Genomic DNA, 114,607 nt, shown 5'->3' on the forward strand with positions numbered 1-114,607 from the left:
GGCGCACGTGCCGGTGGTGGTCAACGAGAAGCGGCAGAAGCTGTCCAAGCGGCGCGACAAGGTGGCCCTGGAGGCGTACCGGGACGAGGGTTATCTCGCCGCCGCGATGCGCAACTACCTGATGCTGCTCGGCTGGGCGCCGTCGGGCGACCGGGAGATCGTGCCCTGGTCGGTGATCGAGGAGGAGTTCCGGTTGACCGAGGTCAACCCCTCCCCTGCCTTCTTCGACGAGAAGAAGCTGCGCGCGTTCAACGGCGAGTACATCCGGGCGCTGCCGGTCGACGAGTTCGTGGTCGCCTGCCAGCCCTGGCTGACCGGCACCGGCACCATCGCGCCGCCGCCGTGGCAGCCGGCGGAGTTCGACGCCGACGCCTTCGCGGCGGTGGCCCCGCTGGCGCAGACCCGGATCGCGGTGCTCAGCGAGATCGTGCCGAACGTCGACTTCCTCTTCCTCGCCGAGCCGCTGATCGACGAGGCGGCCTGGGCCAAGGCGATGAAGGAGGGTGCGGCCGAGCTGCTCGACGCGGCCGTCGCCGGCTACACGGAGCTGGCGTCCTGGGACGCGGCGTCGCTGAAGTCGACGTTGGAGGCGGTCGGCGCGGAGCGTGGCCTCAAGCTGGGTAAGGCGCAGGCCCCGGTCCGGGTGGCGGTCACCGGCCGCACCGTCGGGCTGCCGCTGTTCGAGTCGCTGGAGGTGCTCGGTCGGGAACGCACCCTGACCCGGCTGCGCGCCGCCCGACTCCGCCTGGTCTGACCACCACGGCACCCGTCAGGGCCCGCCGTTTCCCGGCGGGCCCTCGCCGCACCCGGTCAGGGGCGGGCCGATCGGTCATCGGCGGGGCCGGTCAGGGGCGGGCGGAGCGGCGTCGGCGCAGGAACAGGCCGGCGGCGAGCACGGCCAGCAGCACCAGGCCGCCGGCCGCCCAGAGCCAGCCCCGACCGGTGTCGTCGGTGCCGGCAGCGGCGACCGGGGTGGTCGACGGGGAGGCGGGGGCGGGGCTGCTGCTCGGCGTCGGGGTGGTGCCGGCCGTCGGGGTGGTGCCGGCCGTCGGGGTGACCGACGGGGGTGCGGCGGCGGTGCCGGTGGTGAGGGTGAACCGCACCTCCCCCTTGACCGGGTGCCCGTCGTTGGAGGGCAGTTGGTATCCGACGATGTAGAGACCGGCCGCCCCGGGGGAGAACGGCACGCTGACCCGGCTGCCGGAGAAGGCCGGTGCGCCACCGGCGGCCGGGACGTTGTCCGGTCCGACCACTGTGATCTTCGTCCGTTCGGGGTCCAGTTTGGCCAGAAAGCGCAGCTCGACCTTGGCCGGCGCGGTGGCCACCTTGGCACCGTTGACGGGATTGCTCCCGGTAAGCGAGTTATGCGCGAACGCCGGCGTCGCCGGCAGCAACGCCACGCCGAGCGCCACGCCGACGAGCACTGGCACCGCCCGCGTCAACCGTGGGACCCTGCCCCCCATGAAGCCCTCCGCAAAGGTACGATCCGCCCGCTGATCACGCGGCTTCCCATTGGTCGTTCCAGGATCACAGATAGTTCCACATATTGTTCCCAGAGCTGCATCCGCGCGATGTTCCATGAAGTCTATGAGGTGGGCCGGTGTCGTCCGGTCGATCACCGACGTCGACCGACCCGCACGTGACCCGCAGCACAGCCATCCATCGAACGGGGCGAGGAGGCGGCTATGGTCGACAGGGTGAGGCGGCTACTCTCAGTGGTCACCACGGTCGTGACGGCGGCGGTGCTGGCCACCGGCGCTTCCGCGCAGCCGGCCGGGGCACACCGGGCGGCGCCGAAGACGCCACCCGCCGGGGTGGACATCACCGGCGTCGGGTTGACCGAGCCGTTGCGCCTGCGCACCGACACCGCTGCGACCCAGGTGGTCGCGGTCATCGACCAGGTCAGCTGGTTCGGCCGCACCGGCGAGGCCAAGGGGCCCAAGCCGGCCGACCTCGGTCCGAAGTACACCATCGTGGTGCTCGCCGGAGACGTCCCCAAGCAGACGTACGACCTCTATCCGCTGGCCAAGGGCGGCCCCCGGGCCTTCCGGCCGGCCAAGCAGCCCGACGCGCGCAAGACCACCGCCGGGTGGTTCCTGGGCCGGCTCAACATGTCCGAGACGCTGCGCGCCGCCGGGGTGCCGCTGGAGCGGCGACCCGACACGGTCACCGGTGGCGTCGGTGGCGGCGAGCGGACGCTCCCGGAGGAGGCCCTGAACCCGGGCCGGGGTTTCGACGACGCGATCGACGAACTCCAGCGGCTGCTGCTGCTCAACGTCGGCGTGATGCTGGTGATCACCGTCGGCCTGGCGGGCATCGCCCTGCTGGTCCGCCGCCGCACCCGCTGATCCACACCGCCGACCTCCGCACCCTCGGGGGTCGGCGGTTGCGTGCCCGCTCGGCACGGCGGTCGGCGAGACGCCCCTCGGCACCTACGGTCGGCGAGACACCCGCTCAGCGTGGCGACCGGCGGCGACGCAGGTCGCGCCGGACGCCGCGTCAACACCAGCGGCGGCAGTCAGCACCAGCGTTGTGGCGGGCGGTCAACGGCAGCGGCGAGCGGTCAGCACCAGCGTTGTGGCGGGCGTTGGAGACGCTGCGGACGCCGGCCCGGCCGCACCGGCCCGTGCCGGTGGGCACCGGCCCATCCGGCCAGGTCGCTGCGGCAGTGCCGGGTCGGCGCGTCGGGCTGACCCGGCGGACCGGGTTCCACCGCCGCCGGTCGGGACACCGGCGCGTCGGCCGGCTCGGTGCCCCGCTGGCGGGGCAGCGCCACCTCGTCGTCGGCCCGCTCAGCCACCCGACAGACCTGTTCCGTCGCCAGCCGGCGGTGCGGTCGGGCCGCCCCCGGCTGGTCGTGGTGGCCCGGCCGGCAGGGCTCGCCCTGGGCGCAGCCGTGTTCGGCCTCCCCGTGCGCCATCCCGGTCTCCTCACGTTCGCGTCGCGCGCCGCGACGACACCCCGGCGCGGCAGTGCCACCGTACTGGCCGGCACCGACGCGTCGTGCAGCGCGTACCCCGGTGTCAGGACTTGGGTCGACGCGGGAAGATCGTCTCCCAGACCGGGAACGCGACCAGCCAGATCAGCAGCCCGACGGTGAGGTTACGGATCCAGTCCGACAGCTCCCGGGTGCGCTCGTCGTCACCGACGATCACGATCGCGGTGACGAGCAGGGCACACGCGACGGCCCAACCGAGCAGCGCCTTCCCCCACTCCCGCCACTCGTACCGGGTCCGCGCCCAGCCGTACCGGGGCGGCTTCACCGGCGGCGGGCCGCCCGCGAACCGGTGGGCGAAGCGCTGGTCCGCCCAGCGGATCAGGGAGTGCCCGAACGCCACCGAGAAGCCGAGGTAGATGGCGGCCAGCCCGTGGGTGGCGTCCGCGGTGGCACCCCGGCGCAGGTCCACCGCCGCCGCCACCAGCAGCACCAGGTCGACCAGCGGGACGCAGACCAGCAGCGCCGCCCCGAGTCGGGGTCGACGCAGCGGGTACCGGGCGATCAGCCCGGCGACGAGCAGCACCCAGAATCCGATCTCGCAGCCGATGATGATCGCCAGCAGCATGCACACCTCCCCGTTCGGTTCCAGCGTGCCGGGGCGGGCCGGGCACCCACCTCACCGGCGGGGACGAGTTGCGGGTCCATCGTTCGACGGACCGGCGGCCCGGCGTACCTCCTTCGACGGACGGCCGGGCGCGCGGTGTCCTGCCCAGGTCGGAGGGGACCGGGCCGGGGGTGTGATGGGATCGGGAGCATGCGGATGCCGGGCTGGGCCGGCTCCGGCCGGCCGGGACGCGACCTGGCCCTGGCCGGGGCCTCCCTGATCGGCGGCCTGGCGGTGTGGGGTGCCGGCCTGCAACCCCAGTTCCCCTGGGCGCCGGACGTGCCGAGGGCGTGTTTCCTGCTGCCGCTGCTGGCGGTGAGCGTGGCCGTCGGGCTGCGCCGGGTGGCGACCCGGACCGGTCTGGCGGTGGGCACCGGGGCGGTGCTGGCCGACGCCGCGCTCGGCGTCTCGGTCGGCAGCACCGTGATCTACACCCAGGTGTTGTACGACACGTGCGTGTACGGTCCACCCCCGTTGCGGCGCTGGCTGCTGCGGGTCACCGTCGGGCTCAGTGTCGGCAGCACCGCCCTCGGCCTGCTGGTCTGGGGTTTTCGGGGTGCCGCCGTCGGGGTGCCGTTCGCGCTGCTCGGGGTCCTGCCGGTGGTCACCGGGGTCAGCGTGCGGCAGTACCGGGACCAGGCGTCGGCCGAACGGGCCCGCGCCGAGCAGACCGCCCGGCTGGTCGAGCTGGACCGGCGGCAGGCGGTGCTGGCCGAGCGGGCCCGGATGGCCCGCGAGCTGCACGACGTGGTGGCCAACCACCTCAGCGCGGTGGCCCTGCACGCCACCGCCGTGCTCGCCGCGCCCGGGCTGGACCGGCCCCGGGTCGACGCGGCGCTGCGGGTGATCCGGGAGAGCAGCGTGCAGGGGATGGCCGAGATGCGGCAGGTCATCGGGTTTCTGCGGGAGCCGTCCGTCGATCCGGCGCAGGAGGCCACCCGGGTCCGCCTGGACGAGTTGGACCAGCTGCTGGACCGGATGGCTGCGGCCGGTCTGCGGGTCCGCACGACGGTCGAGGGTCGGTCCCGGGAGCTGCCGGTCGGGGTCGACCTGGCGGCGTACCGGATCGTGCAGGAGTCGTTGACCAATGCGCTGCGCCACGGCAGGGGCACGGCGGAGCTGACCGTGGCGTACCGGCCGACGGAGGTGGTGGTGACGGTGGAGAACCCGGTCGGTTCCGGCGGGGCCGGTGCCTCGGCGGCGGTCGGTGCGGGGCTGCCGGGTGGCGGCGCGGGGCTGATCGGGATGCGGGAGCGGGCCACCCTGCTCGACGGGCAGTTCACCGGTGGCCTGCGGGACGGGTGTTGGCGGGTCCGGGCGGCGTTGCCCACCGGGGCGTCGGGGTGACCGCCCCGGTGCGGGTCGTGCTGGCCGACGACCAGGCGGCGGTGCGGGCCGGTCTGGTGTTGATCCTGGCCGGTGCGCCGGAGATCGAGGTGGTGGGCGAGGCGGCCGACGGGGAGGCGGCGGTCCGGCTCTGCCGGGAGCTGCGCCCCGACGTGGCGGTGCTCGACGTCCGGATGCCCCGGTTGGACGGGGTGTCGGCGACCCGGGAGATCGTCGCCGCCGGCACCGCCGAGGTGCTGGTCCTGACCACCTTCGACCTCGACGAGTACGTCTTCGGCGCGCTGCGTGCCGGGGCGGCCGGTTTCCTGCTCAAGGACACCGACGCGGCCGGGCTGGTGGCGGCGGTGCGTACGGTTGCCCGGGGTGAGGGGGTGATCGCTCCGACCCTGACCCGGCGTCTGATCGCGGCCTTCGCGGCGACCGCGCCGGGCGTCGGTGGGGCGGAGCGGGCCGCCGTGGCCGCGTTGACCCCCCGGGAGCGGGACGTGCTGGCCTGTCTGGGCGGCGGCCTGTCCAACCAGCAGATCGCCGACCGGCTGGCGGTGGCGGAGAGCACCGCCAAGACCCATGTCAGCCGGATCCTGGCGAAGTTGGCGCTGCGCAGCCGGGTGCAGGCGGCGATCCTGGCCCAGGAGTTGGCCCTGCCGGTGCCGCCGCCGTGACCCGGGCGGCCCGGTCGACCTCCCCGACGACGTGGCACCCGGTCCGTCAGCGAGGGGCACGCAGGGAGCTTCACACGCATTGATGTAAATCTATTGACTGCTCTCCCGGGCGGTCATATGGTGCGTTACCAGGGGCTTCCCGGCCAGCACCTGTCGTCCGACGCCGCGCCCGGCCGGAGATCAGCCGGATCGGAGGAATGGCCATGATCGCTTCCAGGCGGTCCGTCCTGACGGCGGGCGGCATCCTCGCCGCCACCACCGTCGCCGCCCTCGGTATGACCACGATCGCCAGTGGCACGCCCGCCACCGCCACCCCGGCCGGCGGGTGCACCGCCACGGTCCGGGTCGACTCCCGCTGGGGCAGCGGCGAGAGTGGCGGCCAGATCGTCACCTTCACCGTCGCGAACACCTCGTCGGCGACCGCCACCCGGTGGACGGTCACCTGGCCGCTCGCCGACGGCCAACGGATCGTGTCGTCCTGGAACACCTCGATCGCCGCGACGGGCGGCACCGCGACCGCGACCAACGCTCCGTACAACGGGGTGCTGCCGTCGGGCGCGTCGACCACCTTCGGTGTCCAGCTCGCCGGCCCCACCACCGCACCCACGCCGAGCTGCACCAACGACGCCGTCCCGCCGACCACCACCAGCCCGCCGACCGGGGCCGACGTCACCGTCCGCGAGATCGACAACCAGCGCACCGTCACCCTGTACGTCGGGCAGACGCTGGGCGTGACCCTGCCGGCCGACTACCTGCCGGTCACCACCACCGGCAACGCGCTGACCCCCGTGTCGAACAGCGGCGGCTTCCCGACCGGGCAGCCCCTCGTGGCGACGCTGCGGGCCGTGACCTCGGGCACCGCCGAGCTGACCACCCACACCGACTACGCCTGCCGGCACACCACCCCGCCGTGCGCCCCGGCGAGCGTGCTGTGGCGGGTGCAGGTCGCGGTCATCGAGCTGCCGCCGACCGACGCCGGGCAGACCGTCGTCGTCTCCGCGCCCGACAACCAGCGTGACCTCACGCTGCGCGTCGGTGACACGCTCGTGGTGAGCCTGGCCAGCAACTACCTGCCCCCGACGCTCTCCCCCGCCGGGGTCGTCGTGCCCGCCGAGGTGACCGGCGGCTACCCGAGCGGCCAGCCGCTCATCGCCCGCTACGTGGCGACCGCCCCCGGCCGGGTCGACGTCTCCACCATCACCGACAACCTCTGCCGGCACCAGCCGACCCCCTGCCCGTCCCCCCAGGTGCGCTGGGTGGTGCACCTGACCGTCACCAGCTGAACTCCGCACCGCCGACCTGCACCCCGACCCGCCGGTGGCCCGCCCCCGGCGGGTCGCCCCGGAGCCGGCGTCGAGTCCCTGCTCAGGGCATGTCACGCTGGAGCGGTGAGCGAGCCGGACGGGATGGAACTGACGGCCACCCTGCGCCGGATCGAACGGGCGGCGGGGGCGCTGGCCACGGCCAGCGTGGCCCGGATGGACGAGAGTCTGCCCTGGTTCCGTGAGCTGCCGGCCGAGCAGCGCTCCTGGGTGATGCTGGTGGCGCAGGCCGGGGCCCGGTCCCTGGTCGAGTGGCTGGGTTCCGGCGGTGGCACCACCGACAGCACCCAGGAGGTGTCCGACGAGGTCTTCGCCACCGCGCCGCTGGCCCTGGCCCGGTCGATCAGCCTCCAGCAGACGGTCGCGCTGATCAAGGTGACCATCGACGTGGTCGAGGAGCAGGTGTCGCACCTGGCCGCGCCCGGCGAGGAGCAGCAGCTACGCGAGGCGGTGCTGCGGTTCTCCCGGGAGATCGCCTTCGCCGCCGCCCGGGTGTACGCCCGCGCCGCCGAGTCCCGGGGCTCCTGGGACGCCCGGTTGCAGGCGCTGCTGGTCGACGCCCTGCTGCGCGGGGACTCCCCCGACGTGCTGGCCAGCCGGGCCGCCGCACTGGGCTGGGCGGACGCCCCACCGGTGGCGGTGGCCGTCGGGCGGTCCCCCGGCGGGGAGGTGTCCGCCGTGCTGCACACCGTCTACCGGTACGCCCGCCGGATCGGGGTGGAGGTGATCGGCGGCGTACACGGCGACCGGCTGGTGATCGTGCTCGGTGGCGCGGCCGACCCGATGGCCGCCACCGAGAAGCTGCTCCCCGGGTTCGGTGACGGGCCGGTGGTGGTCGGTCCCGCCGTACCCAGTCTGGACGAGGCGACGGACTCGGCACGGGCCGCGTTGGCCGGCTACCGGGCGGCGCCGGCGTGGCCGACCGCGCCCCGGCCGGTGCCGGCGGCGGACCTGCTGCCCGAACGGGCCCTCGCCGGTGACGCCGAGGCCCGCCGCCGGCTGCGCCACGACGTGTACGCCGCCCTGGTGCGTGCCGGCGGCGAACTGCTGGAGACGTTGGACGCCTTCTTCGCCGCCGGTGGGACGCTGGAGAGCGCGGCCCGTGCCCTGTTCGTCCACCCCAACACCGTGCGTTACCGACTGCGTCGAATCGCCGAGGTGACCGGATTCTCGCCCCTGACCCCCCGGGACGCGTTCGCCCTCCAGGTCGCGCTGACGGTGGGCCGGCTGGACCCGATCGCGCCGGCCGGGATACCCGGACCGAGCCAGAAATGACCCCGGGTAGCCTGAGCAGCACCGCTGAACGACGATCACCACCGATGTTTGTAGGAAACCTCCAAGACTTCTAGTGCGGTTTGGTGTCAGCCCGCACAGCGCTTACCCGGGGGTATCGGGAAGAGTCATAGACGTGCTCGCCGTCCTCTCTCCCGGCCAGGGTTCCCAGAAGCCCGGCTTCCTGACGCCCTGGCTCGCCCTGCGTGGCGTCGAGTCACGGCTGCGTTGGTGGTCGGTGCCGGCCGGGGTCGACCTGGTCCGGCTCGGCACCGAGGCGGACGCCGACGAGATCCGCGACACCGCCCGCACCCAGCCGCTGCTGGTGGCCTCGGCCCTGCTGGCCGCCGAGCAGCTGCCGCTGCACGACGTGGACCTGGTCGCCGGGCACAGCGTCGGCGAGCTGGCCGCCGCCGCACTGGCCGGGGTGTTCTCCGCCGAGACGGCGATCACCCTCGCCGGGGTGCGCGGCCGGGAGATGGCCGCCGCCTGTTCCCTGGAATCGACCGGGATGGCCGCCGTCCTCGGCGGCGACCCCGACGAGGTGCTCGCCGCCCTGGCCACCCACGGGCTGCACCCGGCCAACCGCAACGGCGGTGGCCAGGTGGTGGCCGCCGGCACGCTCGACGCCCTGGACAAGCTCGCCGCCGAGCCCCCCGCGAAGGCCCGGATCATCCGGCTCCAGGTCGCCGGGGCGTTCCACACCCCCTACATGGCCCCCGCCGAGCAGGCGCTGGCCGTCGTCGCCGCCGGGATCACGCCGTCGGCCCCGGTCCGGATCCTGCTCTCCGACCTCGACGGCACTGCCGTCCCGCACGGCCGGGAACTGGTCCACCGGCTGGTCCGGCAGGTCACCGCGCCGGTGCGCTGGGACCTGTGCATGCGGACGCTGGCCGACCTGGGGGTCACCGGCGTGCTCGAACTCCCCCCGGCCGGCACCCTCGCCGGGCTGGTCAAGCGGGAGCTCAAGGCCACCGGCGCACCGGAGATCGTCACCCTGAACACCCCCGCCGACCTGCCCGCCGCCCGGGACCTGATCGCCCGGCACAGCGGTCCGCCCGGTCGCCGGCCGACGTCGCGCTCCCGGGTCGTCGTCGCCCCCGCCGTGGGCACCTTCGCCCCGGTGGAGGGTCTCACCGAGGGCGCCGAACTGAGCACCGGCCAGGTGCTCGGGCAGATCACCACCCGGCAGGGGCCGGTCGAGGTGACCGCCCACGACAGCGGCCCGCTCACCGAGTGGCTCGCCCACCAGGACGACCCGGTCGCGCCGGGCCGCCCCATCGCCCGCATCGGAGGCCAGGCATGAGCGGCAGTCGGATCGTCGCCCTCGGGCACTACCAGCCTTCCCGGGTGGTGACCAACAACGACATCGCCCAGTTCGTCGACACCAACGACGAGTGGATCCGGGACCGGGTCGGCATCGCCAGCCGGCGCATCGCCGACGGCGAGACGGTGGCCGACATGGCCACCGCCGCCGCCGACAAGGCGCTTGCCAACTCGGGTCTCACCGCCGCCGACATCGACCTGGTGGTCGTCGCCACCTGCACCTCGATCGACCGCAGCCCCAACGTGGCCTGCCGGGTCGCCGCCAAGCTGGGCATCACCGCCCCGGGCGCGTTCGACCTCAACACCGCCTGCTCCGGCTTCGCCTACGCGTTGGGCACCGTCGACCACGCCATCCGGGCCGGCGCGTCGCGCAACGCGCTGGTCATCGGCGCGGAGAAGCTCTCCGACTTCACCGACTGGACGGACCGCTCCACCTGCATCATCTTCGCCGACGGCGCGGGTGCCGCGGTGGTCACCGCCACCACCGGCGACGAGCCGGCCGGGATCGGCCCGGTGGTGTGGGGCTCCGCACCGGACAAGAGCGACGCGGTACGCATCGAGGGCTGGCGGCCGTACATCGCGCAGGAGGGGCAGTCGGTGTTCCGCTGGGCCACCACCGCGCTGGCCCCGCTGGCCCTGCAGGCGTGCGAGAAGGCCGGCGTCGACCCGTCCGAGCTGGCCGCGTTCGTGCCGCACCAGGCCAACTCGCGGATCATCGACGGCATCGCCAAGCGGCTGAACATCCCGCAGGCGATCATCGCCAAGGACATCGTCGAGTCCGGCAACACCTCGGCGGCGAGCGTGCCGCTGGCCCTGTCCAAGCTGGTCGAGCGCCGGGAGGTGCCCTCGGGCGCACCGGTGCTGCTGTTCGGCTTCGGCGGCGGTCTGACCTACGCCGGTCAGGTCGTCCGCTGCCCCTGAAGACCCGCCGTGGTCGGCGACCGCGGCGCACCGCCATCCGGCGGAGAACAAACCCCGATGAGAGGAACCCACCGCAATGACCCGTGACGAGATCACCTCCGGCCTCGCCGAGATCCTCGAAGAGGTTGCCGGGGTGAACCCGGACGACGTGGCCGAGGGGAAGTCCTTCACCGACGACCTCGACGTCGACTCGCTGTCGATGGTGGAGGTCGTGGTCGCCGCCGAGGAGAAGTTCGGCGTCAAGATCCCGGACAACGAGGTGCAGAACCTGAAGACCGTCGGGGACGCCGTCAGCTTCATCGAGGCGCAGTCCTGAGATGAGTCGCATCGACGTCGTCGTCACCGGGCTCGGCGCGACCACCCCGCTGGGCGGGGACGTCGCGTCGACCTGGGACGCCATGCTCGCCGGCCGCTCCGGGGTGGGTCCGCTCACCCAGGAGTGGGCCGGCCAGCTCCCGGTCCGGATCGCCGCCCAACTCGCGGTGGAACCGACCGAGGTGCTGGACCGGGTCAAGCTGCGCCGGTTGGACCGCTCCGAGGCGATCGCGCTCATCGCGGCGCAGCAGGCCTGGGCGGACTCCGGGCTCGCCGACTCCGGGCTCGACCCGGAGCGGTTGGGGGCCAGCGTCGGCTCGGGCATCGGGGGCGCCCTGACCCTGCTCGCGCAGGACGACATCCTGGAGGCGTCCGGCCCGCGCCGGGTCTCCCCGCACACCATCCCGATGCTGATGCCCAACGGTCCCGCCGCCTGGGTGGGGTTGGAGCTGGGCGCGCAGGCCGGGGTGCACTCGGTGGCGAGCGCCTGCGCGACCGGCGCGGAGGCGATCGCACTCGGCCTGGACATGATCAGGTCCGGTCGGGCCGACGTGGTGGTGGCCGGCGGCACCGAGGCGGTCATCCACCCACTGCCGATCGCCGGGTTCAGCTCCATGCGGGCCATGTCGACCCGTAACGACGAGCCGGAGCAGGCCTCCCGGCCGTGGGACAAGAGCCGCGACGGCTTCGTCCTCGGCGAGGGCGCCGGCATCCTGGTGTTGGAGCGCGCCGACCACGCCGCCGCCCGGGGCGCGCACGTCTACGCCCGGCTCGCCGGTGCGGGCATCACCTCCGACGGGTACGACATCGTCCAGCCGCACCCCGAGGGGGCCGGCGCGATCCGGGCCATCGCCAAGGCGATCGCCGACGCGGACGTGGCCAAGGCCGACATCGTGCACGTCAACGCGCACGCCACCTCGACGCCGGTGGGCGACCTGGCCGAGATCAAGGCGCTGCACCGGGCGCTCGGTGACCATCCGGTGCTGACCGCCACCAAGTCGATGACCGGGCACCTGCTCGGCGCGGCCGGCGCGTTGGAGTCGATCGCCACCATCCTGACCATCCGCGACGGCGTCATCCCGCCGACGATCAACCTGGACGACCCGGACGACGGCCTCGACATGGACGTCGCCGCGAACAAGGTCCGCCACCTGGACGTGCCGGCGGCGCTGAACAACTCGTTCGGCTTCGGCGGCCACAACGTCGCCCTGGTCTTCACCCGCCCCTGACGGCAGCAGCAGTCCGACGGCCCGGCCCCCTCGGGGTGCCGGGCCGTCGGCGTCCAGCGTGGTCGGACGGCGAGCGGTGGGGCGGATCTGCGGCAACCGCACAGTGATCATGGGCTTGGTCGCCGCAAACGGTCAGCAGGGCCAGCCATCCGTCGGCTAGCATCCGTCGGCCACCGCAACCGACGGCGGCAACTCCAACGGGGAAACGGGACGATGATCCGACGTACGACCGCACTTGCCGCGCTCACCCTCACCCTCACCGCCGGCTGCGCCGGTGACACCACGGAGCGGGCGACGACGCCCGCGCCGTCGACCAGCCCGACCGCCTCGCCGGTCGCCGCCGGTCCACCGTGGTACGACGACGTCGCCCCGGCCGCCGCCGCCACCACGGTCGGCCCGAAAGGCAGCGCCTGCACGCTGTCGATGACCTTCTCGGTGCCGGCGAAGTGGAAGGTCAAGGCGGTGAAGGGCGGGGCCGATCTCAAGCTCGGCCCGGCCGTGCCGCTGTGCGAGATCGACGCGAAGCCGGCCGGGAACATCGGTTTCCTGCGGGTCTGGCAGATCACCGGGGCCGCACCGCTGAACCCGCAGGTCACCGTGGACAAGTACCTCGCCGCGTTCAACAGCCCGAAGGAGCAGCAGTACCGGCGGACCAAGGCCGGCCCGCTGGACGCCTTCGAGGCCACCTGGACCGAGGACGGCGAACCCAACCGGGCGATCCTGGTGTCCACCCTGTACGGCACGCTGATGATCACCCTCGACGGCCTGGACACCGAGGAGTTCGAGGAGATGCTGCCGGCGTACCAGCTGGCGAAGTCGAGCGCCGACCTGCCGAAGTGACCGCGCCGTGCGTCCGGCCCGCCCGAGGGTGGGCCGGACGCACGGGCCGACCGGTCCGCCCCCTCGCGGCCGGACGCACAGGTGGCCGGTCAGCGGGGTGCCGGCACCGCCTCCCGGGCCAGGGTGACCGCGCCGAGCAGCGCCGCGTCGTCGGCGAACCGGGACAGCACCACGTCGGGGCGGTTCGGGAGCACCTCGGCCAGCCGGTCGACGAGCAGCCCCCGGATCAGCGCGCTGCCGGCCACCCCGCCGACCAGCACCACCCGCTGTGGATCGAGCAGCAGGCAGCAGGTGACCAGGTGCCGGGCCAGCTCGTCGACCCGGGCGGTGAGCGCGTCACGGGCCACGCCGGGCACTTCGGCGGCGGCGGCCAGCCCGGCCGCGTGCCCGGCCACCCCCAGCTCGTCGGCCAACCGGTCCAGCGCCCGGCCGGAGAAGTCCAGCTCCAGCATGGTGCCCGGCCAGGGGCCGCCGGCCACCGCGTACCCGATCTCGCCGGCCGCCCCCGATGCCCGGCGAGGACCCGGCCGCCGACGGTGACCGCCGCCGCCACGCCGGTGCCGATCCCCACCACCAGCCCGGGGTCGGCGTCACGCAGCGCGCCGAGGCGCAGCTCGGCCAGGGCGGCGGCGTTCAGGTCGTTGTCCACCGCCACCCGGGCCACCCCGAGGGCGGCGGACACCGCGTCGGCCAGTCGCAACCGCTCCCAACCGGGCACGTTCGGGGCCAGGTCGATGCCGTCGGGGCGGACCACCCCCGGTGAGGCCACCCCGGCCGCCACCAGCGGCCCGCCGACCTCGGCGACCAGCGTGGCCGCCAACTCCAGCGCCCGGTCCAACGCCTGCGGGGCACCCCGCTCGGCGTGGGTGGCGATCCGCCGGTGGGCCAGCAGCCGACCGGTGCCGTCGGCCACCCCGACGGCCATCTTGGTGCCGCCGAAGTCGATGCCGAGCAGCCGCTCGTCGGTGCGGGTGCCGGCGGCGGCCCGGCCGGCCAGTCGCATGCTCACCTGGTCCACCGCCCGGTCACCACCGTCGACCGCGGTCGCGCCGGTGCCCCGCCGGACAGCCGGGCCGGACCGGAGCCGGATCGTCGGATCGACGCGCTCACCGGCCGGCCACCTCGGCGGCGACCGTGTCCAGCGCCTCGTCGGCGCGGGCCAGCCGGTCCCGGGTCGCGGCGAGCCGGTCGGCGACGGCGTCGAACGCGACCCGCAGGGTGCCGACCTGGGCGCGGACGGCGGCGGCACCCGGCCCGTCCACCTGCACCCGGTCCAGCACCAGGTCGGGCTGGACGGCGGCGGCGATCAGGTCGGCGACGGCGTCGTCGGTCAGCCCGGCGGTCAGCCCGGCGGCGGCGGCCCGGACCCCCTCGGCGGTCCAGGTGTCCGGCGCACCGGCCCGGACCAGCCGGCCGACGACCGAGTGGGCGGCCCGGAACGGCACCCCGTGCCGGGTCAACGCGTCGGCCGCCGCGGTGGTGGTGGCCCCGGACGCGACGATCTCCTCCCGGGTCGGCGGGTACAGCGGCTCCAGTTCGGCGAGGAAGCCGCCGACCAGGGCGAAGAACCGGTCCGCCCGGTCGTTGCTGTCCCAGAGCCGGACCTGCACGTCGGTGGTGGCGTTGTTGGAGTCCTCCCACCAGGCCGCCCCGACGTTGTTGAGCACCGACGCGGCGTCGGCGGCGCTCGCGCCGGCCATCGACACCAGGTGCTCCAGCACCACCGGGTTGCGTTTCTGCGGCATGATGCTGCTGCCCTGGGTGAAGTCGCCGGGGGTGGCCACCCACTGCCAGGTCAGCCAATCCATCAGGGTACGGGCCAGCCGGGCGCCGGTGGCCAGGGCCTGGGCGTTGAGGGTGCCCACCCGCACCAGGTGGTCGGCCCCGGCGACCGCCTCGTAGGAGTTGGTCACCAGCCCGTCGAAGCCGAGCAGCTCGGCCACCCGGGCCGGGGCGATGTCCAGGTCGGTGCCGGCGAACGCGCAGGACCCCAGCGGCGAGACGTTGAGCTGGTCGATCACGTCGGCGTACGCGGTGGCCTCACCGGCCAGCGCCTCGGCGTAACCGGCCAGCGCGTGCCCGATGGTGGTGGGCTGGGCGGGCCGGCGGTGGGTGTAACCGGTGATCACCACGTCGGCGTACCGGTCGGCGACGTCCAGGGCGGTCCGGCCGGTGGCCAGCACCCGGTCCAGCACGTCGAGGAGCTGGCCGCGCAGCAGCATCCGGAACACCCCGGCGTCGAGGTCGTTGCGGCTGCGGGCCATCTGCACGTCCAGTTCGGACGCCGGCACGCCGCACGCCTGCGCGAGCGTGGACTCCAGCAGGTAGTAGGTGTCCTCGAAGCTGCCGTCGAACGCCGGGGCCGGACTGTCGTCGGCGCGCAGCGTGGCCAGCCCGCGCAACAGTCGGGCGCCCCGCTCGGCCGGGACGAGGCCCTGCTCGGTCAGCATCACCACGTGCGCCTGGCTGGCGCGCACCATCGCCGGGTAGAGGCGCCCGACGTGGTGGTCGTAGGTCGGGGCCAGGTGGTGCCGCTGGTAGGTGGTCAGCTCGCTCATGGCGGTTCCTTACTTCCTTCCGGGCCGGGACGCGGCACGGGGGCCGGCTCCCGGGTTCTCGGCTGGTCGGTCGGTCAGGCCCAGCAGCCGTTCGGCGTTACCGGCGAAGATCGTCCGGAGGTGGTCGTCGGGCATCCCCAGCTCGCGGCAGACCCGCAACTGGTCGTCGAGGTAGCGGGTGACGTAGCCGCGCGGGAACCACGACGAGTCGCTGCCGTACACGATGCGCTGCGGGCCGATCGTCTCGTAGCAGCGGCGGAACAGGTCCTCCAACGTCAGCTTGTACGGCATCCAGCGCACCCACTGGTTGGAGCCGGACGTGTCGACGTGGATGTTGGGGCAGCCCCAGGCGGCGAAGAGCAGATCCTGCACGTGCTGGACGCCGAAGTGCGGCACCACCACGTTCAGCTCGGGGAAGCGGCGGGCCATCCGGGCCAGCTCGTCGGGGCCGCCGTACCGGCCGAAGGAGAGGCCACCGGCGCTGCCGTAGTGGCCGATGTGGATCAGCACCGGCACCCCGAGGCGCTGGGCGGTGGACCAGAGCGGGTCCAGGTCGGCGTGGTCCAGCGGGCCGCGTAGCAGCGGGGCGAACAGCTTCAGCCCGCGCAGCCCCCGTTCGGTCACCGCGCGTTCCAGCTCGGCGGCGGCCCCCGGCGAGTACGGGTCGTGGTGGGCGAAGCCGAGCAGCAGGTCCGGGTGCCGGTCGACCACGTCGGCGACGGTGTCGTTGCCGCCGCCGGTGACGAAGACCGCCCGCCGTACCCCGACCGCACGCAGCTCGTCGGCCCACCGGTCGGCCTCGTCCTGCCAGCGTGGGGCGGGCGGCTCGGGGTCGGGGAAGCTCCACGCCTGCCGCCACGCCTTCGCGTACGGGGCGGAGCCGGCTGCCCGGACGGCCCGCTCGTGTTCCCCGCCGGGGTGCATCCCGGCGGCGTCCTCGCAGGCGTGGATCGTCTCGTCGGTGCCGATGCGGAAGTGCAGGTGGAAGTCGACGATGTCGAGTCCCCGGTCCACGCTCACCGCTCTCCCCCGGTCACCGTCGTAGGGTCACCGGCCGCCGGGCCGGCCCGGCCGTCGGTGCCGGGCCGTCGGCCGCCGCGTCGGGTAGCGGGTCGGCGGTGGGCGGGGCGGGCGGTGGGGCGGCCACCCAGGCGGCGACGATCTCCCGCAGCCGCGCGCCGGCCGTGGCGCGGACCTGCCGGCCGGCCGCCTCGGAGGCCAGCGAGATGTGCCCGGACCAGCCCTGCCACGGGTCGGGACGGGACTCGACCAGCACGTAGGGATGGCCGACCGGCAGCTTCGGCTTCGGCGGCAGGTCGGTCACGGCGTCGAGGCGGACCGCGCCGGGATCGAACCCGAGCACCCCGGAGGTCTCGTACGCGCCGCCGTGCCCCCGGGCGGTCAGCGGCCCGTACAGCTCGGTGGTCTCCGCCGGGGTGACCAGTTGGAACCAGTTGACCAGCAGCAGGCTGGCGGTTCGCCGGCCGGAGACCCATTCCATCGCGGCCCGCACGGTGGACATGTTGGCGTCGTGGCCGTTGACGATCAGCAGCCGGGGGAAACCGGCGGCGACGATCCCCTCGATCACGTCGGCGAGGTAGCCGACGGCGATCTCCGGCCGGATCGACACCGTGCCCGGCCAGGGCCGGGTCTGCCCAGGGCAGGCCGCATAGGGCACCGCCGGGAAGAGCACCCCGCGCGGCCCGGGGGAGCCGGTGGTCGTATCCCCCGAGGAGCTGGCGGCCGACGCGGACCCGGCGGCCGACGCGACAGCGCCACCGGCCCCGGCGGCCGGGCTGGACGTGCCACCGGCCCCGGCGGCCGGGCTGGACGTGCCGCCGGCCTCGGCGGCGAAGCCTTCGGCGAGGATCAGGTCGGTGCCGAGCGGCAGGTGCGGGCCGTGCCACTCGACGGCGCCGACGGGCAGCACCGCGTAGTCGGCCGCCGCCGCGACGGCGGCCAGCTCGCCACCGGGAATCCGGGTGGCGGGCAGCAGCCCGCCACCGGTCGGCCAGGTCACGCCGTCCACTTCGCCGCCTCCCGGGTGGCCCGGCCGCCGTTCTGCAGGCGGCCGGAGAACACCATCACCAAGAAGATCAACACCACCTGGAGCATGCCGTACGCGGCGGCGGTGCCGACCTCGAACGAGTACATCCGGTTGTTGATCTCGACCGAGATGGGTGCCGTCTCCGAGGTGTAGATCAGCACCGAAGCGACGAACTCGCCCACCCCGTTGACGAAGGCGAGCAGCGCGCCGGCCAGCACACCGGGCAGCATCAGCCGCAGGGTGACCGTGCCGAACGCCCGCCACCAGGGGGCGCCGAGGTTGCGGGCCGCCTCCTCCAACGACGGGTCGATCTGCGCCAGCGTCGCCGAACTCGACCGGAACACCAACGGCAGGAACCGCACGAAGTACGCCAACGGCATGATCCAGAAGGTGCCGATCAGCACCTGGCCGAAGCTGAACGCGTTACCGGTGCTGAACGCGGAGATCAGGTTGATCGCCACCACCGTGCCGGGCAGCGCCCAGGCCAGCATGACCGCCACGTCGAGCAGCCCCCGGCCCCGGAAGTCGAGCCGGCGCACCGCGTACGCGATCAGCACGCCGACCACCACGCAGCCGACCGTGGCGAGCACGCTCATCCGCAACGAGTTGAGGATCGGCCGGTACGCCCCCGGGTCGGAGAAGATCGTGACGAAGTTCTGCATCGTGTACTCCGACGGGATCACCTCCGTGGTCCACGAGCCGTCCCGGGAGAAGGCGACCAGGGCGATCGTCGCCACCGGGGCGAGCAGCACCATGGTCGCCAGCACCGAGGCGACCAGGGCCAGCCACTTGCCCAGCGGGTTGGTGATCTCCCGGCGGTGCGAGGCGACGCCCTTGGACTGGGAGCGGTAGCTGCGCCGCCCCTCGTACCAGCGCATCCCGAGCAGGAACAGCACCGAGGACACCGCCAGCACCGACGCGTAGGTCGAGGCCATCGGCAGGTCGCCGTTGGTGCGGTTGATGTAGATCTGCATGGTCATCGTGCGGTCCACGCCGAACAGCAACGGCGCGGTGTACGACGCCAGCGACGTCATGAAGACCAGCAGCGACGCGGAGACCAGCGCCGGGGTGAGCATCGGCAGCAGCACGGTGCGCCACACCCGGACCCGGCTCGCGCCCAGGTTGTAGGCCGCCTCCTCCACCGACGGGTCCATCCCGACCAGGGCGGCCGAGGCGGCGAGGTAGAAGAACGGGTACATGGTGAAGGTGTGCACCACCAGCACCCCGGCGATGCCGGTGAACGGCAGCACCGGGTTCTCCGTGCCGAGGAGCTGTTGCAGGCCGCGCGGCAGGATGCCGGTCTCGCTGTAGAGCAGCTGGAACGAGATCGCCCCGATCAGCGGCGGCAGCGCCGCCGGCACCAGGATGATCGCCTCGATCAGCCGCCGGCCGGGAAACGAGAAGCGCTTGAGCAGGAAGGCCATCGCCACCCCGACGATCCCGCAGAGCAGCACGCTGGCCGCCGAGATCATCAGCGAGGTGAGCAGCGCCGACCGGGCCACCCCGGAGCCGGTGACGAACTCCGTGTAGTTGGCCACCCCCTCCACCCCGACACTCTCGGCGAAGGTGGCGAACATCGGCTGCACCACGTAGCCGAAGAGGATCAGCGCCAGCGGGAAGACCAGCAGGTACGGAAACCAGGGCGAGTTGGCGTTGAGGCCGCGCCGGGGCCGGTCGGCACGCGGCGGGGCGGGGTCCTTGGTGACCGGCGGCACGGTGGCCGGACTCGGCGTGGCGGGAATGGTACTCACGGCGTCACCTCAGTTCGCGACTGCGGGGCTCGCAAAACCGGCTCACTCCTCGCGCTCACGGGCGCACCACCCACATGCGCTGGCGGTTGAGTCGCAGGCCGACCTGGTCGCCGACGGCGATGCCGGCCGGGACGTCGATCGCGGCGACCTGGACCGGCTCGCCGGCCACCTCGACCACGAGGTTGGTGGCCATGCCGGTGAACTCCACCTCGGTCACCCGGCCGGTGAGCGCGCCGGCCTCGGTGGCCGAGGTGAGCCCGAGGTGCTCGGGGCGTACCGAGACCAGGGCGGTGTCCCCGGCGCGCAGGCCGTGGTCGGCGGGGGCGGTGACGGCGGTCTCGCTGCCGTCGGGCAGGCCCACGGTGACCGTCTCGGCGGTGGCGGTGACCACCGGCAGGTCGAGCACGTTGCTGCGGCCGATGAACCGGGCCACGAAGGCGGTCGCCGGCCGGTGGTAGATCTCCTGCGGGGCGCCGATCTGCCGGACCCGGCCGGATTCCATGACGGCGATCCGGTCGGACATCGCCATCGCCTCGGCCTGGTCGTGGGTGACGTAGATGGCGGTGGTGCCGGCCTCCTGCTGGATCCGGCGAATCTCGACCCGGGTCTCCTCGCGCAGCTTGGCGTCGAGGTTGGACAGCGGCTCGTCGAGCAGCAGGGTACGCGGCCGGATGACCAGCGCGCGGGCCAGCGCCACCCGCTGCTGCTGGCCACCGGAGAGCTGGTCGATCCGGCGGTCGCCGTAGCCGGCGAGGTGGACCTGGCCGAGGGCCTCCTCGATCCGCCGGGCGGACTCGGCCCGCCCCACCTTGCGGATCTTCAGCCCGTACGCGACGTTCTGCGCGACGGACATGTGCGGGAAGAGGGCGTAGTTCTGGAACACCATGCCGGTGTCGCGCTTGTTCGGCGGCCGGTGGGTGACGTCCTCCGTGCCGAACCGGATCCGCCCCGAGGTGGGGAAGTAGAACCCGGCCACCATCCGCAGGGTGGTGGTCTTGCCGCAGCCGCTCGGCCCGAGCAGGGTGAAGAACTCCCCGGCGGCGATGCTGATGTCGACGTCGTCGACGGCAGCGGTGTCGCCGGCACGCGCGAAGCGCTTGCTCACCGACTCCAGCGTGACATCGATCATGATGTCCTCTCCTTCATGCGGTACCGGACCTGGCCGGGCGGGGTGGCGGGACCGGGCCCGTGGGCACGGGGAAACGGATGACGGTTGCGAAGACGGGCCGCCCGGGTGGGCGGCGCGACGGGCGGTGCCGGGGGCGGGACGACCCCCGGCACCCGTACGGTCAGCCCTTGTTCTTGATCTGGCTGTTCCAGTGGTTGATCCACTCGGTCTCGTTCTTGCCGATGATGTCCCAGTTGACGTCGAGCGGCTTGAGGTTGAGCTGGGCCAGCCACTCCGGCTGCTGGGCGATCTCCACGGCCGGGATCTGGTAGTAGTCCTTGGCCAGGTCGGCGCGGAGCGTGTCGTCGAAGAGGAACTCGATGAACTTCTGCGCGCCGGCGCTGTTGCCGCCCTTGACCGCGGCGAGCCCGTCGACCAGCACCGGGGCGCCGGAGGCCGGCATCACGTAGCCGAACGGCATGTTGGACTGGTTGGCCTGGAGCAGGATGTCCTGCAGGTTCCAGGCGCTCAGCGTGCCCTGCTGGCGGGAGAGCTTGAGGTAGAGGTCGGCCGGGTTGGCCGCGTACGAGCCGGTGTTGGCGTCGAGCTTCTTGAGCCAGTCGTAGCCGGGCTGCGGGTTGCTGCCGTCCGGCGACTGCCGCATGATCATCGCGGCGTAGATCGACCGCATGGTGCCCGAGGCGGCCACGTCCCGGATGACGATCTTGTCTTTCCACTCCGGCTTCAGCAGGTCGTCCCAGTCCTTCGGGGCCTGCTCCGGGGTGAGCGCCTTGTTGTTGTACATGATGACCTCGGGCAGCAGGATCTCACCGAACCAGCGACCCTCGGCGTCCTTGTACTTCGCGTCCATCTTGCCGGCGAACGCGGGCTGCCAGGCGGTGAGCAGGTCCTCACCGGCACCGGCGGACAGCCCCTGCTGGGTGCCGCCCCACCAGACGTCGGCCTGCGGGTTGGCCTTCTCGGCCCGGACCCGCTCCAGGATCTCCTGGGCGCCCAGGTTGAGGATCTCCACCTTCCCCTTGTACTCGGGGTACTTGGCGGTGAACTTGTCCACCACGAAGGTGGAGACCTTCTTGTCGCGGGCGGTGTAGATCGTCAGCTTCTCCGTCTCACCCGCAGCGGTGTCGTCCGAGCCGCCGCCGCAGGCGGTGCCGGCGGCGAGGACGGTGGCGAGCGCTCCGGCGAGCAGAAGTCGACGTCTCATGGGATACCTCCGAGGGGTTGGGGAGAAGTGAGGCGGGGCAGGTCAGGGGGCCGGCAACAGGGTGGGCAACCCGGCTGCGGCGGCGGAGAGGGCGTAGCTGACCGCGCCGTGCAGCACGGCCCGGTCGCCGAGCACGGCCCGGCGCACCTCGGTGGTGCTGGGTGCGGCGGCGGTGACCAGGTCCTGGAGCCGGCCGACGGCGGCGTCGTCGAGGTCGGCGGCGGCACCGCTGAGCAGCACCCGCCCCGGGTCGATGACGCAGACGCAGGAGACGATCAGCCGGGACCAGGCGTGCAGCAGTTCGTCGAGGTAGCCGGCGGCGCGCGGATCGGTGACGGCCAGGGCGACCAGCGCGCGTACCGGCGAGTCGGGGCGGCGGCCCGGGGCCAGTGCGACGACCCGTTCGGCGATCGCGTTCTCCGACCAGCGGGCCTCGAACGGGCCGATCCCGTCGTGTCCCCGGCCGGCCGGGTCCAGCGGCAGGAAACCGACCTCGCCGGCCGCGCCCCGGGCCCCCCGCCGGACCTGGCCGTCGAGCACCAGGCCCGCGCCGATGCCGTCGGCGACGTGCAGCAGCAGCAGGTCGGCGACGTCGGTGCCGGCCCCGGCGGCGTGTTCGCCGGCCGCCATCAGGTTGACGTCGTTGTCCACCACCACCGGCACGCCCAGCGTCCGCTGGACCGACTCCCCTATCGGTCGGCCCTCGATCAGGCCGACCGAGGGGGCGAGTCGGACCGCGCCGCCGGAGATGACGCCGGGCGCGGCGATGGCCACCCCGCGCAGCGCCGGCAGGCCGTCCCCGGCCAGCTCGGGCACCGAGCGGCAGATGGTGTCGACGATGTCGCCGGTCAGCCGGATCGCGCGGTGGGCGACGACCGCGCCGTCGCTGTCGGCGATCTCGCAGCTGATCCGGGACGGTTCCAGCGAGACGGCGGCGACCAGCTCGGCGCGCGGGTTGAACTCCAGCATCGCCCGGGGGCGGCCGGCCCGGGAGGTGCCCGGCCCGCGTTCGATCAGGTAGCCCTCGGCGATCAGGTCACGCACGAGCGGGGTGAGCGTCGCGGGGCTCAGGCCGGTCAGCTCGGTCAGCTCGGCCCGGGAGAGCAGCCGGACCTGGCGGGCGGTGGAGATCACGGAAAGCCGCTTGATCTCCTTCGACCGCTCCCGGCTCACCGGGCTCGTTGGTGGCGTCACCACGTCTGTCACACTTCCTTCCTACGGCGAACGAATTAAAGAGTCAAGTAACAAGTCCGTCTCGACCAGCGCGCAGACAGCACCGGAGCAGCGACGACATCCGCGCCGGGGCCGACGCCCGGGACGGGCCGGCCGTGGCGGAATATCACCGGACATCCCGGACAGGGCGTACTTTATTTCTTCTGCAAAGAAAGAAATACCTTCCAGAACATTGACGTGCCGCCACGCTGGTCCCTAGCGTCACCGGGCGAAGGCCTTCCAGTGTGTACGGAACCCGTACCGCTGCCGTACCCGGTGCACCGCGTCCAACGACGCCCACCGTTCCCGTTCCCGCCGCCTCACCGTCCACCGACGACCGCTCGTCGGACGCCCCGCGTCCGACGAGGACCGTCGCTGCCCGGACATCGTGGTTCCGGAAGGATCTGCATGCGCATCAAGGGTTTCCTGCTACCCACCGCACTCGCCCTGGCCGTGGCCGGGGCGCCCGCCACCGCCGTCGCCGCCCCGGCCGACGTCCGCCCCGCCAAGGCCGTCGACCTCGACGTGCTCTTCGTCAGCGCCCACCCCGACGACGAGGCCGGCAGCCTCGCCACCCTCGGCCAGTGGAAGGAGAAGTACGGCGCCAAGGCCGGCGTCGTCACCATCACCCGCGGTGAGGGCGGCGGTAACGCCGTCGGCCTGGAAGAGGGGCCACCGCTGGGCATCATCCGTGAACGCGAGGAGCGCACCGCGATCGGCAAGGCCGGCGTGGAGAACCTCTACAACCTCGACCGGGTCGACTTCTGGTACACCGCGTCCGCCCCGCTGTCCGAGCAGATCTGGGGCCACGACGACACCCTGGGTCAGATCGTCCGGGTCATCCGGACCACCCGGCCCGAGATCATCATGACGATGAACCCGTCGCCGACCCCGGGCAACCACGGCAACCACCAGCAGGCCGCCCGGTTCGCCGCCGAGGCGTTCGCCGCCGCCGCCGACCCGAACGCCTTCCCCGAGCAGCTCAGCGCCGAGGGCCTCACCCCGTTCCGGGCCGCGAAGTTCCTGCGCAGCGGCGGCACCGGCAGCTCCGCCGCCGGGCCGCAGTGCGCGACCAGCTTCACCCCCACCGTCCCCACCGACCAGGTCTTCGGCGTCTGGGAGGGCACCGCGAGCGCCAGCGGGAAGACCTGGGCCGAGATCGAGGTCGACGCCCGCCGGGAGTACGTCACCCAGGGCTGGGCCGGCACCGCCGCCGCCCCCACCGACCCGACCAAGATCCGGTGTGACTTCTACACCCTGATCGACAGCCGCGTCCCGTACGACCCGGCGGACACCTCCCCGGAGGCGATCCTGCGCGGCTCGGTGCTGCCGCCGGTGACCGGTGGCCTGCCCAAGGGCACCGAGCTGTACCTCACCACCGACCGGTTCGACCTGGCCCCCGGCGCGACCGTCGAGGTCACCGCGCACCTGCGCGCCCCGCACAACCGTGCCCTGGTCAAGCCCCGGATCGACCTGCGGCTGCCGGCCGGCTGGAAGGTCAAGGGCTCCGGCGTGCTCAACAGTGACGTGCCGTCGGGCAAGGAGCGGACCCGGAAGTTCACCGTCACCGTTGCGGCCGACGCCGCCACCTTCCAGCAGCAGCTCATCGGGGCCACCCTGACCACCCGTCAGGGTGCCGGGCGCACCGACCGGGCCGTCCGGGTGGTCGCCGACGTCCGGGGCACCCTGGAGCCGCTGCCCGAGGTGGGCACGTTCCGCACCTGGGCCGGTGAGGGCGGATACCCGCAGCTGGACACCCTGATCAAGCCGGTGCTCACCATCGGCTCCGGTCAGCAGCGCACGGTCCGTATCGACCTGCGCAACCACGGCCGGGTCAGCCGCAGCGGCACCGTCACCCTCGGCCTGCCGGCCGGCTTCACCGCCGACGCGGCCACCAAGAGCTACCCCGCGCTGGCCCCCGGCGCGACCGGGGCGGTCACCTTCACCGTCACCAACACCGACGCCACCCTGCCGACCGCCAACGAGGGCGGCACGGACGGCGACTACGGCATCACCATCACCACCACCAGCGCCGCCGGCAGCACCGTGGAGACCGGCGCACTGGAGATCGTCCCGACCACCGAGGTCCCGGCCGCCGGGGCCGGCACCGTCGACGGGGTCGCCTCGCCCGGCGAGTACCCCGGCCCGGAGCTGGACTTCTCCCGCATCTGGGAGGGGCAGGCCACGACCCCGCAGGACGCCTCGGCGACCGGCCGGATCGCCTGGACCGCCGACGGGCTGAAGGTGATCGTCCAGGTCACCGACGACGTGCTGGGCAAGAAGGTCGTCCCGCAGGACTGCAAGCGGCAGCGCCGCACCGACAGTGTGGAGATCATCGTCGACCCGAAGGGGAACTCGACGGACACCTCCACCGTGTTCAAGGCCGGCATCTTCCCGATCACCGACGATCCGGCCAACGGCGACCCGCCGTGCTGGCAGCGCGACGCCGACAACCGGCAGGGCCCGGGGCGACCACCGCACCCGGGATGACCGTGGTCAGCAAGGTCAGCTCCCCGTACACCGGGTACACCATCGAGACGATGATCCCGTTCGCGGTGCTGCCGGACGCCGTGGACCCGGCCCGGATGGGCTTCAACGTGCTGGTCTACGACTCGGACACCCAGGACCTCAGCTCGCAGTCCCGGCTGGGCTGGTCCACCTTCACCGGCGTCCGGGCCGACCCGTACCGCTACGGTCTGACCACCCTGCCCGGCTACCAGCAGGCGGCCCGGCAGCCCAGCACGCCGGTGTTCCCGGACACCTCGGCGCGCAGCGTGCACAGCCCGCAGACCATCGCCCAGTCGGCCGTGGACGGGGTCGCCCCGGCCGCCGTGCCGAGGCTGAAGAACTCGGCGCTGCGGCTGACCTCGGCCCACCGCGTCACCGACGGCGTGCAGGTCACCCTGCGTGCCGACCGGGCCGGAACCGCCTGCCTGTACGCCTGGGACGGCGACACGGCCCAGGGCGAGCACACGGTACGGCTGGCCGCCGGTGACCGGGTCACCGTGACGGTCCCGACCAGCGGGGGCACCCCGACGTCGCTGCTGGCCGCCTTCGAGTCCGGTGGCGCGGCAGTGGCCCAGCAGGTCCCGCTGAACTGATCCACCACCGCACCGGCCGTGGCCGGTCGTCGACCTCCGTCGGCGACCGGCCACGTCGGCGTCGGACGCCGCGCGGCCCGGCTCCCCCGGCACCCGGACCGCCCACCCCTCGCCAGAGCGGACAGCGGGGGCAAGCAGACAGCGGGCGCAGTCGGGGTCAGCCGGTGCAGGTGGTGGTGGGCAGCCCGGTCAGCGGCACCGGGGAACGCCCGGTCGGCTTCGCCTTGCCGGCCAGCACCCCGGCGAGCGCGGTCATCGAGGCCCGACTGGACGAATAGGTCGCCAGCAGCGTCGGCGAGGCCGCCTTCTCCAGCACGTACGGGGTGTCCATCGCCACGGTGACCGCCGCGTCGGCGGCGAGATCCTTCGGGCCGTCGCCGTAGCCGACCAGGTGCACCCGGGTGCCACCCTTGGGCACCACCCGCACGCCCGCATCGGTCAACGCCTCGGTGAGCGCCGCCCGGGTCTTGTCCCGCCCGTCGGAGGTGGTGACGGTGACCGGGCCGGACACCGCCACGCCGCACTTCCCGCGTAGCTGGGTGACCGCCGCGGCGGCCAACGCGGTGGCGGCGGCCCGGTGCGGGGCGCTGTCGAGCGTGGACATCGCCGGCGTCGGTCGGTCGGCGAGCCGGAACTTCATGGTCAACACCCGGGTGACCGCCGCCACCAGCCGGTCCCGGGCAGGGTGCCGTCGCGCAGCGCGGCCAGCAGCCCGTCGTACGCCTGGCCGACGTTCGGGGTCATCAGGATCAGGTCGTTGCCGGCGAGCAGGGCCTTCACCGCCGCCTCGCCCGGCGGGTAACGCTTCGCCGGCGGCATGTTCATCCCGTCGGTGATCACCACGCCCTGGAAACCCAGCTCGCCGCGCAGCACGTCGGTGAGCAGCTTGCGGGAGAAGGTGGCCGGGGTGCCCGGGTCCACGGCGGTGACGTCGAGGTGCGCCGACATCACCGCCATCGCCCCGGCGTCGATGCCGGCCCGGAACGGCGGGAAGGCGGTGGCGTCCAACTCGGCCCGGGGCTGCGCCACCACCGGGACCTCCTGGTGCGAGTCGGCGGCGCTGAGCCCGTGCCCGGGGAAGTGCTTGACGCTGGCCGCCACCCCGGCGCTCTGCAACCCCTGGACCGCGCCCGCGACCTGCCCGGCGGCCCGCTTCGGGTCGGCGCCGAAGGACCGCGAGCCGATCACCGTGCTGCGGGTGGCCAGCACGTCGGCGACCGGGGCGAAGTCCAGGTTCACCCCCATCGCGGCCAGTTCGGTGCCGGCGGCCTTCCAGGCGGCCTCGGTCCGGGCCGGATCGTCGGCCGCCCCGGCGGCGAGCGCGCTGGGCAGCGTGGTCACCCCGTCGGTGATCCGGGTGACCACCCCGTACTCCTGGTCGGTGCCGACCAGGAACGGGGCCGGGCCGGCGGCAAGCTTCCCGGCGGCCTCGCGCAGCCCGGCGGTCAGCTTCTTCACCTGGGCCGGGTTGTCGACGTTGGTGGTGGACTGGTTGCCGGAGGTGGGATCGTCGGCGCTGAACCCGACCAGGATCAGCCCGCCGAGCCGGTACTTCGCGATCATCTCGGCCGGGGTGTCGACCCCGGCGAGGGCCTGGTTGCCGGTGGCCGATCCGGGCGTCACCGTCGTCGCCGAACTGCCGTACGCGTAGGGCATCAGCACCTGGCCGACCAGGTCCTCGTCGGCGAGCGTGCCGGCCAGCGCGGCGGCCCGACCGGCCGGGTCGTCGGCGGTGGGCGCAGCGACGGTCGGGCTGGCTGTCGGGGCGGCCCCGGACAGGGCCGGCGCGGGAGCCTGCCCCTCCCCCGCACATCCGGAGGCGAGCAGCGCGGTCAGGGCGGCGACAGCGACGCCGGCACGTCGCGAGGAGTTCGGCACCCGGCCCATCCAACCCGCGCCGGAGATCAGCGGCAACCCGACCAGGTCAGGCGATGGGTGGAGGATGCCTGTCCCCCACCGGGTGTCCGGCTGACCCGCTCTCCTGGCCGTCCCGCTCTCCTGGCCGTCGGACGGCCGCTCCGGGTGAGCAGACTCACCCACCTCAGGCCGCCGACCGCACGCAGCCGCCGGCCTGGAAGGACTTCCTGCCCCTGCCGACCGGGAAGGCGGCGTGGCCCGCGCCCATCGCAGCAGGCCCCGCCGAGCGCGACCGCCCGAGTCGCTCAGGCGTGCGTCGCAGGTGAGCAACACATTCCCGGGAGGTCTATGCCTGGCGGTCACTATCATGCCGGACAGGCATCGCCCTCCCGGGGCATCGGGGTACGGACGCGCCGGTGGACACCGGCCGCCCCGGCCCACCGGCACCGCTGCCGTCAGCCGACCCGGGTGAGCAGGGTCACCGGCGCACCGTCCCCGGCGTACCGGTAGGGCTCCAGCTCCGCGTCCCAGGCCGTGCCCATCGCCTTGTCCAGGGCGTGCGCCAACGCCTCCGGGCGTACCGACGCCATGATGCTGCGCAGCCGGTCCTCGCCGAGCTGAATGTCGCCGGCCGCGCCCACCGCGGCCCGGAACAGGCCCCGGCCGGGCACGTGCATGAAACGCTCGCCGTCCGCGCCGGTGCTGGGTTCCTCGGTCACCTCGAAACGGATCATGGGCCACTGCCTGAGGGCAGCAGCCAGCTCGGCACCCGTCCCCGGCCGGCCGGTCCATCCGCACTCGGCCCGGCGGGCGCCGGGATCGACGGGCTGGGCCGTCCAGTGCAGGTTGACCGGCGCGGCAAGGACGCGCGCGATCGCCCACTCGACGTGTGAGCACACGGCGAGCGGGGTCGAGTGGACGTATACGACGCCACGCGTTGGCACGGTGACCTCCCGGAGAGCGAGGTGCGTCTTCCCCTACGACCTCGACCACCCGAGTGGCTGTTGCCACACATGATGACTCCTGTGACGGATGGTGCGCCAGGGAATCGGAAAATTCGCCGGCGGGAAATACCCGGACCGGTGACCCGGTTGTGCTCTCCGACGGCACGGTGAGCTGCCAGGCACCGTGGTCGTGTATATTTCTCTGGGCGGTTCTGCGCCGTCGCACCACTTCGCGGGCCGACGATCCAACCGGGCGTTCGATGACCCACCTGGGCGTTCGACGATCCGACCGGGCGTCACCCGCTACAGCCCCCGGACGATCCCCGTCCTCCCGTACGTCTTGCAAGGAGCATCTCCGTGGCAGGCAACACCTCTAAGACCGCGCGCGCGTCAGTCCGGGCCGGCCAGGCTGGCCAGGGTGGCGCCCTCAGCGTGCTGGGCGAGTTCAAGTACCTCATCCCGCTCAACGGCGGCAAGCACGCCTACGTGCGGAACCTGACCAACGGCAAGACCGCGCACCTGCGTACCGACTCCGACGCCTTCGTCGAGGAGATCCGGACGCTGGCCACCGCCGGCCACGCCGCCAAGATCCGCGCCGAGATCAACAACCTCGCCGCCACCCACCCGGACCACGGCTGGGACAAGACCGAGAAGCGTCTCGTCGAGGCCGGCGTCTTCGAGGGCTGAGCCCTCACCGAGCACATCTGGAACCGCCCGTCGGGTCACCCCGGCGGGCGGTTCCTTTTTCTCGTCCCCTCACCATCACGGCGGGATCATCCTCATCCCGCCATGACGATCGCGCTGCGCCAGGATCGCGCTGCGCCATGATCGCGCTGTGGTGATCGCGCTCGATCCAGGTTGTAGTGGCCTCCTGCGTGATGGAAGGGACTACAACCTGGATCGAGCGCGATCATGGGCGCAGCACGCGGTCCTTGGGGCAGCACGCGGTCCCCGGACAGCATGCGATCATGCGCAGCATGCTGCCTCCCGGGCAGCAGAGCGGGACAGCACGGCGGCGGGGCGGAGCAGCACGGCGGCGGGGTGGGGTAGCGCGGGGACGGGAGTCAGGGGTCGAGCAGGGTGACCTCGCCGGTGTCCAGGGCGTACAGGGCACCGACGACGTCGACATCGCCCGTGCCGACCGGGCCGGCCAGCAGGTCGTCGGTGCGTAACGCCCGCACCGTACGCCGTACGTGCCGGCGGACCGCCAGGGGGTGGACTGCCGGGTGGTGCGCGCCCACCTCGACCACCGCCGGGGCGATCCGGTCGACGAGGTATCCCAGGTCACCGCCGGGCCGCTGCCCCGTGCGCAGGCTCTGCACGGTCGAGGCGACCGCCCCGCACCGCTCGTGTCCGAGCACCATCACCAGCGTCACCCCGAGCTGGTCCACCACGTACTCGATCGAGCCTCGTACGGCCCGGTCCAGCACGTGCCCTCCGGTGCGGATCACGCAGATCGAGCCGAAGGTCTGATCGAAGATCGCCTCCAGCGGCACCCGCGAGTCGATGCAGCCGAGCAGCACCGCGTAGGGCTGCTGGTCGCCGGAGGCGACGGCTGCGGCGGCGGTGACGTCGTGGCCGTGGATCGGTCGGCCGCTGACGAAGCGCCGGTTGCCGGCGAGCAGCTCTGCCACCGCCGCCCGGGGCGGACGGACGGACCGGGGCGGCCCGCCAGGCCCCACAGGTCCCACAGGCCCCGCAGGTCCCGACCCGACGGCACCCGCGGATGCCACGGGAGACGACCCGACAACGCCCGCACGTGCCACCGGAGACAGCCTGACAACGCCCGCAGGTTCCGCAGGTCCCGCAGGAGACGACCCGACGGCACCCACGGATGCCACCGGAGACGACCCGACAGCGCCCACGGGGGCCGTTCGGGGAGGCCGGGCAGCTCCGGCGGGCGAACGGTGCATGTCTCCAGACTGGCCGTCGGGGCGGCCCCGCGCGGGGCGGTCGGGAATCTTCTCTCCACCACGGTTGGCGTGGTCTGATGTCGGGTAGCCGGTGTTACCGCCGGGTCACACCGGTGAATGTGTCCCGGTGGCCTGGGGAGGTGGCGATGCCGGATCAGCGGGAGTTGCGGCTACCCGACGAGGTACGACTGCATGTCGAGGTGAGTGGCCCGGCCGATGCCGAGGTCACCGTGGTCCTGCTGCACGGCTGGACGCTGGATGGTCGGGCCTGGCACAAGCAGCTCGCCGACCTGCGCAGCCGGTTCGGCGACCGGGTGCGGGTGGTCGCCTACGACGCCCGGGGGCACGGCCGGTCCAGCTGCATGGCGCTGCGCACGGCGACCCTGGCCCAGCTCGGCGACGACCTGGCAGCGGTGCTGGACGAAGTGGCCCCGGCCGGGCCGGTGGTGCTGGTCGGGCACTCGATGGGCGGGATGACGGTGATGGAGTACGCCCACCGGCATCCGGCCCACTTCGCCGCCCGTACGGCCGGGCTGGTCTTCGTCTCCACCACCGCCGAGGGGCACACCCACACGGTGTACGGTCTGTCGCCGCGGATCGCCCGGCTGATCCGACTCGCCGAGACCACCGGGGCGGGGGTGCTGGCCCGGTGCGGCTCGTGGCGGCCACCTCGTCCGCTGCTGCGCGCCCTCGCGCCGAGCATCCGGTGGATGCTCTTCGGTGACCGGTGCTCCGGCTCCGACATCCGCCTGGTCACCTCGGCGGTGGCCCGCGCGTCGCTGCGCTCGATCGGTGGTTTCCGCGCCTCGATCGGTGCCCAGCACCGGCTGGCCACCCTGGCCGCGTTGGCGCACCTGCCGGCGGCGGCACTGGTCGGTGACCGGGACCGGTTGACCCCGCCGCCGTGCGCGGAGTCGATCGCGGCGGCGCTGCCGGCCACCGAGCTGACCGTCTGCCCGGGTGCCGGGCACATGCTGATGATGGAACGCCCGGACGAGGTGAACGCCGCCCTCGCCGGGGTGCTGCACCGGGTGTTGACCGCCGGCCGGCGAGCCGGGCGCGACCCTGCGGACCAGGTCACGGCCGCTGCGCCGCCGCCGCCCGGTCCTCGCCGGCCCGCCGTCGTCCCGGCGAGGACCGGGCCGACCGGCTGAACCGCCGGGCGGCACGCGGTTCCCCGCCCCCGGCCACGTCCACCCACTTCCCCGGTCGGTCCGGGACGGGGAAGGACCACCGGCCGGGGGCCCCGTGGAGGTGGTGGAGGTCGCCGGACGGGTATCGCCCCGACGCGGGGTGGGTGGGTGCCCGTACCCTCATTCCGCCTGGCATGCACCCGTGCCCGGCGTCGCCGTCGCACAGGAGCCGGTACGTTGACCGACCAGACCACCCTGGAACAGGAGATCGCCGCCGAACAACGGCATCTCGACCGGGTGTATGCCCGGCTCGCCGAGCTGCGTCGCGCGGCGGCCCGCGCCGAGCGGGACGGCTACCGGATGGCCGGGGTCGGCACCTTCGGTGCGCTGGTGGAGCGGGACGCCATGGTGTTCCACGCCGCCCAGCGGCGGCACCTGTTGGACGCTGAGCACGAGGGGCTGGTCTTCGGCCGGCTGGACCTGCGCGACCGGCAGGTGCTGCACGTCGGACGGCTCGGGGTGCGCGGTGACGACGCCGAGACGCTGGTGGTCGACTGGCGGGCCCCGGCCGCCGCCGCCTTCTACCGGGCCACTCCGGCGGAGCCGCTGGGCGTGGTGCGGCGGCGCACGATCAGCTCGTCGGACGAGAAGGTCACCCGGATCGAGGACGACCTGCTCGACCCGGAGGCCGCCCCGCCGGACATGCCGGTGGTGGGTGACGGGGCGCTGCTGGCGACCCTGTCCCGGGCGACCGGTCGGGGGATGCGGGACATCATCGCGACCATCCAGCGGGAGCAGGACGAGGCGATCCGCTCCCCCGGTTCGGGGGTCACCATCGTCTCCGGTGGGCCGGGCACCGGGAAGACGGCGGTGGCCCTGCACCGGGCGGCGTACCTGCTCTATGCCGACCGCAGCCGGTACGGTGGCGGCGGCATCCTGGTGGTGGGCCCGTCGGCGGTCTTCGTGGAGTACATCGCCTCAGTGCTGCCGTCGTTGGGTGAGGAGACCGCCACCCTGCACTCGCTGGGGTCGCTGTTCCCCGGCATGTCGGCGACCCGTACGGACGGGCCCGAGGTGGCGGCGGTGAAGGGTTCGCTGCGGATGCGTCGGGTGTTGGAGCGGGCGGCCCGGGACGCGGTGCCGGACGGCCCGCAGGAGCTGCGGCTGCTCTACCGGGGGACGCTGCTGCGGTTGGAGCGGCGTGAGCTGGACGGCATCCGGGACCGGGCGTTGCACCGGGGGGCCCGCCGTAACGAGGTGCGCCGGGTCGGCTTCGACGGGGTGCTCGCCGCGCTCTACGCGCAGGCCCGTCGGTCGGCCGTCAGCGGGCTGCCCGAGCAGCGTGCCTTCGAGGACGAGATCATCGAGCGGCCGGAGTTCCGGGAGTTCCTCAAGGCGTGGTGGCCCCGGCTGCATCCGCGGCACGTGCTGGGCTGGCTGGCCCGCCCGGACCGGCTGCACCGGTACGCGGCCGGCATCCTCTCCCGGGCGGAGATCGGATTGCTCGTCGCGGCGTACCGGTCGTTGGACGTCGAGGGGCTGACGGTGGCCGACATCGCCCTCCTGGACGAGTTGGACGCCCTGCTGGGCCGGCCGGTGCGGCCGAAGAAGGCGAACCGGGACCCGTTCCAGCTGGCCGGCGGTGTGCGGGAGCTGAGCACGTTCGGTGAGCGGCAGCGCGCGGCCCGGGCGGCGGCCCGGGAACGGCCCGAGGACTACCGGGACTACGCGCACGTGGTGGTGGACGAGTCGCAGGACGTCTCGCCGATGCAGTGGCGGATGGTCGGCCGGCGTGGTCGGCTCGCCTCCTGGACGGTGGTGGGTGATCCGGCGCAGACCGCCTGGACGGGCGACCAGCAGGAGTTGGACCGGGCCCGGGACCAGGCGCTGGGCCGGCGGCGGCGGCACCGGTTCACGCTCTCCACCAACTACCGCAACTCGGCGGAGATCTTCGCGGTGGCGGCGGCGGAGATCCGCCGGCTCTATCCCGACCTGGAGTTGCCGAGTGCGGTGCGGTCCACCGGGGTGGAGCCGGTGGCGCTGCACGTGCCGGCGGCGGAGCTGGCCCCGGCGACGGTGGACGCGGTGGACGCGGTGCTGGCCGAGGTGGCCGGGACGGTCGGCGTGATCACGCCGGTGCCGCGCCGCGACGAGGTCGCCGGCTGGTTGGGCGACCGGGGCGGGGCGCGGCTTCAGGTGGTGACGAGTCTCCAGGCCAAGGGCATGGAGTACGACGGGGTGGTGCTGGTCTGCCCCGGGGAGATCCGGGCCGATCCGGGCTCGGGGGTACGGACGCTCTACGTCGCGTTGTCCCGGGCCACCCAGCGCCTCACCACCATCGACCCCACCGGCTGAGCCACCGGCCCCGATCGGCCCGGCCCCTGGTCGAGGGCCACACCGAACGCTTCTGGGTCGTCGGCGACCCCGCTGTCGTGCTGGGTCGACGGCCCCTGCTGTCGCTCCTGGCCGAAGGCCCGGCTGTCACTTGCATACATAGCGATGTGAGCATAGATTGGATCGGGTCCGCAGCGGCGACGGAAGGTGTGGACGTGGGCGCAGGTCATGACCACAGTGCGACGGTCAGTAACGCCGCACACCGGCACCGCGGTCGGCTCTGGGCGGCTTTCGGACTGCTCGCCGTGTTCATGGTGGTCGAGGCGGTGGCCGCGTTCGGCACCGGCTCACTGGCCCTGCTCTCCGACGCCGGCCACATGTTCACCGACGTCCTCGGCATCGGGATGGCCCTGGCGGCGATCACCGCCACCCGGCGGGCCACGCAGGACCCGCAGCGCACCTTCGGCCTCTACCGGCTGGAGGTGCTCGCCGCGCTGGCCAACGCCGTCCTGCTCAGCGGGGTGGCGATCTACGTGCTGATCGAGGCGGTCCGCCGCTTCGGCGAGCCACCCGAGGTGCTGGCCGGCCCGATGCTGGTGGTGGCGGTGCTCGGCCTGCTCGCCAACCTCGTCGCGTTCGGCCTGCTGCGCGAGGGGGCCAAGGAGAGCATCAACCTGCGCGGGGCGTACCTGGAGGTGGTCGGCGACCTGCTCGGCTCCCTCGGCGTGATCGCGGCGGCGCTGCTGATCGCCGGCACCGGCTGGTGGTGGGCCGACCCGGTGGTCGCCGTGGCGATCGGCGTGTTCATCCTGCCCCGCACCTGGCGGCTCGGGCGGGCGGCGGTGCGCATCCTGGTGCAGGCCGCCCCGGAGCATCTCCCGGTGACCGCCGTACACGACCGGTTGACCGCCGTGCCCGGCGTCGCCGAGGTGCACGACCTGCACGTCTGGACGCTCACCTCCGGCATGGACGTCGCCTCGGCCCACCTCACCCTGGCCGGCGACGCCGAGGCCGGCACCGTGCTCGCCGCCGCCCGTGGTGCCCTGCGGGAGGACTTCCACATCGAGCACGCCACTCTTCAGATCGAGCCCCGAGCGACCCCCGGAGCATGCGGCCCGACCCACTGGTGACCCCGACTGCCGCCCTGCGGCCGGGCCGCCGCCCTGCCACCCGGCCGCCGTCTCGTGCCCGGTGGTCGGGCCCACTCTCCGGGAATCGCGCTGTAGATCAACGGCAATTTGCGCCGTTCACACCTTTTGGCAGTATTCACTCTCGTACCCTCAGTCACGAGGTAGGCAGCTGTCCCACGCGTACCGGTAGGCTCGGCTCCGGCCACCGCCAGGCGGCGCCCACCGGCGCCGGCAGTGGCCGCCGCCTAATCGCCCACCAGGGCGAACCGGGGAACCACGTTCCTGGGGTGCATCCGCGTCAGCGGTAGGGATCTTCCGTCCCGAACCCGTCAGCTAACCCGGTCGGCGGCTGACGGAAGGACATCACATGCACGTACGCACCACCACGCGACTACTGGCCGCAGTCGTCACGGCGCTCGCCCTGGGCGTGTCGTCCGCGCCGTTCAGCCCGGCCGTCGCCGCGCCCACCACCCGCCTCGCCGCCCCCGGCGACGACGAGGAGGGCGGCACCCCGGCCCTGCGCGACCAGCTCGACGCGGCCAGCAAGGGGTGGCTCGACGCGAAGACCGCCCTCGAGCGCTCCACCCGACGTCAGCAGGAGTTGGACGGCCAGCTCAAGGCCATCGAGGCCCAGCTGGTCACGCAGACCGGCAAGGTCGGCGAGATCGCCGGAGCGGCCTACCGCACCGGCCGCCTCGGGCCGATGTCCGCCCTGCTCAACAGCAACAGCCCCGGTGGCTTCATGGACCGCGCGTCGGCGTTGGAGACGGTCGCGGCCCGGGAGGACCAGGAACTGCGCAAGATGATCGAGACCCGGGACCAGGCCGCCCGGACCCGGGCCGCCGTCAGTCGGGAGATCACCGAGCAGCGCAAGCAGGTCGCCACCATGGGCAAGCGGAAGGATCAGGCCGAACGCGCGCTGGCCGTGGCCGCCGCCGACAAGCCGGCCCCCACCTCCTCCAACGACTCCGGCAGTTCGGAGGGCACGTCCAGCAGCAACGCCAAGGGGGCGCCCCGTAACTCCGACGGTTCCTGGCCGTCCGAGTCGTGCAGCGTCAACGACCCGACCCCGGCCAACGGCTGCATCACCCCGCGTACCCTCAACGCCCTCCAGCAGGCCAAGGCGGCCGGTTTCACCCGGTACGTCTCCTGCCACCGTCCCAGTGGTTCCGGTGAACACCCCAAGGGCCGCGCGTGCGACTTCGCCGCGCAGAAGAACGGCTTCGGCGGGGTGGCCAGCGGCGGCGACCGGACGTACGGCAACAACCTCGCCGCCTACTTCATCCGTAACGCCGACCGGCTCGGCGTGCTCTACGTGATCTGGTTCAAGCGGATCTGGCTGCCGAGCAGCGGCTGGAAGGCGTACAGCGGGGGCAACGGCGACCCGTCCAGCGACCACACCAACCACGTGCACCTGTCGATGTACTGAGCTGGCCCGGTGGCCCGTCCACGACGGGCCACCGGAACACCGCCGACAGCCAACCGGAAGACCGCCCGACGGGCCACCGGAACACCGCCCGACCGCAGGGTCGGGCCCGGTGTCGCAGGTCGGCCCCAGGTCAGCCGGCGGCAGACGGGTCGCCGGCCCGGCCGTCCAGCACCGCGCCGAGCCGGCTGGCCAGCCCGAGGTGAGCGGCGCGGGCCTGCCGGAAGGCGTACCCGAACAACGGTGCCGGCGCGGCGAGGGTGATCTCCACGTCGATCCGCAGCAGGTCACCCTCCGTCCGCAGCCGGGTGTGGTTGCGGACCGTGGTGCCCGGCTGCTGTCGGGCCACCGTCACGATCTCGTCGTCGCCGACCTGCAGGACATCCGCCTGATAGGTGACGGGAAACCGCAGCGGCCCCAACTCCAGCCGATCGGTGATCGCATAGCTGGCCAGGGCGCCCGGCCGGGCGGGCAACCGCCGCACCCGGACGATCAGGGGATGCAGTTCCTCCTGCCGGGACAGGTCGCTCAGCAAGGCCACCGCGTCCGCCTGTGCGCAGCGCGCCTGCACCGTGTAGCTGAAGCTCTCCCGCCGGACCACCGGGCCTCCTGACCGTCGTCGGTCGCACGATCGTGCCGCACCCGGGACGGACTGGCAACGTCCCAGGCCAGCGGGCTCAGGCGGGGCCGGTGGTGCGGTCAGGCGCCCGGCAGCACCTCGGGGGTGGCGGCACCGGCGAAGTATGGCTCCGGAGCGCCGAAGAGACCGAGCAGACCGGTGACCCAGAGCTGCCGGTGCACGAACCGGCTCGGTTCGGTGACGATCAACTTGACCCCACTGACCTCGGCGGTCTGGAACCCGGCGACCATCGCGCTGATCCCGACGGAGTCGATGAAGGTGACCAGTCGCATGTTGAGCTCGATCCGGGCGGGCCGGCCCTTGGCCAGCACCTCGGCGATCGCCTCACGTACCTCGTAGGCGGTGTCGACGTCGATCTCGCCACGAGGGGCGATCTCGATGACACCGGCCGGCAGGACCGACTTCACGATCGACAGGCTCACGCGAGCACCTCCACTCGCCCGTCCCCGGGCGCCTCATCAGTACGCGGGCCGCGACCGAGAGTATTCCTCCGACGGCCTCGGTCGCCACCCCTCGGGATGAGCAATTCGCGGATCCGGACGGACCGGGCCGTCCTTTCCCGCACCGTTGCTGGTCCTGTTCTCTCCGACGAACGGCTCAGCTGGGCCGTTCCAACCGTCCCAGAGTAGCGGTCCGGGTCCACTCCGAGCCGGATGCGGAGGGTCGGGCGAGCCCCGTCCGGCCTCCCGGCGCTGGTTGTGCCCGGTGCCTAGCCTGGGCGAGAGATGGGTCACCACGATCGAGGAGACGGATCGATGCTCAAGAGACTGCTCGGCCTGGCCGGCGTCGGCGCACTGCTCGCTCTCGTGCTCGCCTGCGGCTTCGGCGGTGGCGGGGACGACGACGATGACGACGACGGCGACGATTTCGCCCGCGCGACGTCGGTGGTCCTGGTCCGCTAGCCCCGTGACGTCGGCCCGGTGACCGCGGTCACCGGGCCGACGTCACGGCCGGGACAGGCCGAGTCCCGTCCACCGGTCCGAGGTCACGGTCGGGCCGGGTCGACCAGGAGGGAATGATTTCCACCGGCCGGGATCACGCTCCGTCCGCGTCGGGTTTGCGACCCGGTCGGGTGGGGCACTGCTGGGAGGACGGGCGGACGACCGGGCGGGCGAGTACCGTCACGAGCCGCAGAGACGTCGAAGTCCGAAGTGGCCGCAGACTTCGGCATTCGAGGAGGTAATCACGATGTTCGGCAGCAACCTTCTGGAGCGCCGCAGCAAGCCCGAGCGGATCGCCGACCAGGCCTGGCACCACCTGCTCTCGGCGGTCGACTCCGCCGGTGACAGCGTGCGGGACGCCGCCAGGTCGGTCCGGGACTCGGGACTGGCCGACGCCGGTGACCTGGTCGGCTCGACCGCCGACGAGGCACGCCGACGGGCCACGCTCGCCTTCGACGCGCTCGCCGGCCGCCGCCCGGCCCTGCCCTGGACCCTGCTGATCAGCGCGGCGCTGGTCGGCGCGGCGATCGGCTGGGCTGCCGGCACCGCCGCGCGGGCTGCCGGCAGCAGAGATGACCGGGCCGCCGACGACATCGAGTTCGTCGACGTGGACCGGCCCAACTCCCCGGTCGGTCTGGACGACTGACCGTCCCACGGCACGCACAGGCCCCGGTCGCGCCCTTCGGCGCCGACCGGGGCCTGTGCCGTCTTCGATCCACTCCGTTGGGGCGATGTTGCGGTAGAGACCCGGGGTCGACGCCGCACCATCGCCGCCACTGAGTCGATCAGCCACCGGCCGGGCGGGTCCCAGGCCGGACACGCGCCGGCTCCCCCGACGGGATCGGGGGAGCCGGCAGGTGTCGGATAGTTGATAGTCGTCAGCGGCTGGTGCAGGTGACCGCCGGGACGGTGTTGCTGCCGGTGACGTTGGCGGTGAAGCCGACGCTGGTGGTGGCCCCGGCACCGAGCGCGCCGTTCCACCCGGCGTCGCGCACCGAGACGCGCGCCCCGGTCTGGGTCAGGGTGCCGCCCCAGAGCGAGTTGATCGTCTGACCGTTGGCGAACGTCCAGCTGAGCGTCCAGCCGGCGATCGGCGCGGTGCCCGCGTTCCGCACCGTCACCTCGCCCTGGAAGCCACCCGGCCACGACCCGGTCACCTGGTACGTCGCCGCGCACCCACCGGTGGGCGGCGGGGTGGTGGGCGGAGGCGTGGTGGGGGCGGCGTGGTCGGCGGCGGGGTGGTCGGCGGAGGCGTGGTGGGGGCGGCGTGGTGGGCGGGGGCGTGGTCGGCGGAGGCGTGGTGGGCGGAGGCGTGGTCGGATTGCTGCCGAGCCGGTCGGCGACCAGGATGCCCCGGCCGTTGGTGCCCAGGTAGACCCGGCCGTAGACCCTCGGGTCCCCGGTGAGCGCCTCGCCCGCGTTGCCGTACTGGTGCTGGTCGTCGTTGATCCGCACCCAGGCCCCGCCGGTGTTGTCGGAGCGGTAGACGCCGGCCTTGCCGTCGACGGTGCCGAAGGTGAACACCGCCGGGTACGTCTGCCCGGGGGCGGCCTTGCCGAAGCCGACGTTCACCGCCGCCGACACCCCGGCCAACTTGGTGAAGCTGGCCCCGGAGTCGGTGGAGCGCCACAGCCCGCCCTCACCGGCCAGCCAGACGTCGCCCTCCTTGCCGGGCACCGCCTTGAACTTCACGTTCCCGGTGGCCGGCAGGCCGGTGGCGGCGGAGGCGGTGAAGCTGGCCCCACCGTTGGTGCTGACATAGAACTTGCCGGCGCTGAAACCGTAGAACTTGTTCTTGTTGACCCGGTCGGACTCGACGACCGCGTTGGCCGGGATACCGGTGGCGGCGGTCCACGAGTTGCCGAAGCCCACCGAGCGGATGACCTGCTGCCCGGCGTCACCCGGGGCCCAGACGAACTGGCTGCCGTCGGCGGCGGCGGCGACCGTGCCGCCGTTGTTGACCCCGCCCGGCTCGCTGCCCTGGAACCAGTTCGCCCCGCCGTCGGTGGAGAACGCGATGTGGCTGTCGTTGGGGCGGTCGGCGTCGGTGAAGTTGCCGGCCCGCACCATCGTCGCCGGGTTCGCCTCGGCGTAGTCGAGGCTGGTGGTGGTGGTGAAGACCGGCTGGGTGAACAGCATCGGCGGCACCGCGTCGAGGTCGGTGTGCCGGAACCCGCCGATGTCACCGAGCCCGCTGATCAGCGGTGCCCCGGTGGGCGGGCTGATCAGGTCCTGTACGGCGGTCTCCTCCAGGCCCTTGACCATCGGCTTGATGGTGAGCTGGCCACCGGTGTCCCACTTGGTGAGGTCGGTGCTGCCGTAGATGGTCGCGCCGGTGCCGTACATGAAGCGGTTCGAGTCGAACGGGTCGATCTCCACCGACTCGTTCATCCAACCCAGCTTCGGGGACTCCTCCGGCGGGGCCGGGTTGGCCCCGAAGGTCAGCCACGGCACCGAACTGATGTCCATCTTGAACTTCTTGGTGCGCTCCGGGTAGCTGCCGAACTCCCAGATCCGGCTCCAGGTCGCGCCGCCGTCGGTGCTGCGGAAGAAGATCGCGTCCGGCCACCAGGAGATCTGGGTCGCGACCATCAGGGTGTTCGGCTTCTGCCGGTCGATGGTCAGCCCCGAGTAGCCGAAGTAGGCGTCGCTGCTGGACGACGGGATCGGGCTGATCTGCGTCCACGCGCCGGTGGCCCGGTTGAACTTCCACACGTCACCCTTGCCCCCGTCGTACGGGCCGCCGGTGTCGCTGGTGGCGATGTAGAGGAAGCCGCCGACGGGGTCCACCACACCCTTGTGGGCCAGGTAGCCGGTGGGCTGACCGGCGATCCGCTCCCAGCTGGTGCCACCGTTGGTCGAGCGGTACACCGGGTTCGCCTTGTCCGCCACGCCGACGTAGATGGTCTGCGTGGCGTTGCCCACCGTACCGGTGCTCTTGTCGAAGGTGACCCAGGTCAGGCCCTGGTTCTGGCTCTGGTAGCCGGTGGTGTCGTTGGGGTCGGCCCGGTAGTTGCCGACGTTGGGGAAGTTCGCCACCTTGGCCCAGGTGACCCCGAAGTCGGTGCTGCGCCACAGGCCGTTGCCGCCCTCGGCGCCGTAGTAGATGACGCTGTTCTTGTTGGGGTCGACGGCGAGCCGCTCGCCCATGCCCCGGCCGGGCATGTTGCCGCCGTTCTTGAACGGCAGCGCGGTGGCCTGCCAGGTGGCACCCTTGTCCGAAGAGCGCAGGATCGCGCCGTTGTTCGGGTCCCAGTCGTTGGTGTACATGCCGACGGCCGCGTACACCCGGTTGGTCTGCACCGGGTCGGTGGCCAGGCTGACCACGCCGTTGTAGCCCCACTTGTCCGCGCCGACCCAGTCGAGCAGCGGCGTCCAGGACTGGCTGGCCTGCTCCCACCGGTACGCGCCGCCGATGTCGGTGCGCGCGTAGATCAGGTTCTTCTCGGTCTGGTTGAAGACGATGCCGGGGACGAAGCCGCCACCGTCGATCCGGACGTTCTTCCAGCTGTACGGTTCGGCCGCCGCCGCGGCGGCCTCGGTGGATGGTGCGACGGTGAACTGTACGGCCACGACGGCCGTGGCAGCGGCCAGCACGGTGGTGACCGCGCCGACGAGACTTCTCCGCATCTGCGGTTCCTCTCGGGATGCCAGGGTGAGGGTGCGACGCCCCGTGGGGACGTCGACGGGTGCGAAGAGCTGCCCTGGCTCCCCGCCGGCACGCTTGGCTCCCGCTGCCGAAGAAGAAGTCAACAGTAACCGCTGCGCCGCCGAATTAGGAAGCGCTCCCAACTAACTCGGCCATCAGAGCCGGTAGATGACGTCCTCGCCGACCATTTCCCGACTGATGCCCAACCCGTCCACCGGTCGGGCGGCCACGTCCGCCCACGGGGTGCCGGGCGCCCAACCGGGCAGCAGCACCACCGTGCGCACCCCCACCTGCCGCAGGTACGCCACCGAGGTCGCGTCCGGGAAGGTCATGCTCGCCGCCCGGATGCGCTCCTGGGACTGTGGGGTGAACGAGGCCAGCCCGTTGACCACCTTGGGGAACCCGTCGGTGGACCACAGCATCACGTGCAACTCCCGGATACCGTCGCTGGGCAGCACCAACGCCGGGCCGGTCAGCCCGCGCAGCACCGCCGGTTGCACCGGTGCCGGCACGTGCGGGGTGCGGTTGACCCCTTCCAGCAGGACCAGCACCAGCGGCACCAGCAACGCCAACCGGGCCAGCCGCCACTGCCCGCCGTCCCGCTTCGGGGCCGGCTTCCGGGGGGCCGTCTGCTCGGCCGCCGGTTCGGACCACGCCGCCGACCGCAGCATCGGTCGCGCCGCCGCCTGCGCCTGCCCCGGTACGACCACCTCCGCCGGCACCGCCGCCCGCACCGGTACGGCCCCCTCCGCCGAGGGTGCCAGCGCTCCCCGGTCCGCCACCATCGCGACGGCCGGGTCCGCCGGTCGCAGCGTCGGCGGCGCTCCCGGTTCCACCGCCCCGGACACGACCGACTCCGCCCCCGGCACGGCCGACTCCGCCCCCGGCTCCGGTGGTTGCCCCCCGGTCGGCCCCGGTGCCGGTTCCCCGTCCCGCACGGCCCGGGAAGCCGGCTCGCGCACCGTCAACGCCCCGGCGGCGAGCAGGCCGAGCAGCAGGGTCGTCCACAGCACCAGCCGGCCCGGGGTGCGCACCCCGTCCCAGCCCGGGGCGTGCTCGACAAGCGTCACGTAACCGGGGTTGCCGTCACCGCCGAACGTGGTGCCCGCCGCGAGCGCCACGCTGACCAACGCCGCGCCGGCCAGCATCAGCCGGTGCCGCAGCCGCCACGCGGAGAAGAACAGCCCGGCCATCGCCAGGGACAACAGCACCACCCCGGGCAGCAGGGTCATCTCACCCGGGAAGCCGAGCGTGGCCCGGGCCGCCTCGTGCCGCTCCCCCCACAGCCAGGACTCCGGCGGCGCGGTGACGAACCCCCGCCACGGCGGGGAGAACATCTCGATCTGGGCCACCGTGCGCCGACCGGACGGGTTGCGGGCCACCACCTCGAAGTACGGTGCGGCCATCGCCAGGGTCACCACGGCGAAGCCGATCCCCCCGGCCAGGTCGGCCAGGAGCAGGCCACGCGGCACCGCCGGCCGGGACCGCCGCCGCCGCCACACCACGGCGTACGTCACCGCCACGCCGAGGCAGATCAGTCCCAGCGCGTACGCGAAGGGCAGGCCGATGCCGAAGCCGAGGGTGACCTGCCAGGCGGCGACCGCCCACCCGGCGACCGCCCACCCGGGGCGGACCCGGTCGGGCCGGTGGCCGTGCCGCAGCGACCAGCCGTGCCCCCGGGCCAGCATGGCCAACGCGAGGGCGATCCCGCCGATGCTGATCACGTGCAGGTGACCGGCCTGGGCGAGCTTCCACGGGGCGTACGCGAAGGACACCCCGGCCACCGCCGCACCCGCCCGGCCGGCCCCCACCTGCCGGGCCAGCGCGTACGCCCCGAACAGGGCGAGGGCGTGGGTCAGCATGTAGAGCAGGTTGTAGCGGATCACGGCGGCCACCGGACCGTCCCCGATCATCCCGAACGGGGCGTACCCGAGCAGGGTGTCGGAGTAGGCATAGGTGTACGGCTCGGGATAGAACGTGTTGGAGTGCCAGACCTGGAACGGGTTGGTGAGCAGGGCGTGCCCACCCCAGGCCACCTGCCACGCCTGGAGCGTCGGATCACCGGTGTCCTGCGGGATGGTGCTCGCCGGATCCCGCAGGGTCGGCCAGGTCAGCACCACGGCCAGCAGCAGCGCGGCGACCGCCGCCAGGGTCCATTCGTGCCGGGCCACCCGCCACGACACCCCCGCCAGCCGGCGGCCGAACACCCGAATCTGATCGACGTCCATCTCTCCACCCCGTCCTTTGCCGTCCGTCAGACTGCCCGAGTCCGATCCGGTTGTCGACACCGTGACCCGCCCGATTTTCAGCCCGGGCTCCCCTTCGTCGTCCGAATCCGATCCGCTGGCGACCACCGGATCGGACTACCGGTTCGGGTCCGGGGCGACCACCGGGGCGGGTTCGGCCCGGTCGCGGACCACCAGGGCGGATCCGGTCGCGGACCACCAGGTCGGGCCCGGTCGCGGACCACCAGGGCGGGCCCGGTCGCGGAGCACCAGGGCGGGCCGGTCGCGGAGCACCAGGGCGGATATGGGCGGACCATCGGGGCGGGTCCGGGCGGACGAGGACCACCCGGGTCGGGTGAGTCGGCCTCACCCGGGCTGCCGGAGGGTGGGAGGCATGACTGGACCCGACGGACTGATCCGACCCGGGACGCCGGCCCCCGAGTTCACCCTGCCGGCCACCCCGGACGGGCGACGGACCGGCCCCGGGCAGTTCCGTGGCCGGCCGGTGGTGCTCGCCTTCTATCCCGCTGACTGGTCCCCGGTGTGCGGCGACCAGATGGCGCTCTACCAGGCCGCGATGCCGGAGTTCGAGCGGTACGACGCGGTGGTGCTGGGCGTCTCGGTGGACAGCCTCTGGTCACACCGGGCCTTCGCCGAGGCCCGGGGCGTCCGGTTTCCGCTGCTGTCCGACTTCGAACCCAAGGGTGAGGTGGCCCGGGTCTACGGGGCGTACACGCCGCAGGGGCAGGCCGGTCGGGCCCTGGTGGTGCTCGACCCGGCCGGGACGGTGACCTGGAGCTACCTGTCCCCCGCCGAGGTGAACCCGGGTGCCGACGGCATCCTCGACGCGTTGGACCAGCTCGGCACCGGGCGGCAGGTGGTGGCCCGATGAGCACCCCGTTGCAGGTCACCGCCCGACTCCGGGTGCCGGTGACGGAAACCGACCACATCCGCGGGCCACTGGACGCACCGGTCACCATCGTGCAGTACGGCGACTTCCAGTGCCCGTACTGCGGGGCCGCCCACCCGAACCTGACCGAGGTGCTGCGGCAGCGCCAGGACACCGTACGGCTGGTCTACCGGCACTTCCCGATCACCAACCTCCACCCGTACGCCGAGCGGGCCGCCGAGGTGGCCGAGGCGGCCGGCCGCCGGGACCGGTTCTGGGAGATGCACGACTGGCTCTACGAACACCAGGACCAACTCGACCCGGTGCACCTGTCGCTCGGCGTGGCGCAGGTGGGTCTGCCGCCGGACGAGATCGACGCGGAGGTCGACCGGCACGCGTACGGCGACCGGGTCCGTCACGACTTCACCGGCGGCATCCGCAGCGGGGTGAACGGCACCCCCACCCTCTTCATCGGCGACCACCGTCACGAGGGCCCCTTGGACCTCCCCACCCTCCTGACCGCAGTAGACACCACCACCCCCTGACCCACCCACCCCACCCACTCCGCCCACCCCGCCCCGCAGGCGCGACCACCGGAGGACCACCCCACTCACGTCCACCACCCACCCACCCACATTGATCAAGAGGTTTGCGTCAACCAACCCACCTCCGCCCCGTTGATCAAGAGGTTTGCGTCAACTTGAAGATCGAACTTGACGCAAACCTCTTGATCAACGGGGCAGGGTTGGCGGGGGCGGGGGCGGGGCGGGGCGGCGGGGGCGGGCAGGGGGGCAGGGCGGGGTGGGGTGGGGTGGGGTGGGGTTGTTAGAGGAGGCGGAGGGAGCGGGCTCGGCGGACGGCTTCGCGGCGGCGGGTGGCGTCGAGCTTGCGGTAGATGTTACGGACGTGGGTCTTGACGGTGTTGACCGACAGGGAGAGTTCACCGGCGATCTCGACGTTGGACAGGATGCTCTGGAGATACCGCAGAATGGTCAGCTCCCGCTCGGTGAGCGGCTCGGGGAGCGCCCGTTCCGGACCGCCCGGCCCCCACTGCGGGTCACCCGATCCGTGCTCGGTCGGTTGTTCGGCGTCGCGTACCAGGTCGCTGACCGCCGGCCAGTGCGCCGTACCCGAGTCCAGGTGGGCGGCGAGCAGGTCTCGGACCTCCGGTTCGGCCCGGGTGAACACCCGGCGGTAACCGTGTCGGCCGGACAGGTCCAGCACCCGCTCCAACAGCCGACCGGCCCGGCGCTCGTCACCGGACCGCCGGGCCAGCACCGCGTCGAGGACACCGGTGGCGAGCCGTACCGACAGCGGCCAGCCGGCGGCGTCCGGGGCGTCCCAGTCGGGTAGCGCGTGACCGGCGGCCCGGACGTCGCCCGCCCGCAGCTCCACCCGGGCCAGCGCCAGGCCCAGCACCGGGTCGGGGTCCGGCTCCCGGGACCGCTCGGCGAGCAACCGGCGGGCGGTGTCCAGGTCCCCCTGTTCACCCCGTAGGTCCGCCTCCAGCGCGAGCAGCCGATCGGCCAACCCTCCGCCCCCCACCAGCCCTCCACCCCACACCCCGTCTCCGGCCAGCCCTCCGTCCCCGGCCGGCCCCACATCCCACACCCCGACCTCGACCAGCCCCCCATCCCCGGCCGACTCTCCGCCCCCGGTCAGACCTCCACCCCACACCCCACCCCCGGTCAGCGCTGCGCCGGGGAGGGTACGGGCTCCGGTCAGCTCGTCCCGGGCCCGGCGCACCACCTCGATCGCCGCCGCCGGCTCGCCGGCGTCACGCAGCAAGGTCGCCCGACACAGCGCCACCACCGCACCGACCGTGCCCCCGCCAGGTGCCACCCCGACCATGACCGGAGCAGCCGCCGCACCGACCCCCACCCCCGCCCCACCCCGAGCAGCCGCCGCACCGAACGCCACCCCGGCCCCGACACGAGCGGACGCCACCCCGAACCCGACCGGGGTAGGCAGCGCACCGATCGCCGCGTCGGCCGTAGGGGTGCCGGATGTCGTACCGCCCGCACCGGATGCCTCGCCCGGCATGGCCGCGCCGGCCGCCGCCAGTTCGGCGGTCGCCTCCGTGGGCTGGTCCCGGTGCAGCGCCACCAGGGCCAGGGCCAGATGGGCGTAGCCACAGTCGACCCGACTCGACCAGCCCTGGCAGGGGGGCATGACCAGCGCCGCGTGGGCGGTCTCTTCGGCTGGCGCAAGCTCACCGGCCAGGGCGAGCAGCAGTGCGGTGCGGGTCGCGTCGACCAGTTCGGTCCGGGGCCGCCCGGCCTGCCGGGCCGCCGCCAGCGCCCGGGTGAACCATGCCCCGGCCGACCGTAGTTCCCCCTCGGCCAGCTCGACCAGGCCGAGCGCGGTGCCGGCCACCGCCAGGACGTCCACGTCCTCGCCGGTCCGGGGGTCGTCGCCGGTCGGTGCCACCGCTTCGGGGTGGTCGCCAACGACGGCCGGCCGGTGGGTCGGCGTCGCGGCGGGCCGGCAGGGCGGCGGAGTCGGCGGCAGGGCAGGCCCGGTGACGGTGGCGAGCAGTCGGGCGGCGGCCCGGCGTACCCCCGGATGGTCGCCGGCCAACCGGGCGAGGGTGAGTTCCAACGCCAGGGCCAGCCGGTGGAACCGGTCACGGCGCGGAGCCGGCAGCGAGCGGGCCGCCGCCACCGCGTCGCGCAGCCAGGCGGTCGCCGCCTCCCGGTCGCCCGCGTACGCCCGCTCGGTGCCGGCGGCCAACGCCAGCTCCGGGTCCCGGTGCACCGCCTCGGCGGGCGGCGGCGCGGGCGAGGCCACATCCGGTGTCCCCCGGTCGTACGGCAGCAGCTCCGGCCAGTGGGTCAGCAGCAACCCGGTGGCCCGGTCCCACTGCCCGGCGGTGAGCGCGTGGCGCAACGCCTCGGCCGGCCGGTCGTGGTCGGTGTGCCAGTCGGCGGCCCGCCCGTGCAGCTCGGCGCGTTCCCCGTCGGCGAGGTCGGCGAGTTCCTCGCGCAGCAGGTCGGCCAGCAGCGGATGCGGTCGGTACCAGGGTGGGTCGCTGTCGTCGCGGTGCAGGAATCCGCCGTCGCGGGCCAGCCCGGCCAGCAGGTGCCCGGCGTCGGCACGACCGGTCAACGCGTCGGCCAGGTCGGCGCGGACCGCCGGGCCGACGGCGCAGCGCCGCAGCACTTCCCGGGCCGGCGGCGGCAGCTGCCCCAGCACCTCGGCCCGCAGGTACGCCGCCACGTCCGGGTGGTCACCCCCGAACCGGGCCGCCCACCGCTGCGGATCGGACTGCCCCCGGGCGGCGAGCGCGGCGAACCGCAGACCCGCCGGCCAACCACCCGTGCGGTCCCGCAGCCGGGCGACCGCCGCCGCAGGCAGGGGCACCCCGTGCGCCACCAGCAGGTCGGCCACCTCGTCGGTGGTGAAGGCCAACTCGTCGGGGCCGATCTCGGTCAGGTCACCGGCCAGCCGTAGCCGGTGCAGGGCCGGTGGCAGGTCGGTGCGGGCGGCGGCGATCAGGCGCAGCCGGCCGTCGGCGTGCCGCAGCAGGAACTCCAGGCCGGTGAGCACCGCCGGGTCGGTGACCCGGTGCAGGTCGTCGACGACGAGCCGGACCGGGCGTTCCCGGGCGGCCAGGGTCGCGGCGAGCGCCTCCAACTGCTCCGACCGCACCGGCACGACCGACGGCTGGGCGGCCGACGCGCCAGGCCGCCCGGCAGGCGGTGCGCCAGGCCGCCCGGCAGGCGGTGCGCCAGGCCGCCCGGCAGGCGGTGCGCCAGGCCGCCCGGCAGGCGGTGCGCCAGGCCGCCCGGCAGGCGGTGCGCCAGGCCGCCCGGCAGGCGGTGCGCCAGGCAGGGCGGCGGGTGGTGCGTGCGGCGGTGGCTCGGCCGCGCCCCGCAGGGCTGCCGTGAGGTACGCCCAGAGCCGCTCCCCGCTGTCGCCCGCCTCGACCTGAACCCAGGCCGGGGGTCCTCGTCCGCCGCTCGCGCCCAGGCGGTGAGGATCGTCGTCTTGCCCCACCCTGCGGCGGCCCGGACCAGGGTGAGGGTGCCGGCAGCTCCGGCGTCGAGGCGGGCCGACAGCCGGGGACGCCACAGCATCGGCTCCGGCGGGGCGGGCGGGGTGAGCCGGGACGCCAGCAGCGGCGGGCCGGCGGGCACCTCGGCGCTGTCGTGCTGCTGCGGCATCCGCCCTCCCCCGGTCAGCGCGTTCCGCCCCGGTCGGCGCCCTCCGGCCGGTCGGCGCGTTCCTCCCGGTCGGCGCGCTCCGGACCGGTCGGCGGCGGTTACCCGGACCGGACCGGTTCACCCCTTCGGGACGAGTCCGGTTCACCCGGTCCCCACCGAGGATGGGCGGATCGGGCAGCCGGTGTGGCGTGACCGGCTGCCGCGCACCGGTCCCGGCGAAGAGGCGGGTGGTACGGATGGGACGACTGACCCGTGGCGGGTTCACCCTCCTTCGGGCGCACCGGGCGGGGGTCGACGCCCGGTCGGGCCGCTGGCAGGTGGTCACGGTCGGGGTGTCGGCGGCCGAGCTGATGCCCGACGGGCGGTGGCCGGAGCCGCTGCGCCCACTGGCTGACGCGGTGGAGCTGCACCTGCGGCCGGCCCCCGGTGGGCGGGGCACCGAGCTTTCGGTCCGCCCCCTCGGCGGGGTGGCGACCCTGCCCGGGATGGCCGCCCACCTGGTCGGCGACGATCCCGACGGCTACCTGCGGCAGGTGTTGCGCACGGTCCGGCAGCTCGCCGAGACCGGTGAGGTGCTACGCGCCGACCGGCCCGCCGCCGAACGCCCCGCGACCGCGCCACCCGGGACCGGGCCACCCGGGACCGGGCCGCCCGCGACCGGGCCGCCCGCGACCGGGACCGGGCCGCACGGGACCGACGGCCCGGTGGTGCCCGGATGAGGGCGCTGTGCTGGGAGGGCGTCGACCGGCTCGCGGTACGCCAGGTGCCCGACCCGGAACTGCGCAACGCCCACGACATGATCGTCCGGGTCCGGCGCAGCACCACCTGCGGGGCCGACCTGCCGATGCTCGCCGGCCGGGTGCCGGGCCTGGCCGCCGGGGACGTGCTCGGGCACGAGTTCCTCGGCGAGGTGGCCGAGGTCGGCCCGGCGGTCCGGCGGCACCGCGTCGGTGACCGGGTGGTGGTCTGCGCGGCCGTGGCCTGCGGGAACTGTTGGTACTGCCGGCAGGGTCTCTACTCGTGCTGCGACAACGGCACGGCCACCGGGACGGTCGGCGAGGCGGCCTGGGGGCAGGCTACCGGCGGCTGCTACGGCCATCCCCGGACGGCGGGTGGGTTCGCCGGCAGCCACGCCGAGTACGTCCGGGTGCCGTACGCCGACGTGGGGGCGTTCACCGTGCCCGACCCGGTCAGCGACGACCGGGCGGTCTTCGCCTCGGACGCCGCCCCGGCCGGTTGGATGGGTGCCGAGCTGGGTGCGGTCCGCCCCGGTGACGTGGTCGCGGTCTGGGGGGCGGGTGCGGTGGGGCAGCTCACCGCGCAGGCGGCGACGGTGCTCGGGGCGGAACGGGTGATCGTGATCGACCGGTACCCGGAACGGTTGCGGATGGCCGAACGGCACACCGGCGCCGAGACGTTGCACTACGAACACACTGATGTCCCCGCCGAACTGCGGGAACGCAGTGGTGGCCGGGGGCCCGACGTCTGCGTGGAGGCGGTGGGGGTGGCCGACGGCGGGGGCCGGCCGGTCTCGCTCGCCGACCGGTTCACCGGCCGGGGCGGCCCGGTCGAGGACCCCCTGGCGGTACGGGAGGCGGTGCACGCCTGCCGCAAGGGTGGCACGGTCTTCGTCTCGGGCACCTTCACCGGTTTCGTGGACGCCTTCCCGCTGGGCGCGGTGATGCACAAGGGTCTCACCCTGCGCAGCGCCCGGCAGCACGGTCAGCGGTGGATTCCGATGCTGCTGGACCGGATGGCCCGCGACGAGCTGCGTACCGAACACCTGGCGACGCACCGGTTCGACCTGGACCAGGCCCCGACGGGGTACGCGCTGTTCCGGGACCGCGCCGACGGTTGTGTGCGGGCGGTGTTCAGCCCGCACGGCTGAGTCGTCCGGGTGGGTGCCGGTCGCCGCGGTGCGGACCGGTCCACCCCCGGTGCCCAGGTGAGGGCCGGATGCGGGTGGCACACTCGGCGGATGTCCCACGACCGCCCGTACGACATCGTCCTGTTCGGCGCGACCGGCTTCACCGGCGGGCTGACCGCCGAATATCTGGCCCGGCACGCCCCGGTGGGGTTGCGTTGGGCGTTGGCCGGCCGCAACCCGGCGAAGCTGGCGGCGGTCCGGGACCGGCTCGCCGCCATCGACCCGGCCTTGGCCGGGCTGCCGCTGCTCACCGCCGACGTCACCGACGCCGGGTCGCTGCGGGTGGTGGCGGAGGCGACCCGGGTGCTCGCCACCACCGTCGGACCGTACGTGCACCACGGGGAGCCGCTGGTCGCGGCGTGTGCCGCCGCCGGCACCGACTATCTCGACATCACCGGTGAGCCGGAGTTCGTGGACCTGATGTACGTGCGGCACCACGCCGAGGCGGTGCGTACCGGGGCCCGGTTGGTGCACGCCTGCGGTTTCGACTCGATCCCGCACGACCTGGGCGTCTGGTACACGGTCCGGCAGTTGCCGTCGGACGGGCCGATCATGGTGGACGGGTTCGTCCGGGCCGGGGGGAAGTTCTCCGCCGGCACGTACCATTCGGCGCTCACCGCGTTCTCGCGTACCGCGCAGACGAAGCAGGCGGCGCGGGCCCGGCGGGCGGTCGAACCCCGCCCGGACGGACGCCGGGCCCGCGCGGTGGCCGGGAAGTTGGGCCGGTCCGCGGCGACCGGCATGTGGGCGGTGCCGCTGCCCACCATCGACCCGCAGGTGGTACGCCGGTCCGCCGCGGCCTGCCCGGAGTACGGCCCGGACTTCCGCTACCGGCACTTCGCCGCCGTCAAGCGGCTGCCGACGGTGCTGCTGGCCGGGGTGGGGATGGCCGGGGTGGTCGGGCTGGTGAAGCTGCCACCGACCCGGCGCTGGCTGCTCGGCCGGCTCGCCTCCGGGCAGGGTCCGAGCGCCGCGCAGCGGGCCCGGTCGTGGTTCCGGGTGCGGTTCGTCGGCGAGGGCGGGGGCCGCACCGTCCGCACCGAGGTCTCCGGCGGTGATCCCGGCTACGACGAGACCGCCAAGATGCTCGCCGAGTCGGCCCTCTGCCTGGCGTACGACGAACTGCCCGCCACCAGCGGGCAGCTGACCCCGGTGACGGCGATGGGCGATGCGCTGCTGGACCGGTTGGTGAGGGCCGGCATGACGTTCCGGGTCCTCCCGGCGCGGAGCTGACCGGGGCGACGACCCGACGGCTTGACCCTCGACCTGGTGGAGGCGACAGCATCATGGGCGTGGAGAGCGAACTGCTGAGTATCGGCGAGCTGGCCCGGGCCAGTGGCCTGACGGTCAGCGCGTTGCGGTTTTACGACCGGTGCGGGGTGCTGACGCCGACGCTGGTCGACCCGGTGAACGGTTACCGCTGGTACACCGACGCGCAGGTGACGCCGGCCCGGCTGGTGGCCGGGCTACGTCGGGTCGGTATGCCGCTGGTCGAGATCACCACCGCGCTGCGGCTGCGGCACGAACCCGCGCGGGTGGGGCGGTTGTTCGACGCCCACCTACGCCGGTTGGAGGACGGTCTCGCCGACGCCCGCCGTGAACTCTCCCGGGTCCGCACCCTGATCGATCCCGAGGAGTACCCGATGACCACCACGATCGTGCTTGCCCGCGCCGACCTGGCCGCTGCCGTCGACGCCGTCCGGTTCGCCGTCGGCACCGACCCCGACCTGCCGATGCTCACCGGTGTGCTGTTGGACGTGGAGTCCGACGGCGTACGACTGGTCGCCACCGACCGGTACCGGATGGCGTTGGCCCGGGCCGGCGGTCGGGTGGACGGCCCGCCGGTGCGGGCGCTGCTCCCGGCGGCGGCGGTCGACGAGTTCCGGGCCCTGCTGGATGCCGACACGCAGGAGCAGGCGCACCTGACGCTCGCCGGGGGCCGGGTCGCCGTCACCGTCGCCGGTGCCGTGGCCAGCTCGGCGGTGTTGCCGTACGAGTTCACCGACTACCGCCGGCTGCTGCGCCGACCGGCGGACGCACCGGCCCGGCAGGTACCGGTCGACGTGGCGAGGCTGCGCGCCGCGCTGCGGGCCGGTACCCCCACGGTCACCCGGGTGCACGAGGGGGTGCCGCTGCCGGTGACCGTGCTCGGGGTGGACGACCACGACGGGCTGCGCCTGGTCGACGCGACCGAACTGGCCGGGCCGGACCGGACCGACCTGCTGGTCGGCGTGAACGGGGACTTCCTGCTCGATGCCCTGGAGGCTGCCGGTGGCCCGCAACTGATGCTGGAACTCGACGGCCCGATCGCCCCGCTGGCCGTCCGGCGGCCCGGTGACGAGGACACCTTCTCCATCCTGATGCCGATCCGCCTCTGACGGTCATGGGCCTGCCGGCCGGCAGCCCAGCCGGCGTTCCGCGTCGGCCTCGGACCCAGCGGGTCCGGTCCCACACCGGCCGCACCCCGTTTCGCCTCGCCCCGGCGCAGCACGATCAGGTGCCGGGCGGTCGCCGGGTGACCCGCCTTGGCACCGGGCCTGCCGGAGAGTGACCTGCGGCGGGCACCGGGCCCGCCGGTGCGCCATCGACGGACAACGACACCCCACCATTACGGAGGGTAGCTACAACCCTCCCCCCACCTACTCCCCTGTGCACGCTTTGCTCTGCTGCCACCGAAGCAACAGGCACGGCGGGTAACCGTCGCGCCGGTGGCAGCAGAGCAAAGCGTCGGAGTGGGGGTGGTGAGGGGTGGCGAGTCGATGCGGCATTTGAACAGCTCAGAGGGGATCTGCCGCTGGAAGCCCATCCGGGCACGGTAAGAACAACACCCCAAGGATCACCCAGAGTGACAAAATGGGGGTCGGCGTCGACTCATCACCGTAAGTCACCGCTCGGGTCGACGGCGGCATCTGTCGGGATCGGACCGGACGACCGGGCCCCTGCGGCGCGGCCGGCTGGCGGTCCCCACCGGCGCGGACACGACCGCTCCGGGGACGGCGGTCAGCGCGGCACCGGCCGGACAGCACCCCGGCCACACCACGCACGGCAGCGCCGATCGGACCCGTGGGACCGGTGGGGCCAGAGCAGCGCCGATCGGACCGGTCGGGCCAGCAGCACCGATCGGGCCGGTGGGGCAGCGCGGGTGAGGCCATGCCTCCGGCCGGGGCCGGATGGCGGCAGGCGCGACGGTAGCATCGGAGGGTCCCACCCCGACCGCCTGGACGGAGCGTACGGAGCAGCATGCTCGACATGGAGTTGATCCGCAAGGATCGCGAGGCGGTGGCGACCGCGCTGGCGAAGCGTCTGGCTCCCGCCGAGGTCAATCGGATCCTGGACGAGATCCAGCGACTCGATCAGGAGCGTCGCGCCCTGATCACGGAGATCGACGCCGAGCGGCAGCGCCGCAAGGCCGACGCCCGGGCGTACGCGCAGGCGAAGCGGGCCGGCACCACGCCGGAGTCCGTCGCGCCGGAGGTCGAGCGCAAGCAGCTCGCCGACCTGGAGTCCCAGCTGGACGAGGTGCAGTCCCGGCTGCGCGGCACGATGAGCGAGCTGCCCAACCTGCCCGCCGACGACGTGGTGCCCGGCGGCAAGGAGGCCAACCGGGTGGTGAAGGCCTTCGGCGAGCCCCCGGTCATCGAGAAGATCCGCGACCACGTGGAACTGAGCCGCGCACTCGGCCTGGTCGACCACGAGCGCGGCGTCAAGCTCGGCGGTTCGGGCTTCTGGATGTACACCGGCCTGGGCGCCCGGCTGGAATGGGCGCTGATCAACTGGTTCATCGACGAGCACGTGCGGGCCGGCTACGAGTTCCTGCTCCCGCCGCACCTGCTGCTGGACACCGCCGGCTTCGCCGCCGGCCAGTTCCCGAAGTTCTACGACGACGTCTACCACCTGGACCGGGAGTCCGCCCCGCGCGGGCAGTTCCTGCTGCCCACCTCGGAGACGGCCATCCTCGGGGCCTACCAGGACGAGATCCTGGAGACGTCGAAGCTGCCGCTGAAGGCGTTCGCGTACACCCCCTGCTACCGCCGCGAGGCGGCCGGCTCGCACTCCGACGAGCGCGGCACCGTGCGTGGGCACCAGTTCAACAAGGTGGAGATCTTCCAGTTCACCCTGCCGGAGCAGGCAGACGCGGCGCTGGAGGAGATGCTCGCCCACGCGGAGAGCCTGGTCGAGAAGCTGGGCCTGCACTACCAGCGCAGCCTGCTGTCCGCCGGTGACGCCAGCGCGTCGATGAAGAAGACCCTCGACATCGAGGTGTGGATGCCGAGCACCGGCAAGTACAAGGAGGTGTCGTCGGTCTCGTGGGCCGGTGACTACCAGGCCCGCCGGGCCGCCATCCGCTACCGCGAGCCGGGGGGCAAGCAGACCCGGTTCGTGCACACCCTCAACGGGTCGGCGCTGGCCACCAGCCGGCTCTTCCCGGCCATCCTGGAGCAGTTCCAGCAGCCCGACGGCTCGGTAGTGGTGCCCGAGGTGCTCCGCGACCGGCTCGGCACCGACCGGCTCACCCCGCTGCGCTGAGGCTCGCGGTGCGGGGCGGGGCCTCCGGGCCTCCGGGCCACCGCCCCGCACCACACCCACCCGGCCCGCCGCACACCCGGCCCGCCGCACACCCGACCGACATCGGCCAGCCGCGCACCAGCCCGGCGGGGTCACCGGCCGGTTGTCTCACACCCGTTCGGTGTCACCGGTCCGGGTACGGCTGCGGTGCAGCAGCGCCGCCACCGCGAGCAACCCGAGCAGCAGCCCGGCGAGCACCACCGGCCCGGCCGTGTCCAAGGCCGTCACCAGCATCCGTTGGACCCGGGCCGCACCTACCACCACCGGGTCGCCGAAGGCGTCGTGCCGACCCTGGGCGAGCCGGACCTCGTACCAGCCGTACCAGGCGACGTAGCCGCCGGCGACGAGCAGCACCAGGCCACTGAGGCGGGGCACCCAGGCGCCCGCCCCGCGCAACCCACTCACCACCCGCCCGCGCAGCAGCGCCACGCCGAGCGCCGCCACCGCCACCACCAGACCCATCCCGAGCGCGTACGCGACGAACAGCGCCAGCCCGCGCAGGGTCGAGCCGGCCTGGAGGCTGGTCACCACGATCGCCAGGAACGGCGCGATCGAGCAGCTCAGCGACGCCAGCGCGTACGCCATGCCGAACAGCGCCATGGACGGCAGCGAGCGGGTCAGCCGGGGCGCGCGGGCCGACGGACGCGGGGTGGGCAGGCGGCGTCCGGCGAGCAGCCACAACCCGAGCGCCAGCAGGCCCAGCCCCAGGGTCACGGTCAGCCACGGCAACCGTGGGCGCAGCCAGTCGGCCAAGGGTGCCACGGCCAACCCGAAAGCCCCGAACACCACGACGTACCCACAGGTCAGGCCGGCCGTCGCGGTGAGTGCCCGGCCGATCGCGCCGCGGCCGTCCGCGGGCCCGGCGACCAGCAGCGACAGGTACGCCGGCAGCATCGCGAAGCCGCACGGGTTGACCGCGCCGAGCATCCCGGCGGTCAGCGCGAGCAGCAGCGGGCCGGTCATCAGCCGGCCAGGGCGGCGACCCGGCGGGTCAGGTCCTCACCGTCGAGGAAGCCCTGGTGGACGACCTTCCCCTCCCGATCGATGATCAGGAAGGTGCTCTGTTCGACGATCTCGAAGCGCCGCCACAACGCGCCGGCCCGGTCGTCGATCTGCGTGGTGCCGCCGAGTTCGAACTCGGTGACGAAGCTGCGCATCGCCTTCTGCTCGCCGAGGCCGGCCACCCCGACGATCGGCACGGTGTCCCGGTATTTCGGGGCGATCTCGGCGACCGTCCACGCCTGGCTGGCGCAGGTGGCGCACCACGGCGCCCAGAACCAGAGCACCACCGGCCGGCCGGCCAGGGCGGCGGCGGAGAACGCCGTACCGTCGAGGGTCTTGGCGGTGAAGCGCAACGCGTCGGGCACCGGGGCGGGTGCCCCGGTGGTGGCGGGTGCGGCGGTCGGGGTCGGCTCGGCGGGCAGCGGCGACGAGGTGGCGATCGGCACGGCGACCTCGGCGGCCGGTTGCGCCGTCGTCGGCCCGACGGCGCACGCCGAGGCGGCCAGCAGGGTGCCGGCCAGGGTGGCGGCGACGGCGAGCCGGACGGCCGGTCGGCCAACCGGCCGGGTCCTGGGGTACGACGACCGCATCCGAATCTCCTCTCGGTGGTGCTACGTGACCCCGACGGTGCCGGGTGACCTCGACGGTGCTACTTGACCTCGACCAACCGCAGCGCGAGCTCGGGGCAGACCTTGACGGCCTTCATCGCCCCCTCCTTCAGCCAGGTCGGCACGGGGGTGGGCGGGAAGGCGGGGTAGCCGTTGCCGTCGAGCCGGATGAAGTCCGGTACGACGTGGGCGCAGAGTCCGTGCCCGTCACAGCGGGACCAGTCCAGGGTGAGCATCTTCGGGTTGGCGTCGGGGGCACCGGGCAGCCCCATCACGCCCTTGACCCGTTTGCCGCACCCCTCACCGGTGGTGTGCTGCCGCAGGTCGTCGGCGAACACCTCCATCGCGGAGAGCGCGAAACGGGAGGTGCCGTCGGGGTGGCTGCACGCGCCCCGGCCCTTCACGTCACCGGCGGCGGCCCGCACGACCTCCACCGGGGCGCTGCCGGAGACCGCCAGGTCGACGGCGCGGGCCAGGTCGGGCAGGCCCCGCTTGCACGGCCCGCACTGGCCGGCGGACTCCCCGGCCAGGTAGCGGACCACCTGGGCGGCTTCGCCGAGCGGGCAGGTGTCGCGGCCGAGCGGGATGATGATGCCGGCGCCGAGGGTGCCGCCGACGCTGGTGAGGCTCTTGCGGGTGATCTCCGCCCGCTGCGCCGCCTCCCAGGTGATCCAGCGGCCGTGGTAGCCGCCCATCAGGATGCCCGGCCCCTCCGGCACCTCGCACAGTTCGAGGATGTCCCGTAGCGGGGTGCCGGCGGCGCACTCCACCACGGCGGCGCGTTTGGCCTGGCCGGTCACGGTGAGCAGGACGGTGCCCGGCTCGTCGTCGGTGCCGAGCGCCGCGTACTCGTACGGGCCGAGCCGGGCGGCGATGGCCACCTGGGCGTACGTCTCGGCGTTGGACAGCAGGGTGGGCAGGTTGCGTACGCCCGAGTCGCTGGACCGCTTCTTGGTGCCCGGCGGGATGTGCGGCAGTCCGTTGATCCCGTTGACCAGTGCGCCGCCCTCGCCGGAGATGAACCGGTGCGGCACGGTGACGATGGTGGTGGGGACCGGCATCCGACGTTCGGCGAGTGCCTCGGTGAGCGAGTCCCGGCCGATCAGGTCGTCGGCGACGCAGAGCACGATCTCCTCGGCGTCCAGCGCGTAGGCGGACAGGGCGGCACCGTCGAGGATCAGGTGCGGGGCCCGGGTGAGCAGCACCTTGTCCTTCCAGCTCGCCGGTTCCCCCTCGGTGGCGTTGACCACCACCACGGCGGGCAGGTCCTGCCGTTCACAGGACTCCAGCACCGCCTTGAACTTCCGGTAGAACGGGAAACCCGCGCCGCCCTTGCCCTTGAGCTGGATGGCCTCGGCCAGTCGGAGCAGGTTGGCCGGTTCCATCGGGCCGATCGGGCCGTGCACCGTCTCGTGTGCCATCAGGTCCAGCCGACCGAACTCGGCGAAACCGGCGGTGAGCCGGGGCTCGCCGATGCAGGCGACCGGGGGCACCTTGGTCCGCATCACTTGGCTTCACCGCGCAGCCCGGCCCAGTACGCCCCGTCGACGGCGTCCGCGTTGGCTTTGCCCTTGCGCCGGCTGCGGCCGTCGCCGGTGGCCTTGCGGGCCCGCCGGGAGGCCAGGTCGACCAGGGTCGGGGTGTCGTCGACCGGGATGTCGTCGGCGACGTAGCGGGCCGGCGGACGCCAGTAGTCCGGCTCCTCGGGCACGTCCGGCTCGACGCTGTGCCGGCCGGAGCCGCTGCGCGGGGCGGCGGAGATGGGTTCGGCCGAGACGGGCCGGCTGGACTCCCACCGGTTCGGGCTGTCCCACGGCTCCTCGGGCTCCTCGGTGCGCCGCCGGGGCGGGGCCGAGTAGCGGGCGGCCAGGTCGTCGTCGTCGCGTCGGGCCCGGCGACCGGTGGAGACCGGGGCGATGTCCTCGTCCTCGTAGCGGGACCGGCGGGTGCCCGACACGGGGGCCACGTCCTCCTCGTACCGGGACCGGCGGGTGCCCGACACCGGGGCGACGTCCTCCTCGTAGCGGGACCGGCGGGTGCCCGACACGGGGGCCACGTCCTCCTCGTACCGGGACCGGCGGCCACCGGAGACCGGGGCGACGTCCTCGTCGCGGCGGCGACTGCCGGACACCGGCGCGACGTCCTCCTCGTAGCGGGCGCGGCGACTGCCGGACACCGGGGCGACGTCCTCCTCGTAGCGGGACCGGCGACTGCCGGAGACCGGGGCGACGTCCTCGTCGCGGCGGCGGGGCCGTTCGTCGCGCTCGACGGTGCGGCGTCGGGCGGCCGGTTCCAGGTCACGCTCGCGGCGGGGGGCCGACGTCTCCCGGGCGGGTCGGCCGCCCCGGACGGGTTCCCGCAGGGTGCCGGGCTCGGGCACCACCGGAACGGTGAACCGCTCGGGGTCACGACGCCGGGCAGTGCCGGTCGGCGCGTTCCAGGACGGGGTCAGGGTGGTCTCGGCCCAACCGGTCCGGCTGTCCTTGGTCTCCTCCTCCTTTTTACGGCCGAGGCCACTGAGCAGCGTCCGCCCCTTGCCCTCGTCGGTCGCCTTGGCGGTCATCGCCTTGTTCAGCGCGGCGGCCTGCTGCTGCTCACGGGTGCGCTTGCCGAGGTAGACCGACAGCCGCACCATCAGCGCCACCACCACCAGCAGCACGCACGCCAGGTAGCTGAGCACCACCCAGGACTTGGCGGCGCGGCCGGCGTTGAGGCCGTGGAACAGGGCGAACGGCCAGGAGAGGTACGCCAGGGAGTGCAGGCTGCGCCAGAACCACTTGGGGCCGACACCGGCGAAGCGGACCCGGACGATGCCGGTCCAGAACACGCTCACCATGAGGAACGCGGCCACCGTGCCGAGACCGACGTAGAGCCCGCTGCCGCCGATGAACGGGACCACGGCGTCGGTGGGGCCGGCCCGACCGATCGCGATCTTGGTGATGACGTGGAACACCAGGCCGGCGACACCGAGGACACCGGTGGCCCGGTGCGCCGACTGGAGCAGCACCCGGTGCCGGATCATCAGGACCAGCCGGTCGGTGGCGAGCAGGCCCATCATCACGGTGAGGCTGAGCGCCACCAGGGCGACCACCCCGGCGAAGAACTCGGTGAAGAAGAACCCGTACGCGTACATCACCGTGCCGTTGCCGGTCATCTCGACGCCGGCCCAGAGCAGGCCCAGCGCGGAGGCCACCATCAGGGCCAGCACGGATTTCGACACGGTCCGGACACCACGGCTACTGGTGGAGGTCCGGACGGTCGCGGCCTTCTCGTTCTGCTTTGCCCGGGCCATCTGCTCCTCGATCGTCTAACGGCGGCGCCACCACCGGCCGACCTTGCTCCCACCTCCAGTACGGACCTCCGGGGCGTACGGATCAGTGCGGCTGGTGAAAATTCTCGGCGGAGTGTCGAACCACCCCGGCCCGGCGCGCGTGTAGCCCCCGGCGCACCGCGTCGACGGCGCACCGGCGCAGCGACGACCGTCCATCCGTTGACCGGTGGCGCCCCGTCGGGCGAACCTGTCCGGACGATTCACGCCGACCGGAAGCTATGCACCCGTTAGTCTTTGTTTGTGCTGTTTGACCGAATGATCGACCGGTGGGGGCGGGGTCCACTCGCCGCCGTCGTCGGCGTACCGGCGCTGCTGGTGCTGGCCGTGCTGGTCGGCGCGGCACTGCGCTACGACGCCCCCGCGCCGACCCGCCGGGCCGCCCCGCCACCGGCCGCGACTACCGCCCCGGCCGAGGACGAGACCGTGCCGCCCGCCGCACCGGCCCCCGCCGGACTACCGGTGATCGACTACGAGCCGGCACCCGCCGGTTTCCCGGCCGACCCGCGCCCGCTCGACGTCACGCCGTTGACCGAGGGGCTCACCCCGACCCGGAACATCGCCGCGTACGACGCCCCGGGCGGACGACCCCGCGCCCTGCTCGCCCCCACCATCAACGGGGTCGAGCTGACCATGCCGGTGGTGGAACGCCGCACCGGCTGGACGGCGGTCCTGCTGCCCTCGGCGAGCCGCCGACTGGCGTGGCTGCCGGCGGGCGGCTGGACCCCGGTGGCCCTGCGTGACCAGCTCGTGGTGCAGCGGCGGACCCACCAGCTCACCTGGTACCGGCACGGCAGCCCGCAGCACACCTGGCCGGTCAGCCTCGGCCTGCCCGGCCAGGAGACCCCGCTCGGCCGGACCTTCATCCTCGGCACCACTCCCCCGCCCGAGCCCGTCTACGGCGGGGTGGACGTCTTCGCCCTCGGCGCGATCCCCGACGACCTGGACGCGGTGCCCACCGGCCTCAAGGGCGCGCACATCGGCCTGCACACCTGGCAGGACGACGACACCCTCGGCGAGAACGTCACCAACGGCTGCATCCGACTCACCCGTACCGCCCAGCAGACCCTCCTCGACGAGGTCCGCCCCGGCACCGAACTGGTAGTCGTCGACACCCTCCCCACCTCCTGAGCCAGCGCACCGCCGCCCCCGCCGCCTCGCCGCCTCCGCCGGCCCCGCCGCCCCCGCCGCCTCGCCGCCCCCGCCGGCCCCGGTGATCAAGAGGTTTGCGTCAAAATCTGGCCGTCGGATGACGCAAACCTCTTGATCACCGGGCGTATTCGGGCCCGCCGGATGGGGTGGGGGCATTGCGGGGTGGGAGGTGGGTATGCGGCCGGGGTTGGGGTGGGTGAGGTCGGGGAGGACGGCATGGGGAACACGTCGAATGCGCGGGTCGACACGGTGGTGCTCGTGCACGGGCTGTGGATGACACCACGTAGTTGGGAGGGGTGGGTCGAGCGGTACGAGGCACGCGGGTTCCGGGTGCTCGCCCCGGCCTGGCCGGGCTTCGACCGGGAGGTGACCGCGCTGCGCGCCGACCCGGGCACGATCGCCGGCACCACCCTGCGGCAGGTGATCGACCACTACGCGGCGGTGATCCGTGAGCTGCCGAGCCCACCGATCGTGATCGGCCACTCGTTCGGCGGGCTGGTCGCCCAGGTGCTGGCCGACCGGGGGCTCGGCGCGGCCACCGTGGCGGTCGCGTCCGCGCCGGTCAAGGGGGTGCTCCGGCTGCCGATCAGCACGCTGCGGGCGTCGTACCCGGTGCTGCACAGCCCGGTCAACCGGCACCGGGGGGTGCAGATCAGCCCGGACGAGTTCCGCTACGCCTTCGGCAACACCCTCCAGCCGGACGACTCCGACCGGGCCTGGCGGCGTTACGCCGTACCGGCCGCCGGGCACGTGCTCTTCGAGGGGGCGTTCGCCAACCTCGACCCGCACTCCGCCGCGACCGTCGACACCGGGCGCGACGACCGGCCGCCGCTGCTGCTGATCGCCGGTGGCGAGGACCACGTGGCCCCGCCGTCGCTGGTGAAGGCGAACGCCGGGCTCTATCAGAAGTCGCGGGCGGTGACCGCGTACCACGAGTTCCCGGGCCGCTCCCACTTCACGGTGGGTGAGCCGGGCTGGGAGGCGGTCGCCGACCACGCCCTGGACTGGGCGGTGCGGATGACGCGGACCCCGGCGACGGCGGGCAGCGCACCCCGCCGCTGAGCCGGACGGCACCGCAGCGTCACGGCCGGTCGGCCCGGACGCGCGGCACCGCCCCTCACCGGAGCCCGCTCACCGCCACCCGCGCCGCCGGGAGCACTCGCCGTCGTGGTCGGGGCGGAGCAGGCAGCGCCGACCACCGGAGAGCAGCCGGTCACAGAACACCCAGTGGCGGACGTTCTGGTCGTCCTCGACGGAGACGGTGGTGCCGCCCGGGTCGGTCTGCGGCAGGACGTGCGTCCAGTGCGCCACCACCCGGGCCAGCCGCTGCGCGGAGAGCAGATCGTCGGTGACCACCGGCAGGTGGATGACGAAGCGCCCGGTCACCGGTCCCACTCCCGCTCGTTGCGGCCGTGCGCCCGCTCGGCTTGCAGCTGGCACAGCGCGATCCTGACCCGGCCGGCCTCCCGCCGGCTCTGCCGCAGCGCGTCGTAGGCGGCGGCCAGCTCACCGGCGACCTGGTCGAGGAACTCCCGCACCTCCTGCGGGTCGAGCCCGCGCCGCCCGAACCGCGCCGGCCGGAACCGCCGCTCCCGCACCTGCCACGGCAACAACCGATTGGGTACGCCCGGACGACGCCCCACCGACGCCGGCAGCGGTCGTCGGCTCTCCGGAATCCGGCGGAAGAAGTCACGCATGACGGAACCTGCCTCTCCTGACGATCGACCCGGGCGGGGGTGGGTCCACCGGCCCGCCGCGCACCGGCGGACCCACCCCGTGCACCCGCCGTCGCAGCGCTCACCAGCCACCCGACAACGGGGATCAGATGGCCGCTGAGCAGCGGGAACTTCCCAGCGACCGCCGAAGCAGTCAAACACCGGAAGCCACTGATTGCAACGTCTCAATTGCGCTGCGCGACCGCACGGCTAGCTATAGACACGCACTCTGTGTAATGTGTCCATTACTGCGGAGACGCGGGGCCGTCGAAAATGGACGGGAGGGTGTTCAGGCCAGCCGAGCCGGGAGGACGATGGTGTCACAATCCGTGACCGGGACGACGATGCTCCGCCGCCAGATCGGGCGGAAGTTCGAGTCGTTGCGCAGGGCGGCCGGGCTGACGATGGAGCAGGCCGCCGAGCAGTTGGACCGGGCACGGGCCACCCTGCACCGGATCGAGAACGGTGCCGAGCACGTCCGCTACCGGCAGGCCGACGTGCAGCAGATGCTCGACCTCTACGGTGCCTCCACCGAGGACAGCGAGTTGCTCCTGGCCATGACGGCGGCCACCCGGGAGAACAAGAACTGGTGGCACGACTACGTCGGCTCCGGCCTGCCCCGCTGGTTCCAGCTCTACATCGGACTGGAATCGGCCGCATCACACATCCGCCAGTACGAGGCCGAGTTGGTCCCCGGCCTGCTCCAAACCCGCGCCTACGCGGAACATGTCTCCCGACTCCCCAGCGGCGGGATCGACACCAGCGACGACGAGACGCATCAGCGGGCTGTTCAACTTCGGGTGGAGCGACAGGCGTTGCTCATCCGGTTCTCCCCGCCGCAACTCAGCGTGATACTCAACGAGGCCGTGCTACGTCGGCCGGTGGGCAGCAAGGAGATCATGGCTGAACAGCTTCATCAGATCATCAAGGCCGCAGAACTACCCAACGTCACCGTAAGAATGATGGAATTTTCTGCCGGACTACACGCCGGAATGACGGCTGGAAGCTTCTCGATGCTGGAGTTTCCGCAGGACGCCACCGGCAGGGAGGTGGAGCCGCCCGTGACCTACATCGAGTCCGCGACGGGGGCGATCTACCTGGACAAGCCGCACGAGACGGCCGTGTACGGCGCTATCTGGGCCGACATGACGAGCCGTGTCCTCAATGAGTCCCGGTCAATGAGCCTGATCCACCGAATAGCAGAGGAGCACTCCCGTGCCTGACCTGACCGGTGCCGTCTGGCGCAAGTCCACCCGCAGCAACGCTGGCGGCAACTGCGTCGAGGTCGCCGACAACATGCCCGGCGTCGTCGGACTCCGCGACAGCAAGGACCCCACCGGCCCAGTCCTCACCTTCGCACCCCGAACGTGGACGCGTTTTCTGGCGAGCCTCAAGCAGCAGCCGCCCCGGTACTGAAAGGGACACCGCACAGACCGGGCTGCCCTGCCCCCGATCTGGTGCCGGTGCGCGACGCGGATGGCGTCAGCTTTGCGACACCCACCTCGACACGCCAGACCGAACGGCACACAATCGGCCGCCCCGACCTGCATAGGTGAGGGCACGTCGAATTCGCCGCCCGGAAGGTGCACCGTGTCACGCTACTTCGGCTGGGTCAAGGATCATCAGAAGTTGGCTCTCGCCGGAGTCATCATCGGCGCGGCGAGCCTCTTGGTGGCGACACTCGGCTTTGGGCGTGATCTGTTCGGCATCGAATTCTCGCAGGCCAGCCATCCCGCACCTACCTCAGCGGCCGGGCCGAGTCCTTCCGCGTACCTGACGCCGCCGGCTTCCGAGGACCCGACCTCCGACATCTCGGAGAGCCCGAGCGATGAGGCGCGTCCCACGCCCACCGAGACGGTCGACCCCACACCCACGCCGGAGGACAGCCCTGAGGAAGTCTCGGTCCGCTACCTCGACGAACTCGACGCGGAGGACCGCAACGGGGGTTATGTCAAAGGGCTGGTGACCATGGGCAACAAACCCTACGACCGGAGCATCGAACTCAGCTGCAACGGCACCAGCACCTACTTCGTCTTTCCCGTCGCAGGGATGCGGACCCTCGACTTCTGGCTGGGCATCGACGACAACACCCCCGGTGCCTCCGGGCTGGTCGCCGACGTGGCCTTCTACCGGGACAGCGGAGGACAGCTCGACAGCAACAAGGTGGCCAAGCTGGGGCCCGCCACCCATGTCAAGGTCGATATCACCGGTACCACCCAGTTGAAGATCCGCTGCACCGGCCGGAATGCCAACTCGGGCCGTCAGGCCAACGTGGCCCACGTCGCCTTCGGCAAGGCGGTGCTCACCGCTTCCCCGCGCTGACCGGTACCGTAAGCACTTTCCCGGGAACGTCAGTCCCAGGTCTCGCTGATGTCGAGGATCTCCATTCCCGGGGGCAGCGCCGGCGTCAGGGCCTTCGGATCCCGGGTGACCAGATAGCAGCGGTAGAGCACGGCGGTGGTGACGGCATGCGCGGCATCCAGCGACACCTGTGTACGCGCCGCCAGCCGCGCCACCCGCCGGCTCGTCGCGGCATCGTAGACGGCCACCTGAATGTCACGGTCCTCGGTGAACAGCAGGTCGAGCAGGGCGGCGGAGGCGGTACCCGCCAGTTCGAGCTGTGCCTGCCCGAGGCAGAGCGCGGGTACCCACAGCTGCTGCTCCGGGTCCTCCTCGGCGAGGGTGAGCATGGCACCGGGCTCGACGCTGGTTCCCGAGGCGTAAGCGAGCAGCGCAGAGGTGTCGAGGACCAGGCCGTTCACGCCGCGGCGCTTCCGTCCTCGTCGAACTGGCGAAGCCATTCGAGATTCCGGGCATGCTGCTCGTCACTGATCGGTGGCAGAGCTGCCAGACGACTCCTCGTCGATTCCACGTCGTCGTCGGTGACGACGTAACCGAGCTGCGCCCAGCGCGCCCGGAGGTCGTCCGCCCGCATCTTCCGACGGAGGACTCCCGCGATGAAACCGGACGTGTTGCCCTGGGTGCGTTCGACGTAGGCGGCCACGTCGTCGGGCAAGCTGATGGTGATACGGCGAGTCATACTCTCAGCATAACTGCTGCATACCGACGATCGGCCCATCACGTCATGACGCGCCGTCACCACCACGTGCGGGCATCCCCACGTGCACCCCGCCGGAGATGTCGCGCGCCTGCACCACCGGGCCGGTGACCTGACCCGACACCGTGTTCGTCACCGCGTCGGCCCGTACGGTCGTCGGCTGGAAGGTCTCCCAGCGGCGGCGCAGCTCCTGGTCGAAGTCCGGATCACGGGCGGCGGCGTCGCCCAGTGCCCGACGCAGCTCCACGGCCCGGTCGTCGCCCTCGGGAGATGTGGGCTCGGCGGAGAGCAAGGCCCGAAGCGCTCGGTGGTCTGTTGCCTTCCGGCGGACGAGGCGCATCACCGACGCGAGGGCTTCCCGTGCCGCGTCGGTGAGGCCCTCGACGGCGCGGGTCGACAGTGCCACGGCGACCGCCGTGAGAATCGGGTCATCCATCCTGGTCCCCCTGGTCCGTGCCGGCGGCGTCGTCGTGGTCGATGGCCGCCAGGCGTCGTCGCACGTCCGCCGCGAGGGGGTCGTCGAGTTCCAGCAGCGTCAGCAGCGCGTCGGCCAGGGCTTCGCGGGCGGCGTGCGGCTGGTGGAGCCGGACGTGGGCGTCGCCCTCGTACGCGCGGGCCAGGGCGGCGTGCCGGCGGTCACCGAGTTCGCGGAACAATGCGGCGGCCGAGGTCACCGCCGCCAGCGCCGGCGCCGGCTCACCGGTGTGCAGCAGCGTCTGCCCACGGTGGAGCGCGACGAGCCCCTGACTCCACCGGTTGCCCAGCCGCGCGAACACCGTCATCGCGTCGTCGTACGAGACGAGGGCCTCGGCGAAGCGACCGGCCCCACGTTGCGCGTTGCCGAGGCTCATCAGGGCCAGGCCGGTGCCGCGTTCCTCGCCCAACTGGCGGAAGGTCCGCAGCGCCTCCTGCGCGTAGCGGGTCGCCTCGGGGAAGTCTCCCCGGTCCTCGTCCACCAGGCCGCATCCGCGCAGGGCGTACCCGGTGGTCCACGCGTCGCCGACCTCCCGTGCCGCGTGCAGCGCACCGGCGTAGCAGCGCCCGGCCTCGTCGAGGTCGCCCCGGTCCCACCAGGCGTCACCGAGGCTGAGCAGCAGCCATCCTTCGGCACGACGGTCGCCGAGGTGACGGGCGCAGTCCAGACCCGCCAGGTGGCTGTCGATCCACGCCTTCCAGTAGGACCTACGCTCGAAGAAGGCCATGCTGGCGAGCGCGATCTGCCAGCCGAGCCGGTGATGACCCCACCCGGGCGCGGCACGGATGACGTCGAGCAGGTTGAGCCGTTCGTGTTCGCACCACCGCAGTGCGTCGTCGAGCGTGGCGTCGGGTGGGACGTCGACGTCGGGCAGGGGCCGGCCCTGCGGAAGGATCGCCCGGTAGGCCGCATAGGTGTGGTGCAGATACCACCGCAGCAGCCGCTCCCGGGCGGCGTGGACGGCCTCCGGGCTCTCGTCGAGGGTCGCTCGCTCCATCGCATACAGCCTCAGCAGATCGTGCAGGCGGAACCGGTGGGGTCCGCTGCGGGTGAGCAGGTGCAGTCCGACAAGCGAATCGAGGTGGCGGCGCGTGACCGAGGGGGCGAGCCCGGTGAGGCGGACCGCCGCGTCGAGCGCGATGTCGGCTCCGGGGTGCAGGCCGACCAGCCGGAACACCCGGGCCGTCTCGGCGGCCAGCGCCTGGTAGGACCAGGAGAAGACCGTCCGGACGGCCGACAGGTCATCCTCCTCGACGGCCAGCGCGTCGAGGCGGCTCTCCTCGGCGGTCAACTCCTCCACCAACTCGGCGAGCGGCCGTTCCTCGTCGAGCCGGGCGCGGTCGGCGACGATGCGCAGGGCGAGTGGCAGGTGCGAGCAGAGTTCGATCAGCCGGGCCACCGACTCGGGTTGCCCGTCCACCCGATCGGCACCGACAGTCACCCGGAGCAGCCGGGTCGCGTCGTGGCGCGACAACACGTCCAACACCGCCCGGATGGCGCCGTCGCGGACGGTCAGCCCCGACAGTCGGCTGCGGCTCGTGATGATCACCATGCAGCTCGGTGCGGCGGGGAGCAGTGGCCGCACCTGCTCGGCGGTGGCGGCGTTGTCGAGCAGGATCAGCATCCGCCGGCCGGTGGTCAACGACCGGTAGAGCGCGGTGCGGTCGTGCAGGTCGCGCGGCACCTTCTCGGCGGGCACGTCCATCGCCCGGAGGAATCCGTCGAGGGCCTCGTGCGGGGTCAGCGGCGGAACGGCGTCATATCCGCGCAGGTTGATGTAGAGGTCACCGTCGGGAAAACGCTCCCGTACCCGGTGCGCCCAGTGCACGGCCAGCGCCGTCTTGCCCACCCCGGCGCTGCCCGAGATCGTGGAGATCGTGACGACGGGCAACCGCGACTTGTCGGTGATCAACTCAACCTCGTCGAGGAGCGAGTCGAGTTGCTGAATGTGCACCTCGCGGTCGATGAAACCCTTGGTCGCGGGTGGCAACTGCCGGGGCGACGGCAATGGCGTCTCCGTGACCGTACGCAGGTTCACGTTGCCCTGAATGAGCCCGGCCTGGATCACCGCCCCGCTGTGGCCGGAAAAATCGTTGTCCACCCGGCCCCGGTCGTCACTCATGACACCGTCTAATGGGGAATCGACGGGTCGGGAGGATGCCGACCGAATTGACGTCCGACAGTCCGTGTCGACCCCGCAACATCGTGGTGCCGATCAGGCCGCTGCCGCGACGGTGGGCGGCAACGCCGAGAAGGGGATGGCCCTCGTCCAGGCCCGGTCGCGGCACTGGCAGTGCTTCAACACCTCGGCCGGATCTTCGGTGGTACGGAAACCCACGAACTGGTCGTCGTCGGTGAAGTGCAGGAACGCGACCAGTTGCGAGTCGAACAACCAGAAGTCGTACTGCGGCAGCGCCAGCTCGGTGGCCCGGCGGCGGTCGAGGTAGCGGATGTCCTCGCCCGCCGCGATGTTGTGGGGCGTCACCGACATCTCGAAACGCAGGTAGTCGCTCGGTGGCTCGTCGACGACCCGCACCCGCTCCACCCGCTTGCCCTTCGCCGTCTCGGCCCGCATCAGGTCGAGCCACGGCCGCAGCCATCCGACGCCCGGGTCTCCCCCGGCGAGGAAGACCTGGAACGGCTCGTCCTCGGACGGCACGCCGTACGACCGGCGGACCTCCAGCTTGAAAGCGGCGTGGTGGAAGTCGGCGAAGAGGCGCAGGAACGTGGCGGGGTCGGTGACGAGCGACCCCATGTCAGTCTTTCTGCTCGAACCAGGACATCAGAGACCGGGGCACCACGACGAAGGTCTCGTCGGGCAGCACGTCCCGCAGCTGGGCGAGCGCCTCCGGATCGGTCAACCGGTAACCCTGCACCACGATGTCACCATCGTCGGTCTCGTACAGGCTCGGGCACGAGCCCGAATTGCTGGAAGTAGCGAGGAATTTAATCTTCACGGTCCCCCCCGAAGTCGGCAACTACAGATAGTAGTCAACCGAGTACCGCAATTCAATAGGAGCCCGCCCATCGAGTCACCTCGCCGACAAACGTGAATAATGTCGAGGAAACTAATTCATCTCAATCGCGGAAGTCCCGTGCCCGCCGATGCCGATGGTCTCTATTCCCGCAAAGTGAGGGATCGTCCCGTCGACACAGCCGTCACCGGCCACCCAGCCGTTGCCACAGAAAGCGCCAGGTCAACGCCGACAGGAATGCCCGCTGCTCGTTGTTGCTCGCCGCGCCGTGCCCGCCCTCGACGTTCTCGTAGTACGCCACGTCGTGCCCGTGCTCGCGCAGCAGGGCCGCCATCTTCCGGGCGTGCCCCGGGTGCACCCGGTCGTCGCGGGTCGAGGTGACGAACAGGACCGGCGGGTACGTCACCCCGGGCCGCACGTTGTGGTACGGCGAATAGTCCCGCAGGTAGGCCCAGTCGGCCGGGTCGTCCGGATCGCCGTACTCGGCCATCCAGGAGGCCCCGGCGAGCAGCAGGTGGTAGCGGCGCATGTCCAGCAGCGGCACGTTCGCCACCACCGCGCCGACCAGCGTCGGGTAGCGGGTCAGCATGGCCCCCATCAACAGGCCGCCGTTGCTGCCGCCCTCGATGCCGAGCTGCTCCGGGGTGGTGATCCCCCGGGTCACCAGGTCGGCGGCGACGGCGGCGAAGTCCTCGTACGCCCGGGGGCGGTTCCCGCGCAGCGCCGCCCGGTGCCACTGTGGGCCGTACTCCCCGCCGCCGCGGATGTTGGCCACCACGTAGCTGCCACCCCGGGCCAGCCAGGCCCGGCCGACGACCCCGTCGTAGTGGGGCGTCAGCGAGATCTCGAACCCGCCGTACCCGGTGAGCAGGGTGGGCCCGGCGGACGCCGTCGGGTCGCCGACCACGGAGTAGGGCACCCGGGTCCCGTCGGCGGAGGTGGCGAAGAACTGGCGCACGGCCAGGCCGGTGGCGTCGAAGAACGCCGGCTCCTGCTTGAGGGTCTCGACCGGGCCGCCGATCCGCCCCAGCCGCAGCGTCGCCGGCCGCAGGTGGCCGGTCGAGGCGATCAGGTAGTCGTCGCCACGGTCCGGGTCGGTGTCCACGATCCAGGTGTCGTCGTCGGCCGACACCCCGGCCAGCGGCTCCCGCCGCCACCGGACCCCACCGGCCGCCGCCCCCTGACCGTCGCCGGACCCCGGACCGCCGAACGACCCCGGCCCGCCGGGACCCTGCCGGCCGTCGGGACCCTGAGGGACATCGGGAGCCTGAGGGCCGCCGGGAGCCGGCGGGACATCGCGGGCCGGCGGGTCGTCGGGGGTCAGCACCTCCAGCCGCCGGCGTACGTCGACCAGGGTGGCCAGGATCAGGTGGTGCCGGGTCCACACGTGGTAGCTCAGCGCCGTCCGCTCGTCGGGTTCGAACAGCACGGTGAGGTCGCGGTCCCCGGCGAGGAAGTCGTCGAACCGGGCCACCAGCAGCGCCCCGGCGGGGTGGGTGACGCCGGCGACCTCCCACGGCGAGCGCGGCCGGACCAGCAGCCACTGCCGGTGCACGTCCCACCGGGCGTCGTCGGGCACCGGGACCGGGACCTGCCCGCCGTCGGGGGTCAGCAGGAAGCTCCGGGTCCGGTAGAAGTCCAGGCTGCGGCCGACGAAGTCACGCTCGAATCCGGGCGTCGGGTCGTGCGAGGCGTACGCGGAGACGTCGTCGACCTGCCCCTCGTACACGATCTCGGCCTCGGCCAGCGGGGTGCCCCGCCGCCACCGGCGGATCACCCTCGGGTAGCCGGAGGTGGTCAGCGAGCCGGGGCCGAGGTCGGTGCCGACGTAGATCCGGTCGGCGTCGATCCAGGTGACGTCGCTCTTGGCCTCGTCGAGGGTGAACCCGTCGGCGACGAAGGCGCGGGTGTCCAGGTCGTACTCGCGGACCACCACCGCGTCCTTGCCGCCCCGGGACAGGCTGACCAGGCAGCGTCGGTGGCCGGGTTTGAGCACCGTCACCCCGCCCCAGACCCAGTTCTCGTCCTCGGCGGCGGCCAGCGCGTCGAGGTCGAGCAGGACGTCCCAGGCCGGCTCGGGCCGCCGGTACTGCGCCAGCGTGGTACGCCGCCACAGCCCCCGCGGGTGCGCCGCGTCCCGCCAGAAGCCGTAGTAGAACCCGTCGCCACGCCAGCCGGGGTACGGGATGCGGTCGTCGGCGTCGAGCACCTGCCGGATCTCCGCCTGCACTTCGGCAAACGTGTCGTCATCGGTCAGCGCCGCGACGGTCGCCGCGTTGCGCTCGCGGACCCAGCCGGCGGCGTCCGCCCCGTCCAGCTCCTCCAGCCAGCGGTACGGGTCGTCACCCTCATCGATCAGCGTCACCCCTGCCACTATTCCCGACCGGTCAACCCGCACCGCCGGCACCGGCCGGCCCACCACCTGGGTCGCCCTGGCCGTACGACGGACTGACCGGTCCGGACGCCGGCACCCCGACGCGACGGCACCCGACGTGACGGCACTTCGACGTAACGGCAGGTGCCGTCCTGGCATGGGCGCGGCGTCGCCGGGTATGAGCGGGACATGAGGGCGAGCTTCCGGCTTGGCCGGATCGCGGGGGTACCCGTCGGGGTCAACTGGAGCGTCCTGGTCATCTTCGTGCTGATCGCGTGGCTGCTGTCGGCCAACCAGTTCCCCCGCGCGTACCCCGACCGGCCCGGCTGGGCGTACCTGCTGGCCGGGCTCGCGGCGGCGGTGGTCTTCTTCGTCGGCCTCCTGGCCCACGAGGTGTCGCACGCGGTGGTGGCGAAACGCAACGGCCTCCAGGTGGAAGGGATCACGCTGTGGCTGTTCGGCGGCGTCGCCGAGCTGCGCGGCGAGCCCTCCGACCCGGGCGCGGAGCTGCGCATCTCCGGGGTCGGCCCGCTGGTCAGCCTGCTTCTCGGGGTCTTCTTCGGGGCGATCGCGGTGCTGCTGGCGCTGGCCGGGCAGGAGGGGCTGCTGCTCGGCTCGGTGTCCTGGCTGGCCGGAATCAACGTGCTGCTGGCGGTGTTCAACATCCTGCCGGCCGCCCCGCTCGACGGGGGCCGGCTGCTGCGCGCCGCCGTCTGGAAGGCCACCGGCGACCGGGCCCGGGCGTCGGTGGTGGCCGCCCGCGCCGGCTGGGTGCTCGGCGTGCTGCTGATCGGCCTGGGCATCTGGCAGTTCCTGGCCGGCTACGGGGTGGGCGGGCTCTGGTTGGCGCTGATCGGCTGGTTCCTGATCGGCGCGGCCGGGATGGAGGAACGCCAGGCCCGGCTGGGTAGCGCGCTGACCGGCGTCCGGGTCGGTGAGGTGATGACCCCGCAGCCGCAGACCGCCTCGGCGGAGCTGACCGTCGCCGACTTCGTCGACCACTACCTGTTCGCCTACCGGCACACGGCACTGCCGCTGACCGAGGACGGCCGGCCCGTCGGCCTGGTCACCCTGGACCGGGTACGCGGCATCCCGGCCGACCGGCGGGCCGCCACCACCCTGGCCGAGGTCGCCTGCCGGGCCGACGACCTGGTGCTGGCCCGGCCGGAGGAGCAGCTCAACGACCTGCTCCCCCGGCTCAACGAGTGCTCCGACGGCCGCGCCCTGGTGGTGACCGGCGACCAGCTCGTCGGCATCGTCTCCCCCAGCGACATCAGCCGCGCCGTCCAGCGCAGCAGCCTGCGCCCCCACCGTTAGCCGGCGGTGCGCTCCACCGGGATCCACAGCTCGGCGTCGGCGTGGGTGCCGCCGGCCGAGATGCGGACGCTGGAGATCTCCGGCCCCGGCCGGCTCCGGTACGGATTCGACGGGAACCACTGGGTGAACACGTCCCGCCACAGGTACTGCACGGCGGCCGGGAACTCCCCGGAGCTCTCGAAGACCGCCCACGTCCCCGCCGGTACGTCGAGCGCGTCCAGGTCGTCCGGCACGTCCGCGCCGGTCACCGCGCCGTACCAGTAGTCCAGCTCGACGCCCTCGGACCGGTCCTCGCCGAGCAGGTCGCTGACGTTGACGATGCCCGCCGGCTCCTGGTCGGACAGGGCCTCGATCCGGGCCGTCGTCTCCGCCGGGATGCCCTTGACGAACGCCACGATCGCCGGGTTCATCCCCTCGTGCACCAGGGGCACCCGGGCCCGCTGCCCCACCAGCCGGAACGCCGGCTTCTCCACCACCCGATACCGCATGTTGCCACTCCCTTCGACGACGAGCCGGAAGGACAACCGCTGCTGGGAGTGCAACGCGGCCCCCGTGCGCCGCGCCTCACCCGGCCCGATGCCGTGCATCGCGCGGAACGCCCGGGTGAACGCCTCGGTCGAGCCGTACCCGTGGCGGATTGCGACGTCGAGCAACGTCCGCTCTCCCGCCAGCACCTCGGCCGCCGCGACGGTGAGCCGCCGCCTGCGGACGTACTCCGACAGGGGCATCCCGGCCAGCGCCGAGAACATCCGCCGGAAGTGGTACTCCGAGGTGAGCGTGATCCGCGCCAGGTCCGCCACCTCGATCGGTGCGTCGAGGTGCCGCTCCACGTGTGCCAGGGCCTCGTTCAGCCGGTCCAGCATGGGATTCTCCTTCCGCTTACGTGATCCACGCTAGGCAGCCGGGGGGACGTGGGCCCGACTTCTGTTGCCCGCTGCGGTCGGGTGCCGGGCGAGCCGGCCGGACGACGAACGGGTCCGTCAACTCGACTGGACGGATTTCCGTCAATGCGTCCAATACATTTGACGCGCGGCCGGACAGTTGGAATGATCTGCCGTGTGTTCGAGGAACATCCTGATGAGTTGTTCGCTGCGCGACTCAACCACCTGTTCGAGGTCGCGCGCCGGCCAGGTGGCCTGCGCTGGGAAAACTCCGAGGTGGGGGCCCGCTGCGGGCTGTCCCGCGCCCAGCTGCACAATCTGCGCAATCCCAAGCAGGGCGGCAACCGCAGTCGCGGGCCGACCTGGGAGACCATAAATGCGCTCGCGTCGTTCTTCGAGGTCGAACCGAACTACTTCTTCCTGCCCGCCACCAGCACACCGCAGAGCGACCTGGGTCGCCGGATGGCCGATCTCGAGGTGCAGCACGTGGCGATGAACACCGTCGGCGAGGACCTCGCCCAGGTAAAGGCCACCGTCATTGCCGTGCTGGCCCACATTCAACGGATCGAGGATCAGCTCGGCGGTCACGTGGTGACCGGGGAAGCCGACGGCGTCGACGGGGAACGATGGACCACCGAGCAGCGCGACTGATCGCCGGGCTGACCCTGCCCACCCCCTGGGACCTCACCGCCCTCGTCGGGCAGATCGCCAGGCAGCGGGACCGCCCCGTCCATCTCCTGGCCGTCGAGATGCACGGCGGCGTCCTGCACGGCCTGTGGGTCGCCACGCCACGGGCCGACTACATCGCCTATCCGGCCCGCAGCGGTCCGTTCAAGCAGACCGCGATCGTGTTGCACGAGGTCGCACACATGTGGCTCGGGCACCCCTCGCGGGACCTCGCCGAGCTCGACGGACGGGTCAGCCACCGCCCCTACGACCAACGGCACGAGTTCGAGGCCGACGAGTTCGCCGAGACGATCCTCCGGCGCGCGGCATCACCCCCGGCACCGCCACCCCTGGAACCGGACGACGTACTCCGCGTCATCGACACCTTCGGAACGGGCACCCCCACCGATGATCTTCACCATCCTCGTGGCCTCCGTGGCGCTGTGCGCCGCCGGGTACACCGCCTTCACCCTGCTCGGTGGTCGTGAGCACGGCCCCGCACGCGCCTGGATGGGCGGCAGTCTCTTCTGCCTCGCCCTCGCCCTCGCCACCGTCGCCCCCGGCATAAACGACGCTGTCGACGGCCTGGTCGGGGTTCCCCACGTCAGCCGGCTCATCGCCCACGTCCTCACGGTGTGGGCGGCCATCGCGGTGTCGTGCATGCTCGTGTACTGGACGCGTAGCCCCGAATCCACCCGACGGGCCGTCCGGCGGCGGCTGCTCCTCGCCGGCTCGGCGACCGTCGTCCTCGCGGCGTTGTTCCTGATCGCCCGGACACCCGCCGCGCCGGGCGACTGGTTCGCGACCTACCATCGACGGCCGCCTGTCATGATCTACATGACGCTGTTCGGCGGGATCCTCACCTACGCCCTGATCGACCTGGCCCGCCTGTCGCTGCGCTACGCCACCCGCGTCACCACCCGACCGGTCACCCGCGTCGGTCTGCGCATGTTCGCCGCCGGTGGGCTGATCAGCCTCGGCTACTCGGTCACGATCGTGGCGGTGGCCGTCGCCGGGCAGTTCGGCATCGACGTCGGCACCGCCTGGACGTACGTCACCATGACCAGTCAACTGACCGGCATCGGGCTCATCGCTGCCGGCTCCGCTGTGCCCGGCACCACCGCAGCGGCCTCGGCCGCCCTGCGTCGGGCCCACGACGCACACCAGTGCGAGCGGATGGAGCTGCTCTGGCGGGCGATCGTCCAGGCCCACCCGGCCATCCCCCGACGGCAGCCCCACCCGACGCACTGGTGGGGACGCGGGCTTGCCTGGACGACCAGTTGGCTGGGTGACGGGCGCAGCCTGTCCCGCCGGGTCCTGGAGATCCGCGACGGCTACCTCCAGCTCACCCCGTGGTTCGACGGCGCAGTGCGGGACCGCGCGCTGCAACTCGGCCAACGGGCCGGCATGACCGGAAGTGACCTGATGGCGACCGTGGAGGCCACGGTCGTCGCGGTCGCCCTCGACGCCAAGGCCGCCGGGGACGATCCGGTCGATACCGGCCGGGTCGAGGCCGGGGGGACAGATCTCACCAGCGAGGTGGTCTGGCTGGGCCGGGTGTCGCAGGCCCTGGCACGATCCCCGGTCGTGGTGAGCGTCCGCGCCGGGCAGGCCCACGCCCGCGCCGCCCCCGCCAACGGATCTCCCGCACCGTCCACCACGTCAGAATGAGATAGGGCAGCACGTGACCGAACACGCCACCACCGGCGGCACCCGCACCTCGACGCGGATCGCCCAGGCCATCACCGAGGTACTCCAGCCCGCCGTGTGGGCGGCTGCCATGCCCGTCGTCGTGGCGGTGCTCGCCGCCCGGACCGTCCCCGCCGGCCTCGGTTGGGGAGCGCTCGCGGCGCTGTTCACCGCCGTCGTGCCGTTCGGGGCGATCCTCTACGCCAAGCGCACCGGCCGGGTCACCGACCATCACCTCAGCCGCCGGGAGCAGCGCAGAGGAGTGCTGCTCGTGGGTATCGCATCGGTCGCCGTGGGTCTGGCCCTGTTCGTGGCCCTGGGCGCTCCCCGGCCGCTGATCGCCGTGATCGCCGTGATGCTGGCCGTGCTGGCCGGCACCACCGCCGTCAACCAGGTGTGGAAGATGAGCGCCCACACGGCCGTCTCCGCCGGTGCGTGCACCGTCCTGGTCCTGCTGGTCGGGCCGGCGCTGGCGGTCGGGGTGCTCGTCGTGGCGCTGATCGGTTGGTCCCGGGTGCATCTCGGTGCGCACACCGTCGCCCAGGTGGTCGCCGGCGCGGTCTCAGGGACGGTGCTCGCGGCGGGGTTCTACACGGCTGTCGTCTGAGCCACCCGTCGACAGGTGGCGCGCTGTCCGGGGTGTAGGAGTGTCCCGTGCCGCGACGGGGGTGGGTGCGGGACACTCCCACACCCCGGACAGACCCGCCACCCGCAGCACCGGGGCGTCGGCCCCGACAGCCGACCCCGTCAGTCGCGCGGGAAGTAGCGGTCCAGCAGCGGGGTGCGGAACACCCCGGCCGGGTCCAGCTCGGTGAGCAGGGCGGCGAAGTCGGCGTACCGGGGGAAGGCGGCGGCGACCACGGCCGGGTCGAGGGTGAAGACCTTGCCCCAGTGCGGCCGGGGGTCGAACGGGGCCAGCCGGGCCTCGATCTCGGCCAGCACCGGCTGCACCGCCGCCGCGTCGTCGACCCAGGTGAAGTGCACGGCCAGCGTGTCGCGCCCCTGGTTGGGGCTGAGCCACAGCTCGTCGGCGGCGACGGTGCGCAGCTCACAGATCTGCAACACGGGGGCGATCCGGTGCCGCATCTCGTGCAGGGCGGCAAGCGCCTCCGCCCCCGCCGACCGGGGCAGGTGGTATTCGGACTGGATCTCGTCGCCGCTGCTCGGCATGAAACCGAGCCGGAAGTGCGGCAGCCGCTCGTGCCACGGGCCGGGCTCGCCGAACTGCGGGGTGCAGCTGACCGGATCCATGCCGGGCACCGGGTGCGCCGGCCGGTCGGCCGGGGTGGTGCCGAGCCAGTCCGGCTCCGGCGGCGGGGCGTCGGCGAGCTGCTTGCGCCAGACCTGGTCGATGTCCGTCGACCGCCAGGTGGTGAACCCGCTGACGCTGTACGCCGAGGCGAGCGCCGCGTCCAGGGCACCGACGGGCAGGCCCTCACGGACGTACTGGCGGACGGTGAAGGTGGGCAGCACGTCCAGGGTGACCCGGGTGACCACACCCAGCGCGCCGAGCGACACCACCATGCCGGCGAACCGGTCGCCGGCGGACCGGTCGACGGTGAGCACCTCCCCGTCGGCGGTGACCAGTTCGAGGCCGGCCACGGCGGCGGCCAGGTTGCGGTTGCCGTCGCCGGAACCGTGGGTGCCGGTGGCGACCGCACCGGCCACCGAGATGTGCGGCAGCGAGGCGAGGTTGGCCAGGGCCAGCCCCTGCTCGTGCAGCCGGGTCGCCACGTCCCCGTAACGCAGCCCGGCGGCCACGGTCACGGTGCCGCGTTCCCGGTCGACCTCGACGGTGGGCGGCAACCCGGCCAGCGAGACCAGGTCGCCGGTGGTGTCGCCGATCCGGTTGAACGAGTGGCCGCTGCCGACCGCCCGCACCCGGTCACTGCCGGCGACCAGCCGACGCAGCTCGTCGAGGGTGGTCGGCCGGTGGAAGGCGCGGGCGGCGTAGTGGACGTTGCCGGCCCAGTTGTGCCGGGGCACCCCGCTCACGCGTCGCCGCCCTCGGTCAGCGCCGCGTGCAGATCGTCCAACGCCTCGTCGACCTGCCTGACGTCGTAGCCGCGCAGGGCGACCGGCAGGCCCTGCGCCCTGGCGGCGGCCACCTCGTCGCGGACCGCCCGGCACCGCGCCGGGTCGTCCGAGTCCAGTGCCGCCCGGGCGTGTCCCACCAGTGTGTCGACCACGTCGGAACTGTACCCGCGCAGTCCGACGCTGAACTCGGCACCGGAACGGACCGCGACGTCGCGGTCGTCGCGGAACCGGTCGCCGGCGTACCGGGCCAGGGCCGCCGCGATCTCGTCGGGGTTCTCCCGCAGCTGACCCAGGTCGAGCAGTTCGGTCGCCGGCCGGCCGTCGACCCGGGCGTCGGGCGGCAACCCCACACCCTCGACGGGTACGCCGAGCAGCCGCACCCCGCCGGTGCCGGATGCCGGGCGGTCCAGCACGACCAGGGCCAGCTCGGCCCAGCGGAGCTGCCGGCGCAGGCCCTGTCGGCGTACGGTCAGGCCGTCGGCGTCGATGACGAACCGGAACGGTCGCAGGCTGTTGGCCAGCCCCACCCCGCCCAGCGCGACGCCCCCGAGGGCGGTGGTCGTCCGCAGCGGCCCGCCGCCGGTGGCCAGCAGCACCGTCCCGGCCAGTACGCACACCGCCGCCAGCACCTGCCGGCCCCGTTCCCGGTGCAGCTCCACGTCGTCTCCCCGTCGATGAGCGCGGTCCCGGTGCATCATCCGGCACGGTTGTCGACGGCGTCCACGGGGAACCATGGCGCGATGAGCAGCTACCGCGACCCGATCCTGCACGGCGACGTCTACCCGTCCGAGGAGGAGATCGACCCGACCGGGGTCGGCCTGGAGCCGGCGAGCGCCCCGCCGTCGGCGTACCCGCAGCACGGTGTGCCGACGCCCGCGCCGCAGCCCCCGTCGACGCCCCCGGTTGCGGGGACCGGGGCGCACTCGATCGTCACCCACCACCTGGACGGGTCGACGCAGGTGGTGACGGACCTGGACGGGGACGGGATCGCCGACGTGGTCCAGTTCGACCTGGACGGGGACGGCATCGCGGACATCACCTACCTGGACAGCGACCGGGACGGCCGGTTGGACACCGTGGTACGCGAGCCGGGTGGCCGCCGCCACCGCTGACCACCCGCCGGTCCCGGCCTCCGGCCCCGGACTCCCGCCTGCCTGCGGTGGGCCGGGTCAGAGCTGGGGCATCACCTCGGCGGCGACCAGTTCCAACTGGTCCAGGTCGGCCAGGTCGAGCACCTGGAGGTAGATCCGCTCGCTGCCGGCCTCGGCGTAGCGGCCGATCGTGTCGACCACCTCGGCGGGGGTGCCGGCGACCCCGTTCTGCCGCAGCTCGGCCGGTTCCCGACCGATGACGGCGGCCCGACGGGCCACCTCGGCGTCGTCCCGGCCGCAGCAGAGCACCAGCGCGTTGGACCAGCGCAGGGTGCCCGGGTCGCGACCGGCCTCGGCGCAGGCCGCGCGGACCCGGCCGAACTGGGCCACCGTCTCGTCGACCGAGACGAAGGGCAGGTTGAACTCGTCGGCGTACCGGGCGGCCAGGCGCGGGGTGCGCTTGGGGCCCTTGCCGCCGAGCAGGATCGGCGGGCGGGGCTGCTGCACCGGCTTGGGCAGCGCCGGGGAGTTGGCGACCGGGTAGTGCTTCCCGGCGTGGTCGAACCGCTCACCGGCCGGGGTCGCCCACAGCCCGGTGATGACGGCGAGCTGCTCCTCCAGCCGGTCGAAGCGCTCCCCCACCGACGGGAACGGGATGCCGTAGGCGGTGTGCTCCTCGGCGAACCAGCCGGCGCCGATGCCCAGCTCGACCCGGCCGCCGCTCATCTGGTCGACCTGGGCGACGGTGATCGCCAGGGGGCCGGGCAGCCGGAAGGTGGCCGCCGTGACCAGCGTGCCGAGCCGGATCCGGGAGGTGTCCCGGGCCAGCCCGGCCAGGGTGGTCCAGGCGTCGGTGGGGCCGGGCTCGCCGGTGGACGACCCCATCGCCACGTAGTGGTCGGAACGGAAGAACGCGCCGTAGCCGGCGTCCTCGGCGGCGCGGGCCACCGTGAGCAGTTGGTCGTAGGTGGCGCCCTGCTGGGGCTCGGTGAAGATCCGCAGTTCCATTCCCCGAGCATAGGGAGCCGGGCGGCCGGCCGCTCAGGCTCCGCCGGGCGGGCCCACGTCGGGCAGGGTGATCGCGGTCGCCGCCCGGCGGATCGGCTCGGTCACCCGGCGGATCATCCGCTCCCGGCCGGGCAGCCGGGGCAGCAGCCGCAGCATCGTCAGCTGGACGCGGATCTGGGCGGTGGAACCGAGCACCATCCCGCGCAGGTTGCGTTCGGCCAGCTCCTGATTGGCCCGGACGAAGGGACGCAGTTGCCGTTCGTGGTCGGCGAATCCGACGGTCGGGTCCCCGCCGGCCCGGGCCAACGCCGCCGCCAGCACGTACGCCCCGACCAGGCCGAGGCTGGTGCCCTGGCCGGAGGCGGGTGACGGCCCGTACGCGGCGTCCCCGACCAGCGCGATCCGCCCGGTGGACCAGTGGTCCATCCGTACCTGGCTGATGGCGTCGAGGTAGAGGTCGTCGGCGTCGGCGGCCGCGGCGAGTAGCCGGGGCACCTGCCAGCCGAGACCGGCGAACTCCCGGGCCAGCAGCGCACGACGCCCGGCGGTGTCGCCGGGGGCGGGGACCTCGGCCGGGGACCGGAAGAGGAACAGTGCGCGGGCGTCGGGAGCGCCCGCGGTGCGGTAGACACCGACGCTGCGGCCCGGGGTGACGTGCATCAGCTCGGTGCGGTCGAGGCCGAACTCGGCCGGCACGGTGCACACGGCGATGTGGTGGCCGAGCGGGCGTACCGGGTCCGGGTCGTTGCCGAAGGCCAGCCGGCGCACCTGCGAGTGCAGCCCGTCCGCCCCGATCACCAGGTCGAACGTCTGCCGGTGGCCGCTGGCGAAGCCCACCCGTACCGCGTCGGCGGTGGGGGTGAGGGTGGTGATCGAGTCGCCGAGCAGGAGGGGGACGTCGGTGGTGGCACCGGCCAGGAGGTCGACCAGTTCGCCGCGCATGATCTCGACGTCGTCGCCTTCGCGCCCACCGAAGAGGCTGGCGTCCATGGCGGCGAGGGTGTCGCCCCGGGAGTCGACGAACCGGGTCCGGAGCATGCCGGTGTCGTGCCGCCGGACCTGGTCGCCCAGCCCCATCCGGTCGACCACCTGCAGCGCCACGCCCCGGATGTCGACCTTGTAGCCGCCCGCGCGCAGGGCCGGGGCCCGCTCGACGACGGTCGGCCGGAAGCCGTGCCGGCGCAGCCACCAGGCGAGGGTGAGGCCGGCGACGCCGCCGCCGGAGATCAGGACATTCGTCATGCCGACGATAGTACGAACGTGTCAGACGATTGTGCAAGACCTTTGTGCGAGGGACCCGCTACGCTGTGCCCATGGGCAATCGGGAGGACCTGCTCGCCGGCGCGAAACGCTGCCTGATGGAGAAGGGCTACGCCGGCACCACCGCGCGGGACGTGGCCGCCGCGGCCGGCACCAGCCTGGCCGCCATCGGCTACCACTTCCGCACCACCCGGGCCCTGCTGGACCAGGCGCTCTTCGAGGCGATGGAGGAGTGGGGCCAGGAGCTGGAACGGGCGTTCACGGTCGACGCCGGCCCGGACGCCACCCCACGGCAACGGTTCGAGGCGGCCTGGACCCGGGTGATCGAGTCGTTCGACCGGCTGCGCCCCCTCTGGGCCGTCCAGTTCGAGCTGATCTCCCAGCTCGACCGCTCCCCCGAACTGCGGGAGGCGCTCCGCGCCGCCAACCACCGCGCCCGGCTCGGGCTGGCCGCGATCTTCCACCAGCTCGACCCCGAGGCCGACGAGGCCGAGGCGCTGGCCCTCGGCGCCTTTTACCAGACCCTGCTCGGTGGCCTGGCCGCCCAGTCACTTGTCGACCCGCAGAGCACCCCGACCGCAGCCGACCTGACCCGCACCCTCATCCGGATCACCGACGAACTCACCGACCAGACCGCCACCGCGCGGCGGATGCCCGCCGCACCGGCACCACCGCCAGGCGGGGAGCCGGGTACAGGTACCCGGGCGACGGTCAGCGGGCGCGGCGGCGGACGAGCCGGCTACCGAGGCTGACCAGGGTGCTGCCGACGCCGGTGCCGAGCAGCACCAGCACCGCCCCCACCACCCAGAGCCCCGAGTCGTCGGTGGCCGCCGCGTGCCCCGACCAGCAGGCCGTGAACGCCACCGTCATCACCGGCGCGACCAGCACCGGGCTGAGCAGCCACCCGGCGACGGCGGCGACCACGACCAGGGTGAGTACCGCGCCGACCACCTGCCAGACCGCGTACGGCCCGCTGGTCGCGCCGGTACGCGGGTCCGTCGAGTAGCCGCTCTCCCACCCCAGCCAGGCCGCCCAGGTGCCGATCGTCGCGGCCGCGAGGAGCACACCGCCGAGGAGGGTACGGGTACGCGTCATCTGCACGCCCCGATCATCGTCCGCCGGGTGGGTCACCGGATGAGCACCCGTACTCACGATCACCGTCACACCACCCTTCGCAGCGACAACCGCCCTGGTCGGGGCGCGTGTGGCGCGGGTTGACCCGATCAGCGAGACTCGGTCGGACCACCCCCGGGGGCCGTCCCCCGGACCCCGGCGAACGGTTGGAGCCCATGGCACACCCCTACCTGTTCTGGCTGGCCGGCGCGGTGCTGCTGGTGGCCGCGGGCGTGGTGACCACCCTGCTGCCCCACCGTCGGGCCCGCTCCGAGCAGCGGCGGACCGCCTGGTCGGCCGCGCGGGCGGCGATCGACAGCGCGGCCGTCAGCCGGGACGCCGCGCCGGACCGGGTGCCCGAGGCGGAACGGTTGCTGACCCGCGCCGAGTCGCTCGCGGGTGCCCGCGGCGGGGTGGACGCGGCGCGGGCGGCGGCCGAACACGCCCGGCAGGCCGACCGGTTGTGGCGGGGACAGCGATGAGCGCCCGCGGATACCGCCGCCTGGCCGAGCCGTTGCGCTGGGCGCTGCTCGGGGTCGCCGTGCTCGTGCTGGTGGTCTTCCTGCTCGCCCAGCGGCAGCAGGGCATCGACGTCAGCTACGGCCGGTCACCGGCGTCGACGGCCGGGGTCGCCACGGACAGCGCCGGCACCGCCGACCGGGCCACCGTGCCGTCGGTGGACGAGATGACCGCGCTGGTCGCCGCCGCGCCGGTGGTACGCCTACCGGGGGCGGTGGCGTACTGGAACGAGCAGCGGGTCCGGGAGGTGGCCGGCGACACCCGGATCCTGGTCGCCCCACCCGGCCTCGACAAAGATGAACGCGAGCGGGTCCGGGACGTGGAGAACGCCACGATCCGGGTGATCGGCACCGAGGTCAGCGGCGGTTTCTACCAGGCCAGCTCCGACACGCTGCCCGCCTGGCGGGCGCAGTTCGCCACCGGGGACGTGACCGACCTGCTGATCGCCCTGATCACCGCGCTGCGCAAGGAGTCCACCCCGGCCGACCGGGACGAGCTGCGCTGGCGCGAGCCGAGCGGGCCGGAGCTGACCGCCGTCCTGACCGACCTGCGGGCGACCGGTAGGCACGTCGCGCCCGGCGCGACCCTCACCGACGTGCCCGAGACCGCCGCCCGCAACGCCTTTCCCGACGGCGCCTGGTACGTCGCGCTGCCCGTGCAGCGCTACGGCAAACCCCTGCCCCGGTACGGCCCCGCCCTGAGCGCCCAGTTCCCCGACCAGCCGATCGTGGTGATGTACGGGCTCTGGATCGAATACCACGGGCCCGGCGCCGCGGACTTCGCGGAGCTGGCCGGGGCGAGCTTCTACGGCCAGTTCGCCAGCGTGCTCAGCCGCTCCGACTATCCGCAGCGCAACGTGCTGGGCGTCTACCTCAACCGGGTCACCGACCTGCGCTACGCGGGCCTGTTCGAGCGGCCGTTGCCCTACCGGCCGGCCGATCCGCTGCGGGTGGCGCTGCCGGCGCTGCCGTGGCTCTTCGCGGGCTGCGTGGCGGCGTTCCTGATCCTGTCGGCCCGGTCGCTGCGCCGCCCCGACCGAGGGCTGGGCCGCCGACGGGACACCGCCCCGGTCCGGCTGGCCGGGTTGACCGCGCTGGCCGTCGAGGTGTCCCTGCTGACCGACGCCCGCAGCAACCCGGCGCTGACCCGGGGCATCGTCGCGCTCCAGGCCGCCCGGTCGGCGTGGGAGGAGAAGCTGCCCGCCCGGCACGTCCGTACGCTGCTCGACGAGGCGGCGGCCGAGTTGGACGACACCGCCCGCCAGGTCGGCATCGCCAGTTACCGCCCGGACAACTACCTGCGAGGCCGGCTGTCATGACCCGTTCCGACTCCCGGCGGACCGGTGCCGGCCCCTCCCGGCCGCAGCGCGCCGATCCGTCCCGGCGGACCGGTGCCGGCCCTTCCCGGCCGCAGCGTGTCATCGGTCTGCTCGGTACCCCGTTCGGCCTGGCCGTGCTGGCCTGCCTGGCGCTGGCCGGCTGGGCGGTGTGGAGCGGCGGGGCGCTGGACGGGCCGGTCGCCCGGCAGGTGCGCACCACGTCGTTCCATGCCGACCCGGGGCTCGACGTGGACCGGGCCGCAGCGGAACGGATCATCGGCAACCGCCGGCTGGTGGTCATCCTGCGCTCCCCCGGGGCCGACCTGCGCGACACCTGCAAGCAGGTGCACCGGGCCGCCGACGGGACCGTCGTGCTGGTGCTCAGCCGCGACGGCGACGACTACGACACCTACGGCTGCGCCCTGGTGCCCGGATACGACAAGAAGAACCTGGGCAAGGCCGCCGCCGCAGAAATGATCATCGGCCGGGGCATCGACACCTTCGGCGACCGCCCGCTGGAGGCGGTGAAGGTCATCGCCGTCAACTACGACCGGCTGGTCAAGGCCGGCACCGTATCCGACGGGGCCCGCACGATCAGCCCGTCGCTGCCCCGGTTCCTGCTCGCCGCCGCGGCGGTGAGCGGGGTCGTCGCCGGAGCGTCGCTGCTCTACCTCGGCGGCCGGCGGGCCGGGCGGCTCGCGGCGGCCCGGCGGGTCCGCCGCGACGGGCTCACCGACAGCCGCAGCGCACTCAGCGCCGCCACCGCCGGGCTCGCCCAGCAGATCATCGACCTCGACCCGACGTACGCCCTGTTGTACGGGCGTCAGGGCGACGACAGCGGCTTCGCCCGGCGCTACCGGCAGTTGACCGCCGACCATGCCGCCCTGCTCGACCGGTTGGCGACCCTGGACGACACCGACGAGGCAGCCGTCGGGAAGCTGACCGCCCACGTCGAGTCGCTGAGCCGCCGGGCGCAGGCGCTCGCCGACAAACAACCGGAGCGGCACGACGCGCAGCCGGGGAAGAGCTAGCTCCTGCCCGGTTCCGTCGCGCGGTCGGGTGTCCGAAGCACGACTGACCGGGGACAGCTATGGCGCTGGCGGCGAACCGCTTCGTAGTGTGTTCGGGTTCGTCCGATGGCCGCCCGGGGAGGATGAGGACCGCTGAGTTCCACCCGATCCGCTCCCCCTCCGGAGAGGGTCGTCGCGGTCCGCGCCGGTGACCGGCCATGAGTCTCGTCCGTCAACTCGCCGCGTTGCCCACGGATCGCGTCGTGCAGATTCCGGGGGTGCCCACCGGCACCGTCGCGGCAACCGTCACCGGGGAACCGGTCGGCCCGGCCGCCGTCGTGCTGCAACCCGGCCCGACCCGTACCGCCGGTTCCTTCGTCCACGCCGTCCTCGACGAGCTGGAACGGGTGGCGGTGGGGCTGCTACCGGGGTGGCTCCCCGAGGCCGCCGACCTCCCCCGCGCCGACCCGTACGGCCTGGCCGCCGTCCGGGCCGCCGCGGTCGCCCGGGCGCGGGGCTCCGCGCACTCCGCCGCGTTCCTGGCGCACCTGGCCACCGTGGCGTTGTCCGGCCGACGACCACCGGTCGACCCGTTCCCCCCGGAGATCCGGTGTCCGGGGCTGACCCGGGTGGTGGCGCAGGGGTTCGGACGCCCTCGGGCGAATCTGCTGATCGAGGTGCCCGCCGGCCTCGACCCGGCCGGCGAGCAGGCCGTCGTGGCGGGCGCGGAGTGGCTGTGTCACCACGGCCGGGTCGGCGTGTGGTTGGCCGGCGCACCCTTACGGCACGAGGACCGGGTGGTCACCGTCGTGCTGACCCGGGAGGCGGCGGACGGGCAGCCGGGACCGGTGCCGACGACACCCCCGGCGGTGGTCGGGCGACCCCACCCCGGCAGCGCGACCGAGGCGCTGTTGGAGGCCGCGCTGGCCGGCCAGAGCTGGTCGGCGGGCCGGATCTGGAACCGGTACCACCAGCCGCACCCCCTCTCACCCGCGGTCTGCCTGGACCTGCTCTGGCCCGACGAGCGGTGTGTCGTCGAGATCGACGGCCCGGAGCACTGCCGGCCGGACCGGTTCGAGGCGGACCGGCAACGCGACGTGCGGTTGCAGTTGGACGGTTACGCCGTCCTGCGCTTCACCAATGCCCGAATCAACCACGACGTCGGGGCGGTGGTGCACCAGATCGGCACCCTGATCCGGGCCCGGCGACGTGACCTGGCGGAAGGAAGATCCCATGGCCGGCGACGACCTCACCCCCTCTGAGGCCGCGATCCTGTTCGTGTTGATGGCGGAGGCCCGGGAGGTGCCCAACACCGAGTTGCGCAACCGGTACGGCGTCGACGTGCGCAAGTCCTACCGGGACAAGCTCAACCGCCTCGGATTCGTCGACAGCCGCCGGGAGGGCAACACCTTCCTGCACCAGCTCGCCGACAAGGGTTGGGTCCGGGTGCAGGAGGATCTGCCCTTCCAGTCGGCGCAGGGCCGCATCCTCGGCGGGGCGCTGACGGCGTTGCAGGTCAACCTGCGGGACCGGGTCATGGTCCGCAGCGACTACCGCTCGTTCGGTGAGCTGTTCGCGCTGACCGACGTACGGGCCGGTACGGCGGAACCGGACCTGCGGCGCACCCTGGGTCTGCGCGTCCGGCACGCGTACGCGGCGCTGGCCGCCGAGCCGGGGGCCTGGGTCAGCCTGACCCGACTGCGGCCGTTCTTCGGCGACGTCGACCCCGCCGACCTCGACGAGGCGCTGCGGGACCTGGAGCGCGAGCCGGACGTGGACATCGTCCCGGAATCCAACCAGAAGGCGCTCACCACGGCGGACGTCGCGGCGGCCCTGCGGCTGGGCGGCCAGGACAAGCACCTGCTGGCGATCGGGGTGGGATGACCGTGGCGGAGCACGCGGCCCTGGCGGCGCTCAGGCTCGACTGGGCGCCGGTGCCCGACGACGTCTGGCGGCCCTCGCCGTTCCATGTGGAGGGTCTGCACACCGCCGTGGCCCGCGACGTCCTCGCCGGGGTGGCCGACGCCCGGGACAGCGCCGACAGCAGCCCGATCGGGTTGGTGCTGCAGGGTCAGCGTGGCTCGGGCAAGACCCACCTGCTGGGCTGGATCCGCCAGCAGGTGCAGCAGCAGGGCGGCTACTTCTTCCTGGTCGGGCTGCTCGACGCGCACGGCTTCTGGGACAGTGTGCTCGCCTGCATGCTCGACGGGCTGTCCCGCCCGGTGCCCGGCGCCGAGAGCCAGCTCCGGCTGCTACTGCGCCGGCTCTCCTCGATGGTCGGGGCGCCCCGCTCGGCCCGCCGGGCGGTGATGGGTGACACCGAACTGACCCGGCCGGCCCTGGACGCGTTCGTCGACGGGCTCGTCGGGTACGCCCCGCACGTGGCGCGCGCCTGCCGGGAGACGGCCCGGGCGCTCGCGCTGAGCGCCTCGGAGGACGGCACCCACCGCGACATCGCGGAGAACTACTTCACCTCCGGTGAGGAGGGGGAGCCGGGCGAGCGCGGCGCCTGGGGCATGCGACGGGCACCCCGCAACGCGCAGCAGATCGTCCAGGAGATCTCCTGGCTGTTGGCCCTCACCGGCCCGTCCGTGATCGCCGTCGACCAGATCGACACCCTGATCGCGCAGTCCGTGGCCGCCGGTGACGTCCTGCGCCACCGGTCGGGCGGGCAGGACGACCCGGAGCAGGCCGCCGTGCACGCCCGGATCGCCGACGGCCTGATGTCACTGCGCCAGCTCACCCGCCGCACGCTCACCCTGGTGGCCTGCCTGCCGACCTCGTGGACGATCATCACGAGCCGGACGGTGGACACGGTGAGCGACCGGTTCCGGGTGGCACCCCGGCTCACCACCATCCACGACGCCACCCTGGCCCGGCAGATCGTCGAGCGGCGGTTCGCCGCCCGGTTCGCCGAGCGCGGCTTCGTACCCCCGTATCCGTCGTGGCCGGTGCGGCCCGAAGCCTTCGCGCAGGCCGCGCAGATGACACCCCGGCAGTTGCTGATCGACATCGACCGGCACGTCCGGGCCTGCGTCGCCGCCGGTGAGGTGCGGGAGCTGACCCGGCTCGGTGCCACGGCGGAACCGCGACCCCACCGCCCGCGCCTGTCCCCCGTGGGGGACCTGGAGCGCTTCGACACCAGGTTCGCCCAGCTCAAGAGCGAGGTCGACGTGTCCGGCCCGCTGGCCCGTGACAGTGAGGACAGCACGGTCCCCGCCCTGCTCGCGGCGGGCCTGACCGCCTGGGTGGTGGAGCGCGGCGAGGGCGGTGGATCGTTCAGCGTGGATCCGCCGCCGAGCGCCCAGCCGCCGCTGCACGCCCGGCTCCGGCTCACCCTCGACGAGGCCACCGAGGACCAGGTCCACTGGTGTTTCCGGGCGATCAGCGAGGAGCACCATGCGATCGCCGCGCTCACCCGGCTCCGCAAGGCGTGCACGGTGGCGGGGCTCGACGCCCGGGTGACCCGCCGCAAGCTCTTCCTGCTCCGCAACGGCGCCTGGTCGAGCGGGGCCAAGACCAGGCAGGCGATCGCGGCCTTCACCCGGGCCGGCGGGACGATCCTCCCGTTGGACCCCGAGGATCTTCGCATCCTGGGGGCCCTGCGGGTCATGCTCGCCGAGTCACCCGTCGACCTGCGGGGTTGGCTGACCGCCCGTCGACCGACCCGGAACGTCACCGTGTTGCGACAGGCCCTGGGCTCCGTGGCCGACTGGCTCCCCGACCCTCCCGGTGGCGACGCAGCCGATGCGGCGGTACGACCGGACCGCACCGAACCGGTCGCCGCCGGACCGGTCGCCGCCGGACCGGTCGCCGCCGGACCGGTCGAGACGACGGCGGCCGACGTGGCACCGGCCGAGACGGCACCGGCGGGAACGGGTGACGTGGGGGCGGGTGACGGGCGCTCCGGGGCGGGGCGGGGTGATCCGCCGCCGGCCGACGGTGGGCAGGCCGGTCCGCACCTCATCGTGGGGTACGACCACCGCACCGGTGCACCCGTGCCGCTCTCCCTCGAAGCCCTCCGCAAGCACACCACCCTCTTCGCCGGCTCCGGGTCCGGCAAGACGGTGCTGATCCGGCGGATCCTGGAGGAGTGTGCTCTCGCCGGGGTCTCCGCCATCGTCCTCGACCCCAACAACGACCTGGCCCGGCTCGGTGACGGGTGGCCGGAGCCACCGCCGCAGTGGCGTGCCGGGGACGCGGAGAAGGCCGATGCGTACCTCGCCGGGACCGACGTACTGGTGTGGACGCCGCGCCGGTCGTCGGGACGTCCGCTGAGCTTCCAGCCGCTACCGGACTTCCGCGGTGTGCGCGACGACCCCGACGAGTTCCACGAGGCCGTCGAGGCGGCGGTCGCCGCACTGGCGCCCCGTGCCCAGCTGACCGGTCGCACCAACAAGGTCCACCTGGGGCTCGCCGTGCTGCGTAAGGCCGTCGAGCACTACGGCCGGCGCGGCGGCAGCCGGGTGCAGGGCCTGATCGACACTCTCGCCGACCTGCCGGACGGGCTGCTGGACATCGACGGGGCGGACAAGATCGGGGTGGGGATCGCGCAGTCGCTGGCGGCCGCGATGGTCAACGATCCGCTGTTCGGCGGCGAGGGCAGCCCGATGGACCCGGGGCTGCTGTTGACCCCCGAGCCGGGCCGGCGGGCGCGGATCTCCGTCATCAGCCTCGTCGGCCTGCAATCCGACGAGGCCCGGCAGGGCTTCGTCAACCAGTTGCAGATGGCGCTGTTCGCCTGGATCAAGCAGCATCCGGCGAACGACCGGCCGCTGCTCGGGCTGCTGGTGATGGACGAGGCACAGACGTTCGCCCCGTCCGGCGCGATGACCGCGTGCACCCAGAGCACGCTGGCGCTGGCGGCCCAGGCCCGCAAGTACGGCCTGGGTCTGATCTTCGCCACCCAGTCGCCCAAGGGGCTGCACAACCGCATCCCGGGCAACGCGGCGACCCAGCTCTACGGCCGGCTGAACAGCCCGATCCAGCTGGAGGCGGCCCGGGAGATGGCGAAGGCGAAGGGCGGCGACGTCGCCGACATCTCCCGCCTCGGCACCGGTGAGTTCTACCTCGCCGCCGAGGGTGCCGCGCCGGTGAAGATCCGTACCCCGCTGTCGCTCAGCCACCATCCGCGCAGCCCGCTCACCGCCGAGGAGGTGCTGGACCGGGCCCGCCGCCGGTGAGCTCGACGACCCCGCCACCCTGCGGATCTTGCCACCGGGATCTAGCGTGGAAGGAGCCTGCTCACCGGCAGTAAGGATCATCGATGTTGCGCAAGCATCTGGTCGGGTTGATCGTCGGCGTCGTCGTCATCGTGGTGCTGGGTGCCGCCGCCGTGGTCTGGATCACGCTCAACAAGCCGGAGCCGACCGGGCCGGGTCCGGACGCGGCGGCACCGGCCGGGGCAACCACCTCCGGGGCAACGCAATCGCCGTCCGGCAGTCCCACCCCGTCGACCGCCGCGCCCGGCACGGCCGCTTCGGCGTCGCCGGAGTCCGGCCCCCGGCGGATGAGTCGCCTCCTCTACGACGACGGGCAGAACACGGCGACCGTCACGGGTCTGGAGGTGACGGCGGGTACGGTGCGGGTGCAGCTGCGTTATGCGACCCGGTCCCCCGGCGGCTGGGTGCTCAGCTGCCCGGCCCGGACGGCGGATCTCCAGTCGTCGCATCTGACGCTGGGCGACGGGCGGCAGGTCTTCCCGGTCGACACGTACTGCGCGTCGCAGCGGCCCGGCACGGATTTCACCCTGCGGCCCGGTGCGGTCCTGGAGAGCTGGGGCGTGTTCCCGGTCGTGCCGTCCGGCGACAGCCCCTTCTCCCTCACCTGGTACGACCTGGGCACCGTGGAGGGGCTGAAACTCTGAGCGGGCCGAGGGGCCGGCAGTGGCCGGGTCAGTGCGACGGGGACGACTCCGCCAGGTCGGTGTCGGCTGTGGATGGGGCGGGGCTGCGGGCTTCGGTGGCACACACCCCGGCGAGCAGGTCGGCGGTGCTGTGCGCCCGCACGTCGGCGTACGTGCCGTCGGCGAACCGGGCGACGACGGCCCGGACGTGCCGCTCGGCGGTGTCGGCGAGCCCGTCGTAGACGGCGGCGAAGGTCTCCCGGGCGGGGCCGCGCAGCCAGCCGGCGGGCAGCAGCCGCAGCGGTAGCTGCGGGTCGAGGGTGGGGAAACGCCGGAAGGTGTCCATCACCTCGGTCCGGGCCCGCACCGCCTCGGCGCCGTCGACCTGACCGGCGGCGATCCGCGGCAGGAGGGGCCGCCAGCGCCGCAGGAAGCTCTCGTACTGGGCGGCGACGGCCGCGACGTCCCAGGCGTCGAGCGGGTCGCGCCCGGCGACCGCGTCGAGGTCGACCCGCCGGCCCCGGAAGACGGTGACCGCGCCGAGGTGCAGCTGGGTGAGCTGGGCCCGGGCCTTCGGGGTCAACTCGTGCGGGGAGATCCACAGCCCGTCGTACAGCGGCGCGTAGCCCAGCCAGCGCAGCCGGCCACGCAGGGCCCGCCGTTGCGCGCTGCGCTCCTGCGGCAGGGAGAAGGCGACGAGTGTCCAGCACTCGTCCCACGGTTGGGACGTGGTGGTGGCGGCCATCACCCAGCTGCCGCCGACGGAGAGGCTGACGGCGGCGGACCGGCTGAGCCGGTACGAGCTGCGCCGCCCCTGCCGGCTGCCCTCCAGGACGCCCCGGCGGGCCAGTCGGCTGATCACGGTCCGCGCGCCGGCGAGGCTGACGTGCGACTCGGCCAGCAGCGCGACGATGGCGGCGGACGGCAACCAGGCGCGGGTACGCAGGGTGTAGTCGGCCAGCAGGGTCACCGCGACGCCCTGGGGCGAGTTGCCGGCCTGCCGCCGGGGCAGCCGTACCGGGTGGTCCCCGTCGTCGGGGAATATCTCCTCGATGTCGAACGGGTGTGGCACGGGGACGCTCCGGGCTCGGCTCGGCGACGGTGGCACCGACTGTAGACGGCGTACCCGGGCCCGCCTACCGGGCGTGGTTCCACGGTGGACCGGGCGTACGTCGGTGATCGACCAGTGTATCGAGGCCATTCGATTGACACTTGTCGGACCGAAGAGAACACTAAGTGCCATGCAATGCCACCTCGGGCCGGGGCAGGGCATGCCGGACGCCAAGGGCCGGCGCGGACCACACGGGCATCCGGGCGCACCCGTGCCGCGCGGCCGATCTCAACCTGTGAGGGAGTCACGCCCCATGAGAATCAGACGGAAACTGTTACTCGCCCTGGCGGCGCCACTGGTGGCCACACTGACGGCCGCCGCCCTGGTGGTACCGACGCTCCAACCGGCGTACGCCGCGTCGTTGGTCGAGGTGACCAACTTCGGCGACAACCCCGGCCGGATGCGGATGCACATCTACGTACCGAACACCCGCCCGACCAACCCGGCGGTCGTGGTCGCCATGCACGGTTGCGGCGGCACCGGCCCCGGTTTCTACTCCAGCAGCGAGTTCGCCTCGCTGGCCGACCGGTACGGCTACATCGTGATCTACCCGTCCGCGACCCAGCAGGCCGGCTTCGGCAACTGCTTCGACACCTGGTCGGACGCCGCGAAGCGCCGGGGCGGTGGCAGTGACCCGGTGTCGATCGTCTCGATGATCAACTATGCCCAGCGGCAGTACGGCGGCGACCCCCGCCGGGTGTTCGCCACCGGCAGTTCCTCCGGCGGCATGATGACCAACCACATGCTGGCGCTCTACCCCGACGTGTTCGCCGCCGGGGCCGCCTTCATGGGGGTGCCCTACAACTGCTTCGCCAACGCCGCCGACTACCCGCCCGGCGCCAGCCAGTGCACCGGCGGGAACATGAACCGCACCCCGCAGCAGTGGGGTGACGCGGTCCGCCAGCAGGCGTACCCCGGCTACTCCGGTCCCCGGCCGAAGGTGCAGCTGTGGCACGGCACCGCCGACACCCTGGTGCCGTACTCGCTGCTCCAGGAGACCATCGAGCAGTGGACCAACGTGTTCGGGCTCAGCCAGACACCCACCTCCACCGACACCCCCCAGGCCAACTGGAACCGCCGCCGCTACGCCGACGCCAGCGGCAACGTCCTCGTCGAGGCGTACAGCGTCCAGGGTGCCGGGCACAGCCTGCCCTCCGGTGGGATGGCCGCCGTCGCCCTCGGGTTCTTCGGCCTGACCAACCCGCCCCCGACCACGCCGCCCCCGACCACCCCGCCGCCGACCACCCCGCCTCCTACCACGCCGCCGCCGACCACGCCGCCCCCGACCACCCCGCCGCCGACGACGACCCCGCCGCCCAGCTCCGGGGCCTGCCGGGTCACCGCCAGCGTCAACGCCTGGAACAGCGGCCTGACCGAGAACCTGACCATCACCAACACCGGTTCCAGCGCCGTCAACGGCTGGTCGCTGGTCTTCACGCTGCCCGGCGGGCAGAGCATCACCTCCGGGTGGAACGCCTCCTACTCCCCCTCGTCCGGCCAGGTGACGGCCCGTAACGCCAGCTACAACGCCGCCATCCCGGCCGGCGGGTCGGTCGACATCGGATTCCAGGCCAACCACACCGGCAACACCGCCAAGCCCACCTCGTTCACCCTCAACGGCGCGGCCTGCACGGTCGCCTGACCCCACCTACGGGTGCGGGGACGGTCCCCGCCCGACCGCACCGCCACCACGACTCTCCCCCGCCCGCCGTCGGGCGGGGGAGAGCGCGACGGCGGAGCGGCAAGCACGGCAGCGGTGCGGCAAGCACGGCAGCGGGTGGGAAGCGCCAAGCGCGGCGGTGGGCGGGTCCGGCGGCGACAAGCACTCCGACATCGACCCCGGCCATTTCGGAAAACGTACGTGGCCGGTGCGGCACCCCCGTCGTAGTACCCTGTCGGCCAGCGTTCCGGCAAGGCGGAAGGACCTCCCGTGGCGGCGTTCTACCTCTCCTCCATCGCCCATCTGCACGGGACGAAACACCTCGTCCGGGAGCTGGACGAGGTGGGTGCCGACAATCCACGGTTGCTCGACGACGGGCTGGAGTCGTATGGAGTGACGACAATGTCCTCGATCGAGATGGCCGGCGAGGTCGGTGCGCGTGCGCTCGCCGGCGGGCTGGTGCCGGACGCGATCGTCTACGCGACGGAGACCGCCGACGGGGACGGCGTACGCAGGAACAACGTGCGCCTCGCCCGGGCCGTGGACGCACCCGGCGCCGCGACCCAGACCGTCGCCGGTCACGGGTGCGCCAACCTCGGCCTGCTGCTGGGCACGGTGCAGGGGCTGTTCGCGACGACCGACGTCGACACCGTCCTCGTCGTCACCGCGGACCGTGTCGTCGGTCGCGGCCGGATGATGGACGCGGAGCTGTCGGTCCTCAGCGACGGTGCCGCCGCAGCCCTGGTGACCCGGCACCGGCCGGCGGGTGACGGGCTCGTCCTGCTCGTCAACGGCATGGCGCTGCGCAGCGACTGGCGCGGTGACCTCACCGACAACAGCCCCGCCGCGCAGCGCCGCAACGTGCTGCTCGGCCGGTCGGCCGTCAAGGCCGCCCGGGAGGCCACCGGTCGCGGTCCGCGCGACTTCACCCACGCCCTGTTCAACAACTACCGGCTGCCCGCCCAGCGGTTCCTCACCGGCGCGGCCGGCTACTCCTTCGACCAGCTGCTGCCCGGTCGCCTGGCCGCGCACGCCCACGAGTTCGCAGCGGACCTGCTCGTCAACGCCGACCTGCTGGCCGCCGACGGCGTGCTCACCGCCGGCGACCGGTTGGCACTCGTGGCCACCGGACCGCACTCCTGGGCCGTGATCGACGCCGAGGTCGTCGGCTAGGCCCGGTATCGAAGCAGGTGGTGACTAGACTCGCCGCATGCGGCAGGCGATGAAGGAGCTGACCTTCTCCGAGTGGTACGGCTTGGGCCCGCTGGCGCTTGCCGTCCTGGCGGGCATCCGCGCCATGGTGGCCGACGAGCCCTTCGCCCGCTGGGCATGGACCAGCATCGTCGTCCTCATGCTGATCCTCTGCGCCGGCTACGTCATCTGGACGAGGAAGCAGCGCTCCTGAGACCTGCGCCACGGCCGTTCGTCGACAGCGGCGACAGCGACGCCGGCTGCGCGGCGCACGGCAGCCTGTCGGACCGGGTCGCGACAGCGCGGTGGCGTCCGAGCCGGTTGATGCCGCATTCGACGGTTCCCGCACCTCAGCGGGACCCGTCGGCGGCGACCGAGGCCAACCGCAGGTAGTCCACCTTGCCGTTCTGGTTGAGGGGCATCGCCTCGAGCCACTCGACCCGGGTGGGCGTCATGTACGGCGGCAGCACCCCGCGCAGCTCCGTGGCCACCCGGGCCGGCTCGGTGTCGCCGGTGCAGAACGCCACCAGCGACTCGGCCGGGGCCTGCCCGAGCAGGACGACGGCAGCGTCGATGACGCCGTCCAGCCCGCGCAGCGCCGCCTCGATCTCGCCGAGTTCGACGCGGTAGCCGCGGATCTTGACCTGCCGGTCGAGGCGGCCCAGATGGACCAGGTGACCGTTCTCGACCCGGACCCGGTCACCGGTGCGGTACCAGTGCGCCGGGGTGAGCGGTCCGGTCCCGTCGTAGACCCGCGCACGGGCGTCGCCCCCGGCGTCGAAGCTGAGGAAGCGCGCGGTGTTCTCCTCGGGATCGAGGTAGCCCGCGAACCGCTGGACGCCCCGCACGCACAGCTCGCCGTCGCGCCCGGCCCGGCCGTCGCGGTCGACCAGGATCCAGTCGTGCTCGGGCAGCACCAGCCCGATGGGCACCGTCGCGTTGCTCGTCGTCGGCCAGTCGGTCGGCGACCCGGGTAGCCGGTACTCAGCACAGCTCACGGTGAGTTCGGTAGGACCGTACACGTTCTCGATCACGCTGCGCGGCGCCGCCGCGTGCCACACGGCCGCCTGCTCACGGGTGAACGGCTCCCCGATGAAGATGCTCCAGCCGAGGTCGGGCATGGCGTCGGGGGCGAGCAGCCGCAGCCGGCGCGCGTAGGAGACCTGCGACGGCACCGAGAACCAGTGGGTGATCCGTCGCTCGTTGACGAACGTCGCCGGACGCAGGAGTTCCCTGGCGGTGGCGACCACCAGCGTCGCGCCGCTGCTCCAGGCCGCGAACAGGTCGAACACGGACGGGTCGAAGGTCAGGTCGAAGTTCTGCGTGAGCCGGGAGCCGACGCCGATGTCGTAGCGGCGTACCACGTGCTGCACGTAGGCGGCGGCACTGCGGTGGGCGATCGGCACCCCCTTGGGCACTCCGGTGGAGCCGGAGGTGAACAGGAGGTAGGCGACGTCGTCGCCGGTGACCGTCCGTCCGCCGTCGTCGGGTACGCCGCCGACCACCGGCCGGTCGTCGTCCGGGTGGACCAGACGGACGCCCACGTCGGCCAACGCACCGAGGAGGGCCGGATCGACCTCGTCGACGACGACGGCGGCCAGGCCGGCCCGGCGCGCGATGCCGGCGTTGCGCGTCACGGGAGCGCCGGGGTGCAGGGGCACCACAGTCGCGCCGAGCCGGAGCACCGCCAGATAGGCGAGGTACGAGGTCACGGAGCGGGTCGAGAACAGCCCGACGCGGGTGGCGCCGGGGGCCGTGGCGGCGATCCGCGCCGCGAGGAGGCCCGCGCGTCGCCAGAGTTCCGGGTAGCTCAGGAACTGGTCGCCGACTTCCAGCGCGACCGCCTCCGGATGGTCGGCAACCGATCGCCGCACCAACCCGGCAAGGTCGACGGCGGTCCCCACGCCCATGAACCGACACCCCCACATATAGACCGACATCTACCAGTGCGTCAGGGAAGGTACCCCACGATCCGCCCGCCGCCGACCCCTCCCGGCTGGGCGGACGGCCATCCGACAGTCGTCCACACTATCGACGTTCTTACATATAGATTTAGGTCACGATCCGGTAACGCTGCCCCAACTTGGGAGATTTCATCCACTTGAGAGGGTTGCCGGGGCGTGGAAAATGGTGTCCAGGAAACCGCCTATTCACATTCGGCGTCGAATGCGTGCCAATGTCGGCCTTCGATGCCTGTGTCCTCCCTGTGATCTGTGCCGACGTCTTCCCTGACCGCTGATAAGGAGACATCCGTGGCGATAACCCTCAAGCCACTCCATCCGCTCTTCGTCGCAGAGGTGACCGGCGTCGACCTGACCACGCCCGTACCGGAGGACGTCTTCGCCGAGATCCACGCGGCCTTCGAGCGCTACGCGGTCCTCGTCTTTCCCGACCAACCGGTCACCGACGAGCAGCAGACCAGCTTCAGCCGGCTGTTCGGGCCGCTGGAGACCGCCCCGAACTTCGCCGGCAAGGCGCTGCGGCTGAGCAACGAGTTCACCGACATCTCCAACCTCGACCACGAGGGCAAGCTCCTCGACCCCGAGGACCGCCTCACCCGCTACAACCTGGGCAACCAGATGTGGCACACCGACAGCTCCTTCAAGGCCGTCCGGGCGAAGTGTTCGCTGCTGTCCGCCCGGGAGATCCCCCCCACCGGAGGCGAGACCCAGTACGCGGACATGCGCGCCGCCTACGACGCGCTGCCGCCGGAGCGCAAACGCCAGGTCGAGAACCTCGTCGCCGAACACAGCATCGCCCACTCCCGGGCGAAGTCCGGGTTCGACAGCTTCAACTCCGACATCGCCACCGCGCTGCCGCCGGTGCCGCAGCGGGTCGTCGACCACTACCCGGGTTCCGGCCGCAGCAGCCTCTTCCTCGCCTCGCACGCCTCACACATCGTCGGCTGGCCGGTCGAACAGGGGCGGGCCCTGCTCGAAGAGCTGGTCGAGTTCGCCACCCAGGACCGGTTCGTCTACACCCACCACTGGCGCGTCGGCGACCTCACGGTATGGGACAACCGCTGCACCATGCACCGCGGCCGCCCGTACGACCTGCGGCAACGGCGGGTCCTGCACCGTACGACGGTGTCCGACGTCGTCACCAACTACCAGGTGACGATGGCGCACGCGGAGTCGCGCGGATGACCGCCACCCGGCGGCTGGTCATCGTCGGCGGTGGTCACATGGGGCTGGCGATCATCCGCGGGCTGCTTGGCGGACCGGCCGGTCCGGAACTCGTCGTGGTCGAGCGCAGTGCCGCCCGACGCGAACTCCTCGCCGACCTCGACGGACTCACGGTCGTCGCCCACCTGGATCTGGCCGAGGGCGACTTCGTCGTGCTGGCCGTCCCGCCGCAGGTCTTCGCCGAGTTCGCCGACGCCGAACGCCACCGGTTCACCGCGTGGACGCCGGTGCTGTCGGTGATGGCCGGCCTCACCGCCGAGACGATCGCCACGGCGCTGGGCACCACGCAGGTCGTCCGGTCCATCCCCAACACACCGTCCGAGGTGTTCCAGGGGATGTCGGTCTACCACGCCGGCCCGCAGGTGTCGGCGGAGACCACGGCCCAGGCGGAGGCCCTGCTGGGGGTGATCGGCCGGGTGCTGCGGGTCGACCGCGAGGAACTGGTCGACGACGCCACCGCGATCTGCGGCGGCGGACCGGCGTTCGTGAGCTACATCGTCGACGCCTTCTGCCAGTTCGCCGCCGCCCGGGGCTTCAGCGAGGCGGCCGGCCGGGAGATGGCGGTGCAGGTGTTCGGCGGGACCGCGACCCTCATCGCGGAGAGCGGGAAACCGCCGATGCAGCTCTGCCACGAGGTGATGACGCCCAACGGCACCACCGAGCGCGGCATCGCCGCGTTCGACGCCGCCGGGCTGAAGGGCTCCATCCTGACCGCGCTCACCGCCGCCGCGCAGCGCTCACGGGAACTGGCCCGCCCCCACGGGCCCGGATGCGCGGTGGGGTGAGGTGTCCCCCACCTACGACGTGGTGGTCGTCGGGCTCGGGATCATGGGTGCGTCGGCGCTCCACCAGCTCAGCCGGCGGGGAGCGCGGGTGTTGGGCGTCGAGGCCCACGGACCGTTGCACGACCTGGGTTCCTCGCACGGCCAGACCCGCATCTTCCGGCGGGCGTACTGGGAGGGCGAGCAGTACGTCCCGCTGCTGGACAGCTCGTACGAGGGGTGGTGGGAACTCGACGCCGCGACCGACGAGACGATCGCGCTGCGCACCGGCGGCCTGTTCGTCGGCTCCCCCGACTCCAAGCTGGTGCAGGGCTCCCGGGACACCGCGCTCCGGTGCGGGATCAACCACGAGTACCTCGACGCGGGCGAGATCACCAGCCGGTTTCCCGCCTTCCACGTCCAGCCCGACGCGGTCGCCGTCCACGAGCCGGACGCGCTGATGCTCTTCGCCGACAACGCCCGGCTCACCTACCTGACGCGGGCGACCGCCGCCGGCGCCCACCTGGTCCACGGACGTGCCGTGCGCACGCTCTCCCCCGGCTCCGGGGGCACCGTCACGGTCGTCGGCGACGGGTGGGAGGTGAGCTGCGGCGCGGTGGTGCTGACGGTCGGCGGCTGGGTGGGTCGCTTCCTGCCCGGTGAGATCGCCCCCGCCGTCACCCCGATGCGCATTCCCGTCTTCGAGTTCGACGTGGCCGAGGCGCGGGAGCGGGACCACCTGCCCGGACGCTTCCCGGCCTTCCTCTACGAGGACGCCGGGGGAGCCCTGGTCTACGGGCTCCCCCGCTGGCGGTCGGTCGACGGCGGGCTGAAGATCGGCTTCCACAACCGGCAACTGTCACCGCAGGACGTCGACGGTGACCGGCGTCCACCCAGCGACGCGGAGCGGCATGAGCTGTGGCGGACGATCAGCCCGGTGCTGCCGGCCGTCCAGCCCACGGGCCGGGGTCGCTCCTGCATCTACACGATGTCGACCGACGAGAGTTTCCTCATCGGCCGCTCCCGGGAACTCGACGGCGTCTGCTACGCCAGCGCCTGCTCCGGCCACGGCTTCAAGTTCGCCCCGGGCATCGGGGAGGTCCTGGCGCAGCTCGCGCTCGACGGACGGTCGACGGTGGACATCTCCGCGTTCAGCCCCGACCGGCTCTGACGCCCCGCCAGGTTGACCCGCGCCGTGCGCCCCGCCCCGACCACCCGCAGTGGTGGCCCGTGCGGGACCGGTCAGACCGCGGCGATGAGGCGTTCGAGGGCGAGTTGCAGGCGCTTCGGGTCCTGGGCGAAGCAGATCCGGAAGTAGCCGTCGAATCCGTCGCCGAACGCGGAGCCGGGCGCGATGCCGACCCCGGCACGGGCGACGAGTTCCTTGGCGTACGCCAGGGAGTTGTCGACACCCTCGATCCGGAAGAACGAGTAGAAGGAGGCCGGGACGTCCGGCGCGAGGATGCGCGGGTGGCCCTGGAAGGCGTCCGCCACGGTCTCCCGGCCCCGCGCGCTGCGCTCCACCATCTCGGCCACGAACGGCTCACCCTCGCGGATCGCCGCGACCCCCGCGTGCTGCACGAAGGTGGCCGACCCGGTGCTGTTGATCGCGCTGAGGTTACCCACCTGGTGGGCCAGGCCGGCGGGGTGCACCAGCCAGCCGAGCCGCCAGCCGGTCATCGACCAGGTCTTGGAGAAGCTCTGCACGACGAAGAGCGCGTCGTTGTCGTCGGCGACCTCCAGCATCGACGGCGTCGCGACGGACCCGTCGAAGACCAGCCGGTTGTACACCTCGTCGGAGATGATCCAGATGCCCTTGCGCCGGGTCAGCTCCAACAGTTCCCGCTGCTGGGCCGAGGTCATCGTCCAGCCGGTCGGGTTGCCGGGTGAGGCCAGGAACACCGCGCGCGTCCGGTCGTCGCAGTTCGCCTCGACCTGCTCGAGATCCAGCGACCACCCGTCCGGGTCGGCTTCGAGGTTGACGAACCGTACGGTCGCGCCCATCGACTCGACGGCGATGACGATGTTCGGCCACACCGGCGCCACGACGACGACGTTGTCCCCCGGCTCCACCAGGCACTGCAACGAGATCATGATGGAGGTCATCCCCGACGAGGTCGCCGACAACCGCTCCAGCTCGACCTCCACCCCGTTGGTACGCCGGTGGTACTCCTGGATCGCCTGCCGCAGTGGTGCGATGCCCCGGCGGTCCGCGTAGCGGGTCTTGCCCTGGTCCATGGCGAGTTCGGCGGCCTGCCGTACGACCAGCGGGGTGGGGAGATCCGACTCACCGAAGCAGAGACTGACGGCGTCGGGATAGTCCTGGCACAGGCGCGCGACGGCCACGATCTCCTGCGTCCGCATGTGCGCGAGGGCGGCGCGGAACGGGGGGACGTCGTTGCGCGGGGCGGTCGGCATGGGTGGTCTCCTTGACGGCTGGGGCGCACGTCCGGCGCGGGGAATGGGCGACGCATCGAAGTCTGGCGTTGTCAGCGCACCCGCGGCAATCGGATCCACGGCCACGGATTGGCCATCTCCCCGACCGGAACCTCGATCACCGTCGGCACCCGCTCCCGGGCGAGGCCCTTCTCGATCTCGGCCCGCAACTCCTGCGGGTCGTGGGCGCGGACACCGACCGCGCCGAACGCCTCCGCGAGCTTGACGAAGTCGGGGTTGTGCAGTTCGGTGCCGATCGTCTGGGTCAGGAACTTGCGCTGGGCGCGCTTCACGTTGGCGTAGGACCCGTCGTCGAAGACGACGGCGACGACCCCGATCCCGTGCTGGACCGCCGTCGCCAGCTCCGCCGCGGTGAACAGGAAACCGCCGTCACCCGAGATGGACAGCACCGCGCGGTCCGGGTAGGCGACCTTGACACCGAGCGCCGCCGCGAACCCGAAACCGAGCGCCCCGACGTACGTCGGCAGCACGTAGGTCGACGGGCGCAGCACCGGGAACATCAGCCGGGCGACGTAACCCACCTGGGTCATCTCGTCGACGAAGAACCCGTCCTCCGGCAACGCGGCACGCATCGCCCGGACGAGGTCGACCTGGGGGGCGAGCTTGTCGAGCTCGGCGTCCACCGCGTGCCGGGCGTCCGCGACCGCGGCCCGCCACTGCGACCGCCGCGCAGGCGGCGGCAGCCCGTCGAGCAGCGCGCGGAGCACCTCGGTGGCGTCCCCCACCAGGGACACCGCCGGCGGGGACACCCGGTGGATCTCCTCCTCGTCGAGGTCGACACGGATGATCCGCAGGCCCTCGGTGCCCCACTCGACCTGGGGCCGCAGCAGCCGGGTCCCGACAGCCAGGACGACGTCGGCGTGCGGCCACAACCGGTGTGCGACGGGCAACGACACCGACAGCTCATGGTCGTCCCGCAGCACCCCGCGCCCGCCCAGCTCCGTCGTGACGGGCGCCTGGAGCAGCTCGGCGAGCCGGGCGACCTCCGCCGTCGCGCCGCGCGCCCCGCTGCCGACGAAGATGACGGGCGTGCGGGCGGCGGCCAGCTCCGCGCGGGCCGCCTCGACGGCGCGCGGGTCCGGCGGCGCGGGGGCGGCGACGCCGGCCACGGTGGGGCGGCGGTGACCTCCGCGGCCAGCACGTCGGTCGGGATCTCGATCGCGACGGGCCGGGGGCGGTGGTGACCCAGCCGGTGGAACGCCTCACCGAGCACGCGGGTGATCGAGGCGGGCTCCTCGACCCGGGCCGCCCACCCCGTCAGCGACCGGAGCACGCCCAACTGGTCGGGGATCTCGTGCGGGACACCCAGGTTCCGCCCGAGCACCGGGGTGGGGATCTGGGTGGCGACGCACAGCACCCGGGCGTCGCCCGCGTAGGCGGTGGCCAGCCCGGTCAACGAGTTGAGCACGCCCGGCCCGGAGATGACGAGGTACACGCCGACCCGGCGGCTGGCCCGGGCGTACCCGTAGGCCATCAGCGCGGCGGCCTGCTCGTGCCGGGTGTGCACCACCCGGATCGTCGTGTCGGCGAGCGCCGCGAAGATGGCGTCGTGCTGCTCACCCGGCACGGTGAAGACGACCTCCACCCCTTCCTCGACGAGTTTCGCGACGAGGTGCTCTCCGACGTTCATGCGGCCTCACCAATCGCTCTCGGCACCGACGGATCTCGGACTTCCCGGCCGGTTGCCGGCGGCGACGGTGTCCACCGCCCGGCCGCGACACCCGGCCGCACCGGCCCGGTCGCCGTCCGGCGCACACCTGTGGACCCGGCACGCCGACGCGTCCCGCACCACGGACTGCCACAATTCGCCGGAATGGACGTGATCGGTACGAAGGGTGGCGACAGTTCCAGCGGGTCGGCCTTTCAGGAGGATTCGTCGCGCAGAAGTGGCACTCAGGGTGGTGTTCGGTGAGGCGAAGTCGGTGCCGTGGTGCGTCATGTCCGTTGCTGCGCTGCTCATTGCGGTGTCGTCCGACAGATCAGAGAACACCGCCGTCAAATGCTAAACGTCAATAACCTGGGCCGCAACCAGCACGGCGTCGATCAATGTCGCCCGTAGCGTGTATGTTGCCGCCATGACGCCCGCTTCCCCGGCTGATTCCGGTCGACTCCTGCCGCTGCCCCGCAGCTTCCACCGGGTCCTGGTGATCGCCGCCCACCCGGACGACGCCGAATTCGCCTTCGGCGCCACCGTCGCCCGCCTCACCGGCGAGGGCGCGCAGGTGACCTATCTGGTCGTCACCGACGGCGCGCAGGGTGGCGAGGATCCGACCGTGCCGGCCCCCGAGCTGACCGCCACCCGGTATGCCGAGCAGCGCGACGCGGCCCGGATGCTCGGCGTCACCGACGTGGTCTTCCTGGGGCTGCCCGACGGCCTGCTCACGGACACCCCCGCGCTCAGACTCGCCCTGACCCGCCAGATCCGGCGGCACCGGCCGGAACTCGTCCTCACCCACCAACCGCTGCGGTCGCTGCAGTTCCCGATCGGTGCGTCCCACCCCGACCACCTCGCCGTCGGGCAGGCCGCGCTGAACGCCGTCTACCCCGACGCCCGCAACCCCCGGGCCTTCCCCGAGCTGCTGGCCGAGGGTCTGCCCGCACACCGGGTGGCCGAGGTCTGGGTGCCGGGGCACGAGCACACCGACCTGCTCGTCGACGTCGGGGAGACCGCCGAGCTGAAGGTGTCGGCCATCCTCGCCCACCGCAGCCAGTTCCGCAGCTCACCGGATCCCCGCGCCGACGTCCAGTGGGTGGTGGACCGGATGCGCGGCAACGGCACGGCCATCGGCTGCGAGTACGCCGAGGCGTACAAACGCATCGTCACGGACGCGGCCGGCGCGGCCGGTCCGACCCCGACGGCCCGGCGGCCCACCACCGAGGTCCCGACCCGCACGCCGTGAACCGACCTCCCGGCCGCGCCGCCCGACGAACCCGGCCGGGGCCGGCGGGTGGACGGTGGGGACCCACCGTCCACCCGATACCGCCCCGGCGGCGGACCCGGACGGTCAGGCCGGGTTGCTCAGCTCGTACAGCCGGGCGGCGAGATCGAACTGGGCCTGGGTGTCGATGTCGATCGTCAGGTTCGTCGCCTGGTGCCAGATCGGGCGGGCACCGACCAACCCGATGGTCGTCGCCACGTGCCGGGTCATGATCGAGCAGGAGAACCCGAGCTGGTAATAGGTCGGCAGCTCCTGCGAGGGGCGGTGCCAGGGGCCGAACCCGAACCCCATCGGGTTGAAGTTCGGGTCGAGGAGGTACTCCTTCATCGGGTACACCACCACGATCGAGTCCGCAGCGGCCGTGTCGCGGGCCCGCCAGGTACGCACCACCTCCCCGTGTTCGTCGAAGAACGGGTCGGTGGCGTGGCACCACATCACGTCGTCGTCGCCGGGCAACTGCTTGCAGACCTCGTTGACCACGGACTGGAACGGGTACGAGTTCTCCGTGAGGTGCCGGGGCCGGGGCAGATAGGTGGCGCCGTACCGGTCGGCCAACTCCCGGGTCGACGCGTCCTCGGAGGACAGGCAGACGTCGCCCGGATCGTCGGCCAGCCGGGCGAGTTTCTCGACGAGAATGTCGAGCAACGACTTCCCCCCGGCGAACGGGCGGTAGTTCTTGTCGGGCACCCTCGTCGACGAACGCTTGGCGGGGATGACGAACTTCATGACGGTCTCCTGTCTCCAGCCGGATGGGTCGTCGCCGGCCGACGGGCCACGGGGACTCGGCGGGCCGGCGACGCGGCCGACCCCCACCCGGTCACCTAGACGGCCAGGTGGCCGACGGTCTCGACGAGTTCACCGAACCGGGCGAGTTCCGCCGCGTCGAGCGTGGAGAAGTACGGGACCATGATCGCCGCGGTCAACCGTTCGGCTTCCAGCCGCTGCTCGCGTACCTCGGCCGGGTCCCGGAACGGCCCCCGGTAGCCCATCCGCTCGGCGTAGGCGGGCCCGGTGCGGGGCGGCGGATGGGGGGCGGCGAGGATCGCGTCGAGCGGCGTGAGGCCACAGGCCAGGATCGCGGCGATGTGGGCGGCGCCGCGCAGTTCGCGGATCAGGTGGATCGTCAACGCGGCCCGGCCGGGCAACGCCACCGGGGGCGGGAGTCCCCGCCAGCCGGTGAAGAGGGCGCCCACCGCCGCAGGTGCCGCATCGACGACGCGGCGGCCCAGGGTGTCGATGACGCCGAGCGTGTCGGGGTCGACGTCCGCGAAGACCCGCTCGCCCCAGCCGGTGATCCGGTCCCGGTAGTGCAGCGCCACGTCGTGGTGGGTCAGGCCCGCCGGCACCGCGAGCCACGCCCGGCGCACCTCCTCGACCGGCTCGAACGCGATCGCCGCCGCCGCCACCTCGACCGGGCAACTGCCGAGCACGCCGGCCCGACCGACGATCCAGAACTGAACCCCGGTCGCGAATCCCAGCTCCACCCCGTACGCGTTGGTGGACTTCGCCATGATCCAGCTGCGACTCAACTGCTGCACCGGCTCACACACCCGGTCGATGGTCTCCGCAGCCGTGGCTGTCGCCATCTGTCCTCCCTCCCTGGCCACCCGCCTGGCAGGGGCGGGGATGGCGTACCGCGTCGGCTCTGCCGCGTGGACGGACGACCGCCGACGCGCCCGGGGTGCGGCAGCGCGGGTCGCGACGCCGGGAAGGCCCGCCGATCCCGCCGGCCCGGTCAGCCGGGCGAGAGCCACGACGTCAGGACGTCGGCGAGCCGTCGCAGGTCCGGGATGTCGATCCGCTCGGTGGCCTGATGAGCGTCCTCGATGGATCCAGGGCCGAAGACTACCAATTCCTCGGCCAGACCGGAGTACCGCAACGCGTTGGCACCGAAGGGTGCGACCGTGGGCCGGGTGCCGCAGGTCCGCGCCAGGAACTGCACGAGTCCGCTGTCGGGCCGCTGGTAGAACGCGGGCGAGGCGGGCCTGCCGTCGGGCGTACGCGGCAGCAGCGAGACCACGTCGCAGGGCACGGGGCAGGCGGCCCGGGCGATGGCGGTCAACTCGGCCAGCACCTCGACCGGGTCCTCGCCGGGGACGATGCGCCGGCCCACGGTGATCGAGCAGCGGTCGGGGATCACGTTGCTGCCGGAGCCGCCCGTGATCTGGGTGACCGACAGCGTGCCGCCGCCCAGCTCGGTGCGCCCCGGGGTCGCGCTCAGCCGCTCGTGGGCGGCGGCGAAGGCGGCGAGCACCGGCACCATCGCGTCGATGGCGTTCACCCCGAGGTCGGGTCGCGCCGAGTGCGCCGCCACCCCGTGCGTCGTCACCTCGATCAGGACGAGCCCCTTCAGCCCGTGCACGGGCCGGAACTCGGTCGGCTCGGCCACCAGGAGCTGATCGATCCGCAGGCCCTGTTGTCTCGCCCAGGGGGCGAACCGGGTCGCCCCGAGCAGGCCGCCGGCCTCCTCGCCGATCGAGCCGACCAGCAGCAGGGTGGGGTCGGGGCGGCGGCCGTCGCGGTGCATCGCGGCGAGCAGCGCGAGGACCACCCCCATGGTCGCCTTGGTGTCCAGGGCACCACGACCCCAGACGGCGTCGTGCTCGATGCGTCCGTCGAAGGGCGGGTCGGTCATGTGCTCGACGGCGACGGTGTCGGTGTGCACGTCCAGCACCACGAGCCGGTCGGACCGGCCCGGAAAGCGGCCGTAGACGTTGGGTCGGTCCGGCCGGACCTCGTCCAGCACGACCTCGGCGGCACCGCAGCGGTCGAAGCGGTCCGCGAGGTGCCGGGCGATCGCCCCCTCACCGACCGGACCGTGCTCCTCGGCTCTCGGCCCGGTGTGCAGCGGGTTGACGCTGGGGATGCGGACGAGCTCGGCGACCGCCTCCGCCAGCACCCGGCCGTCGAGATCCATTGCAGGATTATCGATGCGTGACCCCGGGATGACAATCTCCGCCATCGATGCCTGGCGCGGTCACCCGCCCGGCACCGGATCGGCGTCCGCGCTGTCGAGCAGCTGCCGCAGGCTGCCGTCGACGAAGAACTCCCCCAGGTCGACCGGGACACCGAGGGCGTTCATCCGGGTCACGATCTCCACCGCCAGCTGGGAGGTGCCGCCCGACTCCAGGAACGGCACGTCGGGGTCGACGGTGTCGAGGTCCAGGACCGACTTCCAGGTCTCGACGATCCGGGCGCGGACGTCGTCGCCGTCCGTCCGTTGGCGGGTGACCGTGCCGCCGCCCTCCAGCGCGGACCGGACGGTACGCCGGTCGGCCTTGCCCGGCCCGAGCGTCGCGATCGCGGGCACGATCTCGATCCGGTGCGGCACGCAGTGCACCGGGGCGTGCCGGCGCACGTGGTCCACGAGGTCGACCGCGCTCGCCGTCGCCCCCGGCCGCAGGACGACGTGCGCGCCGGCGACCGCGCCCAGGGCCGGGTCGGGCAGGCCGACGACGCACGCGTCGAGGACGTCCGGATGGGCGACGAGGATCTGCTCGACCTGCAACGGGAAGACGTTCTCGCCGCCACAGACGAACATGTCGTCGATGCGGCCGACGAAGAAGTACCAGCCGTCGACCACCCGGAAGATGTCCTTGGTCCGCAGCCAGCCGTCGAGGTAGCGCTCGCGCGTCGTCACCGGGTCGAGGATGGTGCCCTCGGAGATGAGGTCGCTGCGCAGCCACAGCTCACCCTCGGCGCTGTCGCGGCCGGCGTCGTCCAGGACCCGGGCGGTGACCCCCACCCAGGGCCGCCCGCAGCTCTCCAGCGGCTGCTGCTCCCCCGGCGGTTGCCCGAGGCACGGCGCGCACTCGGTGAGCGCGTAGACGTTGAGGATCTCGGTGCTGCCGAAGGCCGACCGCAGGCGCTGGAGCAGCTCGGGGGTGGACGGGCCGCTGGCCACCCGGACCGAGCGCAGGTGGCGCAGGTCGAGGTCGCGTAGCAGGGCCGTCTCCCGCAGCAGCACGGCCGCCTGCGAGGGGGTGAACAACACGGTCGAGCAGCGGTGGCGGGCCAGCTGGCGCAGCACGTGCGCCGGGTGGAAGGCACCGGCGAGCACCCCCGTCCAGCCCCGCAGCAGACCGAGCATGACGCCCGCGTTCATGCCTCCCGTGTGGTAGAGCGACGTGGCCACCAGATAGCGCGTCGGCGTGCCGGGCTCCCCCGGCGACGAGGCGGTGTAGGCGCCGCTGCGGTAGCGGGACAGCAGGTGGAAGTGCTCGTGGGTCTTGATGATCATCTTTGGTCGTCCGGTGCTGCCCGACGTCGAGAAGGCGACCGCCGGATGCCGGGGCGGCACGTGCTCCGGCAGCGCGACCCGCTCGGCACGCAGGAGTTCCGCGAACGGTCGCCCCCAACGCCCGCTGACCGTGAACCGGTGCGGCACGGCGGAGTCGGCGACGGCGTCGTCCACCCCCGATCCGACGCCCTCGACGATCGCCGCCACGCACCCCACGTCCGCGAGGTACGCCTCAGCCGTCGGCCCCGGCAGCCCCGGGTCGCACAGCACGGCGGTCAGGCCGGCCCGGATGGTGCCGTAGACCGCCTGGAGCAGCCCCGGTCCCGGCTGGGTCGAGATCAGCACCCGGTCGGCCGGCGCGAGTCCGAGCGCGGACAGCCCTGCCGCGACCCGGTGCACGGCCTCGTCGAACTCGGCGTAGGTCACCCGGGTCTCGGTGCCGTCGGACTCGGCGATGAAGGCGATCCGATCCGGAGTCGCCACCACGTGCTCACGAAACAGCAGTGCCCCGTTTGTCTGCATCGGACCTCCACAACCATGGACGTCAATGTTCGGACAGAAAGTTACACGACCATTCGGCGGCGGTGGGCCGGCCACCCGGCGCGGCGGGCACCCCGGCACCGTCCATGTCGGATTCCAGATACTTGTGATCTTGGATGGAGCGTGAAACCTTCTGTGCCATTACCTGGGACGCGACCTGTCGCAGCCGGCCCGTCCCGGGCGGGTCGACCCGACCGGGCCAGGGCGCGACGCAGCACCGAATTGTGGATACGACCAGGCTCCTGCGACGCCTCGACACCGACGGGACGCCGGACCCGGCGGGCGACCAGCCGAACCCGGGTGCAGCCATCTCCGTACCGCCCGTCCCCATCCGAAACCCTTCACAGAGAGAGTCCCGACACGTGGATACCGCCCCGTGGGTTGACTTCATGGAACGATGGAACGAGGGACGCGTGAGCGCGGCGGAGCTCACCGACTGGCAGACGACGGCGCTGCGGACGGTGCTCGGCCACGTTCACGACAGATCGCCCTTCTACCGACGGCACCTGGCGGGTGCGAACCTCGACATCGAGGAGCTCGCGGACCTGGCGCACCTGCCCTACACGACCAAGGACGACCTCCGCGAGGCCATGCACGACATGCTCAGCGGGCCGGTCGGCGACGCGCAGTTCTACTTCGAGACCACGGGGACGACCGGCCGACCCACCCCGTGCCCCCGGGCGGCGATCGACTTCGACCTCAACGTGCTGCCGCTGGCGCACGCGCTCGACCGCATCGTGCACAAGCACTTCCCGGACGGCGGCGAGCGCCCCATCCTGGCCGTGGTGGCCCCCAACGACGTCCACGCGGCCTGCCTGAGCCTGTCCTTCGCCGCCAAGCAGATCGGCATCGCCAAGCTGGACCTGTTTCCGATCACCCCGACCCTCGGGTTCGCCCGGTTCTTCGAGGTGCTCGTCGAGCTGCGGGTCAACATGATCCTCTGCTCGCCGGGGCTGCTGATGGCGCTGGCCGAGATGAGTTCCTCCTACGGTGTGGAGGTGCCGGACGACCTGGCGGTCAAGGTGCTGCTCACCACCGGCGAGATGTGCTCGGACGGCATGGGCCGGCTACTCGCCCAGACGTGGAACGCCGAGACCTACAACTTCATGTACGGCTCCCAGGAGGCGGGGTGTCCGGCGGTGACCCGCCCGGACGGCACGGTGGTGGCGATCGAGCCCACCTACCTGCTGGAGGTGCTGGACCTGGAGACCGAGCAGACGCTGGGGCTGGAGGGCTACGGCGAACTCTGCCTCACCACCCTGGTGCCCGGCCTCAAGCCCCTCATCCGCTACCGGACCGGCGACCTGGTCTCGATCGTGCCGGACGACTCCGGCCGGCGGACCGTCAAGGTGCTCGGCCGGGTCAAGGACATGACCGAACTCGGTGGCCGCAGGCGCAGCGCCGCCGAGATCGACGACACCATCCTGGCCGATCCCGAGCTCAAGTACGGGTACGAGCTGGAGGTCGACTCGGTCGACGGCCAGGACCGGGTGCAGGTCCGGATCAAGGCCAAGGAGGGCGCCGACCACGACCACCTCAAGACGCTCGTCGCGGACCGGGTCACCGCCGCGTTCGGCGTCCCCACCGAGGTCACCATCCATCCGTTGCTGGATCTGAAGAGCGCCACCGGTGGCTGGGTGAGCTGGAAGACCGCCCGGATCAAGGACCGTCGGGTGCCGCAGTCCGACGACATCGAGTCCCGCTCCGCAGCCGATCTGGCGCGGGCCGTCGAGCGGGCGATCTGAGATGACCGACCATGTGCTGACCGGTGCGACCGGGTTCGTCGGCAGCCACCTGCTGACCGACCTCCTCCTGGACGACACCGCCGGTAACGTGTCCGCGCTGGCCCGGGGGACCTCGCGGCAACCGGCGAGCGACCGGGTCCACGCGGCGTTGGACGAGGCGGGGGGTGACCTTCCGCCGGCCCGCCGCCGGATGACCGTGGTGGAGTCGGAACTGACCGAACCGCGCTGCGGGGTCGCCCCCGACGCCGTCCGGCGCGGTGCCGGGCCGCTGGTCTTCTGGCACCTCGCGGCGTCGTTGCAGTGGCGGCGGGGACAGCGCGAACAGGTGTTCCGCACCAACGTCGAGGGCACCCGGCACGCGTTGGAGCTGGCGACGGAGCTCGGTGCCGACCTGTTCGTCTACGTGTCGACGGCGTTCACCTGCGGCACGCTGCACGGCGAGGTGCCCGAGGCGCTGCACCGGCCGCCCCGGTTCAGCAACGTCTACGAGGAGAGCAAGTGCGCGGCCGAGCACCTGGTGGCCGGCTTCGACGGGCCACGGCGGCTGATCCTGCGTCCCTCGATCATCACCGGCACCTCGCACGACTACCGGCCCAGCGGCAGTTACACGGGCCTCTACGGCTTCCTCAGCGAACTGCGCAAGTTCCGGGAGATGCTCGGCGATTCCGACGAGTCGGTCCGCTTCACCGCCGACCGCAGCACCCGGCTGTCCTTCATTCCGGTGGATCACGTCGTGGCGGACCTGCGGGCGATCGTGGCGGCCGAGATGGCGTCGCCGCGGCAGGACATCTACCACGTCAGCGGGCGTTCCGAGGCCGCTACCGGCGACATCCTCGACTACATGCTGAAACTGCTCGGGTTGGAGGACCGCCTGTTCGTCATCAACGAGAGCTTCGACGACCCCTCCACCCTGGAGCGCTTCTTCGCCAAGCGGATCGACTTCTTCTCCGAGTACCTGCGCAGGGAAAAGCGGTTCGTCCGTACCGCCGCACCGGAGCGCGCCGTTCCGCTCGCGGAACTCGTGAGGTTCATCGATGCCGAGAATGCGCTCTGACCGAACGGGCACCGCCACTCGCGGCGGGCCCGGTCCGGACGGTGTGCCGTCGCCCCGGGGGGCGGGTGCCGGTTCCCCGGCCACGTTGGACCCGGTCGGGAATCCGTCGGTCGCCGTCCGTACGGACGGCGACCCCACACCTGCCCGCCCGACATCACGTCATTGGGGGCAATAATTGCAGACATTCATATGCTTGTGATCATGAATGTCTATGTGACACCGTTCGTTGCCGTGACCGGGGGGTACGGCTCGTCGCAAATCCTATTGCCCACCGGTCGAGTCACCATCGGTCCACGGGCGCGATCCGCTGAACCACAGACCGCGCACCTCGGCCCGGCAGTCGCACCAGGATCGCCACACACATCGGGGAAATGGCCATGACCAATGCCGGGTGTCTGTTCATCGTCAGTGCTGGCCCCACGGGACGGATGACCGTCCGAGGATCCCTCGGCGTGACCGCGTCCATCGACGGAGTCTCGCAGGGCGGCGCACGCCCCGGTGGGTCCGATGGCTGAGGTACCGCCCACCGGCACCGACGTCCCCCCGGTGGGCGGCCCCGACGGTGACACCTACGAGGCCGAGTTCGGGTGCGGGCACCACTTCCGCCTGTTCGACCGACCGGGGACCTTCCACGTCAGCCGCGCCGGTATCGCCCTCGGCGACTACCTGGTCCGCAGCCTGCGCGGACGGGACATCACCGGCCGCATCCTGGAGATCGGCACCGGAAGTGGCGCGATCGCGCTGCTGCTACGCCACCTGGGCGCCACCTCGGTCACCGCCACCGACATCTCCGCCTCCGCCGTCGCCACCGCCCGACAGAACGAACTCGCCAATTTCGGTGTCCCGACCATCGACTTCTGGCACAGCGACCTCTTTCCGCCCGCCGTGGACGGGGAGCCGGCCCTGTTCGACCTCATCGTCTTCAACCCGCCCGGCTGGCGCACCCCGTCGGACAATCTCATCGCGGAACTCGACGAGAAGCACCATTCGCTCGGCCTGGAGGCGATGTTCTACGGCGACAGCGTCCTGCTGCGCTTTCTGCAACAACTGCCCGACCACCTGACCGCGAACGGACGCGCCATCATCGGGCTGAACTCGCTGATCGGCATCGCCGACATCTTCACCCGTTCCCGGTCGACGCATCCACCCCAGGACGGCAGCGTCATCCGGTCCCGGCTGCTCGAACGCATCGAGATCCCGCTGCTGTTCTACACCGACGAGTGGTTGCAGGTGAAGAACTCGCTGCTGGCCCAGTTCGAGAAAGGGCGGCAGGAGTACGCCGCCAGCTACGTGACGAAGGGCGACACCATCCACTGGTTCTACGAGATCACCGAGGTCACCGTGCAGGGGCAGCCGACGGCCCCGGTCCTGCCGGGGCGGGAGAACACCCGGCAGCCCGCCGGCCGGGCAGTCCGCGACCTGCCCGGCGGCAACCCGTGCCTGCTCCCGTACGCGGGTGGTCCGGCGCAGTTGGCCCCGGTCGCGCGGCACTCGGGTGAGCCCGAGCCACTGGTCAGCTAGCCATGACCGACCGCACCGGCCCGCACCGACACACGGCGTCGTGGTCGTGGTCGCGGGGCCACCTGCTGTGGGAGCCTGCGGTGGCGGACGTGCCGTGCGGCGGGGGCGACCGGCCGGGCCGGCCCCCACGTGCTGCGGGAACGGCCGGCCCGGGCGGCTCCGGCCGACCGTCGGCCGGCGGCAA

101 protein-coding genes, 5 pseudogenes and 1 riboswitch (1 of these 107 cut by a window edge) are annotated in these 114,607 nt (G+C 72.9%); of the genes and pseudogenes, 57 read left to right on the top strand and 49 right to left on the bottom strand.

Annotation, left to right across the window (positions count from 1 at the left end; all coding sequences use genetic code 11):
• Window positions 1–754, top strand: the 3' portion of a protein-coding gene (gltX, locus tag J7462_RS11940) for a glutamate--tRNA ligase (RefSeq protein WP_308290872.1). The gene continues 656 nt to the left of window position 1, outside the view; the window shows 754 of its 1,410 coding nt (coding positions 657–1,410); its start codon lies beyond the left edge, outside the window; it ends in the stop codon at window positions 752–754.
• Between the two features lie 91 nt (window positions 755–845).
• On the opposite strand, the gene J7462_RS11945 is transcribed toward gltX, so the two are convergent.
• Window positions 846–1,430, bottom strand: a complete 585-nt coding sequence (locus J7462_RS11945) for a copper resistance protein CopC (RefSeq protein ID WP_308290873.1) — start codon at window positions 1,428–1,430, stop codon at window positions 846–848.
• 255 nt (window positions 1,431–1,685) lie between these two features.
• Between J7462_RS11945 and J7462_RS11950 the strand changes: the two genes are divergently transcribed.
• Window positions 1,686–2,348, top strand: coding sequence for a hypothetical protein (locus tag J7462_RS11950; protein ID WP_219464121.1), 663 nt, complete (start codon window positions 1,686–1,688; stop codon window positions 2,346–2,348).
• A gap of 215 nt (window positions 2,349–2,563) precedes the next feature.
• On the opposite strand, the gene J7462_RS11955 is transcribed toward J7462_RS11950, so the two are convergent.
• Window positions 2,564–2,920: a hypothetical protein gene (locus tag J7462_RS11955; protein ID WP_219464122.1), complete on the bottom strand. Its 357-nt coding sequence runs from the start codon at window positions 2,918–2,920 to the stop codon at window positions 2,564–2,566.
• Window positions 2,921–3,023: 103 nt separating this feature from the next.
• Entirely contained in the window at window positions 3,024–3,563 is a 540-nt protein-coding gene (locus J7462_RS11960; protein WP_219464123.1) for a hypothetical protein, read from the bottom strand.
• Between the two features lie 195 nt (window positions 3,564–3,758).
• Here J7462_RS11960 and J7462_RS11965 point away from each other — a divergent pair, with 195 nt between their 5' ends.
• The 9 genes from J7462_RS11965 (at window position 3,759) to J7462_RS12005 (ending at window position 12,836) form a co-directional block, all read left to right on the top strand.
• Window positions 3,759–4,949, top strand: a complete 1,191-nt coding sequence (locus J7462_RS11965; protein WP_219464124.1) for a sensor histidine kinase — start codon at window positions 3,759–3,761, stop codon at window positions 4,947–4,949.
• The gene (locus tag J7462_RS11970; protein WP_219464125.1) at window positions 4,946–5,611 is read left to right on the top strand and encodes a response regulator transcription factor; all 666 of its coding nucleotides are present in this window, start codon (window positions 4,946–4,948) and stop codon (window positions 5,609–5,611) included. The genes J7462_RS11965 and J7462_RS11970 overlap by 4 nt, the downstream gene beginning before the upstream one ends.
• A gap of 203 nt (window positions 5,612–5,814) precedes the next feature.
• On the top strand, window positions 5,815–6,894 hold the full coding sequence (locus J7462_RS11975; RefSeq protein WP_219464127.1) for a cellulose binding domain-containing protein: 1,080 nt from the start codon (window positions 5,815–5,817) through the stop codon (window positions 6,892–6,894).
• Between the two features lie 123 nt (window positions 6,895–7,017).
• A complete protein-coding gene (locus tag J7462_RS11980; RefSeq protein ID WP_208568955.1) occupies window positions 7,018–8,208 on the top strand; it encodes a CdaR family transcriptional regulator in 1,191 nt (396 codons plus the stop codon).
• 133 nt (window positions 8,209–8,341) lie between these two features.
• A complete protein-coding gene (locus tag J7462_RS11985; protein WP_219464128.1) occupies window positions 8,342–9,511 on the top strand; it encodes an acyltransferase domain-containing protein in 1,170 nt (389 codons plus the stop codon).
• Window positions 9,508–10,452 carry a beta-ketoacyl-ACP synthase III gene (locus tag J7462_RS11990; RefSeq protein ID WP_208568922.1) on the top strand — a complete coding sequence of 315 codons (945 nt, stop codon included), beginning with the start codon at window positions 9,508–9,510 and terminating at the stop codon, window positions 10,450–10,452. The genes J7462_RS11985 and J7462_RS11990 overlap by 4 nt, the downstream gene beginning before the upstream one ends.
• 76 nt (window positions 10,453–10,528) lie before the next feature.
• Window positions 10,529–10,768, top strand: a complete 240-nt coding sequence (locus tag J7462_RS11995) for an acyl carrier protein (RefSeq protein WP_067313076.1) — start codon at window positions 10,529–10,531, stop codon at window positions 10,766–10,768.
• A 1-nt stretch (window position 10,769) separates the two neighbouring features.
• Entirely contained in the window at window positions 10,770–11,996 is a 1,227-nt protein-coding gene (gene fabF / locus J7462_RS12000; RefSeq protein ID WP_208568921.1) for a beta-ketoacyl-ACP synthase II, read from the top strand.
• Window positions 11,997–12,209: 213 nt separating this feature from the next.
• A complete protein-coding gene (locus J7462_RS12005; protein WP_219464129.1) occupies window positions 12,210–12,836 on the top strand; it encodes a lipoprotein in 627 nt (208 codons plus the stop codon).
• A gap of 89 nt (window positions 12,837–12,925) precedes the next feature.
• On the opposite strand, the gene J7462_RS32135 is transcribed toward J7462_RS12005, so the two are convergent.
• The 9 genes and pseudogenes from J7462_RS32135 to J7462_RS12045 all read right to left on the bottom strand — a co-directional run bounded on the left by J7462_RS32135 (window position 12,926) and on the right by J7462_RS12045 (window position 22,731).
• Entirely contained in the window at window positions 12,926–13,288 is a 363-nt protein-coding gene (locus J7462_RS32135; protein ID WP_255597687.1) for an ROK family protein, read from the bottom strand.
• Between the two features lie 104 nt (window positions 13,289–13,392).
• Window positions 13,393–13,839: pseudogene (locus J7462_RS32140) on the bottom strand (ROK family protein); the annotation flags it as partial.
• A gap of 103 nt (window positions 13,840–13,942) precedes the next feature.
• Window positions 13,943–15,394, bottom strand: coding sequence for an argininosuccinate lyase (locus tag J7462_RS12015; RefSeq protein WP_219464130.1), 1,452 nt, complete (start codon window positions 15,392–15,394; stop codon window positions 13,943–13,945).
• A 9-nt stretch (window positions 15,395–15,403) separates the two neighbouring features.
• A complete protein-coding gene (locus J7462_RS12020) occupies window positions 15,404–16,414 on the bottom strand; it encodes an amidohydrolase family protein (protein WP_208568918.1) in 1,011 nt (336 codons plus the stop codon).
• A 13-nt stretch (window positions 16,415–16,427) separates the two neighbouring features.
• On the bottom strand, window positions 16,428–17,414 hold the full coding sequence (locus J7462_RS12025; protein ID WP_219464131.1) for a creatininase family protein: 987 nt from the start codon (window positions 17,412–17,414) through the stop codon (window positions 16,428–16,430).
• Window positions 17,411–19,192: an iron ABC transporter permease gene (locus J7462_RS12030; protein WP_308290874.1), complete on the bottom strand. Its 1,782-nt coding sequence runs from the start codon at window positions 19,190–19,192 to the stop codon at window positions 17,411–17,413. The genes J7462_RS12025 and J7462_RS12030 overlap by 4 nt, the downstream gene beginning before the upstream one ends.
• A gap of 55 nt (window positions 19,193–19,247) precedes the next feature.
• On the bottom strand, window positions 19,248–20,321 hold the full coding sequence (locus J7462_RS12035; RefSeq protein ID WP_219464132.1) for an ABC transporter ATP-binding protein: 1,074 nt from the start codon (window positions 20,319–20,321) through the stop codon (window positions 19,248–19,250).
• 160 nt (window positions 20,322–20,481) lie between these two features.
• Window positions 20,482–21,525, bottom strand: coding sequence for an extracellular solute-binding protein (locus J7462_RS12040; protein WP_219464133.1), 1,044 nt, complete (start codon window positions 21,523–21,525; stop codon window positions 20,482–20,484).
• Between the two features lie 42 nt (window positions 21,526–21,567).
• Window positions 21,568–22,731: an ROK family protein gene (locus J7462_RS12045; RefSeq protein ID WP_219464134.1), complete on the bottom strand. Its 1,164-nt coding sequence runs from the start codon at window positions 22,729–22,731 to the stop codon at window positions 21,568–21,570.
• Window positions 22,732–23,145: 414 nt separating this feature from the next.
• Between J7462_RS12045 and J7462_RS12050 the strand changes: the two genes are divergently transcribed.
• Together J7462_RS12050 and J7462_RS32145 are read left to right on the top strand one after the other, a co-directional pair.
• The gene (locus J7462_RS12050; protein WP_255597688.1) at window positions 23,146–25,227 is read left to right on the top strand and encodes a PIG-L family deacetylase; all 2,082 of its coding nucleotides are present in this window, start codon (window positions 23,146–23,148) and stop codon (window positions 25,225–25,227) included.
• Window positions 25,224–25,838: a CBM9 family sugar-binding protein gene (locus J7462_RS32145; protein ID WP_255597689.1), complete on the top strand. Its 615-nt coding sequence runs from the start codon at window positions 25,224–25,226 to the stop codon at window positions 25,836–25,838. The genes J7462_RS12050 and J7462_RS32145 overlap by 4 nt, the downstream gene beginning before the upstream one ends.
• A gap of 157 nt (window positions 25,839–25,995) precedes the next feature.
• Here J7462_RS32145 and J7462_RS12055 read toward each other — a convergent pair.
• Window positions 25,996–27,725 (bottom strand): annotated as a pseudogene (locus J7462_RS12055) (glycoside hydrolase family 3 protein).
• A 425-nt stretch (window positions 27,726–28,150) separates the two neighbouring features.
• Window positions 28,151–28,639, bottom strand: a complete 489-nt coding sequence (locus tag J7462_RS12060; RefSeq protein WP_088647746.1) for a DUF3145 domain-containing protein — start codon at window positions 28,637–28,639, stop codon at window positions 28,151–28,153.
• Window positions 28,640–28,996: 357 nt separating this feature from the next.
• Between J7462_RS12060 and J7462_RS12065 the strand changes: the two genes are divergently transcribed.
• Window positions 28,997–29,326 carry a hypothetical protein gene (locus J7462_RS12065; protein ID WP_208568913.1) on the top strand — a complete coding sequence of 110 codons (330 nt, stop codon included), beginning with the start codon at window positions 28,997–28,999 and terminating at the stop codon, window positions 29,324–29,326.
• 377 nt (window positions 29,327–29,703) lie between these two features.
• Here J7462_RS12065 and J7462_RS12070 read toward each other — a convergent pair whose 3' ends face one another.
• Entirely contained in the window at window positions 29,704–30,273 is a 570-nt protein-coding gene (locus J7462_RS12070) for a carbonic anhydrase (RefSeq protein ID WP_308290875.1), read from the bottom strand.
• A 425-nt stretch (window positions 30,274–30,698) separates the two neighbouring features.
• On the opposite strand from J7462_RS12070, the pseudogene J7462_RS12075 reads away from it, so the two are divergent.
• The 4 genes and pseudogenes from J7462_RS12075 to J7462_RS12090 form a co-directional block, all read left to right on the top strand.
• Window positions 30,699–31,589, top strand: a pseudogene (locus J7462_RS12075) (alpha/beta fold hydrolase); the annotation flags it as partial.
• A gap of 333 nt (window positions 31,590–31,922) precedes the next feature.
• Window positions 31,923–34,040, top strand: coding sequence for an AAA family ATPase (locus J7462_RS12080; RefSeq protein ID WP_219464136.1), 2,118 nt, complete (start codon window positions 31,923–31,925; stop codon window positions 34,038–34,040).
• 194 nt (window positions 34,041–34,234) lie between these two features.
• Window positions 34,235–35,149 carry a cation diffusion facilitator family transporter gene (locus J7462_RS12085; RefSeq protein WP_219464137.1) on the top strand — a complete coding sequence of 305 codons (915 nt, stop codon included), beginning with the start codon at window positions 34,235–34,237 and terminating at the stop codon, window positions 35,147–35,149.
• 232 nt (window positions 35,150–35,381) lie between these two features.
• Window positions 35,382–35,513, top strand: a riboswitch (cyclic di-AMP (ydaO/yuaA leader).
• Between the two features lie 3 nt (window positions 35,514–35,516).
• Window positions 35,517–36,578: a hypothetical protein gene (locus J7462_RS12090; protein WP_219464139.1), complete on the top strand. Its 1,062-nt coding sequence runs from the start codon at window positions 35,517–35,519 to the stop codon at window positions 36,576–36,578.
• Window positions 36,579–36,708: 130 nt separating this feature from the next.
• Here J7462_RS12090 and J7462_RS12095 read toward each other — a convergent pair whose 3' ends face one another.
• Entirely contained in the window at window positions 36,709–37,176 is a 468-nt protein-coding gene (locus J7462_RS12095) for an SRPBCC family protein (protein ID WP_219464141.1), read from the bottom strand.
• A 98-nt stretch (window positions 37,177–37,274) separates the two neighbouring features.
• The gene (locus J7462_RS12100; RefSeq protein WP_067309377.1) at window positions 37,275–37,637 is read right to left on the bottom strand and encodes an STAS domain-containing protein; all 363 of its coding nucleotides are present in this window, start codon (window positions 37,635–37,637) and stop codon (window positions 37,275–37,277) included.
• Between the two features lie 333 nt (window positions 37,638–37,970).
• Between J7462_RS12100 and J7462_RS12105 the strand changes: the two genes are divergently transcribed.
• Window positions 37,971–38,117 carry a hypothetical protein gene (locus tag J7462_RS12105; protein ID WP_208568905.1) on the top strand — a complete coding sequence of 49 codons (147 nt, stop codon included), beginning with the start codon at window positions 37,971–37,973 and terminating at the stop codon, window positions 38,115–38,117.
• A 917-nt stretch (window positions 38,118–39,034) separates the two neighbouring features.
• Here J7462_RS12105 and J7462_RS32955 read toward each other — a convergent pair.
• Both J7462_RS32955 and J7462_RS12120 read right to left on the bottom strand, forming a co-directional pair.
• Window positions 39,035–39,313 (bottom strand): cellulose binding domain-containing protein, encoded by a 279-nt coding sequence (locus tag J7462_RS32955; RefSeq protein WP_308291115.1) that lies wholly within the window; start codon window positions 39,311–39,313, stop codon window positions 39,035–39,037.
• A gap of 2,647 nt (window positions 39,314–41,960) precedes the next feature.
• Window positions 41,961–44,033: a hypothetical protein gene (locus tag J7462_RS12120; RefSeq protein WP_219464142.1), complete on the bottom strand. Its 2,073-nt coding sequence runs from the start codon at window positions 44,031–44,033 to the stop codon at window positions 41,961–41,963.
• Between the two features lie 391 nt (window positions 44,034–44,424).
• Here J7462_RS12120 and J7462_RS12125 point away from each other — a divergent pair, with 391 nt between their 5' ends.
• Together J7462_RS12125 and J7462_RS12130 are read left to right on the top strand one after the other, a co-directional pair.
• Window positions 44,425–44,922 carry a redoxin domain-containing protein gene (locus J7462_RS12125; protein ID WP_219464143.1) on the top strand — a complete coding sequence of 166 codons (498 nt, stop codon included), beginning with the start codon at window positions 44,425–44,427 and terminating at the stop codon, window positions 44,920–44,922.
• A complete protein-coding gene (locus J7462_RS12130; protein WP_208568900.1) occupies window positions 44,919–45,464 on the top strand; it encodes a thioredoxin domain-containing protein in 546 nt (181 codons plus the stop codon). The genes J7462_RS12125 and J7462_RS12130 overlap by 4 nt, the downstream gene beginning before the upstream one ends.
• 280 nt (window positions 45,465–45,744) lie before the next feature.
• Here J7462_RS12130 and J7462_RS32150 read toward each other — a convergent pair whose 3' ends face one another.
• Window positions 45,745–48,576 carry a LuxR C-terminal-related transcriptional regulator gene (locus tag J7462_RS32150; protein WP_308290876.1) on the bottom strand — a complete coding sequence of 944 codons (2,832 nt, stop codon included), beginning with the start codon at window positions 48,574–48,576 and terminating at the stop codon, window positions 45,745–45,747.
• 44 nt (window positions 48,577–48,620) lie between these two features.
• On the opposite strand from J7462_RS32150, the gene J7462_RS12140 reads away from it, so the two are divergent.
• Window positions 48,621–48,809, top strand: coding sequence for a hypothetical protein (locus tag J7462_RS12140; RefSeq protein WP_219464144.1), 189 nt, complete (start codon window positions 48,621–48,623; stop codon window positions 48,807–48,809).
• On the opposite strand, the pseudogene J7462_RS33605 reads toward J7462_RS12140, so the two are convergent.
• Window positions 48,736–49,085 (bottom strand): annotated as a pseudogene (locus tag J7462_RS33605) (helix-turn-helix transcriptional regulator); the annotation flags it as partial. The gene J7462_RS12140 and the pseudogene J7462_RS33605 sit on opposite strands and share 74 nt — an antisense overlap.
• A gap of 236 nt (window positions 49,086–49,321) precedes the next feature.
• Between J7462_RS33605 and J7462_RS33610 the strand changes: the two are divergent.
• The 5 genes from J7462_RS33610 (at window position 49,322) to serS (ending at window position 55,539) form a co-directional block, all read left to right on the top strand.
• The gene (locus J7462_RS33610) at window positions 49,322–49,804 is read left to right on the top strand and encodes a hypothetical protein (RefSeq protein WP_219464145.1); all 483 of its coding nucleotides are present in this window, start codon (window positions 49,322–49,324) and stop codon (window positions 49,802–49,804) included.
• Complete coding sequence (locus J7462_RS12150; protein WP_219464146.1) at window positions 49,801–50,973, top strand: zinc-dependent alcohol dehydrogenase; 1,173 nt, start codon at window positions 49,801–49,803, stop codon at window positions 50,971–50,973. The genes J7462_RS33610 and J7462_RS12150 overlap by 4 nt, the downstream gene beginning before the upstream one ends.
• Before the next feature lie 90 nt (window positions 50,974–51,063).
• A complete protein-coding gene (locus J7462_RS12155) occupies window positions 51,064–52,245 on the top strand; it encodes a trans-acting enoyl reductase family protein (protein WP_219464148.1) in 1,182 nt (393 codons plus the stop codon).
• Between the two features lie 53 nt (window positions 52,246–52,298).
• Window positions 52,299–53,390 (top strand): MerR family transcriptional regulator, encoded by a 1,092-nt coding sequence (locus J7462_RS12160; RefSeq protein ID WP_374197517.1) that lies wholly within the window; start codon window positions 52,299–52,301, stop codon window positions 53,388–53,390.
• 862 nt (window positions 53,391–54,252) lie between these two features.
• Window positions 54,253–55,539, top strand: coding sequence for a serine--tRNA ligase (serS, locus tag J7462_RS12165; RefSeq protein WP_219464149.1), 1,287 nt, complete (start codon window positions 54,253–54,255; stop codon window positions 55,537–55,539).
• A gap of 147 nt (window positions 55,540–55,686) precedes the next feature.
• On the opposite strand, the gene J7462_RS12170 is transcribed toward serS, so the two are convergent.
• From J7462_RS12170 to J7462_RS12185, 4 genes are read right to left on the bottom strand one after another with little or no spacing between them, the layout of a single operon-like run.
• Window positions 55,687–56,541 carry a cytochrome c biogenesis CcdA family protein gene (locus tag J7462_RS12170; protein WP_219464151.1) on the bottom strand — a complete coding sequence of 285 codons (855 nt, stop codon included), beginning with the start codon at window positions 56,539–56,541 and terminating at the stop codon, window positions 55,687–55,689.
• Complete coding sequence (locus J7462_RS12175; protein WP_219464153.1) at window positions 56,541–57,170, bottom strand: redoxin domain-containing protein; 630 nt, start codon at window positions 57,168–57,170, stop codon at window positions 56,541–56,543. The genes J7462_RS12170 and J7462_RS12175 overlap by 1 nt, the downstream gene beginning before the upstream one ends.
• 59 nt (window positions 57,171–57,229) lie before the next feature.
• Window positions 57,230–58,696, bottom strand: coding sequence for an NADH-quinone oxidoreductase subunit NuoF family protein (locus tag J7462_RS12180; protein ID WP_208568893.1), 1,467 nt, complete (start codon window positions 58,694–58,696; stop codon window positions 57,230–57,232).
• Complete coding sequence (locus J7462_RS12185) at window positions 58,693–60,480, bottom strand: ferric reductase-like transmembrane domain-containing protein (RefSeq protein WP_219464154.1); 1,788 nt, start codon at window positions 60,478–60,480, stop codon at window positions 58,693–58,695. The genes J7462_RS12180 and J7462_RS12185 overlap by 4 nt, the downstream gene beginning before the upstream one ends.
• A gap of 279 nt (window positions 60,481–60,759) precedes the next feature.
• Here J7462_RS12185 and J7462_RS12190 point away from each other — a divergent pair, with 279 nt between their 5' ends.
• Entirely contained in the window at window positions 60,760–61,647 is an 888-nt protein-coding gene (locus J7462_RS12190) for a L,D-transpeptidase (RefSeq protein WP_219464156.1), read from the top strand.
• A 237-nt stretch (window positions 61,648–61,884) separates the two neighbouring features.
• Window positions 61,885–62,730, top strand: coding sequence for an alpha/beta hydrolase (locus J7462_RS12195; protein WP_219464157.1), 846 nt, complete (start codon window positions 61,885–61,887; stop codon window positions 62,728–62,730).
• A gap of 69 nt (window positions 62,731–62,799) precedes the next feature.
• On the opposite strand, the gene J7462_RS12200 is transcribed toward J7462_RS12195, so the two are convergent.
• Window positions 62,800–63,054, bottom strand: coding sequence for a hypothetical protein (locus J7462_RS12200; protein ID WP_208568889.1), 255 nt, complete (start codon window positions 63,052–63,054; stop codon window positions 62,800–62,802).
• The gene (locus J7462_RS12205; RefSeq protein WP_219464159.1) at window positions 63,051–63,365 is read right to left on the bottom strand and encodes a DivIVA domain-containing protein; all 315 of its coding nucleotides are present in this window, start codon (window positions 63,363–63,365) and stop codon (window positions 63,051–63,053) included. The genes J7462_RS12200 and J7462_RS12205 overlap by 4 nt, the downstream gene beginning before the upstream one ends.
• A gap of 362 nt (window positions 63,366–63,727) precedes the next feature.
• On the opposite strand from J7462_RS12205, the gene J7462_RS12210 reads away from it, so the two are divergent.
• The 3 genes from J7462_RS12210 to J7462_RS33270 all read left to right on the top strand — a co-directional run bounded on the left by J7462_RS12210 (window position 63,728) and on the right by J7462_RS33270 (window position 65,705).
• Window positions 63,728–64,606, top strand: coding sequence for a helix-turn-helix transcriptional regulator (locus J7462_RS12210; RefSeq protein WP_219470269.1), 879 nt, complete (start codon window positions 63,728–63,730; stop codon window positions 64,604–64,606).
• Entirely contained in the window at window positions 64,599–64,799 is a 201-nt protein-coding gene (locus J7462_RS12215; protein ID WP_219464161.1) for a DUF397 domain-containing protein, read from the top strand. Before J7462_RS12210 ends, J7462_RS12215 begins: the two co-directional genes overlap by 8 nt.
• A 174-nt stretch (window positions 64,800–64,973) precedes the next feature.
• Complete coding sequence (locus tag J7462_RS33270) at window positions 64,974–65,705, top strand: NPCBM/NEW2 domain-containing protein (protein ID WP_219464162.1); 732 nt, start codon at window positions 64,974–64,976, stop codon at window positions 65,703–65,705.
• A gap of 29 nt (window positions 65,706–65,734) precedes the next feature.
• On the opposite strand, the gene J7462_RS12225 is transcribed toward J7462_RS33270, so the two are convergent.
• The 7 genes from J7462_RS12225 to J7462_RS32170 form a co-directional block, all read right to left on the bottom strand.
• Window positions 65,735–66,145 (bottom strand): hypothetical protein, encoded by a 411-nt coding sequence (locus tag J7462_RS12225; RefSeq protein WP_219464164.1) that lies wholly within the window; start codon window positions 66,143–66,145, stop codon window positions 65,735–65,737.
• A complete protein-coding gene (locus J7462_RS12230; RefSeq protein ID WP_145921196.1) occupies window positions 66,142–66,423 on the bottom strand; it encodes a hypothetical protein in 282 nt (93 codons plus the stop codon). The genes J7462_RS12225 and J7462_RS12230 overlap by 4 nt, the downstream gene beginning before the upstream one ends.
• Window positions 66,424–66,466: 43 nt before the next feature.
• On the bottom strand, window positions 66,467–66,877 hold the full coding sequence (locus tag J7462_RS12235) for a hypothetical protein (protein WP_219464166.1): 411 nt from the start codon (window positions 66,875–66,877) through the stop codon (window positions 66,467–66,469).
• Window positions 66,870–69,038 (bottom strand): tetratricopeptide repeat protein, encoded by a 2,169-nt coding sequence (locus tag J7462_RS12240; RefSeq protein WP_219464167.1) that lies wholly within the window; start codon window positions 69,036–69,038, stop codon window positions 66,870–66,872. Before J7462_RS12240 ends, J7462_RS12235 begins: the two co-directional genes overlap by 8 nt.
• A 93-nt stretch (window positions 69,039–69,131) precedes the next feature.
• Entirely contained in the window at window positions 69,132–69,671 is a 540-nt protein-coding gene (locus tag J7462_RS12245) for a DUF6879 family protein (protein WP_219464168.1), read from the bottom strand.
• 1 nt (window position 69,672) lies between these two features.
• Window positions 69,673–69,795 carry a hypothetical protein gene (locus J7462_RS32165; RefSeq protein ID WP_255597691.1) on the bottom strand — a complete coding sequence of 41 codons (123 nt, stop codon included), beginning with the start codon at window positions 69,793–69,795 and terminating at the stop codon, window positions 69,673–69,675.
• A gap of 280 nt (window positions 69,796–70,075) precedes the next feature.
• Window positions 70,076–72,265 (bottom strand): prolyl oligopeptidase family serine peptidase, encoded by a 2,190-nt coding sequence (locus tag J7462_RS32170; protein WP_308290877.1) that lies wholly within the window; start codon window positions 72,263–72,265, stop codon window positions 70,076–70,078.
• Between the two features lie 189 nt (window positions 72,266–72,454).
• Here J7462_RS32170 and J7462_RS12255 point away from each other — a divergent pair, with 189 nt between their 5' ends.
• Window positions 72,455–73,582: a site-2 protease family protein gene (locus J7462_RS12255; RefSeq protein ID WP_219464169.1), complete on the top strand. Its 1,128-nt coding sequence runs from the start codon at window positions 72,455–72,457 to the stop codon at window positions 73,580–73,582.
• Here the strand turns inward: J7462_RS12255 and J7462_RS12260 are convergent.
• Window positions 73,579–74,445 (bottom strand): AraC family transcriptional regulator, encoded by an 867-nt coding sequence (locus tag J7462_RS12260; protein ID WP_208568877.1) that lies wholly within the window; start codon window positions 74,443–74,445, stop codon window positions 73,579–73,581. The genes J7462_RS12255 and J7462_RS12260 overlap by 4 nt on opposite strands.
• A gap of 195 nt (window positions 74,446–74,640) precedes the next feature.
• Between J7462_RS12260 and J7462_RS12265 the strand changes: the two genes are divergently transcribed.
• From J7462_RS12265 to J7462_RS12280, 4 genes are read left to right on the top strand one after another with little or no spacing between them, the layout of a single operon-like run.
• The gene (locus J7462_RS12265) at window positions 74,641–75,114 is read left to right on the top strand and encodes a helix-turn-helix transcriptional regulator (RefSeq protein ID WP_219464170.1); all 474 of its coding nucleotides are present in this window, start codon (window positions 74,641–74,643) and stop codon (window positions 75,112–75,114) included.
• Entirely contained in the window at window positions 75,090–75,617 is a 528-nt protein-coding gene (locus tag J7462_RS12270; RefSeq protein ID WP_219464171.1) for an ImmA/IrrE family metallo-endopeptidase, read from the top strand. Before J7462_RS12265 ends, J7462_RS12270 begins: the two co-directional genes overlap by 25 nt.
• Window positions 75,538–76,800, top strand: coding sequence for an MAB_1171c family putative transporter (locus J7462_RS12275; RefSeq protein WP_219464172.1), 1,263 nt, complete (start codon window positions 75,538–75,540; stop codon window positions 76,798–76,800). Before J7462_RS12270 ends, J7462_RS12275 begins: the two co-directional genes overlap by 80 nt.
• A 13-nt stretch (window positions 76,801–76,813) precedes the next feature.
• Window positions 76,814–77,425, top strand: a complete 612-nt coding sequence (locus J7462_RS12280) for a hypothetical protein (protein WP_308290878.1) — start codon at window positions 76,814–76,816, stop codon at window positions 77,423–77,425.
• A 140-nt stretch (window positions 77,426–77,565) separates the two neighbouring features.
• Here the strand turns inward: J7462_RS12280 and J7462_RS12285 are convergent, their stop codons facing one another.
• Window positions 77,566–78,804: an FAD-binding protein gene (locus tag J7462_RS12285; RefSeq protein WP_219470274.1), complete on the bottom strand. Its 1,239-nt coding sequence runs from the start codon at window positions 78,802–78,804 to the stop codon at window positions 77,566–77,568.
• 5 nt (window positions 78,805–78,809) lie between these two features.
• Window positions 78,810–79,514, bottom strand: coding sequence for a hypothetical protein (locus tag J7462_RS12290; protein WP_219464173.1), 705 nt, complete (start codon window positions 79,512–79,514; stop codon window positions 78,810–78,812).
• Window positions 79,515–79,595: 81 nt separating this feature from the next.
• Between J7462_RS12290 and J7462_RS12295 the strand changes: the two genes are divergently transcribed.
• A complete protein-coding gene (locus J7462_RS12295; protein WP_219464175.1) occupies window positions 79,596–79,967 on the top strand; it encodes a hypothetical protein in 372 nt (123 codons plus the stop codon).
• A gap of 57 nt (window positions 79,968–80,024) precedes the next feature.
• Here J7462_RS12295 and J7462_RS12300 read toward each other — a convergent pair whose 3' ends face one another.
• Together J7462_RS12300 and J7462_RS12305 are read right to left on the bottom strand one after the other, a co-directional pair.
• On the bottom strand, window positions 80,025–80,954 hold the full coding sequence (locus tag J7462_RS12300; protein WP_219464177.1) for an LLM class F420-dependent oxidoreductase: 930 nt from the start codon (window positions 80,952–80,954) through the stop codon (window positions 80,025–80,027).
• Window positions 80,955–80,987: 33 nt separating this feature from the next.
• Window positions 80,988–82,196: an FAD-dependent monooxygenase gene (locus tag J7462_RS12305; RefSeq protein ID WP_219464179.1), complete on the bottom strand. Its 1,209-nt coding sequence runs from the start codon at window positions 82,194–82,196 to the stop codon at window positions 80,988–80,990.
• A gap of 71 nt (window positions 82,197–82,267) precedes the next feature.
• On the opposite strand from J7462_RS12305, the gene J7462_RS12310 reads away from it, so the two are divergent.
• Window positions 82,268–82,966, top strand: coding sequence for a TetR/AcrR family transcriptional regulator (locus J7462_RS12310; RefSeq protein WP_219464180.1), 699 nt, complete (start codon window positions 82,268–82,270; stop codon window positions 82,964–82,966).
• Here J7462_RS12310 and J7462_RS12315 read toward each other — a convergent pair.
• Window positions 82,926–83,309, bottom strand: coding sequence for a hypothetical protein (locus tag J7462_RS12315; RefSeq protein ID WP_219470276.1), 384 nt, complete (start codon window positions 83,307–83,309; stop codon window positions 82,926–82,928). The two genes, J7462_RS12310 and J7462_RS12315, sit on opposite strands and share 41 nt — an antisense overlap.
• Before the next feature lie 194 nt (window positions 83,310–83,503).
• Here J7462_RS12315 and J7462_RS12320 point away from each other — a divergent pair, with 194 nt between their 5' ends.
• The 7 genes from J7462_RS12320 (at window position 83,504) to J7462_RS12350 (ending at window position 92,040) form a co-directional block, all read left to right on the top strand.
• A complete protein-coding gene (locus J7462_RS12320; RefSeq protein ID WP_219464181.1) occupies window positions 83,504–83,809 on the top strand; it encodes a DUF6403 family protein in 306 nt (101 codons plus the stop codon).
• Window positions 83,806–85,164 (top strand): hypothetical protein, encoded by a 1,359-nt coding sequence (locus tag J7462_RS12325; protein WP_219464182.1) that lies wholly within the window; start codon window positions 83,806–83,808, stop codon window positions 85,162–85,164. The genes J7462_RS12320 and J7462_RS12325 overlap by 4 nt, the downstream gene beginning before the upstream one ends.
• Window positions 85,161–86,195, top strand: a complete 1,035-nt coding sequence (locus tag J7462_RS12330; RefSeq protein ID WP_219464183.1) for a hypothetical protein — start codon at window positions 85,161–85,163, stop codon at window positions 86,193–86,195. Before J7462_RS12325 ends, J7462_RS12330 begins: the two co-directional genes overlap by 4 nt.
• A 197-nt stretch (window positions 86,196–86,392) precedes the next feature.
• Complete coding sequence (locus J7462_RS12335) at window positions 86,393–87,436, top strand: endonuclease domain-containing protein (protein ID WP_219464184.1); 1,044 nt, start codon at window positions 86,393–86,395, stop codon at window positions 87,434–87,436.
• Window positions 87,408–88,058: a hypothetical protein gene (locus J7462_RS12340; protein WP_219464185.1), complete on the top strand. Its 651-nt coding sequence runs from the start codon at window positions 87,408–87,410 to the stop codon at window positions 88,056–88,058. The genes J7462_RS12335 and J7462_RS12340 overlap by 29 nt, the downstream gene beginning before the upstream one ends.
• Window positions 88,055–91,357, top strand: a complete 3,303-nt coding sequence (locus J7462_RS12345; protein WP_219464187.1) for an ATP-binding protein — start codon at window positions 88,055–88,057, stop codon at window positions 91,355–91,357. Before J7462_RS12340 ends, J7462_RS12345 begins: the two co-directional genes overlap by 4 nt.
• Window positions 91,358–91,440: 83 nt before the next feature.
• On the top strand, window positions 91,441–92,040 hold the full coding sequence (locus J7462_RS12350; RefSeq protein ID WP_219464189.1) for a hypothetical protein: 600 nt from the start codon (window positions 91,441–91,443) through the stop codon (window positions 92,038–92,040).
• A gap of 28 nt (window positions 92,041–92,068) precedes the next feature.
• Here the strand turns inward: J7462_RS12350 and J7462_RS12355 are convergent, their stop codons facing one another.
• Complete coding sequence (locus tag J7462_RS12355; RefSeq protein ID WP_219464191.1) at window positions 92,069–93,091, bottom strand: PaaX family transcriptional regulator C-terminal domain-containing protein; 1,023 nt, start codon at window positions 93,089–93,091, stop codon at window positions 92,069–92,071.
• A 292-nt stretch (window positions 93,092–93,383) separates the two neighbouring features.
• On the opposite strand from J7462_RS12355, the gene J7462_RS12360 reads away from it, so the two are divergent.
• From J7462_RS12360 to J7462_RS12370, 3 genes are all read left to right on the top strand, one after another.
• A complete protein-coding gene (locus tag J7462_RS12360) occupies window positions 93,384–94,772 on the top strand; it encodes a PHB depolymerase family esterase (RefSeq protein WP_219464194.1) in 1,389 nt (462 codons plus the stop codon).
• A 288-nt stretch (window positions 94,773–95,060) separates the two neighbouring features.
• Window positions 95,061–95,963 (top strand): hypothetical protein, encoded by a 903-nt coding sequence (locus J7462_RS12365; protein ID WP_208568860.1) that lies wholly within the window; start codon window positions 95,061–95,063, stop codon window positions 95,961–95,963.
• 37 nt (window positions 95,964–96,000) lie between these two features.
• Entirely contained in the window at window positions 96,001–96,195 is a 195-nt protein-coding gene (locus J7462_RS12370; protein WP_219464196.1) for a hypothetical protein, read from the top strand.
• Between the two features lie 136 nt (window positions 96,196–96,331).
• Here J7462_RS12370 and J7462_RS12375 read toward each other — a convergent pair whose 3' ends face one another.
• Complete coding sequence (locus J7462_RS12375; protein WP_219464197.1) at window positions 96,332–97,891, bottom strand: AMP-binding protein; 1,560 nt, start codon at window positions 97,889–97,891, stop codon at window positions 96,332–96,334.
• A gap of 342 nt (window positions 97,892–98,233) precedes the next feature.
• On the opposite strand from J7462_RS12375, the gene J7462_RS12380 reads away from it, so the two are divergent.
• The 3 genes from J7462_RS12380 to solA are packed head-to-tail and all read left to right on the top strand — an operon-like array spanning window position 98,234 to window position 101,098.
• Complete coding sequence (locus J7462_RS12380) at window positions 98,234–99,127, top strand: TauD/TfdA family dioxygenase (RefSeq protein ID WP_219464198.1); 894 nt, start codon at window positions 98,234–98,236, stop codon at window positions 99,125–99,127.
• Window positions 99,124–99,951, top strand: coding sequence for a pyrroline-5-carboxylate reductase (gene proC / locus J7462_RS12385; RefSeq protein ID WP_219464199.1), 828 nt, complete (start codon window positions 99,124–99,126; stop codon window positions 99,949–99,951). The genes J7462_RS12380 and proC overlap by 4 nt, the downstream gene beginning before the upstream one ends.
• Before the next feature lies 1 nt (window position 99,952).
• A complete protein-coding gene (gene solA, locus J7462_RS12390) occupies window positions 99,953–101,098 on the top strand; it encodes an N-methyl-L-tryptophan oxidase (protein WP_219464200.1) in 1,146 nt (381 codons plus the stop codon).
• 71 nt (window positions 101,099–101,169) lie between these two features.
• Here solA and J7462_RS12395 read toward each other — a convergent pair whose 3' ends face one another.
• The 3 genes and pseudogenes from J7462_RS12395 to J7462_RS33615 form a co-directional block, all read right to left on the bottom strand.
• A complete protein-coding gene (locus J7462_RS12395) occupies window positions 101,170–102,345 on the bottom strand; it encodes a pyridoxal phosphate-dependent aminotransferase (RefSeq protein WP_219464201.1) in 1,176 nt (391 codons plus the stop codon).
• 71 nt (window positions 102,346–102,416) lie between these two features.
• Entirely contained in the window at window positions 102,417–103,493 is a 1,077-nt protein-coding gene (locus J7462_RS33275) for a thiamine pyrophosphate-dependent enzyme (RefSeq protein WP_219464202.1), read from the bottom strand.
• Window positions 103,494–103,723: 230 nt separating this feature from the next.
• Window positions 103,724–104,014: pseudogene (locus J7462_RS33615) on the bottom strand (thiamine pyrophosphate-binding protein); the annotation flags it as partial.
• Between J7462_RS33615 and J7462_RS12410 the strand changes: the two are divergent.
• Together J7462_RS12410 and J7462_RS12415 are read left to right on the top strand one after the other, a co-directional pair.
• Complete coding sequence (locus tag J7462_RS12410; protein WP_219464203.1) at window positions 103,934–104,296, top strand: hypothetical protein; 363 nt, start codon at window positions 103,934–103,936, stop codon at window positions 104,294–104,296. The pseudogene J7462_RS33615 and the gene J7462_RS12410 overlap by 81 nt on opposite strands.
• 163 nt (window positions 104,297–104,459) lie before the next feature.
• Window positions 104,460–105,284 (top strand): PIG-L deacetylase family protein, encoded by an 825-nt coding sequence (locus tag J7462_RS12415; protein WP_219464204.1) that lies wholly within the window; start codon window positions 104,460–104,462, stop codon window positions 105,282–105,284.
• 105 nt (window positions 105,285–105,389) lie between these two features.
• Here J7462_RS12415 and J7462_RS12420 read toward each other — a convergent pair whose 3' ends face one another.
• From J7462_RS12420 to J7462_RS12435, 4 genes are all read right to left on the bottom strand, one after another.
• Window positions 105,390–106,049 (bottom strand): cytidylyltransferase domain-containing protein, encoded by a 660-nt coding sequence (locus J7462_RS12420; RefSeq protein ID WP_219464205.1) that lies wholly within the window; start codon window positions 106,047–106,049, stop codon window positions 105,390–105,392.
• 95 nt (window positions 106,050–106,144) lie between these two features.
• Complete coding sequence (locus J7462_RS12425) at window positions 106,145–106,909, bottom strand: hypothetical protein (RefSeq protein ID WP_219464206.1); 765 nt, start codon at window positions 106,907–106,909, stop codon at window positions 106,145–106,147.
• Between the two features lie 149 nt (window positions 106,910–107,058).
• On the bottom strand, window positions 107,059–108,240 hold the full coding sequence (locus J7462_RS12430; protein ID WP_219464207.1) for a M20 family metallopeptidase: 1,182 nt from the start codon (window positions 108,238–108,240) through the stop codon (window positions 107,059–107,061).
• Between the two features lie 60 nt (window positions 108,241–108,300).
• On the bottom strand, window positions 108,301–110,085 hold the full coding sequence (locus J7462_RS12435) for an AMP-binding protein (protein WP_219464208.1): 1,785 nt from the start codon (window positions 110,083–110,085) through the stop codon (window positions 108,301–108,303).
• A gap of 431 nt (window positions 110,086–110,516) precedes the next feature.
• Here J7462_RS12435 and J7462_RS12440 point away from each other — a divergent pair, with 431 nt between their 5' ends.
• The 3 genes from J7462_RS12440 to J7462_RS12450 all read left to right on the top strand — a co-directional run bounded on the left by J7462_RS12440 (window position 110,517) and on the right by J7462_RS12450 (window position 114,423).
• Window positions 110,517–111,848, top strand: a complete 1,332-nt coding sequence (locus J7462_RS12440; RefSeq protein WP_219464209.1) for a phenylacetate--CoA ligase family protein — start codon at window positions 110,517–110,519, stop codon at window positions 111,846–111,848.
• A 1-nt stretch (window position 111,849) separates the two neighbouring features.
• A complete protein-coding gene (locus tag J7462_RS12445) occupies window positions 111,850–112,902 on the top strand; it encodes an SDR family oxidoreductase (RefSeq protein WP_219464210.1) in 1,053 nt (350 codons plus the stop codon).
• A gap of 507 nt (window positions 112,903–113,409) precedes the next feature.
• Window positions 113,410–114,423, top strand: a complete 1,014-nt coding sequence (locus J7462_RS12450) for a class I SAM-dependent methyltransferase (RefSeq protein WP_219464211.1) — start codon at window positions 113,410–113,412, stop codon at window positions 114,421–114,423.
• The last annotated feature ends 184 nt before the right edge of the window (window positions 114,424–114,607 follow it).

This window comes from Micromonospora sp. RL09-050-HVF-A (assembly GCF_019374995.1).
Classification (GTDB): domain Bacteria; phylum Actinomycetota; class Actinomycetes; order Mycobacteriales; family Micromonosporaceae; genus Micromonospora; species Micromonospora antibiotica.

What these genes read in the sequence shown, in the direction of transcription:
- J7462_RS32145 (WP_255597689.1), top strand. Translation starts at nt 25,224, where the DNA reads ATGACCGTGGTCAGCAAGGTCAGCTCCCCGTACACCGGGTACACCATC.
- J7462_RS12170 (WP_219464151.1), bottom strand. Translation starts at nt 56,541, where the DNA reads ATGACCGGCCCGCTGCTGCTCGCGCTGACCGCCGGGATGCTCGGCGCG.
- J7462_RS11960 (WP_219464123.1), bottom strand. Translation starts at nt 3,563, where the DNA reads ATGCTGCTGGCGATCATCATCGGCTGCGAGATCGGATTCTGGGTGCTG.
- J7462_RS11965 (WP_219464124.1), top strand. Translation starts at nt 3,759, where the DNA reads ATGCCGGGCTGGGCCGGCTCCGGCCGGCCGGGACGCGACCTGGCCCTG.
- J7462_RS12090 (WP_219464139.1), top strand. Translation starts at nt 35,517, where the DNA reads ATGCACGTACGCACCACCACGCGACTACTGGCCGCAGTCGTCACGGCG.
- J7462_RS12125 (WP_219464143.1), top strand. Translation starts at nt 44,425, where the DNA reads ATGACTGGACCCGACGGACTGATCCGACCCGGGACGCCGGCCCCCGAG.
- J7462_RS12235 (WP_219464166.1), bottom strand. Translation starts at nt 66,877, where the DNA reads ATGGATGACCCGATTCTCACGGCGGTCGCCGTGGCACTGTCGACCCGC.
- J7462_RS12205 (WP_219464159.1), bottom strand. Translation starts at nt 63,365, where the DNA reads ATGCGTGACTTCTTCCGCCGGATTCCGGAGAGCCGACGACCGCTGCCG.
- J7462_RS12120 (WP_219464142.1), bottom strand. Translation starts at nt 44,033, where the DNA reads ATGGACGTCGATCAGATTCGGGTGTTCGGCCGCCGGCTGGCGGGGGTG.
- J7462_RS11975 (WP_219464127.1), top strand. Translation starts at nt 5,815, where the DNA reads ATGATCGCTTCCAGGCGGTCCGTCCTGACGGCGGGCGGCATCCTCGCC.
- J7462_RS12270 (WP_219464171.1), top strand. Translation starts at nt 75,090, where the DNA reads ATGGACCACCGAGCAGCGCGACTGATCGCCGGGCTGACCCTGCCCACC.
- J7462_RS12315 (WP_219470276.1), bottom strand. Translation starts at nt 83,309, where the DNA reads ATGACGCGTACCCGTACCCTCCTCGGCGGTGTGCTCCTCGCGGCCGCG.
- J7462_RS32135 (WP_255597687.1), bottom strand. Translation starts at nt 13,288, where the DNA reads ATGCTGGAGCTGGACTTCTCCGGCCGGGCGCTGGACCGGTTGGCCGAC.
- J7462_RS11955 (WP_219464122.1), bottom strand. Translation starts at nt 2,920, where the DNA reads ATGGCGCACGGGGAGGCCGAACACGGCTGCGCCCAGGGCGAGCCCTGC.
- J7462_RS12375 (WP_219464197.1), bottom strand. Translation starts at nt 97,891, where the DNA reads ATGGGCGTGGGGACCGCCGTCGACCTTGCCGGGTTGGTGCGGCGATCG.
- J7462_RS12320 (WP_219464181.1), top strand. Translation starts at nt 83,504, where the DNA reads ATGGCACACCCCTACCTGTTCTGGCTGGCCGGCGCGGTGCTGCTGGTG.
- J7462_RS12335 (WP_219464184.1), top strand. Translation starts at nt 86,393, where the DNA reads ATGAGTCTCGTCCGTCAACTCGCCGCGTTGCCCACGGATCGCGTCGTG.
- J7462_RS12255 (WP_219464169.1), top strand. Translation starts at nt 72,455, where the DNA reads ATGAGGGCGAGCTTCCGGCTTGGCCGGATCGCGGGGGTACCCGTCGGG.
- proC (WP_219464199.1), top strand. Translation starts at nt 99,124, where the DNA reads ATGACCGCCACCCGGCGGCTGGTCATCGTCGGCGGTGGTCACATGGGG.
- serS (WP_219464149.1), top strand. Translation starts at nt 54,253, where the DNA reads ATGCTCGACATGGAGTTGATCCGCAAGGATCGCGAGGCGGTGGCGACC.
- J7462_RS12340 (WP_219464185.1), top strand. Translation starts at nt 87,408, where the DNA reads ATGGCCGGCGACGACCTCACCCCCTCTGAGGCCGCGATCCTGTTCGTG.
- J7462_RS12275 (WP_219464172.1), top strand. Translation starts at nt 75,538, where the DNA reads ATGATCTTCACCATCCTCGTGGCCTCCGTGGCGCTGTGCGCCGCCGGG.
- J7462_RS11950 (WP_219464121.1), top strand. Translation starts at nt 1,686, where the DNA reads ATGGTCGACAGGGTGAGGCGGCTACTCTCAGTGGTCACCACGGTCGTG.
- J7462_RS12325 (WP_219464182.1), top strand. Translation starts at nt 83,806, where the DNA reads ATGAGCGCCCGCGGATACCGCCGCCTGGCCGAGCCGTTGCGCTGGGCG.
- J7462_RS12395 (WP_219464201.1), bottom strand. Translation starts at nt 102,345, where the DNA reads ATGCCGACCGCCCCGCGCAACGACGTCCCCCCGTTCCGCGCCGCCCTC.
- fabF (WP_208568921.1), top strand. Translation starts at nt 10,770, where the DNA reads ATGAGTCGCATCGACGTCGTCGTCACCGGGCTCGGCGCGACCACCCCG.
- J7462_RS12305 (WP_219464179.1), bottom strand. Translation starts at nt 82,196, where the DNA reads ATGACGAATGTCCTGATCTCCGGCGGCGGCGTCGCCGGCCTCACCCTC.
- J7462_RS12245 (WP_219464168.1), bottom strand. Translation starts at nt 69,671, where the DNA reads ATGGGGTCGCTCGTCACCGACCCCGCCACGTTCCTGCGCCTCTTCGCC.
- J7462_RS12420 (WP_219464205.1), bottom strand. Translation starts at nt 106,049, where the DNA reads ATGAAGTTCGTCATCCCCGCCAAGCGTTCGTCGACGAGGGTGCCCGAC.
- J7462_RS12210 (WP_219470269.1), top strand. Translation starts at nt 63,728, where the DNA reads ATGCTCCGCCGCCAGATCGGGCGGAAGTTCGAGTCGTTGCGCAGGGCG.
- J7462_RS12040 (WP_219464133.1), bottom strand. Translation starts at nt 21,525, where the DNA reads ATGAGACGTCGACTTCTGCTCGCCGGAGCGCTCGCCACCGTCCTCGCC.
- J7462_RS12195 (WP_219464157.1), top strand. Translation starts at nt 61,885, where the DNA reads ATGGGGAACACGTCGAATGCGCGGGTCGACACGGTGGTGCTCGTGCAC.
- J7462_RS12175 (WP_219464153.1), bottom strand. Translation starts at nt 57,170, where the DNA reads ATGCGGTCGTCGTACCCCAGGACCCGGCCGGTTGGCCGACCGGCCGTC.
- J7462_RS12415 (WP_219464204.1), top strand. Translation starts at nt 104,460, where the DNA reads ATGACGCCCGCTTCCCCGGCTGATTCCGGTCGACTCCTGCCGCTGCCC.
- J7462_RS12105 (WP_208568905.1), top strand. Translation starts at nt 37,971, where the DNA reads ATGCTCAAGAGACTGCTCGGCCTGGCCGGCGTCGGCGCACTGCTCGCT.
- J7462_RS12130 (WP_208568900.1), top strand. Translation starts at nt 44,919, where the DNA reads ATGAGCACCCCGTTGCAGGTCACCGCCCGACTCCGGGTGCCGGTGACG.
- J7462_RS11990 (WP_208568922.1), top strand. Translation starts at nt 9,508, where the DNA reads ATGAGCGGCAGTCGGATCGTCGCCCTCGGGCACTACCAGCCTTCCCGG.
- J7462_RS12330 (WP_219464183.1), top strand. Translation starts at nt 85,161, where the DNA reads ATGACCCGTTCCGACTCCCGGCGGACCGGTGCCGGCCCCTCCCGGCCG.
- J7462_RS12435 (WP_219464208.1), bottom strand. Translation starts at nt 110,085, where the DNA reads ATGCAGACAAACGGGGCACTGCTGTTTCGTGAGCACGTGGTGGCGACT.
- J7462_RS12150 (WP_219464146.1), top strand. Translation starts at nt 49,801, where the DNA reads ATGAGGGCGCTGTGCTGGGAGGGCGTCGACCGGCTCGCGGTACGCCAG.
- J7462_RS12360 (WP_219464194.1), top strand. Translation starts at nt 93,384, where the DNA reads ATGAGAATCAGACGGAAACTGTTACTCGCCCTGGCGGCGCCACTGGTG.
- J7462_RS12185 (WP_219464154.1), bottom strand. Translation starts at nt 60,480, where the DNA reads ATGGCCCGGGCAAAGCAGAACGAGAAGGCCGCGACCGTCCGGACCTCC.
- J7462_RS12310 (WP_219464180.1), top strand. Translation starts at nt 82,268, where the DNA reads ATGGGCAATCGGGAGGACCTGCTCGCCGGCGCGAAACGCTGCCTGATG.
- J7462_RS12035 (WP_219464132.1), bottom strand. Translation starts at nt 20,321, where the DNA reads ATGATCGATGTCACGCTGGAGTCGGTGAGCAAGCGCTTCGCGCGTGCC.
- J7462_RS12430 (WP_219464207.1), bottom strand. Translation starts at nt 108,240, where the DNA reads ATGGATCTCGACGGCCGGGTGCTGGCGGAGGCGGTCGCCGAGCTCGTC.
- J7462_RS12450 (WP_219464211.1), top strand. Translation starts at nt 113,410, where the DNA reads ATGGCTGAGGTACCGCCCACCGGCACCGACGTCCCCCCGGTGGGCGGC.
- J7462_RS12425 (WP_219464206.1), bottom strand. Translation starts at nt 106,909, where the DNA reads ATGGCGACAGCCACGGCTGCGGAGACCATCGACCGGGTGTGTGAGCCG.
- J7462_RS12005 (WP_219464129.1), top strand. Translation starts at nt 12,210, where the DNA reads ATGATCCGACGTACGACCGCACTTGCCGCGCTCACCCTCACCCTCACC.
- J7462_RS11980 (WP_208568955.1), top strand. Translation starts at nt 7,018, where the DNA reads ATGGAACTGACGGCCACCCTGCGCCGGATCGAACGGGCGGCGGGGGCG.
- J7462_RS12160 (WP_374197517.1), top strand. Translation starts at nt 52,299, where the DNA reads ATGGGCGTGGAGAGCGAACTGCTGAGTATCGGCGAGCTGGCCCGGGCC.
- J7462_RS12240 (WP_219464167.1), bottom strand. Translation starts at nt 69,038, where the DNA reads ATGAGTGACGACCGGGGCCGGGTGGACAACGATTTTTCCGGCCACAGC.
- J7462_RS12155 (WP_219464148.1), top strand. Translation starts at nt 51,064, where the DNA reads ATGTCCCACGACCGCCCGTACGACATCGTCCTGTTCGGCGCGACCGGC.
- J7462_RS12260 (WP_208568877.1), bottom strand. Translation starts at nt 74,445, where the DNA reads ATGCTGGACCGGCTGAACGAGGCCCTGGCACACGTGGAGCGGCACCTC.
- J7462_RS12015 (WP_219464130.1), bottom strand. Translation starts at nt 15,394, where the DNA reads ATGAGCGAGCTGACCACCTACCAGCGGCACCACCTGGCCCCGACCTAC.
- J7462_RS12050 (WP_255597688.1), top strand. Translation starts at nt 23,146, where the DNA reads ATGCGCATCAAGGGTTTCCTGCTACCCACCGCACTCGCCCTGGCCGTG.
- J7462_RS12345 (WP_219464187.1), top strand. Translation starts at nt 88,055, where the DNA reads ATGACCGTGGCGGAGCACGCGGCCCTGGCGGCGCTCAGGCTCGACTGG.
- J7462_RS12350 (WP_219464189.1), top strand. Translation starts at nt 91,441, where the DNA reads ATGTTGCGCAAGCATCTGGTCGGGTTGATCGTCGGCGTCGTCGTCATC.
- J7462_RS12295 (WP_219464175.1), top strand. Translation starts at nt 79,596, where the DNA reads ATGAGCAGCTACCGCGACCCGATCCTGCACGGCGACGTCTACCCGTCC.
- J7462_RS12300 (WP_219464177.1), bottom strand. Translation starts at nt 80,954, where the DNA reads ATGGAACTGCGGATCTTCACCGAGCCCCAGCAGGGCGCCACCTACGAC.
- J7462_RS12370 (WP_219464196.1), top strand. Translation starts at nt 96,001, where the DNA reads ATGCGGCAGGCGATGAAGGAGCTGACCTTCTCCGAGTGGTACGGCTTG.
- J7462_RS11995 (WP_067313076.1), top strand. Translation starts at nt 10,529, where the DNA reads ATGACCCGTGACGAGATCACCTCCGGCCTCGCCGAGATCCTCGAAGAG.
- J7462_RS12230 (WP_145921196.1), bottom strand. Translation starts at nt 66,423, where the DNA reads ATGACTCGCCGTATCACCATCAGCTTGCCCGACGACGTGGCCGCCTAC.
- J7462_RS12445 (WP_219464210.1), top strand. Translation starts at nt 111,850, where the DNA reads ATGACCGACCATGTGCTGACCGGTGCGACCGGGTTCGTCGGCAGCCAC.
- J7462_RS33610 (WP_219464145.1), top strand. Translation starts at nt 49,322, where the DNA reads ATGGGACGACTGACCCGTGGCGGGTTCACCCTCCTTCGGGCGCACCGG.